Genomic DNA, 110,305 nt, shown 5'->3' with positions numbered 1-110,305 from the left:
TTCGTCCTGAGCCAGGATCAAACTCTCCGTGAATGATTACCGGTAATCCGGTTCACACCCGCGGTGAGCGGCACGGCAACCACCGGAATAGGGCGGTCCCGCGCACTGCGTCCTCGCTAGTGTTATTTCAAAAGGAATCTCCAACCCCAGAGAATCTGAGGCCGGGGATGTCAACATATCTGGCGTTGACTTTTGGCACGCTGTTGAGTTCTCAAGGAACGGACGCTTCCTTCAGGCGGCTTTCACACCGGCCCTCCGGGCGCTTCGTTCTTTCGTGTTTCCAGCTTACCAGATGTTTTCCGTGCCGTTCCCGGCGCTTCCTTCATCCAACTCGCTGGTGTCTTCTGCGGCTTGACGCCCCGTCCGACGTTTCAAACTCTAGCCGATCACCGCTCCGAAAAGCGAATCCGGCCGCAATTCCCGAAAATGCACACGCCGAATAAACCCCGTGCCGGGGAGGCTTGGACATTTCCAGAGGATTGGCCGCTCCGGGACCGTCCGCGCCGATGCGTGTCCGGTGCTCCCTGCCGAGCGACTAGGGAACACTACGCCGGTTCTCGGCCGAAGGCAAACGTCAGGGAAACTTCCGGGCATGCCGCAGGCCGGCCCGCGCACCCGCGGACCGGCCTGCGTCGCCCCGACTCAGCTGTTGGTCGGGAAGCCGAGGTTGATCCCGCCGTGCGACGGGTCCAGCCAGCGCTGGGTGACCGCCTTGCCGCGGGTGAAGAACTGCACGCCGTCCTGGCCGTACGCGTGGGTGTCGCCGAACAGCGAGGCCTTCCAGCCGCCGAAGGAGTAGTAGGCGACCGGGACCGGGATCGGCACGTTGATGCCGACCATGCCGACCTCCACCTCGTACTGGAAGCGCCGGGCCGCACCGCCGTCGTTGGTGAAGATGGCGGTGCCGTTGCCGTACGGGTTGGCGTTGATGAGGGCGAGGCCCTCCTCGTAGGAGGCGACCCGCACCACGGAGAGGACCGGGCCGAAGATCTCGTCGGTGTAGACGGACATGCCGGGCTTCACGTGGTCGAACAGCGTGGGGCCGAGCCAGAAGCCGTCAGCGGTCGGCGTACCGTCGCGGTCCTCGGCGGTGACCGGGTGCTTGCGGCCGTCGACGGCCAGCTCGGCGCCGTCGGCGAGGCCGGACTCCACGTAGGAGGTGACCTTGTCCCGGTGCTGACCGGTGACCAGCGGGCCCATCTCCGACTCGCCGTTGCAGCCGGGGCCGACGGTGAGGGTGGCCATCCGCTGCTTGATCTTCTCCACCAGCTCGTCGCCGATCGGGTCGACGGCGACCAGGACCGAGACGGCCATGCAGCGCTCGCCGGCCGCGCCGAAGCCCGCGTTGACGGCGGCGTCGGCACTGAGGTCGAGGTCGGCGTCGGGCAGGACCAGCATGTGGTTCTTGGCACCGCCGAGGGCCTGCACGCGCTTGCCATAGCGGGTGCCGGTCTCGTAGACGTAGCGGGCGATCGGGGTGGAGCCGACAAAGCTGACCGACTTGATGTCGGGGTGCTCCAGCAGGCGGTCGACCGCGACCTTGTCACCGTGCACGACGTTGAAGACGCCGTCGGGCAGGCCGGCCTCCTTCCACAGCTCGGCGAGGAAGTTGGCGGCGGACGGGTCCTTCTCGGAGGGCTTGACGACCACGGTGTTGCCGGCCGCGATGGCGATCGGGAAGAACCACATCGGCACCATGGCCGGGAAGTTGAACGGCGAGATGATCGCGACCGGGCCGAGCGGCTGGCGGATCGAGTAGACGTCGACGCCGGTCGAGGCCTGCTCGGTGTAGCCGCCCTTGAGCAGCTGCGGGATGCCGCAGGCGTACTCGACGACCTCCAGGCCGCGGGCGATCTCCCCGAGCGCGTCCGAGTGCACCTTGCCGTGCTCGGCGACGATGATCGAGGCCAGCTCGTCCTTGCGGGCGTTGAGCAGCTCGCGGAACGAGAAGAGCACCGTGGCGCGCTTGGCGACCGAGGCGGTGCGCCACTCGGTGAAGGCCGAGGCGGCGGCGGCGACCGCCTGGTCGACCTCGACGACCTCCGCGAAGTCGACCTGGCCCGTGACCCGGCCGGTGGCCGGGTCGAAGATGTCACCGCGGCGGGGCGCGGCACCGGCGGTGGCGACCGGCCGGCCGCCGATCCAGTGGGTGATGTGCTTGCTCAAGGTCCGTCTGCCTCCGAAGTCGGGGCGGCCTGACGCCACCGGTCCCTGGTGTGACACCACCCGTCCGGGAACGGGCGGCGGGGTCACGGGGCTACCGCGCTCACGGTCCAGTCTGCTGGCCGCTGCGGGCGGTCTCAACGAACAGGCTGACGGGGATCGGGGATTCAGCCTTACAGGTCGTCGGACGGGTCCGTCCTTCGGCGGGCAGGCGTCCGGGTGACGGACGTCCTGGTGGCCGAGCGGACGCTCAGGCCTCCTCCTGGTCCTCCAGGTAGGGATCGTGCAGGCCGTCCGCCGCCTCCTGCGTCTCCAGCAGGTCCAGCCGGAGGTCCTGGGCCCAGGCCAGTGCCCACCGCTTCAGGTCGTCGACCTCGCCGGCGGGCAGACCGCGCGCCCGGAACCGGCCGTCGGCGGCCTCGGCCAGCGTCTCCAGCCGCTCGGCGAGCGCGGTGGGCTGGAACTCGGCGTCCAGCCCGGTGGCCAGGGCGAGCAGTTCGCCCTCGCGGTAGCAGGCGGTGAGCGCGTGCACGTCGATCAGGTCGCGGGGCAGGGCGCGGTCGACGAGCAGCGCGGTGGAGAGGGCGGCGGCGTCCTCCAGGGCGACGACGGCCAGGGCGACGACGGCCACCGTCGGCGGGGTGTCGGACGGTCCGCCGAGGTCGGTCCGGACCGGGAGGTGGCCCAGCGGCTCCTTGCGCAGCTCGACGGTGTGCGCCCGTCCGCCCAGGACGAGCCGCACCGAGAGCTGTTCCAGCCGGGGCGTGCCGGGGCGCTCCACGACCCCGCCGCCCGCCGCGCGGTAGGCGGCGGCCAGCTCGGCGGCGGCCTGCGGCAGGTCGGTGGCACCGGCGGCCACCAGGGTGAGTCCGTCCTGGTCGCAGGCCCGGACGCCGTAAGCGCGCAGCGCGTGGCCGCCGGCCAGGGCGAGCCCGTGCCGGTCGCACACCGGCCGGGCCAGCTCGGCGAGGCGCAGCTGGGCCGGGCCCGGGTGGAGGGACGCGCCGACGGCGTCCGGGGCGGTGGTCACCCCTCCAGTCTGGCGCGCCGCGCGCGGAGGCGCGGCCGGACGGTCACCGGTCGCCGAGTGCGGCGGCGGCCTCGTGCAGGGCGAGCTCCAGGAGGACCGGGTCGCTGAGCCGTCCGGTGCCGTCGGGCGGGACGAGCCAGCGCACGCCCCCGCCGCGGCGGTCGGGGTGGGGCACGACGACCCAGGTGCCCTCCCCCGCACAGCGCACGCCGGTGCCGATCCAGCGGGCGGCGGTGCCGGCGGGCACCAGGAAGCCGATGTGCTCGTCGCCGAAGTCGGCGAGGACCGGCCCGCAGGCGCCGGCGCCGAGGAGGTCGACGGCCGGCCGGCCGAGTCGGGCGGGGACGGAGAGGACGTCCCAGCGCCGCCCGGCCGGGAGCAGCACCAGCCCGAGGCCGGTGCGCTCCCACTGCTCCCGGAAGGCCGCCGGGTCGGGTGCGGCCTGGGCCAGCCAGTCCAGTCCGGTGATCTCCATGTGCTGTCCCCGCTCTGCGCGTCGGTGCGTTCGGTGGCGGCGGAACGCGTGGAGACCCGCCGTCACCAACAAGAGGGGGACGGCGGGTCTCTCTTACACGCTTCGCGCCGCCGTCGACCCGTTCGGGGCAGCGGCCGGGGAAGCGGCGGGAATCAGCTGTCGAAGCCGAGCCCCATCCGGTCCAGGGTGCGCAGCCAGAGGTTGCGCCGCCCGCCGGTCCGGTCGGAGTGCTCCAGCGAGCGGGTGGTGATCCCGATGCCGGCCCAGCGGACCGGCTCGGGCGGGAACGGCAGCGGCTTGCGGCGGACCATCTCCAGTTCGGTGCGCTCGGTGCGCTCCCCCGCGAGCAGGTCGAGCATGACCTCGGCGCCGAACCGGGTGGCGCCGACGCCGAGGCCGGTGAAGCCGGCGGCGTAGGCGACCTTGCCGCGGTGGGCGGTGTCGAAGAAGGCGGAGAACCTGCTGCAGGTGTCGATCGCGCCGCCCCAGGCGTTGGTGAAGCGCAGGCCCTCCAGCTGCGGGAAGCAGTGGAAGAAGTTCCGCGCCAGGGTGCGGAAGGTCTCCGGCCGCTGGTCGTACTCGTGCCGGAGGTGTCCGCCGAAGTGGTAGACGGCGTCGTAGCCGCCCCAGAGGATCCGGTTGTCGGCGGAGAGCCGGAAGTAGTGGAACTTGTTGGCGCTGTCGCTGAGTCCCTGGCGGCCCTGCCAGCCGATGGCCGCGAGCTGCTCGGTGGTGAGCGGCTCGGTCATCAGCGCGTAGTCGTACACCGGGACGATGTACGGCCGGACGCGCTTGAGCAGGGACGGGAAGGCGTTGGTGCCGAGCGCCACCTTGCCGGCCAGGACCCGGCCGTAGGGGGTGCGCACGGCCATGCCGGCGCCGTGCTCGCTCAGGGCGGTGGCCGGGGTGTGCTCGAAGATCCGCACGCCCTGGGCCAGGCAGGCCTGCTTGAGGCCCCAGGCGAGCTTGGCGGGGTGGACCATGGCCACGCCGTCCTTGTCCCAGATCCCGCCGAGGAAGGTCGGCGAGTCGACCTGGGCGCGCAGTTCGTCGCGGTCGAGCACGGTGATGTCGAGGCCGTAGCGGGCGACGGCCTCGGCCACCTCGTGCAGTTCGTCGAGCTGGTGCGGCTGGGTGGCGATGTCGATCTCGCCGGTGCGCTCCCACTCGGCGTCGATGCCGTAGCGCTCCAGGGTGGCCCCGATGCCGTCCAGGTTGGCGGCGCCGAGGCGTTCCAGCTGTCCGAGTTCGGAGGGCCAGCGCTGCAGGCCGTTGCCGAAGCCGTGGGTCAGGCTGGCCGCGCAGAATCCGCCGTTGCGCCCCGACGCGGCCCACCCCGCCTCCTTGCCCTCGACCAGGACGACGTCCAGTGAGGGGTCGCGCTCCTTGGCGATGAGCGCGGTCCAGAGGCCGGAGTAGCCGCCGCCGACGACCAGCAGGTCGCAGGTGGTGTCGCCGACCAGGGCGGGCAGTGCCGCCGGCCGGCCCGGGTCCTCCAGCCAGAAGGGGGTGGGCCTGGCGTCACTGAGTGCGCGGGCGGAATCCATGCATTATCAGCCACTTTCTACACATTGGTGATGGTGGTCGGCCGCCTCCCGACGGTACGCCGGGCGGGCGGCCGGGTGGGTCAGGCGGTGGCCTTGCGGCGGTTCCCGAGCCACTGGCCGCCGATGGTGAGCGCGACGGCGGCGATGAACATCGCGGTGCCGATGACGTTCACCTGGACCGGGATGCCGCGCTGCGAGGCGCCCCAGACGAACATCGGGAAGGTGACCGTGGTCGGACCCGAGTTGAACTGGGTGATGATGAAGTCGTCGAAGGAGAGCGCGAAGCTGAGCAGCGCGCCGGCCGCGATGCCGGGGGCGGCGAGCGGCAGGGTGACCCGCAGGAAGGTCTGCACGGGGGTGGCGTAGAGGTCCTGGGCGGCCTGTTCGAGCCTCGGGTCCATGCTCATCACGCGGGCCTTGACCGCCGTCACCACGAAGCTGAGGCAGAACATGATGTGCGCGATGAGGATGGTGGTGAAGCCGAACGGGATGCGCATGTTGAGGAAGAGGGTGCCCAGCGAGGCGGCCATCACGACCTCGGGCATGGCCATCGGCAGGAAGATCATCGCGCTGGTGGCAGCCTTGCCGCGGAAGCGGTAGCGGGCCAGGGCGAAGGCGACCATGGTGCCGAGCACGGTGGCGCCGATGGTGGCGGCGACCGCGATCCGCAGGCTGAGCGAGAGCGACTGGCACATGTCGGCCACGCCGCAGGGGTCGGTCCAGGCGTCGGTGGAGAACTCGTTCCACTCGTAGTTGAACTTGCCGACCGGCTTGTTGAACGAGAAGGCCAGCACGACGAGGTTGGGCAGCACCAGGTAGGCGAGGGCCAGCAGGCCGGCCAGCACCACCAGGTTGCGGCGGATCCAGGCGATCACTCGGGACATCAGACCAGTTCCTCCGTCCCGGCCTTGCGCATGTAGACCGTCACGATGCCCAGGATCAGGGCCATCAGGATGAAGCTCAGCGCCGCCGCGGTGGGGTAGTCGAGCACGTTCAGGAACTGCTTCTGGATGCCGTTGCCGACCATCTGCTCACTCGGCGAGCCCAGCAGCTGGGCGTTGATGTAGTCGCCGGAGGCGGGGATGAAGGTGAGCAGGGTGCCGGCGACCACCCCGGGCAGCGAGATCGGGAAGGTCACCTTGCGGAAGGTGGTGAACGGACGGGCGTAGAGGTCGCCGGCGGCCTCGTGCAGGCGCGGGTCGATCCGCTCCAGCGAGGTGTACAGCGGCAGGATCATGAACGGCAGGAAGTTGTAGGTGAGGCCGCAGACCACGGCGAGCGGGGTGGCGAGCACCCGGTCCCCCTCGGTGAGGCCGAGGGCGGAGGTGACGTCGAGGACGTGCAGGGCGTCGAGCGCGCCGACCACCGGGCCGCCGTCCGAGAGGATGGTCTTCCAGGCGAGGGTGCGGATCAGGAAGCTGGTGAAGAACGGCGCGATGACCAGGATCAGCATGACGTTGCGCCAGCGCCTGCTCACCTTGAAGGCGATGGTGTAGGCGAGCGGGTAGCCGATGGCGAGGCAGAGCACGGTGGCGGTGGCGGCGTAGCCGAACGAGCGCACGAAGTGCCACTTGTACTCGACCAGGGCGTCCCAGTAGGTGGCGAGGTGCCAGGTGACGCGGAAGCCGTCCTCCAGCGAGCCGGTCTGCAGCGAGGTCGAGCCCTGGTAGACCATCGGCACCGCGAAGAAGACGACCAGCCAGGCTATGCCGGGCAGCAGCAGCCAGTACGGGGTGAGCCGGCGCCGGGGCTTGGGCTCCGCCGCGGGGAGGGGGACGACCCGGGGTGGCGCGGCCGGGGTGGTGGCGGTCATGCGGCGGCCTCCCCGGTGCCCGCGTCGATCGCCTGGGCGGCGTCCAGGGCGAAGGAGTGGGCCGGGTTCCAGTGCAGCACGACGGGGGCGCCGGGCACGATCCGGGCGTCGCGCTCCATGTTCTGCTCGAAGACGGTGACCTCCTGGCCGCCGTCGGTGCGCACCAGGTACTGGGTGGAGACGCCGATGAAGCTGGAGTCGACGACGGTGCCGGCGAGCCGGTTGCGGCCGTCGGCGACCTCGGCGGAGCCGTGCTCGATGGTGATCTTCTCCGGCCGCACGCCGAGGTGGACCCGGGTGGCGCCGGTGGCGCAGCGGGCCCTGGGGACGGTGAGCCGGGCGCCGGCGGCGGTGAGCAGCAGGTCCTCGCCGGCGCCGCCGGTGACCTCGGCGGCCAGCAGGTTGGACTGGCCGAGGAAATTGGCCACGAAGGTGGTGGCGGGGTTCTCGTAGAGCTCGGCGGGGGCGCCCAGCTGCTCGACCCGGCCGCCGTTCATCACCGCGATGGTGTCGGCCATGGTCATGGCCTCCTCCTGGTCGTGGGTGACGTGCACGAAGGTGATGCCGACCTCGGTCTGGATCCGCTTGAGCTCCAGCTGCATCTGGCGGCGGAGCTTGAGGTCGAGGGCGCCGAGCGGCTCGTCGAGGAGCAGCACCTGGGGGTGGTTGATGAGCGCGCGGGCGACGGCGACGCGCTGCTGCTGGCCGCCGGAGAGCTGGTGCGGCTTGCGCCGGGCGTACTGGCCGAGCTCGACCAGTTCGAGCATCTCGTCGACCTGCTTCTTGACGTCCTTCTTGCCGCGGCGGCGCAGGCCGAAGGCGACGTTCTCGAAGATGTCGAGGTGCGGGAAGAGCGCGTAGCTCTGGAAGACGGTGTTCACCGGCCGCTTGTACGGGGGGAGCGCGGTCACGTCCTGGCCGCCGATCAGGACGGTGCCGCTGGTGGGCTCCTCCAGGCCGGCGATCATCCGCAGGGTGGTGGTCTTGCCGCAGCCGGAGGCGCCGAGCAGGGCGAAGAAGGAGCCCTGCGGGACGGTCAGGTCCAGCGGGTGGACGGCGGTGAAGGAGCCGTAGGTCTTGCCGATGCCGGTGAGGCGGACGTCGCCGCCGGCGGCCGCGGAGCTCTGCTGCTCTGTCATGGGTGGTGTCTCTCTGGTTTTCTCTGCCGTCAGTGGGGGTCAGGCGCCGATGAGCTTGGAGAACTTCTCCTCGAAGTCGCTCTCCTCGGTCTCGGTGAGGGTCCGGAAGACGTGCGCCTTGGCCGCCATCTCGGGGGTGGGGACGACCAGCGGATTGGCCGCGCTGTCCGGGGCGATGGCGGCCAGCTCCTCCTTCATGCCGGCGACGGCGGAGACGAAGCCGATGCCCGCGGTCAGCTGGGCCGCGATCTTCGGCTGGTAGTAGAAGTCGATCAGCTTCTCGGCGTTCGTCTTGTGCTGGGCCTTGGCCGGGACCAACAGGTTGTCGGTGCTGCTCACGAAGCCCTTCTCGGGGATGGCGAACTCGATGTCGGGGTTGTCGGCCCGCAGCTGGATCAGGTCGCCGCCCCAGGCGACGCAGGCCGCGATGTCGCCGGAGGAGAGCTCCTGGCCGTAGTCGTTGCCGGTGAAGCGACGGATCTGCTTGTTGTCGACGGCCTTCTGCAGCCGGGCGACGGCGGCCCCGTAGTCGTCGGCGGTGAACTTCGCCGGGTCCTTGCCCATGTCCAGCAGGGTGATGCCGATGCTGTCGCGCATCTCGGAGAGGAAGGTCACCCGGCCCTTGAGGTCGGGGTCCTCCAGCAGCTGGGCGACGCTGGTGACCTCCTTCCCCTTGGTGGCCCGCTTGTTGTAGGCGACGACCACCTGGATGCCGGCCCACGGGTAGCTGTAGAGCCGGCCCGGGTCCCAGTCCGGGGCGCGGAAGCGGGAGTCGACGGTGGTGATCGCGGTGGTGACGTTGGCCGGGTTGAGCTTCTGCGCCCAGCCGAGGCGGATCATCCGGGCGGCCATCCAGTCGGTGAGCACCATCAGGTCACGGCCGGTGTCCTGGCCGGCCGCGAGCTGCGGCTTGACCTTGCCGAAGAACTCGACGTTGTCGTTGACGTCCTCGGTGTACTTGACCTTGATCCCGGTGGCGGCCGTGAAGGCCTCCAGGGTGCCGTGCTTCTCCTTGTCGTTCTCGTCGGCGTCGATGTAGAGCGGCCAGTTGGAGAAGTTCACCTCCCGCTCGCTCTCCGAGAGGTCCTTGGCGGCGTTCGCGGTGGAGTCGCCGGTCCCGTTGACGGTCCTGGCCGGCGGGATGCCGCAGGCGGCCAGGGAGCCCGCGCCGGCGGTGAGGGCGGCGGCGCGCAGCACGGTCCGCCTGCTGAGGGCGGCCCGGCCACTGGTCAGACTGCGTTCCCAGGCCTTGCGGACCGGTTCCGACAGTCCGTCGGTGAGCTCGTTGAACGCCATGGGACGGGCCTCCTGGGGGGCGAAGGGGGTGTGGGGGACCACCCGGTCCGGTTATCTGTCTCCGAAGACGGTGCGGTGCCAGTCCTTGCGGGCGACCGCGGTGGTGTCGAACATGACGTGCTTGACCTGGGTGTACTCGTCCAGCGAGTACTGCGACATGTCCTTGCCGTAGCCGGAGGACTTGTAGCCGCCGTGCGGCATCTCGCTGATGATCGGGATGTGGTCGTTGACCCAGACGCAGCCGGCCGCGATCTCGCGGGTGGCGCGCAGCGAGCGGTGCACGTTGCCGGTCCAGGCCGAGGCGGCCAGGCCGTAGGGGGTGTCGTTGGCCAGCCGCAGGCCCTCGTCGTCGCCGTCGAAGGGCAGCACGACCAGGACCGGCCCGAAGATCTCGCCCTGGACGACCTCGCTGTCCTGGGCGGCGCCGGTGATCAGGGTGGGGCGGTAGTAGGCGCCGCGGGTGAGGTCGCCGCCGTCGTGGCCCTTCGCGGGGGCGGCTCCGCCGGTGACCACGGTCGCGTAGCCGCGGGCGCGCTCGACGAAGCCGGCCACCCGGTCGCGGTGGGTGTAGGAGACCAGCGGGCCGAGGTCGGTCCGCGGGTCGAGCGGGTCGCCCAGCCGGATCGCGCCGTACAGCTCGGCCACGCCGGCCACGAAGGCGTCGTAGAGCGGCCGCTGGACGTAGGCACGGGTGGCCGCGGTGCAGTCCTGGCCGCCGTTGATCAGCGAGGCGGCGACCGCGCCGTGCACGGCGGCGTCCAGGTCCGCGTCGTCGAAGACCACGAACGGGGCCTTGCCGCCGAGCTCCAGGTGGGTGCGCTTGACGGTCGCGGTGGCGAGTTCGGCGACCCGCTTGCCCACCGCGGTGGAGCCGGTGAAGGAGACCATGGCGACGTCCGGGTGCGCGACCAGGTGCTCCCCCGCGCCCCGCCCCGCGCCGGTGACGACGTTGACCACGCCGTCCGGGATGCCGGCCAGCGTGCAGGCCCGGGCGAACATCAGCGAGGTCAGCGGGGTCAGCTCGGCCGGCTTGAGGACGATGGTGTTGCCCGCCGCGATGGCCGGCAGGACCTTCCAGGCGGCCATCTGCAGGGGGTAGTTCCAGGGCGAGATCGAGCCGACCACGCCGATCGCCTCGCGCCGCACGTACGAGGTGTGGTCGCCGGAGTACTCGCCCGCGGCCTTGCCCTCCAGGTTGCGCGCGGCCCCGGCGAAGAAGGCGGTGTTGTCGATGGTGCCGGGCACGTCGAACTCGGTGGAGAGCTTGATCGGCTTGCCGGTCTGGGCGGTCTCGACCCGGGCCAGGTCCCCGGCCGCGTCGGTGAGGATCGCGGCCAGCCTGGTCAGGGCCTCGGAGCGGGTGCCGGGGGTGGCGCCGGCCCAGCCGGGCAGGGCGGCCCGGGCGGCGGCCACGGCCTCGTCGACCTGCTCGGTGGAGGCCAGGGCGACCTCCTCGACGACGCTGCCGTCGGCCGGGTTGACGACCTGGAAGGGAGCGCCGCTCCCCCGGCTCCACCGGCCGGCGATGTACTGCGCGCCCGCGCCGAAGTCGGTCAGGTCCATAACTTCCTCCAAGTCCCGGTGGTTCGTGTGCCGCACGGACGGCCGCGCCGGCCCCGCCGTGCCGCACTCGTCGACGGGTCGAGGGCCGCACCGGCGCCCTCCGACCGAACGGGCCGGGTGCGGGGGCGCGGGGTGCGGGGATCCGGTGCGGGGCATCAAACCGGCTGATCACCGGTGCTGTCCAGGTCTCGCCATTGCCGACCCGCTGACCATGCCCGCTGCCGACGGGGCGTGACAAGGGTCACTGCGACAACCTCGGCGCGAAGCGCCTTACAGGGTGCAAGGCTTCAGGCAGGGCAACAGATCGTCGCCGCGATGGATGATTGCCTGACACTCTGAACCCTGGAGGCCGCGTTGCTCCCCACCGTCGCCCATGTGCTCGACCTGGAGGTGATGCGCCGCGGCCTGCCCCAGGTGGTGGCCGGCGCCGACCACCTGGAACGTCCGGTCCGCTGGGTGCACGTCAGCGAGCTGCCCGACGTCGCGGGCATGCTGCAGGGCGGCGAGCTGGTGCTGAGCACCGGCATCGCCCTGCCCGAGGACCGCGAGGGGCTGGCCCGGTACGTGCGCGAGCTCGCCGACATCGGCGCCGCCGGGCTGGTCATCGAGTACGGCCGGCGCTACTTCGACACCCTGCCGCGGGCCCTGGTGCACGCCGCCGAGCAGCGCGGACTGCCGCTGATCGCGCTCCGCCGCGAGCTGCGCTTCGTCGCCGTCACCGAGGCGGTGCACGCTCTGGTGGTCAACGCCCAGCTGGAGCAGCTGCGCACCTCGGAGGCGATCCACCAGGTCTTCAACGAGCTGGTCGTCGAGGGCGCCGAACCGTCCGAGGTGGTCCGGCAGGTGGCCCGGATCGCGGGCTCGCCGGTCGTCCTGGAGAACCTCGCCCACCAGGTGCTCGCCCACGACCCCGCCGGGCGGCCCGAGGCCGAGCTTCTGGAGGACTGGGAGCGCCGCTCACGCGGAGTCCGCCCGGCCGGGCGCACCGGCCACGACCCCCGCAGCGGCTGGCTGGTCACCACGGTCGGCGCCCGCGGCCAGGACTGGGGGCGGCTGGTGCTGGTGCAGGAGCCGGGACCGCCGCCCGAGGGCGGCCCGCATCCGTACACCATGCTGCTGGAACGCGGCGCCTCCGCGCTGGCGCTCAACCGGCTGGTGGTCCGCGACCGGGAGAGCCTGGAGCGGCAGACCCACCGCACCCTGCTCTCCGGCATCCTCACCCACGCGCTGACCGTCTCCGAGGTCGCGCTGCGCGCCCAGGCGCTCGGCGTCCCGCTGGAGGGCCGGCGGCTGGTCGGCGCGGTGCTGCGCCAGCGGCGCGGCCCGATCCCCGCCGCGCTGGAGGCACAGGCCCGGCTGCGCGACTTCACCGAACTCGCGGCGAGCGCCGTCCGCACCTGCCGGCTCTCCGCGCTGGTCGGCGCGCTGGACGACGAGGGCGTCGGCGTGCTGATCGCGCTCGGCCCGCAGCAGGACGAGCACGCCGCGCTGGACGCCTTCGCCGCGGCGCTGCGCCGGCTGGCCGCCGAGGCGGCCCGGGACCCGGCCGCGCCGGCGCCGGTGGTCGCGGTCGGCTCCTCGGTCGGCTCGGTCCGCGACGCCCGGCGCACCCTCCTGGAGGCCACCCAGGTCGCCGACGCCGCGCTGCACGACGGCCCCGGCGGCCGGGCGTCGTCGTACTACCGGCTGCCCGACGTGCGGCTGCGCGGCCTGCTGCACCTGCTGCGCGACGACGCCCGGCTGCAGACCTACGTGGAGCGGGAGCTGGGCCCGCTGCTCGCCTTCGACGCCGAGCACAACGGCCAGCTGGTGCAGATGCTGCGGATCTACCTGGAGCAGGGCCGGAACAAGTCCGCGGCCGCCGACGCCGCGCACCTGTCCCGGCCGTCCTTCTACGACCGGCTGCACAAGGTCGAACGGATCCTGGGCGTCGACCTCGACCAGGTCGAGTCCTGCCTCTCCCTGCACGTCGCCCTGCTCGCGCTGGACGCCGTGCGCCGGTGACCGCGCCGCGCCGGCGGATGCCTAGACGCCGGTGATCCGGGTCCACACCTTGTGCAGGGCGGGCCGCTCGGCCGAGGTGACGTCGCGCATGGTGTGCAGCCGGGCGCGCATCTCCTCGGTCGGGAAGACCAGCGGGTGCTCCGCCAGCTCCGCCTTCTCCCGGTCCCCGCTGGCCGCCAGCACCTCGCGGGCGGCCGGCACCGGGCAGATGTACTGCACGGCGGCGGCCAGCTCGGCGGCCACCTCGGGCCGGTAGTAGTGGTCGATCAGCAGCTCGGCGTTGCGCTTGTGCACGGCCCGGTTGGGGATCAGCAGGCTCTCCGCCCACAGCTCCCCGCCCTCCTCCGGCACCACGAAGGCGATGTCCGGGTTCTCGGCGGTGAGCTGGACGGCGTCGCCCGAGTACGCCTGGCAGGCCAGCGCGGCGCCGGAGGCCAGGTCGCTGGTGTAGTCGTTGCCGGTGAACCGGCGCACGTGCCGGCTGTCGACCATCCGCTGCACCAGGTCCATCGCCCGGTCGGCGTCGTCCTCGGTGAAGGCCGTGATGTCGGCGCCGTGCGAGAGCATCAGCAGGCCCAGCGCCTCGTCCAGCCCGGCGAACAGGGTGACCCGGCCCTTCAGGTCCGGCGCCCACAGGTCGGAGACGGACTTCAGCTCGCGGCCCAGCTCCTTGCGGTTGTAGGCGATCCCGGTGATCCCGGACTGCCAGGGCACGCTGTGCCGGCGCCCGGGGTCGACCGCCGGGTCGGCCAGCTGCGGGTCCAGCTGCGCCGTGACGTTCGGCAGGTTGGCCCGGTCGACGGCCTGCACCCAGCCGAGCCCGATGTAGCGGCCGACCATCCAGTCGCTGACCACCATCAGGTCGCGACCGGGGTCGGTGCCCTGGGTGAGCACCGGCCCCATCTTGCCGAAGAACTCGTCGTTGTCGTTGATGTCCTCGGTGTAGGTGACCTTGATCCCGGTCCGCTCGGTGAAGTCGTCCAGGGTCGGGCGCCCGCCGTCGTCGTCGACGTCGATGTACTGGGTCCAGTTGGAGAAGCCCAGCCGCTTCTCGCCCTCCGAGCGGTCGGGGGCGGAGCGGCGGTCCTCGTCCACGTAGGCGGCCGGGATGCCGCAGCCGGTCAGGGCCGCGGTCCCGAACAGTCCGGCGGTGGCGCCGAGCACCCGGCGGCGGGTCGGACGGCGGGCCCCGCTCGGGCGGCGGGTCGGGGTGGTGCTGGGCATGGTGGGGCCTCCGGGGCGTGGAACGGCCCCGGACGCACGGGGGTGGCGCCCGGGGCCGTTCTGTCGGTGGGTCAGACGGTGTGCGCGTCGGTGAGCGACAGCACCTCGTCGAGGACGGCGAGGCCGGTCTTCGCCTCCTCCTCGGTGACGGTGCACGGCGGGACGACGTGGAAGCGGTTCATGTTGACGAACGGCCACAGCCCGCGCTGCTTGCAGGCGGCGGCCAGCTCGGCCATCGGCGCGTTGGCGGCGCCGGCCGCGTTGTACGGCACCAGCGGCTCGCGGGTCTCCCGGTCCTTCACCAGGTCGAGCGCCCAGAAGACGCCGAGGCCGCGCACCTCGCCGACCGACGGGTGGCGCTCGGCCAGCTCGCGCAGGCCGGGGCCGAGCACGGTCTCGCCGATGTGCTTGGCGTTCTCGACGATGCCCTCCTCGGCCATCGTGTTGATGGTCGCCACCGCGGAGGCGCAGGCCAGCGGGTGGCCGGAGTAGGTGAGCCCGCCGGGGAACGCCCGCTCGGCGAAGGTGGCGGCGATCTCGGCGCTGATCGCCACGCCGCCGAGCGGCACGTAGCCGGAGTTGACGCCCTTGGCGAAGGTGAGCAGGTCCGGGGTGACGCCCCAGTGGTCGGCGGCGAACCACTCACCGGTGCGGCCGAAGCCGGCCATCACCTCGTCGAGGATGAAGACGATGCCGTGGCGGTCGCAGATCTCCCGCACTCCGGCCAGGTAGCCGGGCGGCGGGACGAGGATGCCCGCGGTGCCGACCACGGTCTCCAGGATGATCGCGGCGACGGTCCCGGGGCCCTCGAAGGCGAGGATCTGCTCCAGGTGGGCCAGCGCGCGCTCGCACTCCTGCGCCTCGTTCTCGGCGTGGAAGTTGGAGCGGTACGGGTACGGGCCCCAGAAGTGCACGATGCCGGAGACGCCGGTCTCGTTGGCCCAGCGGCGCGGGTCTCCGGTCAGGGCGATCGCGTTGGCGGTGGCGCCGTGGTACGAGCGGTAGGTGGAGAGCACCTTCTGCCGGCCGGTGTGCAGCCGGGCCAGCCGGATGGCGTTCTCGTTGGCCTCGGCACCGCCGTTGGTGAAGAAGATCTTGTCGAGGTCGCCCGGGGTGCGCTCGGCGATCAGCCGGGCGGCCTCGCTGCGCGACTCGACCGCGAAGCCGGGGGCGATGGTGCAGAGCTTCGCCGCCTGCTCCTGGATCGCCGCGACCACCTTCGGGTGCTGGTGCCCGATGTTGGTGTTGACCAGCTGGGAGGAGAAGTCCAGGTAGCGGTTGCCGTCGTAGTCCCAGAAGTACGAGCCCTCGGCGCCGGCCACCGCGAGGGGGTCGATCAGCGCCTGGGCGGACCACGAGTGGAAGACGTGCGCGCGGTCGGCGGCCTTGACGGCCTGGCCGGCGGCTGAGTCAGCGGTGGGGATGCTCATGCGGCAAGGCTAGGGACTCGTCGGACCGAAGTGGAGGTCCATCCTGTCAGTCGGTCGTGCCGCCCGCCGACAGGGTGCAAAGACAGAGGGCCCGGGTCACGAGGACCCGGGCCCAACGTCCGATCACACGATCAATGTCTCATCAGATCACTGTCATGCAGCGCCGATGGTCACGACCCGCTAGATCGCGGTCATGACGTGCTTCACGCGGGTGTAGTCCTCGAAGCCGTAGGAGGAGAGGTCCTTGCCGTAACCGGACTTCTTGAAGCCACCGTGCGGCATCTCGGCGACCAGCGGGATGTGGGTGTTGATCCAGACGCAGCCGAAGTCCAGGCGGCGCGACATCCGCATGGCACGGGCGTGGTCCTTGGTCCACACCGAGGAGGCCAGCGCGAACTCGACACCGTTGGCGTAGCCGACGGCCTGCTCCTCGTCGGAGAACTTCTGCACGGTGATGACCGGGCCGAAGACCTCGTTCTGGATGATCTCGTCGTCCTGCCGCAGGCCGGAGACAACGGTCGGGGCGTAGAAGTAACCCTTGTCGCCGACCCGGTGGCCACCGGCCTCGACCTTGGCGTGCTCCGGCAGGCGCTCGACGAAGCCGGAGACCTGCTTCAGCTGGTTGGCGTTGTTCAGCGGGCCGTACAGCACGTCCTCGTCGTCCACACCACCGGTCTTGGTCTCGGCGGCGGCCTTGGCCAGCGCCTCGACGAAGGCGTCGTGGATCGACTCGTGCACCAGCACGCGGGTGGCGGCGGTGCAGTCCTGGCCGGCGTTGAAGAAGCCCGCCACCGAGATGCCCTCGACGGCCTCGGCGATGTCGGCGTCCTCGAAGACCACGACCGGGGCCTTGCCGCCCAGCTCCAGGTGGACGCGCTTGACGTCCTTGGAGGCGGACTCGGCGACCTGGATGCCGGCGCGCACCGAGCCGGTGATGGAGGCCATCGCCGGGGTCCGGTGCTCGACCATCAGGCGGCCGGTCTCGCGGTCGCCGCAGATCACGTTGAAGACGCCGGCCGGCAGCTCCAGCTCCTTGAGCACGCCGCCGATGATCTCGGCCAGCAGCACGGTGGAGGCCGGGGTGGTGTCGGAGGGCTTCAGCACCACGGTGTTGCCGGCGGCGATGGCCGGGGCGAACTTCCAGACCGCCATCATCATCGGGTAGTTCCACGGCGCGACCTGGGCGCAGACGCCGACCGGCTCGCGGCGGACGATCGAGGTCATGCCGTCCATGTACTCACCGGCGGCCTTGCCCTCCAGCAGGCGGGCGGCACCGGCGAAGAACCGGATCTGGTCGACCATCGGGCCGATCTCCTCGGAGAGGGTCAGCGCCCGCGGCTTGCCGGTGTTGCGACACTCGGCGTCCACCAGCTCGTCGGCCCGGGCCTCGACCCGGTCGGCGATCTTGAGCAGCACCTTCTGCCGGGTGCTCGGGGTGGTGTCCCGCCAGACCGGGAACGCGGCCGCGGCGGACTCCATGGCGGCGTCCACGTCGGAGGCACCGGACAGCGGGGACGTCGCGTAGACCTCACCGGTGGTGGGGTCGACGATGTCGAGCGTGCGGCCGTCGGCCGCATCGACGAACTCACCGTTGATGTAGTTGCGCAGCGTGCGAAGGTCGCTCACGGGTCTCTCCTCGGTCTCGGCCTGCGGCGTTGCAGAATCCGGCGCCATGGTACGTCGGCCGGACCGGCCGACGAAGGGCGCCGAGTGGCCGCGCCGCAAGTGCCGCGGTCCACTGGTTTGGCGGAATGCGCACGGCGCTGCGGGGCCGCGCGCGTACCGTAGCCAGGGTAGCCCGACGACTGCCGGTATCGACAGGCCGACGGCGCGCGGACGATGAAATCCGCATACGTTTTCCAAGATCGCGACGAAATCAGCAGTTTCCTCGCTTGCGAACACGGGAACGATCGGGCACAGTGGCGGCGTGGCCAACCGCGACCGGAACGCCAGCGTTCCCCTCGACGCCGCCTCCAAGGCGATCATCGAGCAGCTCCAGGAGGACGGGCGCCGCCCGTACGCCGCCATCGGCAAGGCCGTCGGCCTGTCCGAGGCAGCCGTGCGGCAGCGCGTCCAGAAGCTGCTCGACCAGGGCGTGATGCAGATCGTCGCCGTCACGGACCCGCTCACCGTCGGCTTCACCCGCCAGGCGATGGTCGGAATCCGGGTCGAGGGCGACATCGAACCCGTCGCCGACGCGCTGGCCGCCCTCGACGAGGTCGACTACGTCGTCTGCACCGCGGGCTCGTTCGACCTCCTGGCCGAACTGGTCTGCGAGGACGACGAGCACCTGCTCGAACTGATCAACAAGCGCATCCGCGCGCTTCCCGGCGTGCGGAGCACCGAGAGCTTCGTTTACCTGAAGCTCCGGAAACAGACCTACACCTGGGGCACCCGATGACAGCCGACCCGGCGCAGAAGGACCTTTCCAAGACCGCCTACGACCACCTGTGGATGCACTTCACCCGCATGTCGTCGTACGAGAACTCTCCCGTGCCGACCATCGTCAAGGGCGAGGGCACCTACGTCTGGGACGACAAGGGACGCAAGTACCTCGACGGCCTCGCCGGCCTGTTCGTCGTCCAGGCCGGCCACGGCCGTGAGGAGCTCGCCGAGGCCGCCGCCAAGCAGGCCAAGGAGCTCGCCTTCTTCCCGGTGTGGAGCTACGCCCACCCGAAGGCCGTCGAGCTGGCCGAGCGCCTGGCCAACTACGCCCCGGGCGACCTGAACAAGGTCTTCTTCTCCACCGGTGGCGGCGAGGCCGTCGAGACCGCCTGGAAGCTCGCCAAGCAGTACTTCAAGCTGACCGGCAAGCCGACCAAGTACAAGGTCATCTCGCGCGCGGTCGCCTACCACGGCACCCCGCAGGGCGCCCTGTCGATCACCGGCCTGCCGGGCCTGAAGGCCCCGTTCGAGCCGCTGGTGCCGGGCACCCACAAGGCGCCGAACACCAACATCTACCGCGCCCCGGCCTTCCTCGAGGGCCCCGACGGCACGGTCGACCCCGAGGCCTACGGCCGCTGGTGCGCCGACGAGATCGAGGTGGCCATCCTCAACGAGGGCGCCGAGACCGTCGCCGCCGTCTTCGTCGAGCCGGTGCAGAACGCGGGTGGCTGCTTCCCGCCGCCGCCCGGGTACTTCCAGCGCCTGCGCGAGATCTGCGACCGCCACGACGTGCTGCTGGTCTCGGACGAGGTCATCTGCGCCTTCGGCCGCCTGGGCACCATGTTCGGCGCCGACAAGTTCGGCTACCAGCCCGACATGATCACCTGCGCCAAGGGCATGACCTCGGGCTACTCCCCGATCGGTGCCACGATCATCTCGGACCGCCTGGCCGAGCCGTTCTACAAGGGCGACAACACCTTCCTGCACGGCTACACCTTCGGTGGCCACCCGGTGTCCTCCGCGGTGGCGCTGGCCAACCTCGACATCTTCGAGCGCGAGGGCCTGAACCAGCACGTGCTCGACAACGAGTCGGCGTTCCTGAACACCCTGGGCAAGCTGCGCGACCTGCCGATCGTCGGCGACGTCCGCGGCAACGGGTACTTCTACGGCATCGAGCTCGTGAAGGACAAGGTCACCAAGGAGTCGTTCAACGACGAAGAGGTCGAGCGCGTCCTCTACGGCTTCCTGTCGAAGGCCCTCTTCGACAACGGCCTGTACTGCCGCGCCGACGACCGTGGCGACCCGGTCATCCAGCTGGCCCCGCCGCTGATCTCGAACCAGTCGACCTTCGACGAGATCGAGCAGATCCTGCGGACCAGCCTGACCGACGCGTGGGCGAAGCTCTGACCCTTCGGCTTTCTTCCCCACCCTCAGTCACAGGGCGGTCCCGCTTCGGCGGGGCCGCCCTGCGGCGTTCCGTCCAACGGCCGCCGGGCAGTGCGTTCATCGGACCGCACTTCGGATCAAACACGCCTGATTAAGGGTGATTTGCCCCGGATGGAGCAGTGTGCCGCGCCCGCGCCCAGGCCCGATCGTTCTAATCTGACGACTGTCATATCCCTGCGGCCCCCCAGGACGGAACCTCATGGCAGCGGCCCCTCCTGACAACGACGTGCTGTGGGCCCGGGGGATCGTCAAGTCCCATCGCGGCACCCCCGCGCTGCGCGGCGTCTCGCTCGGGGTCCGGGAGGGCGAGGTCCTCGCCGTCACCGGCCCGCGCGGCTCCGGCAAGAGCACCCTGCTCGGCTGCCTCTCCGCGCTGCTCCCGGTCGACGAGGGCGAGGTCTGGTTCAACAGCGCCCCCGTGCACACCCTCGGCCGGGCGGGCCGGGAACGGCTGCGCCGCGACCGCTTCGGCTTCGTCGGCTCCGAGCCGCACCTCGTCCCCGAACTGACCGCCCGGGAGAACGTCGCCCTGCCGCTGCTGCTGGCCGGTGCCGGCGGCAAGGCCGCCCGCACCGCCGCCGACGAGTGGCTGGAGCGCCTGGACATCGGCGAACTCGCCAAGGTCCGGCCCGACCGGCTGCTGCAGAGCCAGCGCCAGCGGATCGCCGTCGCCCGGGCCCTCGCCCCGCTCCCGACGGTCGTCTTCGCCGACGACCCCACCGCCCCGCTGCACCGCGACACCGCCGAGCAGGTCCTGCGGATACTGACCAGCGCGGCCCGCTCCCACCAGCTCACCCTCGTGCTGGCCACCCACGACCCCGAGCTCGTCCGGTACGCGGACCGTGCCGTCGCCCTCGTCGACGGACGCCTCACCGGCCCGGTCACGCCCGTGCCGCGCACCGCCGCCACCGGGACCGCCGCCGGCACCGCCGGGGTCACCGCCGTCCCGGCCGCCGGCCGCTGAGGGGGGCCGAGGTGTTCTATCTCCGTCTGGTCCGCGGCTACCGGGCCCTCGATCTCGGCCGCTGGCTGGTCACCGCCCTGGCCGGCGCGGTCGTCGCGGCCTTCCTGCTGCGCGCCCTCGGCCGGGCGATGAGCGACCCGGCCGCCGGCCCCGACGCGCTCGTCCGGCTGCTCTGGTGCCTGCCGCCGCTGGCCGCGGTCGCCTGGTTCGCCGCCGTCGCCGCCCGGGCGCTGCCCGCCCGGCGGGCCGACCGGATCACCGGCCTCACCACCGCCGGAGCCGGGGCCGGCCGGATCCGCGCCCTGATCGCCGGCGAGGTCGCGCTCGCCTGCGGCACCGGCGCCGGCCTCACCCTGCTGCTCTTCCTGGTCCTGCGCAACGACATCGCCGGACCCGCGCTGGCCGACGAACTCGGCATGGGCGTGGCCCTCCCGGCGGCCGCGCCGGTCGTCCTGCTCGCGCTCGTCCCGCTCACCGCCGGCCTCGCCGCGGCCGGCGCCGTCCCGCACGCCGAGACCCTGCCCGGTCGCTCCCGCCCCGAGCCCACCGGTTTCGGTCCGTGGCGGCTCGCGCTGCCGATCGGCCTGGCCGTCATCGGCCTCGCCCTGGAACTCATCGCACTGCGCCCCGGCGCCGCGGCCGACGGCCGTCCGGTCCACCTGCCGGCCGGGCTCGGTACCACCAGCACGGCCGCGCTCGGCGGGTGGGCGGCCTCCGCGCTCGGCCTCGCCATGCTCACCGGCCCGCTGCTCGGCTGGGCCGGCCGGCTACTGGCGCTCGGTCGGCCGACCCCGCTGCGGCTGCTCGCCGGACGCGGTCTCACCGCGCAGGCCCGCCGCCTCGGGGCGCCGCTGGCCGTGCTGACCCTGGCGCTCGCGCTGGTGCTCACCACCGTCCGCTACTGGCTCGGCGAGCCCGGCAGCGCCGACCTGCTGCCCGCGATCGAGGCCGGACTGGTACTGGGCTGCGCGGCGGGCGCGGTGGCCGTCCGGCTGGCCGAGCTGCGCGCCGCCCGCCGGAGCGTCGGCGAGGCGCTGCTGCGGCTCGGCGCGGCGCCCCGGCTGCTGTTCGGCGCCGTCGTGCTGCGGACCCTGATGGCCGGCACCGTACTGCTGGTCACCGGTGGGGCGACCGCGGCCCTGGCCGCCGCCGGGCTGCGCTGACCCGGCCCGCGGTCCGCAGCTCGCGGACCGCGGGCCGTCGCTGCGATCAGCCGGCCGCCGCGAGCTGGCCGCAGGCGCCGTCGATCTCCTGCCCGCGGGTGTCGCGAACGGTGGTCGGCACGCCGTGCGCCTGCAGCCGCCGGACGAACTCGCGCTCGTCCTCGGGCCGGGAGGCCGTCCACTTGGAACCCGGGGTGGGGTTCAGCGGGATCAGGTTCACGTGCACCCGCTGGTTCTTGATCAGCCGACCGAGCAGGTCCGCCCGCCACGCCTGGTCGTTGATGTCCTTGATCAGCGCGTACTCGATGGAGATCCGGCGGCCGGACTTCTCGGCGTAGTTCCACGCCGCGTCCAGCACCTCGGCGACCTTCCAGCGGGTGTTGACCGGCACCAGCTCGTCGCGCAGCTCGTCGTCCGGGGCGTGCAGCGACAGCGCCAGGCGGCAGCTGAGCCCCTCGTCGGCGAACCGGTGCATGGCCGGGACCAGGCCGACGGTGGAGACGGTGATGCCGCGCTGGGAGAGGCCGAAGCCGTCCGGCGCCGGGTCGGTCAGCCGGCGGATCGAGGCCAGCACCCGGTTGTAGTTGGCCAGCGGCTCGCCCATGCCCATGAAGACCACGTTGGACAGCCGCGCCTCGCCGCCCGGGATCTCGCCGGACTTGAGCGCGCGCATCCCGGCGGCGATCTGCTCGACGATCTCGCCGGTGGACAGGTTGCGGGTCAGCCCCGCCTGGCCGGTGGCGCAGAACGGGCAGTTCATGCCGCAGCCGGCCTGCGAGCTGATGCACATGGTGACCCGGTCCGGGTAGCGCATCAGCACCGACTCGACGAGCGTGCCGTCGAACAGCTTCCAGAGCGTCTTGCGGGTGGCGTCGTCGTCGCAGGAGACGTGCCGGACCACCGACATCAGCTCGGGCAGCAGGCTCCCGGTGAGCTTCTCCCGGCTGGCGGCGGGGATGTCCGTCCAACTCGCCGGGTCGTTCGACATCCGGCCGAAGTAGTGGTTGGAGAGCTGCTTGGCGCGGAACGGCTGCTCGCCCAGCTCGGCGACGGCCTCCTTGCGCTCGGCGGGGCTCAGGTCGGCGAGGTGTCGCGGGGGCTTGGCGCCGCGCGGCGCGACAAAGGTGAGTTCTCCGGGCTTAGGCATGGTCCATCCAGTGTCGCAGACGCCGGATGCTGACCCCCTCCTCACAAGGGAGTGAGCGGTCAGTGCTGGCCGTCATTTGTCATCGCTGGCCACCTCCGGACGGCCCACAGACGGCCCGGCCGACGGCATCACGGCCCAGGGGGAGCCACCCGGTCTGACATGAGAAAGACCACCATGAAGAATGCATCGATGCGCCTAGACTGGCGCGCGCCAGTCGCCGACGGTGGGAGAGTGCGAGAGGGCATGGGCGGGAAGACCGAGCAGATCGAAGAGACCATCCGGGAGTGGATCCGGTCCGGCAAACTCGCCGAGGGCGCCAAGCTGCCGTCCGAGCGGATGCTGTCGGCGGACCTGGGCGTTGGTCGGACCACTGTCCGGCTCGTCCTGGCGAAGCTCGCCGCCGAGGGGCTGGTCGTCGCCCAGCACGGGAGCGGCTACTACGTCAGCGCGGCCGAGCAGCCGGCCGCCGCGACGGTCACCGCGCCGCACGGCGAACTGGAGCCGTGGCGCATCCACGGCGAGCGCCTGGTGTACGACAACGAGTGGATCAAACTCGCCCTGGTCGATGTGGAGCCGCCGGGCGTCGAACGCTTCGAGCACCACGTCGTCCGGCTCCAGCACGTGGCCATCACGGCGGTTGTGGACGACCAGGACCGCGTGCTCATGCTCTGGCGGTACCGGTTCGTTCCGGGCCGGTTCGGGTGGGAGCTTCCCGGCGGGATCGTGGACGCGGGCGAGGACGCCGCTGCGGCGGCGGCCCGTGAAGTCGAGGAGGAGACCGGCTGGCGGCCGGCCACGGTTGAGCACGTGGTCACCTACCAACCGATGGTGGGCATGGTGGACTCCCCTCACGAAATCTTCGTGGCCCGGGGCGCAACGCTCGTCGGCGAGCCGACGGACGCGGAAGAGGCCGGGTTGATCGAGTGGATTCCGCTGGCCGACGTCCCGGGCCTCATCGCCCGTGACGAGCTGCTCGGGTCGGGAACGCTCGTCGCCCTGCTCCACCTGCTGGCCAACCGCTCTCAGCGGCCTACAGGCGCCCGGTAAGACGCTCAATCCGCCTCCTCTGCCGAACCGACCCCGTGCGGTTCGCGAGGAGGCGGGCCTGTTGCAGGTGCTCTCTCGCCTGGCCGAACTCTCCGCGCGCCAGGTGCGCCTGTGCCAGATCGCACCGCAGGCCCGCCGTCGCCCGCGTGAACGCGGGATCCATCCGTTCAAGGGCCACGTACAGCTCGGCAAGTGCGTCGTCCTCGCCGAGCATGGCGAGGGCGTTCCCGCGCCAGCGCGCCATGTGGCCCGCGTTCAGGAAGATGCTCAGCATGTCGGGGTCGCGTGCTTCGTCGCCAGCGGGCAGCACAGCCGCCGCGCGCTCCAGCGCATCGCGGCAGTCACGAGCGAGACCCGCCTTCGCGCACAGCTCTGCCTCTGCCGCAAACAGCCACGCAGCAAGCCGCGGGGACACCTTCGTCCCGCCGGTCCGCTGAGCATCGCGCACCAGGTCCACCGCCATTTCCGGGCGGCCCGCATCGGCGAGGACGTACGCCTGTTCCGCCATGGCGTGCGCGAGGTACATGGGCTGCTCGGCTTCGGCCGCCGCCCGCTTGCCCAGCTCGTAGTGGCGCCATGCGCGCTCCACCGCCCCGACGTCCAAGGCCTGCCAGGCCGCGAGCGTGGCCGCGCCCGCCAGCGCCGTCGCCACCGGCCGACGAGCGTCAGGGAGTACGGCGAACGTTAGCGCGTCTTCCAACGCGTCGAGATGGGCCCGCATCTGGTCGACCAGAGCGGCGGCGCCCATCTGCCGATCGAAGCTACGGAGAAGTTCGGTCTGGTTCAGGAAGGTGTCCACCATGCCAAGGCTCAGACTGCGGGCTGAGTCGATCCGGCCGATGAGTTCGTCGTAGCCGTCGGCGTCGGGGGCACTCGCCTCCGGGGCTCCGAACAGCTCGTCATCGGTCTTCCCGAACAGCGCCCGGAGGATCAGCGCGTACGTGCTGGAGACCGCGCGGCGCCCGTTCTCCCACTCGGAGACGTAGACCTTGAGGCTGGCCGGCGAAGCCACGTCGGTGAGGTGCTGCTCGGCATACCGGCTGATCTCCCGGACCAACCGCTCTTGAGACCAGCCGCGCTGCTTGCGGGCCTCCCTTAGACGCTGTCCCATGTGCCTGCCCCTGCCGTGGTGACGCCCGTTCGTGGTCGGCATGTTCGTACTCAGCATGCCGCACGTAGAACTCCCCCATGGCGGGTTAACAAAACCGGGTTAACCCCCGCTGGCTACCGGGTCGTTGGCGCACGTCGTTCCATAGAGGTGCGGCCAGAACTGACGGGCCGACAGGGAAACACTTGACACTGGTGCGCACCAGTTGCAAACTACTGGTGCGCACCAGTTGAGAGGCGGGTCGCTCCCTCGGGGGTGCCCGTGAAAGCCCAGGTAGACGCAGTGGAGCGGCGCCCATCCGCCAAGAAAGCCGCCGCCCCACTCCCCAGTGAAGGGAGTTCCATCATGCACGCCACGCTCACCACTTCACGAGTCGCCTCCGTCGAGGTCCCGGCTTCCGGTGGGGTGTCGGTCGTTGACCGGCGTCTGCCGGGCCAGCGGTACCCGCGTGTCGAGATCGAGGGCATCGCGCTGAACCGGCTCCAGATCGCCACCGCGCTGCTGGAGATGAAGCACATCGTCACGGGCCACAAGCCGTCGATCAACGTCCTGACGCTGGCGCTGACCAAGGCCCTGGAGGCCTACGGGCTGGAGGGCATCCAGGCCGCCGCCCGGGACATGGTCCACCTCGACCCGACCGCGTGGCACCACCACGACGTCGCCAGGGCCTGGGGGCTGGCCCACGAGGTGGTCATGGGCTACTGGTACACCAACGCGGAGTCCCGGCCGATGACGCGCCACGAACGCGCGGTGGCCCTGCACCTGGCCGGGGAGGACGCGTTCCCGACCATGCGGCAGGACGACTACCTGGCCGCGCCGATGAAGCCCGAGGAGCTGTCGCTCCTGATCGCGCAGGGCGCCGCCATGGTGCCGGTCGCGGTGCTGGAGGAGCTGGGCGAGGAACTGGCCCGCGAGCAGAGCGCGTTCGGGCCGAAGCCGTCCACGCCCGCCGAGCGCATCCGCCGGGCGGAGCTGAAGCGGCTCCTGCCGAACTTCAACCGTCGGCGCCTGTGCGACTCGGTGACCGAGGTCGCCACGCTCAAGCACGAGCTGGCCACGCCGCTGGTCGTGCTCACCGACACCGGGGAGCGCTTCCTGGGCGCCGTCGTCGCGGACAGCCCGGAACTGCACCTGCGCCACCTCGCCACCGTCGGCCGCATCGCCGAGCGCACCGTCTACACCCGCCGCGTCCTGGTCCCGGCCGGCTTCTTCCCGGCCGACGGCTGCCCGGTCTGACCCTCCCCGGCCCGCGCCCACTGCCGCTTTCCGCAGCGCCCGCGCCCGCCTCTCCCACCGCCACCCCCGCGCCGGTCGACAGCCCGCCGGCGCCTCCCGGAACCCGGAGTACCCCGCCGTGCCCGCTCCCGTCGACTTCACCGAAACCGCCAACACCGCCTCGATCAGCACGCTCGCCGACTACGCCAGCGACGAGCCGCTGAAGGTCCGCCAGATCGCCCGCGCCCTGGGCGTGTCCGACGACACCGTCTACCGCGAGATCCAGGACGGCCGTCTCGTCTCCTACCGCGTCGGCCGGGGCCGGGGCATGATCCGCGTCCAGCGCTCCGCCTTCCGCACCTACCTCAAGGCCCTCGGCATCCCGATCGGCCTCGGGGTGCTCACCTCCTGACCCCCCGCACTCACCGCCGCTCACCGCGTGCTCACCGGCCCGACCGGCCGACGGCCGACGGCTGGCCCTCGCGGCCCGGTTTCAACCACGACCGACCGGCCTTCAGGGGCACGCGTGGGGCGGTGAACACCCGGGTGCTCACCGCCGCTCACGGGACCGTTCCCGGCGTTCCCGCCGACCGTTCCCGTGTTCCGGGAAGCGTTCCCGCCCCGTTCCCCCAAGCCTCGGTCGCCCACCGACCAGACGCCGCGCACCGACCGGCACACAACCGCGTTCACCGGTGAACATCCCGGCCGTTCACCGGTGATCCCCCCGACTCCAGCCCGACTCCCGACCCTTGCAGGAGTAGCTGTGACCAGCCAGAACGGGGCCGACTCCCGCGCCCCCGAACCACCACCACCCGGAGCCGAAACCCCGCCCCCCGCCGCTGAAACGGCCGCCCGTGGACGTGAAACCGGCCCGGCCGTGAGCGCCGCTCACCCCGGTGCTCACCGCCCCGTTCACCCCGCCGCCGAAGCGTTCACCGGTGCGGCTGAAGCTCCGGCCCGCGCCCTCGAAACGGCGCCCGGCGCACCTGAAACGGGCCCGGCCGTGAGCGGTGGACACACCGCCGTGAGCGCCGGTGAGCACCCGGTGAACACCCCCTCCGCCGGTGCCGCTGAAACGCCGGACGGCGGCGCTGAAGCGGACCCGGACGCGGTTGAAACGGCCCTGCCCGACCCGATCGCCCTCCCGGCGCCGGTCCGCGACGCGCACCGCTCCACCGCCCGGTGGGCCGCCGACCGCTTCCTGAGCGTGATCCGCAGGATCAGCCCGGCGGTGGTGTTCGACCGGTGGGGCCAGCCCCTCGGCATCCCCGAGTACGGATCGCCCGCGTTCGCCGCCCTGGCGCCGGCCGACCCGCGCCGGGAAGCCGCCCTCATCACGGCCGCCGAAGCCTGGCGCCAGCAGGCCGAGGGCGCCCCGGAGGCGATCCACGCCCGGCTGCGCACGGACCTGGTGCTCGGCGAGCGGGCCCGCGCCGCGTGGGTGGCCGAGGACGAAGCCGCGTGGAAGGACCTCGTGCGCACGGTGCGTGCCTGGTCGAACCACCCGACCGCGTTGGAGCTGGCCGAGCAGCGTGCCCGCGCGGCCAAGGCCGCCCACCGGCCGGTGAGCGCTTCGCCCGGGTGGCCGCCGGTGGCGATCCCCGGGCAGCCCGGCTGGCACCGCCACCACCGCGACGGCCGGCAGGCCGACCTCCCCGACACCACCACCGCCACCCAGCTTGCGGAGAGCGCCTGATGCCCGTCGAACTCCACCTCGCCGCCCCCGCCGACGGCCGACCACAGACCCGGCAGAACCCGCTGTACGACCCCGCCCCCGGCACCGTCCGGCCCGAGCGGCCGGGCCCGGTGCCGGACCCGGAGGTGTTCTGCGGGTGGGTCGGCTCCACCGTCCGCGACCTCGACCCGACCACCGAGGCCGACCCGGTGGGCATCCTGGTCAACCTGCTGTCCGCCGGCGGGGCCGCGATCGGCCCGGGGCCGTTCATGTGGATCGGCAACGACCGCCACCCCGCCCTCATCTGGGCGCTCACGGTCGGCGCCACCGCCGCCGGGCGCAAGGGGGCCGGGACGAACACCGCCAAGCGGCTGTTCAAGGCCGCCGTTCCGGAGTTCATCGCCTGCAACACCCGCTCCGGCCTGTCCTCCGGCGAGGGCCTGATCGAGATGGTCCGCGACGGCGACGGCGACAAGGACCCCGGCGTGACCGACAAGCGGCTGTGGGTCGTGGAGTCCGAGTACGGCGTCACCATGGCCCGGGGACGGCGCGAGGGCTCGTCCCTGAGCGGCATCCTGCGGCAGGCGTGGAACGGCGAGGACCTGGGCGTCATGAACCGGGACGCCCTGCACGCCACCGCCCCGCACATCGCCGTCATCGGCCACATCTCCCCGCGCGAGCTGCGGGCCAAGATGCAGGACGCCGAGATGGCCGGCGGCACCTACAACCGCTTCCTGCCGGTCTTCGTCCACCGCAACCTCCTCGACCCCGACGGCCAGGGCGCCCCGGACGAGCTGATCGACAACCTCGCCACCGCGTGGAAGACCGTCCTCACCGACGCCCGCCGCGTCGGCGAAGTCCAGCTCGACCAGCAGGCAGCCCAGCTCTGGCGCGACGAGGTGTACCCGGCGCTGTGCGGCGACGAGGGGGACGAAGGCCCGATCGCGGAGTTCACCGCCCGCGCCGCCCCCTACGCCAAGCGCGCCGCCATGGTCTACGCCCTCCTCGACCACACCGACCGCATCGCCGAACACCACCTGCGCGCCGCCTGGGCCCTGGTCCGCTACGGCCGGGCCAGCGCCGCCCACATCCTCGGTCCGACGGCCGCCGCCAGCACCGGTGACCCGCACCTCGACAAGTTGCTGAACGCGGTGAAGACCGCCGGGCCCTCCGGCATGACGCAGTCGCAGGTGCAGGTGCTGCTGAAGCGGCTGAACGCCACCCAGCGCGCCGACGTCACCGCCCGCCTGTGCCAGTTGCCCGGCTTCGCCGCCGCTCAGCTCTCCACCGGCGGACGCCAGCAGACCGTCTACCTCTACGCCCCGCCCGCCTGACAGGCGGTCCGGAAAGGCCGAAAAGGCCGGAAAGCCATCTGACCTGCGGAAACGGCTGGCGGAAAGTGGTCCGGAATGGTCCGCAAAGCCGTCCGCCCCCCGCCCGCCCCGAACCTCCCGGACCCTTTCCGGACCATTCCGGACCACTTTCCGCCACGCAAAACCCCAGCTCAGAACCCTTTACGGCCTTTCCGGCCTTTCCGGACCACCCCCGACCCGACGGAGATCACCACCATGACCACCAACACCTGCACCCCGACCGTCCGGCCGTCCACAAAACTGGACACCCCACCCACCGCCACGACACCCCGCGCCCGCTCCCCACCAAGGCCCGGTCGGCCGGAAGAACCCACCCCACGCCCCGCCGGCCAGGTGGCCTCTTCAGCGCCCGCCGGACGCCCATCGGACCGGCCTCCGTGACGCTTCGCGCTCACAAACCGCGCCCGCCATGTGCATCCGAGGGCCCCAAGCACGCGTGCACGCGTACGCGCGAGGGCCGCCCAGCCGCCACATAGCGTCACGGCAAGAGAGCGGCCAACCGTCAGACGCCAAGTGTCAGAAACCGTCTGACACCCAGCGGGCCCGATTTCCCCGGGTAACGCGCACGCGCGCGCGAGCTGACGCGTCTGACACCCCGATCTGACGTGCCTGACACCTCACCTGACACCCACTCTGACGCCCCTGACACCCCACCCTGACGGTCCTGACACCCCCGACCCACCCCATCGGCCCGTTCTGACGGTCCTGACATCTCGCCCGGCACCCGCCCTGACGGTCCTGACACCTCTGACACCCGCCCTGGCACCCCCAGCGCCGTCACCCACCGCAGCCAGACCGACCGCCGGCTCACCTGTCGCTTGTCTTGTCGCCTGTCGCCTCACCCCCGCCGATCCGCCCCCAGACCCCGGAAACCCCCTCCGACCTGCAGGACGACAAGCGACAAGACAAGCGACAAGACAGGCAGACGACAAGCCACACGACAAGCGAGACGACAGCCCCACCACCCACCTGTCACCTGTCACCTGTCACCTGTCATCCCCACCCCGAAACAGGCTCCACAGCCCCGAAACACACCCCTGACCTGCGCCTTACAGGCGACAGACAGGTGACAGGCGACAGGTGACAGACAGGCCACACGACAGGTGAGGCGACAGGTGGCACGACAGCCCAACCGCCCCTGGAGGAGACCTTGGCCAACCGCCGCACCCCGCCCGACAACCCGCCCACCACGGTCCCCCTGCCCACCCGATTCCTCACCCCCGAGGACATCGCCTCCCTCTTCGGCGTCCCGCTGGAAACCGTCTACCAGTGGCGCCGCAAGCACACCGGCCCGCCCGGCTTCCGCGTCGGCCGACACCTCCGCTACCACCCCGACGCCGTCGCCCAATGGGTCACCGACCAGACCCACCAGACCGCCGCCTAGCCCGATCGCCGGGTGGCAGGCGCCCGCCCGCGTCCGCCACCCGAGAACGCCCCGCAGGCCTCTCAATCGCCACGCAGCGTCACCGTATGGGCCCCATACAGGGTCACACAGCAAGCCCCATACAGGGTCACACGCCGCGTGTAGCCCCACACAGGCCTGTGTAGCCCTCTGACCTGCCCGTGTGGGGCGTGTGACCCACACACCGTATGGGCCATACAGGCCCACACAAACCCCGGTTTCGGCCCCGAATCCCGCTCTGTGTGCCCCACGCAGCCGTATGCCCCATACAGCTCGCAGACGCCCACAGCGACCACTCACCGTCACCACCACCACAAGGAGCGGCCCATGGCCGGCCACATCCAAGACCGCTGGTACAAGACCGAGAACGGCCCCGACGGCAAACCCCACCGCGTCCGCACCGACCGATACGGCACCGGCAAGCGCTACCGCGCCCGCTACGTTGGGCCCGACGGCGCAGAGAAGAGCAAGAGCTTCCCCGACCGCCAGAAGCGCTTGGCGGAGGAGTGGCTGGCCCGGATCGAGGCCGACATGTCGCGCGGCCAGTACCTCGACCCCAAGGCGTCCAGGACCACGTTCCAGCAGTTCGCCGAGCGGTGGCTCAAGGCCCAGACCACCGACCCGGCCAGTCAGGTACTGGTGGAGACCAGGCTGCGGCTGCACGCGTTCCCCCGGATCGGCCGCCGACCGCTCGACTCGTTCCGGCCCTCCCACATCCAGGAGCTGGTGAAGGAGCTGGAGCAGAGCCCGATCTCGGGCGGGTACGCCCGGAACATCTACTCGGACGTCCGGGCCGTTCTGTCGGCCGCCGTGGACGACGGGCTCCTTAGTCGGAACCCGTGCGGCGCGGCGTCGGTCCGCCCGCCGGCCGTCGAGACTCGCCGCGTCGTGCCCTGGCTCCCGGAGCAGGTGTTCGCGGTACGCGGCGCGCTGCCGGAGCGATACCGGGCGATGGCCGACCTGGGTGCCGGGTGCGGACTGCGGCAGGGCGAGATCGTCGGCCTGGCGGAGGACGACGCACTCGACTTCGAGACGGGCACCGTCCACGTGCTTCGCCAGGTGAAGCAGATCCGGGGGAAGGCCGTGTTCGCTCCGCCGAAGTGCAACAAGGAACGCGACGTGCCGCTCCCCAGCTCCGTGGCTGCCGCCGTCCGGGCCCACATGGACGGCTGCAAGCCCGTACCGGTCACACTCCCGTGGAAGACCCCGGACGGGCCGCCGGTCACCTTCCGGCTGCTGTTCAGCAACACGGCCGACGGGCTGGTCTGGCGGAGCAACTTCAACCTGCAGGACTGGAAGCCCGCGCTCGCGGCGGCCGGCCTCATCCCGACGCCGCGTCCCGGCGAGGCCTACGCCTCCGCGAGGGAGCACGGCATGCACGCCCTGAGGCACTTCTACGCCTCCGTGCTGCTCGACGCCGGGGAGAGCATCCGGGCCGTGAGCGACTACCTGGGCCACGCCGACCCGGCCCTGACGCTCAGGGTCTACGCCCATCTCATGCCGAACAGCCAGGACCGCGCCCGGAAGGCCGTCGACCGGCTGTTCCTGCCGGGCGAACCGACCACCTGACGGCCCAGGGACGGCCCGGAAGACGCGCGAGGGCCCCCTACACGCGGGAAAGTCGCAGGTAGAGGGCCCTCCGTCGCCGCCCCGGTGAGAGTTCTCCGGGCTTAGGCATGGTTGTTCCAGTGTCGCAGACGCGCGGAGGCCCCGGACGCCGTGCGTCCGGGGCCTCCGTGTGCGGGTGCTGTCGGCTCAGCTGCCGACGAAGGCCGCCAGCAGAAGCCAGACCACCGGGGCGGTCGGCAGCAGCGAGTCCAGCCGGTCCATGATGCCGCCGTGGCCGGGCAGCAGTGTGCCCATGTCCTTGATGCCCAGGTCGCGCTTGATCATCGACTCGCCCAGGTCGCCCAGGGTCGCGGTGACCGCCGCGCAGCCGCCCAGGATCAGGCCCTGCCACCAGCTGCCGCCGTCGATGATCAGTTCCATCAGCAGCGCGCCCGCCAGCATCGACAGGCCGATGCCGCCGGCCAGGCCCTCGCGGGTCTTGCCCGGGCTGATGGTCGGCGCCAGCTTGTTCTTGCCGAACTTGTAGCCCACCGCGTACGCCCCGGTGTCGCTGCACACCGTGACGATGAGGAAGAGCACGATCCGCTGCGGACCGTCGTCGGCCGCCAGCATCATCGCCACGAAGGTGGCGAGGAACGGGACGTAGAAGGCGGTGAAGATGCCCGCCGTTATGTCCCGCAGGTAGTTCTCGGGCGGCTCGGTCATCCGCCAGACCATCACCGCGAGCCCGGTGAGCGCGAGCGAGGCCGCCGCCCACTGGATCCCCGACCAGTAGCCGGTGGCGACCATCGCGATGCCGCCCGCGACCAGCGGGATCAGCGGCGCCTTGATCTCCTTGCGCTCGGCCAGCCGACTGGTCAGCTCCCAGACACCGACCGACACCGCCGCGATCACCACGACCAGGAACAGGGCCTTGACGACGAACAGCGAGGCGACGATCACCGCGCCGAGGCCGACGCCCACGCCTATCGCGGCCTGGAGGTTGCGGCCACCGCGCTGTTTGCGCTGTGGCGGCTGAGGCTGCGGATCGGCCTGGGCCACGGGTGTCTCCTGCCCTGGGTGGGACGACGGCACGAGGAAGGGCTGCCCCGCCGCCGGTCCGCCCGGCGTGCCGGGGTACGGCCCACCCGCGGGAGCGGGAGGCGGGGTGTCGTCGGTGATCGCGCGCAGCACGACCGTCTCCGACGCACCCGGCTCCACCGTTCCGGGCTGCTCGTCGCGGAACAGCGGTCCGCTCAGCCGGCCCGTCTCCCGGGCCGGCCCCTCGGCGGGGTCGGCCCCGGGCGGGGGCACGGGCCGCGGGCCCGGGTCGGCCGGTACGGGAGGCATGACCTGAGTCTCCTCCGCGTCCGGGTCCCAGTACACCGGAGGCTGCTGGGAGTGACCCGTTCGGTGGCCGGGGTCGCCGGCGCCGTACGGCCCGTGCGGCGCGGGATGACCGGCGGGCTGCGCCGGGTGTCCGGGTATGCCGCGAGCCTGCGCAGGTGCGACGGGCGCCTGCGCAGGCTGGTACGGCCGGAACGGCTGGTACTGCTGGTCGGACGGGCCCCAGTAGCCAGGGGCGTCAGGGGCGTCGTTCATCAGACCTCGAGCAGCTCGGATTCCTTGTGCTTCAGCAGCTCGTCGATCTGGGCCACGTACTTGGCCGTGGTGTCGTCGAGCTCCTTCTCGGAACGGCGGCCGTCGTCCTCGCCGACCTCGCCGTCCTTGACCAGCTTGTCGATGGCGTCCTTGGCCTTGCGGCGCACCGAACGGATCGAGACCTTGGCGTCCTCGCCCTTGGTACGGGCGATCTTGATGAACTCCCGGCGGCGCTCCTCGGTGAGCTCCGGCAGCACCACGCGGATGATGGAGCCGTCGTTCGACGGGTTGACGCCCAGGTCGGAGTCGCGGATCGCCTGCTCGATCGCCTTCAGCGCGGTCTTGTCGAACGGCGAGACGACCGCCATCCGCGGCTCCGGCACCGAGAACGAGGCCAGCTGGTTGATCGGCGTCTTGGCACCGTAGTACTCGGCGACGATCTTGGCGAACATCGCCGGGTGCGCACGGCCGGTGCGGATGGCCGCGAAGTCGTCCTTGGCGTGGGCGACGGCCTTCTCCATCTTCTCCTCGGCCTCGAGGAGGGTCTCTTCGATCACTGTGATCTCCCTGTCCGGTTCATCTGCGGTTGTTCCGTCCGGTGTCTGGCGGTGGCCGGTCGCGGCTCCCGCGCCGTTCCGTACGGCTGGTTGCTGCTCAGGCCCGGACAGAATCCTGGCTGATGAGTGTGCCGATCTTCTCACTCTTCACTGCCCGCGCGATATTGCCCTCCGCGAGCAGCTCGAAGACCAGCATCGGCAGGTTGTTGTCCTTGCACAGCGTGATCGCGGTGAGGTCGGCGACCTTGAGGTCGCGCGCGATGACCTCGGAGTACTCCAGCGCGTCGAACTTCACCGCGTCCGGGTTGGTCCGCGGGTCGGAGTCGTAGACGCCGTCCACGCCGTTCTTGCCCATCAGCAGGATGTCGGCGTGGATCTCCAGGGCCCGCTGCACGGCCGTGGTGTCGGTGGAGAAGTAGGGCATGCCCATACCCGCGCCGAAGATCACCACACGGCCCTTCTCCAGGTGCCGGACGGCGCGCAGCGGCAGGTACGGCTCGGCGACCTGGCCCATCGTGATGGCGGTCTGGACCCGGGTCTCGATGCCCTCCTTGACCAGGAAGTCCTGGAGCGCCAGGCAGTTCATGACCGTGCCGAGCATGCCCATGTAGTCCGAGCGGGCCCGGTCCATTCCGCGGACCTGGAGTTCGGCGCCCCGGAAGAAGTTCCCGCCGCCGATCACGATGGCGACCTCGGTGCCCGCGCGGACGACCGTGGCGATCTCGCGGGCGATCGCGTGCACGACGTCCGGATCGACGCCGAGCCCGCCGCCGCCGGCGAAGGCCTCACCGGACAGCTTCAGCAGCACCCGGCGGCGCGTGCCGTCGTGGGTGTCCTGCGCGGTCTCCTGCGTCTCCTGCATGGACTTCTCCTTCTACACCTACTGGTTCACAGGCGCGGACGTGCGGATCCCCGGCCTGCGCGTACACGAGAGGAGGCCACTGCCGCGGGAACCGGTTCGGTGTCCTGCACGGCAATGGCCTCCTCGTCGTTCATGCTGCCGACGCGGCTCGCCCATGAACGGATGGCGCTGGGTGAGCCCGTACGGCGCGTTCCCTGCCGCCCTGGTCAGCGGGCGGGGGCGGCTTCCAGCCTACGGCCGGAAGCGCGGGTGGAACGTGGCTCAGGCGCCGACGCGGAAGCGGGCGAAGCGCTTGAGGGCGACGCCGTTCTCCTCGAGGACCTTGGCGACGGACTTCTTGTTGTCCTTCGCGAAGGCCTGCTCCAGGACGGAGTTCTCCTTGACGAAGCCGGTGACGCGACCCTCGACGATCTTCGGGAGGGCGGCCTCCGGCTTGCCCTCCTCGCGAGCGGTGGCCTCGGCGACGCGGCGCTCGTTCTCGATGTCCTCGGCCGGGATGTCCTCGCGGGACAGGTACTTCGGCGCGAAGGCGGCGATGTGCTGCGCGACGTCCTTGGCGACCTCGGCGTTCTCCTTGTCCAGCTCGACCAGGACGCCGACGGCCGGCGGCAGGTCGGGGCTGGTCTTGTGCAGGTAGACCGCGACGAAGCCGTCACCGTCGAACTGCGCGAAGCGACGGAAGACGATCTTCTCGCCGAGGGTCGCGTTGGCCTCGTCCACGAACTGCTGGACGGTCTTGCCGGCCTCGATCTCGGAGGCGAGAGCGGCGTCCAGGTCGGCCGGGGCGGTGGCGGCGACGTGGGCGGCGATCGCGTCGGCGACCTGGACGAAGTTGTCACCCTTGGCAACGAAGTCGGTCTCGCAGTTCAGCTCGACCAGGACGCCGGACTTCTTGTCCTCGGCGATGAGCGCGGCGACGGCACCGTTGGAGGCGTCACGGCCCTCGCGCTTGGCAACGCCCTTCTGGCCCTTGATGCGAAGGATCTCGACGGCCTTCTCGACGTTGCCCTCGGCCTCGTCCAGGGCCTTCTTGCAGTCCATCATGCCGGCGCCGGTCAGCTCACGGAGCTTCTTGACGTCCGCGGCGGTGAAGTTCGCCATGGTGTGAATCTCTTCTCGCGTCTCGCGTGTCTGCGTGGGGTAGCACCGGGGCCGGTGATTCGGCCCAGGCACGGGAGAGAGGGGCACCGACCGGCGTCGTACCGGCGGGTGCCCCTCACCCTTGGTACGTCAGGCCTGCTCGGCCGGAGCCTCGGTGGCCGGAGCCTCGGCGGCGGGGGCCTCGGTGGCCGGCGCCTCGGCGGCGGGGGCCTCGTCGGCCTTCTTCTCACCCTCCAGGAGGTCCTTCTCCCAGTCGGCGAGCGGCTGGTCGGCGCCCGGCTCGGCCTTGACGTCGCCCTTGGCGACACCCGCGCGGGCCTTGAGGCCCTCGGCGACGGCGTCGGCGATCACACGGGTCAGCAGGGTGACGGAGCGGATCGCGTCGTCGTTGCCCGGGATCTTGTAGTCGACCTCGTCGGGGTCGCAGTTGGTGTCGAGGATGGCGACGACCGGGATGTTGAGCTTCCGGGCCTCGCCGACCGCGATGTGCTCCTTCTTGGTGTCCACGATCCAGACGGCGCTGGGAACGCGCTGCATGTCGCGGATACCGCCGAGGGTCTTCTCCAGCTTGTCGTGCTCGCGCTGGAGGACCAGGAGCTCCTTCTTGGTGAGGCCGGAGCCGGCCACGTCCGAGAAGTCCAGCTCGCCCAGCTCCTTGAGGCGCTGCAGGCGCTTGTAGACGGTCGAGAAGTTGGTCAGCATGCCGCCGAGCCAGCGCTGGTTCACGTAGGGCATGCCCACGCGGGTGGCCTGCTCGGCGATGGCCTCCTGGGCCTGCTTCTTCGTGCCGACGAAGAGGACGCTGCCGCCGTGGGCAACGGTCTCCTTGATGAACTCGAAGGCGCGGTCGATGTAGTTCAGCGACTGCAGGAGGTCGATGATGTAGATGCCGTTGCGCTCGGTGATGATGAAGCGCTTCATCTTCGGGTTCCAGCGGCGGGTCTGGTGACCGAAGTGGACGCCGCTCTCCAGCAGCTCCCGCATCGTGACGACGGCCATAGCCGTGCTCCTCAGGTGTTACGCCCGGCTCCGGCGCAGCGGCGTCACGGTCGGCGCACGGTGGCGCTTCCCGCTCGGCGCGTGCGAACGGCCGGGTCAGGCTCGGTTGTCCGTGGCGGCCAGGTGGCAGCCACGCCTGACGCCCCGAACGTGCCGAGCCGCTTCCACCCGGCGGTCCGGGGACCGGCCGGGCTCGGCGGACCGAGCGGCACTCGCACCTGGCGGAGGTGGCGGCGGAGCCGCTTCCGTCCACCGGTGGCGGGGCGTGCGAAGTCGACCCGGCGGACCGGGTCGCGTGTGAAGTGTACGGGAAGCGCCGCGCGCCGGGCGACTCCGCGGCGGGCGGGCGGCCGGGGACACGCCTGGTCCGGGCTGCCCGGGCGGCCCTGTGGGGCCCGCGTGAACCCGGCGGGGTACACCCGTTGGAGGGACGGCCACGGTCCACAGGGGCCGGTTGTCCACAGGAATCGGGGCGGGGGTGGCCGGGCCGGTGCGGGCCGGGGAACCTCGGCGGCATGACTGCTGCTGACGGGGTTGCGGGCGGTGCTGTGGTGGCGGGTGGGGTGGACCGTGCGGGCGGTGCGGGCCGGGTGGGCGGCGTGGGTGGTTGCGGCGCTGCGGATGGTCGGGGCGGTGCGCCGGTCGGGCTGCGGTCCGGTCGGCGGGTGCTGGTGGTCGTGCTGGTGGTGCTGGGCACGCTGCTTCCGTTCGGGTGGCCCGGAGCCCTCGGCCATGCGGCGGGCGGTGGGGGTGGCGGCAGCGGGGGCAGCGGAGGCGGGGAGGGTGGAGGCAGCGGCTCCGGCGGCGGGCGGGCATGGCCGGTGGACGGGCCGGGCGGCCGCCCGGCCGTCGTGGTGCACCGCTTCGAGGCGCCGGCGCGACCGTGGGGCGCGGGGCACCGGGGCGTCGACCTGGCCGCCGGCCCCGGGGCGGAGGTGCGGGCGGCGGCTCCCGGTGTGGTCACGTTCGCCGGGCCGGTGGGCGGGCGACCGGTGGTCACGGTCACCCATACGATCGTCGCCCGTGCGAGCGCCGCCGCTCCCCCGGCGCCCCCGCTGCGGACCACCTATCTACCGGTCGCCGGCACCGTTCCGGTGGGCACCTCGGTGGCGGCGGGCCAGGTGATCGGACGGCTCGCCGACGGGACCGGCCACTGCGCCGACGGTGTCTGCCTGCACTGGGGCCTGCTGCGCGGACGGCGCTACCTCGACCCGCCGTCCCTGTTCGGGACCGGTCGGGCCAGGCTGCTGCCGCTCACGAACCCGCCCTCCGAGGACCCGGGGCAGCCGGTCAGCTCGGACCGAGTCCGTGCAGGGCGAGGGAGACGGCGGCGTCGGCGATCACCTCGGGGCTCTCGGCCCGACCGCCCGCCGCCCGCTGCTCCGACTGCCGGACGGCCGCCTCGACGATGCCCTGGAGCAGCGCGGCCGCCAGCCGGGGCTCTTCGTGGCCGAGGTCCTCCAGCGCCTGGACCACGAGCCCGACCAGCGTCCCGTGCGCCGCCCTGATGCGCTCGCGGGCCGCGTCGTCCAGTTCCAGGGCGGAGATCGCGGCGACGGCCCGGTGGCGGGGGTCGGCGGCCAGCGCGAGCTGGCCCCGCACATAGGCCTCGATCCGCTCGGCCGCGGTGTCGCGGCTCGCCATCCCGGCCTCGATCTCGGCGGCCCAGAGCGGGAAGTCGGTCTCGCAGAGCGCCTCGACCACGGCCGCCCGCGAGCGGAAGTACTCGTACACCGAGGAGCGCGCGAGTCCCGTGCGCGCGGCGAGCGCGGGGAAGGCCAGGGCCTCCATGCCTCCCTCGGTGAGGAGACTGCGGGCAGCGTCGAGGAGGGCTGCCCGCTGCATCTGACGGTGCTCGGCCACACTGGCCGCTCGGATCTTCGGCACGCACTCCACTGTACGGAGCCCTACATCCCACCGGTACGGTGCCGCACACCGGCACGATGCGGAGGGTTGCGTACCGGGGCGCAGAGTGCCGGCCGGGCGTACGCGGCGCACCCCGCCGGGGTTCCGGCCGCCGTGCCGCTACCGGATGTCCGACAGCTTGGCGCGCAACTGGAGCACCGACTTGGTGTGGATCTGGCTGACCCGGCTCTCCGTCACCCCGAGCACCTGGCCGATCTCGGCCAGGGTCAGGCCCTCGTAGTAGTAGAGCGTCACCACGGTCTTCTCCCGCTCGGGGAGCGTGTTCACGGCCTGCGCCAGCAGTCGGCGCAGTTCGCGGTCCTCGGCCACCTCGACCGGGTCGTCGGCACCGTGGTCCTCCAGGGTGTCCATCAGGCTGAGCCGGTTGCCGCCCTCGCCGACCGGGTGCAGCAGTTCGTCGAGCGCCACCACGTTGGCGAGCGAGAGCTGGCTGAAGATGGCGTGCAGGTCCTCGATGGCGATGCCCATCTCGGCCGCGACCTCGGGCTCGTTCGGCGTCCGCCGCAACCGGGCCTCCAGCGTCGCGTACGTGCGCTCGACCGCCTTCGCCTTCTGCCGCACCGAGCGCGGGATCCAGTCCAGCGCCCGCAGTTCGTCGATGATCGCGCCGCGGATCCGGCTGATGGCGTAGGTCTCGAACTTGATGGCGCGTTCGATGTCGAACTTCTCGATCGCGTCGATCAGCCCGAAGACCCCGGAGGAGACGAAGTCGGCCTGTTCCACGTTGGAGGGCAGGCCGACCCCGACCCGGCCCGCCACGTATTTGACGAGCGGCGAGTAGTGCAGGATCAGCTGCTCCCGCAGCCGCTGGTCGGCCGTCTCCTTGTAGGCGCGCCAGAGCTCTTCGAGCGCCGTGCGCTCCCGGCCGGCCGCCGCCCGGCGGGGCCCAGGCGCCTCGGGCGGTTCGGGGGCGGCCGGGTCGGCGGAAGCGCCGGGCGCGTCCGGACAGTCGTCGTGCGCCCCGGAGTGCGCCGTACGGCCGCCCTGCCGCGCGAGGGCCCCCATCCCGCCCGCGGCCTTGGGCGGGAACTCGGTCACGGTGCGCCGCTCGGTGCGCGGCCCTCCCGAGGACCGGGCGCCACCGGTCACTCGGTGTCCGGGAATGTGTGTGGGCATACGTTGGTCTGCGCCGTTCTGCCGAGTCATGTGCTGATAGGGAAGGCATGGCGAGCGTAGCGTGACCGACTCGCTGCACAGTGCTACCGCCACTCGGTCGTCCCCCGATCCGGTGGCTTCGTGTCACCGCCTCGGGGTACCGGAGGCAGACGGACGGGGCCGCACCCCGCCGCCCCCCGCCGCGCCGGGCCGCTCCGTCAAGCCCCGTCCTCCCTCCACTCGTCCGTGTGGTCCGCTCCCCGGTTGTCGGCCTCCCCGACCTGCCGTCACCTCCTGCGCACCAGGCGCCAGTGCGCCCCGTGCCGTTCGACGTGGCCGAGCGAGCCCAGCTCGTAGAGCCGCTGGAGCACCTCGTCCGGCGGGAGCCCGGACTGCCGGGCCAGCCGCTCCACCGGCGCGCCGTCCGGCGTGGCGGGCACCGCCTCCAGGACCCGGGCCGCCGCCGGCTCCAGGAGGTCCCGGGGCAGCACCGGTCCGCTGCGCTGCGGCGCGAGGTCGTCACCGATCGCGCCGATCAGCTCGACGACCTCGGCGGCGTCGGTGACCACGGTCGCGGCGCCGCTGCGGATCAGGGCGTGCACCCCGGCGGACAGCTCCGAGGTCACCGGGCCGGGCACGGCCATGGTGTGCCGGTTGAGGTCGCGGGCGCGTCTGGCGGTGCTGAGCGCCCCGCTGCGCAGCGCCGCCTCGACCACCACCGTTCCGCGGGTCAGCGCCGCGATCACCCGGTTGCGCAGCACGAACCGGAACCTGGTCGGGTGCTCCCCCGGTGGGAGTTCGCTCAGCAACAGCCCCTGTTCGGCGATCCGGCGGATCAGCCCAGTGTTGCCCCTCGGGTAGGCCACGTCCACCCCGCAGGCGAGGACACCGACGGTCGGGCCGCCGACCGCCAGCGCGCCCCGGTGGGCGGCCGAGTCGATGCCGTAGGCCCCGCCGGAGACGACCACCCAGCCGCGTTCGGCGAGTTGGGCGGCGAGGTCCCCGGCGACGTGCGCACCGTACGCCGTGCAGGCCCGGGCGCCCACCACCGAGACCGAGCGCAGCGCGAGCAGGCGCAGCGAGCCGGTGCCGACCACCCAGAGGCCGGTGGGCCTGGTCTCCCCGAGGTCGTCCAGCTGGCTGGGCCACTCCGTGTCGCCCGGAATGATGAAGCGCCCACCGGCCGCCCGCACCCGTTCCAGGTCAGCGACCGGGTCGAGGCCGGTCAGCCGGGCCCGGTAGGCCGCCAGCCGGGCGTCGTCCGGGCCCGGTCGGCCGGGCACCGTGCCGTCCCCGATCGCCCGGACCACGTCGAGCGCGTCGGTGTGGGCGAGCCAGCGGCCGAGCGCGGCGTCCCCGGGCTCGCCGAGCCGGCTGAGCGCCGCGCGGGCCAGACGCTCGTGCTCGAATTCGTGCTCGAATTCGTGCTCGGGCTCGTTCTCGGGCTCGTTCTCGGGCTCGGGCTGCGGCCTGGGCACCGGCTCGGGCGGCGCCCCGGGCCGAGGGGCGGCGCCCGGTTCGGCGGGCGGGCCCTGGGCGAGATCGTTCGCGGTGCGGTTCACGGGGCGGCCTCCTCGGGCTCGGGCTGCGGATCGGCGGTGCGCCGGGCGGAACGGGGGCGGGCCGGGCGGCGCTCGGCCTTGCCGCCCGGCCGGTCCGGGGCGGGGTCCGCCCGCCCGAAGAAGCGCTCCGTCAGCGGATTTCCCTGCTCCACGCCGGTGCGCAGGACGAGGGCCGTCCGGACGTCACGCTGTTCCGGGCGCTCCCGGCCGGCCAGGTCCGCGACCGTCCAGGCGACCCTCAGCACCCGGTCCAGACCGCGGGCGGTCAGCAGGCCCCGCTCCAACTGGCGCGCGGCGTCGTTCAGCGCACCCGGTGCCAGCTGCCAGCGGGTGCGCAACTCATGGCCGGGGACCTCGGCGTTGGTCCGCCACGGTGTGCCGGCCAGCCGGGTCGCCGCACGCTCTCGGGCCGCCTGCACCCGGGCCGCGACGACCTCGGTGGTCTCCGCCGAGGTGTCGCGCTGCATCAGCTCGGCCCTGGTCACCGGGGCGACCTGGACCTGGAGGTCGACCCGGTCGAGCAGCGGTCCGGAAAGCCGGCCCTGGTACCGGCTGACCATGGCGGGCGTGCACTCGCAGCCCTCGCCCCGCCGTGAGTGGCGCCCGCACGGGCAGGGGTTGGCGGCCAGGCAGAGCAGGAACCGGGCCGGCAGCCGCATCGATCCGGCGGACCGGGCGATCACCACCTCGCCCGATTCGAGCGGCTGGCGCAGCGCGTCCAGCACCCGGACGGGGAACTCCGGTGCCTCGTCGAGGAACAGGACGCCCCGGTGGGCCAGCGAGACCGCACCCGGTCTCGGCAGCCCGCTGCCACCGCCGACGATCGCCGGCATGGTGGTCGAGTGGTGCGGGGCGCAGTAGGGCGCCCGGTCGACCAGCGGCCGCCCGACCGGCAGCAGCCCCGCCACCGAGTGGACCGCGGTGACCTCCAGGGCCTCCTTCTGGGTGAGCGGCGGGAGCAGCGCGGGCAGCCGCTCCGCCAGCATGGTCTTGCCCGCGCCGGGCGGCCCCTTGAGGTAGAGGTGGTGACCGCCGGCGGCGGCGATCTCCAGGGCCCGGCGGGCCTCGTACTGGCCGGCCACGTCGGCGAGGTCCATCCGGGCGGCCGCCTCGTCGGGCAGGCCCCGCACCCCCGCGCTGGGGAGCATCAGGCCGGCCATCAGCGGGTCGGGGTGCCCGCCGGGGCGGTCGGCGGGCTCCTCCGGTTCGGGGGCTCCGGTGAGCAGCGCCATCAGCTGGCGCAGGCTGCGCACGCCGAAGACGGTCACCCCGGGGACCAGCTCGGCCTCGGCGGCGGTCTGGTCGGCGACCACCACGCGCCGGTAGCCGGCGTCCGCGGCGGCCAGCACCGACGGGAGCACCCCGCGCACCGGGCGCACCCGCCCGTCCAGCCCGAGTTCGCCGATCAGCAGCAGGTCCGCGATCGCGGCCGGGTCGAGCCGTTCGGCGGCGGCCAGCACGGCACAGGCCACGGCGAGGTCGAAGCCGCTGCCACTCTTGGGCACCGAGGCCGGGCTCAGCCCGACGGTCAGCTTCCGCTGCGGCCAGGCCTCGCCACTGTTGACGACCGCCGCGCGCACCCGGTCGCGGGCCTCGGAGAGCGCCTTGTCGGGCAGGCCGACCAGGGTGAACGCCGCCACCCCGGGCTCCAGATCGGCCTGGACCTCGACGATCACCCCGTCGACGCCGACCAGGGCCACGGAACACGTCCGGGCGAAGGCCACCTCAGACCACCCCCCGCAGGTGATCGACCGACGCGGCGCCGCGGGACCGGTTGACGACGGCGACCAGGTCGATCCGGACGCCGCCGGGCGGCACGGGCGCCCACGGCGGGTCGCCGACGCCGGGCCGGTACTCGGTACCGGCCAGCCGGGCGAAGTGGCCGGGCCAGCGCTCGGCCATCCAGCGCTCGGCCAGTCGGCGCAAGCGGTCCGCCTTGGTCGGACCGATGGCCTCGCTGGGCTGCTGGAAGCCCCGCTCGGAGCGGGTCTTGACCTCGCAGACCGCCACGGTGTCGCCGTCGAGGGCGACGATGTCCAGCTCGCCCTCGACGCAGCGCCAGTTGCGGTCGAGGATGCGCAGCCCGTCCTCGGCCAGCCGACGGGCGGCGACCTGCTCGCCGTAGCGGCCGAGGCCGGCGTTGGTCGGCCGCGACGGGGGCGACGCGGCCGACGGGGGCGGACCGCCCGCCGTGGCCCGCGTCGTCCTCCGGCGCGGCTGCCCGTCCTGCCGGGCCTTCGCGGTCCTCTTGCGCGTGGCGCGCTCGATCTCCTGCACGGTGACCACCTCCGCCGGGGAGGTTGCCGTGCGGTCCGGGATCGGACCAGAGAGTTGTCCTTTCCTGTGGACAACTCGGGCCTGTGGATAACTCCTGTCACCTGCGGGAGTGATTATCCCGGAATACCCGGAATTCCCCTGGACATCCGGGGGCCGGGCGGTCCACCGTCAGTTCCCGAAGCCGGACTCGTCCGAGGGCAGCTCCAGGTCGCTCTTCGCGAGTTCCTCGATGTTCACGTCCTTGAAGGTCAGCACCCGGACCTTGCGGACGAACCGGGCCGGCCGGTACATGTCCCAGACCCACGCATCCGCCATCGACACCTCGAAGAACACCTCGCCCTGCACCGAGTGCACCTGCAGCTCGTAGTCATTGGTGAGGTAGAACCGTCGCTCGGTCTCGATCACGTACTTGAACAGGCCGACGACGTCCCGGTACTCCCGGTAGAGCTTGAGCTCCATCTCGGTCTCGTACTTTTCGAGATCTTCGGCACTCATCCAGGCGTCCCCTCAACTTGTCACGTCCACCCATTGTGGACCACCGCACTCACCCTCAGAGCCTTACCGGGGCTGCCGGCGGCCCCTCGGTCAACAGCCGCTGCAGAAAGTCCACCAGCCCGACCGGATAGACGGTCTCGGCGGTGGCCCGCAATTCCCCGACCGTCCACCAGCGTGCCGCGAGCAGCTGGGCGTGCTCGTCCTCGCCCATGCCCGAGTGGTCCAGCACCGTGTCCGTCGTGCGGGCCAGGTGGAACCACTGGTCCTGCTCGTAGCGCCGTCCCCGATAGGAGAACGAAGCCTTGCCGTACGCCACCACCGGCCCCAGCTCCACGCCGCGCAGCCCGGTCTCCTCCAGGAGTTCGCGCTCGGCGGCGTCCCGGAGGTCCTCCCCCGGCTCCAAGCCGCCGCCGGGGGTGAACCACCAGGTGACGCCGGGGACCGCCGGGTCCGAGCCGTGGAACAGCAGCACCCGGTCCTGCCCGTCGAACAGCAGGATCCGCGAGGCCCTGCGCCGCTGTGCCGCCATGACGAGCCTCCACGCTCCCTTCGTCCGCCCCGGTCGCTCCCCCGATCCTGCCACCCGGCGCGGTCGTCCGGGGCGAGGTTGGGCAGAGCGGCCCCGGCGCGAACCGCGCCGGCCGGGGTCAGGTCGTGCGGCGGCGACGGCGCGCCAGCCCTGCCACCCCGCTCACCGCCGTGGTCACGAGGATCGTCGCCGCGCCTACAACGCTCGCCCAGAACGCGGGTTCCAGCGGTCCCGGGCCTGCCGGGCCCTCCCCGCCGACCACCTCGAACGCCGAGGTGCCGGACAGCAGGCCGGCCCGGCCGAGCGGAAGCACGGTGGCCTCGACCCGGGCCTCCACCCCGGTGGCCGGGACGGTCCCGCCGTCGACCTCCAGGTGGACGCGGGAGTCGAGCGAGCCGAGCCGGTTGTCGCCGAGCAGGAAGAGACGGCCGGGCGGCACCTCCACGCTGAAGGCGGTTCCCTGGGCGCCCTGCGCCGCGAGGTACGGCTCGTCCACCGGCTTGCCGTTGACGGTCAGCCGCTGGTCACCGGTGGCGACGGCGACGGTGTCGCCGCCGATCGCGACCACGCGCTTGACCATGAGCGGGCCGCCCCAGGCCTGGTCGCGGAAGACCACCACGTCACCGCGCCGGACGTCCGCGCCGTCGGTCTTCCGCGCCAGGACGGTGTCCCCGGTCCTGAGGGTCGGCTCCATCGAACCGGTCGGGATGTTGTACGGCCGGTAGCTCACGGCGATCACCGCGAAGCCGCCGATCAGCAGGACCAGGCCGACGGCGAGCAGCACGCCCTGGACCACGGCCCCGGGGGCGCGCCGGGGGCGGACCGCGGCCGGGGGATCATCGGTCGTCCGTTCCACGACACTGCTCATCGACACCGTCCAACCCCTGACCGACCCGGAAACGCTCACGGCGGCGTACCGGGGCCACGGGCGGAAAACCCGGCGGGCCGTGGCACGTCCAAGCAGATTACTCGTCGGTACCACGGCCCGCGCAAGCCCCGGGAGCCCCCGGTCGGGATCAGGACCGCCGGTCGCGGTCCGGCCGGTTCCGCAGCCTGCGGACCAGCGGGAGCAGGGCGACGGCGCCCACGGCACCGGCTGCGGCCGGCACCGCCGGCGCGGCCGCCGCCAGGCCCTTCTGGTCGAAGGTGTCCGGCACCGGCAGCGTCGACCAGTGGTTGACCGGCCAGGCCACCACGAAGGCGCGCCCGATCACGTCGTCCACCGGGACGGTCCCGCCACCCGGCTGGTCCATGTGGAAGCGCGAGTCGAGCGAGTCCGCGCGGTGGTCGCCCATCACCCAGATCCGGCCGTCGGGAACCTTCACCGGACCGAACGGCTTCGTCCCGCACGGGGTGTTGCCGGCGTAGACGTACGGCTCGTTGAGCGCGACGCCGTTGACCTTCACCGGCCCCTCGCCCTCGCACTCGACGGTGTCCCCGCCAACCGCGATGACCCGCTTGATGAGGTCCTTCTCGTTGTCGGAGGGCATCAGACCGACGAAGCTCAGCACGTCCTGAACGCCCCGGACGAAGGCGTTGCTGCTCTCCTTGGTGGGCTCGTCGGCCAGCCAGCCGCCCGGGTCGTGGAACACCACGACCTCGCCGCGCTCCGGCTCGGCGCCGAACCACGGGGTGAGCTTGTCCACCAGGACCCGGTCACCGACCTGCAGCGTGTTCTGCATCGACTCCGACGGAATGGAGAACGCCTGGACGAAGAAGGTCTTGATCACCAGCGCCAGGACCAGGGCGATGCCGATGAGGATCGGCAGCTCCTTCCAGAACGAACGCTGCTTGCGCTCGTTCCGCGGCGGCTGCTCCTCGGTACCGTCCGCCGGACCGGAGTCGCCCGGGAGGGGCGGCGGGGTGTCACCCGTGCCGTCGCCGTGCCCGTCCGCGGACTGGGCCGCCGTGTCCTCGGCCGAGGACGAGGGCGCCGCGGCCTCCGCGGACCGGTCCGCCCGGCCGCCGGAGCCCTCGGGCTCGCCGGCGCCTGACCGGGCGCCGATCACCAAATCCCCCACAACGTCTCCTCCCTGCTGTGCGGACGCCCGTGCGCCCGCGCTCACAGTGCCGCACAGCGGGCACCACGCTCCATCACCGACCGCGCCCCCGCCAGGACCGGCCCCCGACGGGCCTCCTGACACCGGCACAGCCTTCGGGTGCGACCCCTCGACACCGAGTCGGCCGCACCCAGCACTTCTCTATCACTCCCGGGCATCCGGCTCGCGGTCCCACACGCCCGGTCCGATCACGACCGGCCTGTCCGGACCTACGCCCGGGGCCGCCCCATCCGGCGGCCGATGAGCGGAAGGATGCCCAACACACCCATAACGAGCGGAGGTTCCTCGGGAACCGGCCCGCCGCCCATCGAGTCCGTTGCGGTCGTGCCGTCCGCCGGAACCCGCGCCACCGAGGAGAGTGAAACCGGCACCTCAAGTTGATGAACCCGGCCCACCGGCCAGGCGATCATGAACGCCCGCCCCACCACACCGCTCACCGGAACGGTGCCCTGCCCCGGATTGCCCATGTGGAAACGGGAGTCGGCGGACACGTCCCGGTGGTCGCCCATCACCCAGAGCCTGTCCTGCGGCACCTTCACCTTGAACGGCTGCCGGGAGGGCGGGTTGCCCGGAGCGAGGTAGGGCTCGTCCAACGGCCTGCCGTTGAGGCTGATCCTGCCCTGCTCGTCACAGCACTCGACGGTGTCCCCGCCGACCCCGATCACCCGCTTGATGAGGTCCTGCTCGCTGTCGGACGGCAGCAGTCCGACGAAGGTCAGCACCTGCTTGGCCGCACGCAGGACCGGCCCGTCCTTCGACGACCCGTGCTCGTTCTCCAGCCAGCCGCCCGGATCCCTGAACACCACCACCTCGCCGCGCTCCGGCTCGGCGCCGAACCAGGGGGTGAACTTGTCCACCAGCACCCGGTCCCCGACCTGGATGGTCTGCTCCATCGAACCGGAGGGGATCACGAAGACCTGCACCAGGAAGGTCTTCATCACCAGCGCCACGACCAAGGCCACCACGACGACCAACGGGATCTCGCGCAGACGGGAGCGTCGGCGGCGGCGGGCCGCCCGGCGGGCGGTGCGACGGCGCTCGGCGCGCCCGCGCACCACCGGGACGGCAGCGGGGGCGGCAGGGGCCGCGTCCTCCTCCAACCCGGTCACGCCATCGGTGACAGCACCCGTTTCGGGGCCGGACGCGGGGCCGGTCGGGGACCCGGGGTCGGTTCCGGCGGCCGGGCGGTCGGCGAGCCGTCCCCTACCTCTGGTCCCCATGGCCACCGGTCCCCCCTGTCGCGGCAAAGGCCGCCGGCCGGTCGACCGAGTCCCAGTGCCCGACCGGGTAGACCACCCAGGCCGCCCGGCCGATCACCTTGGACTCGGGGACGAACCCGCCGCCGGGGTCACCGAGGTGATCGCGGGAGTCCCGGGAGGCGCTGCGGTGGTCGCCCAGCACGAAGAGCTTGCCGGACGGCACCACCACGTCGAAGGCCACGGCGGACGGCTCGTCCCCGGGGTACAGGTAGCCGGACTCGTCGACCGGCACACCGTTGACGGTGAGCGGGCGGCCCGGTCCCGCGCTGGTCACGCGGTCGCCACCAACGCCGATGACCCGCTTCACGTAGACCGAGTCACCGGCCGGGACCAGCCCGACATCACGGCCGAAGGAGCGCAGCGAGGTCCAGACGCCGTCGCGTTCCAGCGGCTTGCGCAGAAAGGAGCCCGTACCGTCGAACACCACCACGTCACCGCGCTGCGGGTGGCCGCCGAAGGCGTAGGACAGCTGGTTCACGATCAGGCGGTCGCCCGGTCGCAGGGTGTTCTCCATCGACCCGGAGGGCACCGAGAACGGCCGCGCCACGAAGGCGTTCACCAACAGCAGCACGAGCAGGCAGATGCCGGCGAGCAGCAGCAGGTCACGCACGCCCGAGCGCCCGCGCGCGGTCTCCGCGCCGTCGCTCTCCTCGGAAGCGCCTTCCTCGGAACCGTTCCCCTCGGAATCGCTCTTCTCGGAGGCGCTCTCCCCCGAGTCGGCGCCGCTCTCCTCGGCGGGGGCCACGGAAACGACCGCGGACCGCGCCGGCGAGTCCGCACCGATGGGTGCGGGACTGCCGTCGCGGTCCGCGGGTGGTTCGTGCGTGCTCATCGGGGGCTGAGCTTACCGTGCGGCAGCCCGGCCCCCCAGAGCGATCCGATCCCCCGGCAGCGCCGGGGGCCGGTGGATCAGCGGTCGCGCTTCTCCTTGATCTTCGCGGCCTTGCCGCGGAGGTCACGCAGGTAGTACAGCTTGGCGCGGCGAACCGCACCGCGGGTCACGACCTCGATCTTCTCGACGACCGGGGTGTGCACCGGGAAGGTGCGCTCGACACCGACGTTGAAGCTGACCTTGCGAACGGTGAAGGTCTCACCGACGCCGGCGCCGTGGCGGCGGATGACGACGCCCTGGAAGACCTGGACACGGGAGCGGTTGCCCTCGATGACCCGGACGTGCACCTTCAGGGTGTCACCGGCGCGGAACGCCGGGATGTCGCTACGCAGCGAGGCCGCGTCGACAGCAGCGAGCTTGTTGCTCATGTTGCTCTCCATCGCAGGCGCCACGGGCCGCCCACGGAAGTCGTCACAATGGGGTTCGCTGCGGGCCGCACCGGCTACCGGCGATCCCCCCGTGGCGGGGGCGCCGAACCACGTGACCCCTACAGGAGGAGCCCAGCGACAGACAGCAGCGGCCTATTCTTCCACACCACCGGCCGCGGACCGAAATCGGCCGAGCCCCTCGTCCCAGGCGAGGCCGAGCACGTCGAGCGCCGCGCGGTCCTTCTTGTCGAAGTCGGCGTGCCGCCACCGCGCCACCAGGTCCGGCCGGTTGGCCAGGGTACGGGCGAAGGCCTGCTCGCGACGCCAGCGGGCGATCTTGCCGTGGTTCCCGCTCAGCAGGATGTCCGGCACCGTACGGCCGCGCCACTCGGCGGGCTTGGTGTAGACCGGGCCCTCCAGCAGGTCGGCCATCGCGCCGGGCGCGAAGGAGTCGTCGCGGTGGGACTCGGCGTTGCCGAGCACGCCGGGCAGCAGCCGGGCGATCGCCTCGACCATGACCAGCACCGCGACCTCGCCGCCGGCCAGCACGTAGTCGCCGATCGACGCCTCGACCACCGGCATCCGGGTGGCCGCCTCCTCGATCACCCGCCGGTCGATGCCCTCGTACCGGGCCGGGGTGAACGCCAGCCACGGCCGGCCCGCCAGCTCCTGCGCGAGTTCCTGGGTGAACGGCCGGCCGCTGGGGGTGGGCACCACCAGGGTCGGCAGCTCCCCCTCGGGGCCCCGGGCGAGCACCGCGTCGAGGGCCTCGCCCCACGGCTCGGGCTTCATCACCATGCCCGGGCCGCCGCCGTACGGGCTGTCGTCGACGGTCCGGTGCACGTCGTACGTCCAGTCGCGCAGGTCGTGGACGTGCACGTCGAGCTGACCGCGGGCGCGTGCCTTGCCGACCAGCGAGATGTTCAGCGGCTCCAGGTACTCGGGGAAGATCGACACGACGTCGATCCGCATCCCGTGCCGCACGACCGGGGCCGAGGCCTCCGCAGGCTCCGGGGAGCCCACGGCCTGCACGGACTCCTCGGAGCTCACTGCGACTCCTCCGCCGAATGAGCCGAATCAGCCGAGCCCGCCGACTTCCCCGCGGACTCTGTGGAGTCCGCGGGCTCTGCGGACTCCGCGCCCGGCGCGGACTCGCCGAGCGCGACCTCGGCGCTCTCCGGGTCGATCAGCCCGGGCGGCGGGTCGATGACCGCGCGCTGGTTCTCCAGGTCGATGGTCGGCACGATCCTGCTGACGAAGGGCACCAGCGCCTCCGTCCCGTCCGGCTTCTTCACGGTGAGCAGGTCCTGGTACGGCAGGTGGATCACCTCGGTGAGCTCGCCCACCAGGGTGCCGTCGAGCAGGACCACGTCCAGACCGATCAGCTGGTGGTCGTAGTACTCCTCCGGGTCGTCCGGACGCTCCTCCGGGTCGACCTCGGCGATCAGGATCGTGCCGCGCAGCGCCTCGGCGCCGTTGCGGTCCTTGACGCCGGCGAACCGCAGCAGCAGCCGCCCGCTGTGCACCTTGCCGGACTCGACGGTCAGCGGTCCGGCCGAGGCCGGGTCGGTGAGCAGGACGGCACCGGGGCCGAGCCGGAGCTCCGGCTCGTCGGTGCGGACCTCGACACTGACGTCCCCCCTGATGCCGTGGGCGCGGCCGATCTTGCCGACGACGAGCTGCACGGTGATCGTTCTCCTGGATGAGTGCTGCTGAGTGCTGCTGCTTGCGTGAGTGCTTGGGGCTGAGGAGTACTGCGGAACCGCCGCGGGGAAGCCGCCGAGAACGGCGAAGGCCGGCCGGGACGACATGCGTCCCGGCCGGCCTCGAAACCCTGACGGCTGAACGAGCAGCCGGGTCAGCGAATGTTGTCCACGTCGACCAGGTCGACCCGGACGTTGCGACCGCCGAGGGCGCCGACCACGGTGCGCAGGGCGCGCGCCGTGCGGCCACCCCGGCCGATCACCTTGCCGAGGTCATCGGGGTGCACCCGCACCTCGATGGTGTTGCCCCGACGCAGGTTGCGCGAGCGCACCTGCACCTCGTCGGGGTGCTCGACGATGCCCTTCACCAGGTGGTCGAGGGCGTCCTCGATCACGATCAGGCCTCGGCGGCGGCGTCGGCCTCAGCCTCGGCCTTGTCCGACTTCTTGGCCTTCGGGGTGATGGCGACACCGGTGGTGGCGTCCTCGAAGCCGGCGACGGCCTTGGCGAACAGGTGCGAGAAGTCCTCGACCTTCGGCTCGGCGACCTTCAGCGGCTCCGGAGCCGGCAGGCCCTTGAACTTCTGCCAGTCGCCGGTCAGCTTGAGGATGGCGAGCACCGGCTCGGTCGGCTGGGCGCCGACGGACAGCCAGTACTGGGCGCGGTCGCCGTCGACCTCGATCTTCGAGGGGTTGTAGGTCGGCTGGTAGATGCCGATCTCCTCGATCGCACGGCCGTCACGCTTGGTGCGGGCGTCGGCGACGATGATGCGGTAGTGCGGGGAGCGAATCTTGCCGAGACGCTTCAGCTTGATCTTGACTGCCACGGGAGTGGAATCTCCTGGTGTTGACGTGGGTGAGCGGCCCCGCCCTCGCGTGGGGTTGCGCGGTGGGCCGTTCAAGGGACACGCCAGCCGAAGGAGAGAGGGGTCCTGCCCGGCTGCCGAGTACTCAGCGGTCCATTCTGCCACACAGGGCGCCGACCCCCGAAAACAGGTCGACCGGGAGCCCCCGCTCCCGGTCAGCCCAACGCGCGCACCTGCTCGGTGCACCTCACTGGCGAATCATCGCTCGATCATCGTGGTCCATCGCGGTCCATCGCGGTCCTGCGGTGGATCTTGGCGCCCTCGGTTCCCCGAGCCGTGAGGCTCCCCGGGTCGCCCGACGGACCGCGAGCCGAGCTGTCAACTACGAACGACGTGCTGCGAACTACGCGATCTTGAACGGCTGCTGGCACGCACCGCAGACGATGGACGCCTGCGCGAGCACCGACGGCACGACCCGGACGTTGCGCCCGCACCCGCAGACCGCCTTCACCCGGACGCCGCCCCCGGAGGAGCCGTGCCGGGCCGCCGGACCGCGGAAGGCGCGCGAGGCCCCCTCACCGGCCACCGCTTCCTGGTGCGCGCCGAGGGCGCGGTCCAGGCGCTCGATGGTCTCGGCGTACCGCTCGCGGGTCTCCTTGAGCATGGTCACCTGGGAGAAGCCGCTGCTGGCGTGCGGCTCGACCGGGTGCGCCAGGCCCAGCTCGGAGGCCAGGAGCAGGAAGCGCCGGTTGTGGTAGCGGCCGGCCCGCGAGGTGTCCCGGATGTCCCGGGCCGCGGCCAGACCATGGGCAGCCTCGTGGAGGAGCCGCTCGAAACCGAGCCGGGTGCCACAGGCCGAGGAGGACTCGCCGATCAACGCCTCGGGCGAGGCGAGGTCGGGGAGGTCCTGGTGGAAGGCCTGGATGTCACTCCAGGCGGCGGCCAGTTCGGCCGCGAGAACGAGGGGCTGTGTCGTGCTCACGCTAGACCAACGATGGAGTAGGAGCCGATGTTCCGCGTGTTCCGCTTCCCCTGGAATTCCCAGGAAACTCTCAGGAATGTGCGACCACGCGCGAAATGCGCGTTCCGGATCTGACGCAAGACCAACCCCCTGCAGGTTTGGGGCCGCCGGCTCGGCGGCGGCTCGTCATTTCCGTCCGGGGGCGGGCTGTCGCCCCCAGGACGTACGGCCCGTGTCCTGTCGAGTTGACAGGGCCACGGGCCGTACACCGTACCGCTATTCCGTTAATACCGGCAGTTGACCGACCAGTAGGGATGTCGGCATGTGAGACATGCACGCAACAAGGCCGGTCACCGGGCATCCGAATTCCTCGCCGAGCAGGTCGGCGACACTCGGAACGGGTCGCCTGACGCTGTTTTACGGTGAGATCCTTCGTGGTCGTCCGCAGCCCCGAGAGGCGACCGAACGGTCAGTAGGCGCGCGCGACGAGCGCGACGTTGCCCTCCTGGTCGTCCGTCTGCGGCACCGAGCCGTCGGCGGCCACGATGCAGCGCACCGAGACGCCCTGCTCGGCCAGCTTGGCCTCGCCCTCCGGGCCGAGCTCGGCCCAGGAGATCCGGCCCCAGCCGGTGGTGGCGGCCTCGACGGCCTCGTCGATGGTCTTCACGTCGACCGTGCGGGACTCACGGCGCTCGCGCGACTGGCGCAGCAGCAGGGCCTGGTCCTCCTCCAGGATGCCCGGGAGGGTCGCCGCCAGGGCGTCGATCGAGACCGGCTCCTTGCCGCCCGGGATCCGGCGGGCCAGCATCGCGGTGCCGTTCTCCAGGTCGCGCGGGCCGACCTCGATCCGCAGCGGCACGCCCTTGAGCTCCCAGTCGACGGCCCGGCGGCCGAACGGGGTGTCGGTGCGGTCGTCGACGACCACGCGGATGCCGACGGCCTCCAGGGCGGCGCCGATCTCACGGACCTTGGCGATCACCGCGTCGTCGCCCTTGATGGCCAGGACGACGGCCTGGACGGCGGCCAGCCTCGGCGGGACGCGCAGGCCGCTGTCGTCGCCGTGCGACATGATCAGGCCGCCGACCATGCGGGTCGAGACGCCCCACGAGGTCTGCCAGACGTACTCGCGCTCGGCGCCCTGCAGCTGGTAGGTGGTGTTGAACGCCTTGGCGAAGTTCTGGCCCAGCTCGTGGCTGGTGCCCATCTGCAGCGCCTTGCCGTCACCCATCATGCCTTCGAGGGTGAGGGTGTTGATGGCGCCGGCGAAGCGCTCCTTGGCGGTCTTGCGGCCGAGCACGACGTCGATGCCGAGCACGTTGGTCATGAAGTCGCCGTAGACCTGGGTGTGGATCATCGACGCGTACTCACGGGCGTCCTCGTACGTGGCGTGGGCGGTGTGGCCCTCCTGCCAGAGGAACTCGGTGGTGCGCAGGAAGACGCGCGGGCGCAGCTCCCAGCGGACCACGTTGGCCCACTGGTTGATCAGCAGGGGCAGGTCGCGGTGGCTCTGCACCCACTTCGAGAAGTACTCGTTGATGATCGTCTCGGAGGTCGGCCGGACGACGACCGGCTCGTCCAGCTGCTTGCCACCACCGTGCGTGACCACCGCGAGCTCGGGGGCGAAGCCCTCGACGTGCTCCGCCTCCTTGGTCAGGTAGGACTGCGGGATGAACATCGGGAAGTAGGCGTTCTGGGCGCCGGCCTTCTTGATCCGGGCGTCCATCTCCTGCTGCATCCGCTCCCACAGGCCGTAGCCGTACGGTCGGATGACCATGGTGCCGCGCACCGGACCGTTGTCGGCCAGCTCGGCCTTGTTGATGAGGTCCTGGTACCAGCGCGGGAAGTCTTCCGCCTGAGGGGTGAGAACGGGTGCCTTAGCCATGGGCGAATCGTACGGGGAGCGGGCCCCCGACTTCGAATCCGTTCCGGGCAACGGGACGCCCGGGGCGCACGCCCCCGACCCGCGCGCACCACCCCGCACCCCTCTGGACGCCGTGCCCGAGCCGCTGTTCGCTGGAGTGGGGGCGGGACGTCGAGGGGGGTCCGAGCAGCACACCGAAGGACCGGATGGGAGGCCGCGATGGCTTCAGCGCGGGTGACCGGCACGACCGCAGCACCCCCCGGCGCAGGGCGGCCCGCCGCCCGGGCCCGGGACTGGGCGGAGATCCAGGAGCGGATGCTGGTGCCGCTCTACGAGGCCGTCCACGACCGCCTGGAGGTCGGTCCGGCGACCAGCCTGCTGGGCCTGGGCTGCCGCTCCGGCCTCGCCCTGCTGCTGGCCGCCGGCCGGGGCGCACAGGTGGCCGGGCTGGAGGCCGACGACGAGCTGCGCGCACTGGCCCGGAAGCGCCGTCTGCGGGTCGACCCGGACGCCCGGACGGCGCCCGACGGCCGGACCGCGGCGGACGGCCGGACGGAGGCGGAGGTCGCCCGCTCGGCCTATTCGCTGGTGACCGTTTTCGAGCAGCCGCCGCCGGGCGCCGAACCACGCCGGACGGTGGCCGGGGCGGCCCGGCTGGTCCTGCCCGGCGGGCACGTGGTGCTGGCCGCCTGGGGACCGCGGGAGCGCTGCGAGAGCGCGGCCGTGCTGGACGTCGCCCGGCGGATGGCCCGGCGCAGCGGCGCGCCCGACCCGTTCGAGCTGAGCCCGCCCGGCGCGCTGGAGGACCTGCTCGCCGGGACCGGTCTGCGCCCGGCCGGCGGCGGCCGGGTCGGCTGCCCGTTCGCCTACGCGGACCTGGAGAGCGCGCTGCGCGGGCTGCTCTCCACCGGGCTCTACGACGCGGCGTCGGAGTTCTCCGGGCCGGCGCTGGTCGCCAAGGAGCTGGAGGAGGCGCTGCAGCCGTACCTGCGGCCGGACGGCACGGTGCGGATGACGAACGTCTTCCGCTACCTGATCGCCGAACGGCCCCGCTGAACCCCACTGAACCCCGGGGGACGACCCGGGGGACGACGGTACGGGCCGCAGCACGAAACGCCGGAGGGGCGCGCGCCACCACGGCACGCGCCCCTCGTCGCAGGCCCTCGTCGCAGGCCCTCATCGCAGGCCCTCATCGCGGGCCCTCATCGCGGGCCCTCCTCACGGACCCCCACCCCGTACCGCGAGCCCGCCGGCCCTCAGGCCTGGTCGAGCGCCTTCCGGGGCACCCCCGCCGCCCGGTAGGCCTCCTCCTCGTCCAGCGTCTCCGCCTCCAGCAGCGCCGCCGCCAGCGCGTCCAGCCGGGGCCGCTGCTCGGTCAGCAGCCGCACCGCCTCCTCGTAACACTCCGCGACGATCCGCCGGGCCTCCTCGTCCACCGCGTCCAGCGTGGTCGGTGCTGCGGAGAGCCCGTACGCGCCCTGCGGGTCGGACGGGACGGCGGTGAGCCGGCCGACCCGCTCGCTCATCCCCCACCGCCCGGCCATGCCGCGGGCGATGTTGGTGACCTGCTCCAGGTCGCTCTCCGCGCCGGTGGTGACGACCCCGTAGACCACCTGCTCGGCGGCCATCCCGCCGAGCGCGCCGATGATCCGGCCGCGCAGGTAGGGCTCGGTGTAGGAGTACCGGTCGGCCTCCGGGGTGGAGAGGGTGACACCGAGGGCACGGCCGCGCGGCACGATGGTGATCTTGCGGACCGGGTCGGCGCCCGGCTGGAGCATGCCGAGCAGGGCGTGGCCGCTCTCGTGGTACGCCGTCCGCTCCCGTTCGGCCTGCGGCATCACCAGCGGACGGACGGCGCCGAGCTGGACCTTCTCCAGCGCGTCGGAGAGGTCCCGGTCGTTGACCGCGTCCTGACGGCGCTTGACCGCGAGCAGGGCGGCCTCGTTGACCAGGTTGGCCAGTTCGGCGCCGGTCATCCCGGGGGTGACCTTGGCGAGCCGGGTCAGGTCGGCGTCGCCGGCCAGCGGGACGTCCCGGGAGTGGATGCGCAGGATGGCCGCGCGGCCGTCGCGGTCCGGCGGGCTGACGGTGATCCGCCGGTCGAACCGGCCGGGGCGCAGCAGCGCCGGGTCGAGCACGTCGGCCCGGTTGGTGGCGGCGATGACGATGACGCCCTCGGAGCCGGTGAAGCCGTCCATCTCGGTGAGGATCTGGTTGAGCGTCTGCTCGCGCTCGTCGTGGCCGCCCATGCCGCCGCCGCTGCCGCGCTGGCGGCCGATGGTGTCGATCTCGTCGATGAAGATGATCGCCGGGGCGACCTTGCGGGCCTCGGCGAACAGTTCGCGCACCCGGCTGGCGCCGACGCCGACGATCATCTCGATGAACTCGGAGGCGGAGGCGGAGAAGAACGGAACGTCCGCCTCGCCGGCGACGGCCCGGGCCAGCAGCGTCTTGCCGGTGCCGGGCGGGCCGCTGAGCAGCACGCCGCGCGGCATCTTGGCGCCGAGCCGGCGGTAGTGCTGCGGGTTCTTCAGGAAGTCGACCACCTCGGTGAGCTCGGCCTCGACCTCGTCGATGCCGGCCACGTCGGCGAAGGTGGTGCGCCGGCCGGACTCGGCGGTGACCGGCTTGGGCGGGGCCTTGCGGCCGAGCGCCCCGGCGCCGAGCCCGCCGGCCATCCGCCGGGCGAGCAGCACCCAGATCAGGATCAGCAGCAGCATCGGGGCCAGTGAGATGAGCAGGTTGGCGAGGAAGCTGCGCTGCTGGACGACCGGCTCGGCGGTGACCTCCACGCCCTGCTGCTGGAGGGTGGTCCAGAGGTTGTCCCCGGCGAAGACCGGCCGCTGGGTCCGGAAGTCGGTGTACGTCCCCTTGTCGCCGTCCGGCTTCGGCTCGGCGTTCTTGAGGGTGCCCTCGATCGCGTCGCCCTTGGAGTAGATCTTGGTGATGTTGCCCTTGTTCAGCTGGTTGTTGAACTCGGTGTAGGAGATCGTGGTGGCGCCGCCGGGGCCGAAGAAGGACAGCAGCACGTCGCTGATCAGGAACACCACGAGGGCGGTGAGGACGAGGCCCAGCCAGCCGCCGGGCATCCTGCGCCGCGGGGGCGGCGGGGGCGGGGCACCCTCGGATCGCCACGGCTGGTCGGGGGTCTGGCGCGGTGGCACGGGATCAGTCACTCATCGGACAATACGGACATCTGCTCGGCTCCTCCAACCGCAACGCCGCGCCCTGCCCCGCGCCCGGTCAGCCCTGCCGCTGCGCGTCGGCCGACCCCGGCCACTCCTCGGCGGTCAGCGCGAACCGCTCGTGGTCCCGCCACGCCCCCTGGAGGAACAGCATCCGCGGGGTGAACCCCTCGTGCCGGAAGCCCAGCCGCTTGGCCAGCGCGATCGAGCGGTCGTTGTCCGGCTGGACGTTGATCTCCAGCCGGTGCAGGCCGAGCCCGCCCTCCGACTGCGCGGCGAAGCAGCGGTCCAGCACCAGCCGCATGCCCTCGGTCATCCGCCCGGTGCCGGCGAACGGCAGGAACGAGTCGTAGCCGAGCGCGCCGTTGCAGAACCGGCCCATCACGATGTTGGCCACGTTGACCTTGCCGACCAGCCCGTCCGTCTCCCGGTCCACCACCAGGAAGGTCCGCAGGCCCGGCCCCTGGCGCTCCATCAGGTCCGGCAGGGCGTCCGGCTCCACCGGGTTCCACCGGCCGATGTGCTCGGCGGACCGTCGGACCGCCTCGGCGTACGCCACCTCGTCCCCGGCCCGCGGGGCCCTGATCGTCACTCGCATCGGACCATCATCTCGGACGACCATCGGGCATGCGAACGGCCCGCCGTCCGGTCGCAACCGGTCGGCGGGCCGTTCATCGCACGTCCCGGGAGCCCGCGGGCCCCGGAGGGATCCGAGGAGGGAGGACCTACAGCAGGTCCTTGAACTCCTTCGGCAGCTCGAAGTCGGCCGGGCCCTTGCCCGCGCCGAGGCCGAACGCGCCGCCCTCGGCGGGCGCCTGGCCGCCGCCGGCACCGAGCGCGCGGCGCTCGGCGGCCGCGGCCTCCTCCTGCGCCCGCTTCAGCGGGTTGCCGCTCTTGCGCTTGCCCTTGGCGACCGGGGCCTTCTTGGCGGACTTCTTGCCGCCGCCGCCCATGCCCGGGATGCCCGGCATGCCGGGGACGCCCTTGCCGGAGGCCATCGCCGACATCATCTTGCGGGCCTCGAAGAACCGCTCGACCAGGTTCTTCACCTCGCCGACCTGGACGCCCGAGCCCTTGGCGATGCGGGCCCGGCGGGAGCCGTTGATCAGCTCCGGCTCGGCGCGCTCGATCGGGGTCATCGACTTGATGATCGCGCCGACCCGGTTGACGTCCTTGTCGTCGATGTTGTTGATCTGCTCGCGGATCTGGCCCATCCCCGGCAGCATGCCCAGCAGCTTGGAGATCGAGCCCATCTTCTGGACCTGCTCCAACTGGGACAGGAAGTCGTCCAGCGTGAACTGCTTCGGGCCGCCGCGCAGCTTGGCGGCGATCTTCTCGGCCTCGGCCTGCGAGAAGGTCTGCTCGGCCTTCTCGATCAGCGAGAGGACGTCACCCATGCCCAGGATGCGCGAGGCCATCCGGTCCGGGTGGAAGGCGTCGAAGTCGTCGACCTTCTCGCCGTTGGAGGCGAACATGATCTGCCGGCCGGTGACGTGCGCGACCGACAGCGCGGCACCGCCGCGGGCGTCGCCGTCGAGCTTGGAGAGCACCACACCGGTGAAGTCGACGCCCTCGAGGAAGGCCTGCGCGGTGGTGACCGCGTCCTGGCCGATCATCGCGTCGACGACGAACAGGACCTCGTCCGGGTTGACGGCGGCCCGGATGTCGGCGGCCTGCTGCATCAGCTCGGCGTCGATGCCGAGGCGGCCGGCGGTGTCGACGATGACGACGTCGTGCTGCTTCTGCTTGGCGTACTCGATCGAGTCCCGGGCCACCTGGACCGGGTCGCCGACGCCGTTGCCCGGCTGGGGGCCGTAGAACGCCACACCGGCGCGGTCGGCGACGACCTGCAGCTGGTTGACGGCGTTGGGGCGCTGGAGGTCGCAGGCGACCAGCAGCGGGGTGTGCTTCTGCGTCTTCAGCCAGTGGCCGAGCTTGCCGGCGAGGGTGGTCTTACCCGCACCCTGCAGACCGGCGAGCATGATCACCGTCGGGCCGTTCTTGGCGAACCGCACCCGGCGGGTCTCGCCACCGAGGATGGCGATGAGCTCCTCGTTGACGATCTTGATGATCTGCTGCGCCGGGTTCAGCGCGCCGGAGACCTCGACGCCGAGCGCGCGCTCCTTGACCTGCTTGATGAAGGCCCGGACGACCGGCAGCGCGACGTCCGCCTCCAGCAGCGCGATGCGGATCTCGCGGGCGGTGGCGTCGATGTCCGCCTCGCTCAGGCGGCCCTTGCCCCGAAGGTTCTTGAACGTCGCTGCGAGGCGATCGGAAAGGGTGTCGAACACGTCGTCGCGGGTCCTCTGCGGCATCGGTCTGAGTACGGTCGTCGCTCCCAAGGGTATCCGGCCGCCCCGGGGACGGTCTCCACCCGGGTTCGACCGAACCTTCGCCGGGCCTCGGCCGGGCCTCCGCCGGGTCCCGGGGCAGGCCTCCGCCGGGCCTCAGCCCAGCGCCGCCCGGACCGCCGCCGCCACCTCCCCGGCCCGCCGGGCATCGAGCGGACGGCCCGCCGCATCGGTCAGGTAGAAGGCGTCCACGGCCTCCGCGCCGAGCGTCGAGACGTGCGCGGTCCGCACCCGCACCCCGGCGCCGTCCAGCGCCCGGCCGATCCGGTGCAGCAGCCCCGGGGCGTCGTGCGCGCGCACCTCCAGCACCGTCGCGCTCGCCGAGGCCGCCGACGGCGCCACCGCGACCACCGGCGGCGGAACGGGGACGCCGCGTCGGCGCGGGGCCGCCGCGTCCCGCTCGGCCAGCCGGCGGGCGACGTCCAGCGAGCCGTCCAGCGCCCGGCGCAGGTCCGCCCGGAGCCTGGCCGCCTCGGGCAGCTCCCCGAACTGCGCGGTCACCGTCCAGGAGAGCAGCAGGACCGGCCCGGCGCCGATCGGGTCCAGCTCGCGCAGCCCCGCCGAGCGGACCGCCAGCCGGTGCAGGGCCAGCACCCCGGCGACGGTGCCCAGCAGGCCCGGCCGGTCCGGGACGGCCAGCAGCAGCCGCACGCCCATCGGCCCGGTGCCGTCGCCGTCGATGCCCGAAGACGCGCCGGCGAGCGACGCGGCCCGCATCGACGCGGCCGAGAGCGACGAGGCCGACAGCGACAGCGCCGGCCCGCCGGTGCGGGCCGCCTCCACCGCCAGCCGCTCCTGTTCGGCGGTCGGCTCGGCCTCGACGGGGCCCGGCCGCCCGCCGTGCTCCCCGGTCAGCCGGGCGGCGGCCCGGGCGGTCAGGCCGTCCACCAGCGCGGCCCGCCAGGCACTCCACGCGGCCGGGCCGGTGGCCAGCGCGTCCGCCTCGGTCAGCGCCCGCAGCAGCTCCAGCCGCGGCACCGAGCCGACCGCCTTGGTGACCGCCTCCACGGTCGCCGGATCGTCCGGGTCCCGCCGGGTCGCGGTGTCCACCAGGGTCAGGTGGTGGCGGACCAGCACCGCCAGGGTCTCCACCGAGTCCGGGTCGAAGCCCATCCGGGCGGCCAGGGCGCGGACGAGCACCTCGCCCGCCTCGCTGTGGTCGCCCGGTCCGCCCTTGCCGAGGTCGTGCAGCAGCGCGGCGACCAGCAGCAGGTCCGGCCGGGCCACCCGGCGGGTCATCGCGGCGGCCCGCACCGCGGTCTCCACCAGGTGCCGGTCCACCGTCCAGCGGTGCACCGCGTTGCGCTGCGGCCGGCAGCGCACCCGCGCCCAGTCCGGCAGCAGCCGGGTGACCAGCCCCTGCGCCTCCAGCGCCTCCCAGACCGGCAGGCAGGCCTCCCCCGCACCCAGCAGGGTGACCAGCTGCTCGCGCGCCTCGGCCGGCCAGGGCACGGGCAGCGGACGGCACTCCGCCGCCAGCCGTCGCACCGTCGCATGGGAGAGGGGCAGGCCGGCCTGCGCGGCGGCGGCCGCGGCGCGCAGCGGCAGCACCGGGTCCGCGGCCGGGCGGGCGCCGCGGGCGAGCACCGCCTCGCCGTCCTGCTCGACCACGCCCTCGGCGAGCGGCCGGCGCTCCACCGCGCCCCGGGCCGTCGCGCCCCCTCCGGACCCACCGAACGCACCACCGAACGCACCGGCGGCCGGGCCGGTGAACGGGAAGCGCCGTTGCGGACGGCGGCCCCGGCCCGAGCGGGCGGCGAGCACCCGCTCCACCGACCGCCAGGCGACGTCGGAGGCGTACCCGACGGTCCGCGCCGCCTCGTAGACCAGGCGCAGCAGGGCGTCCGCGTCCGGCAGGCCCAGCCGCTCGGCGATCCGGTCCTGGTCCTGCAGGGCGAGCCGCTCGGTGGCCCGGCCGGTCACCAGGTGCAGGGTGTCGCGGACGTCCGCCAGCCGGAGCGCGGCGGCCGCCAGCCCCTCCCGGGGCGCGTCGGCCAGCCAGCTCGCGGCGATCGCGCGGAGCGCGACGACGTCCCGCAGGCCGCCGCGGGCCTCCTTCAGATCGGGCTCCAGCAGGAAGGACAGCTCGCCGTGCCGCTCGGCCCGCTCCCGGCCCAGCTCACGCAGCTCGGGCAGCCGCCGAGGGGCGGCCGCCCGCCAGTCGGCGAGGACGGTGGAGCGCAGCGCGGCGGTGAGCGCCGGGTCGCCGGCCACGTGCCGGGCGTCCAGCAGGCCGAGCTGCGCCTTCAGGTCGGCGCCGGCCACCGCCCGGGCCTCGGCCGGGGTGCGGACCGCGTGGTCGAGCGGGACGCCGGAGTCCCACACCGGGTACCAGAGGCGCTCGGGCAGGGCGCGGTCCAGCCGGCCCTCGTGCAGCAGCAGGACGTCGAGGTCGCTGCGCGGGGACAGTTCACCGCGCCCGTAGCCGCCGACCGCGACCAGGGCGGTCCGGGCGGGCGCGCCGGCCTCGGCGAACAGGGCGGCCAGCCAGTCGTCGGTGAGCGCGGACAGCGCGGTGCGCCGCTCCCGGCCGCCGGGGCCGGGAGCGGCGAGCAGCCGGGCCCGCGCGGCGGCGGGCCCGGACGGGCCGTCGGAAGCACCGGAACCGGCGGGGCCGGTGGAACCGGTGGAACCGGGCCCGGGGGCGTCGGGGGCGGTGGCCATCCGGTCGGACCCTCAGAGGGCGTCGGGGCCGCGCTCGCCGGTGCGGACCCGGACGGCGGTGTCGACCGGGATCGCCCACACCTTGCCGTCGCCGATCTTGCCGGTCCGGGCCGCGTTGACCAGGACCTCGATCAGCGGTTCGGCGTCCTCGTCCTCGACCAGCACCTCGACCCTGACCTTGGGTACCAGGTCCACGGTGTACTCCGCGCCCCGGTAGACCTCGGTGTGGCCGCGCTGCCGGCCGTAGCCGCTGGCCTCGGAGACGGTCAGGCCGTGCACGCCGAAGGCCTGCAGGGCGGCCTTCACCTCGTCCAGGCGGTAGGGCTTGATGACGGCGGTGATGAGCTTCATCGGGCGTCCACCTCGGTCTTCTCGGTGCCGTGCGCCGACGTCGGCGCGGGTGCGGGTGACGGCGCGGTTGCGGTTGCGGGTGCGGAGGCCGCGGCGACCAGCGCCGCCGCCGGGGCGGCCGTCCGGCCGAGGGCCGAGCCCAGCGCGCTGAAGTCGTAGGCGGACTCGGCGTGCTCGGCCTGGTCGATGCCGGCCAGCTCGACCTCCTCGGCGACCCGGAAGCCGATCACCCGGTCGACCGCCTTGGCCAGCAGCCAGGAGAGCACGAAGGAGTAGACGGCGACCACCGCCACGCCCATCGCCTGCTTGCCCAGCTGCCCGAACCCGCCGCCGTAGAACAGTCCCCTGGCGCTCTGGCCGACCGTCCCGGTGGCGAACAGGCCGACCAGCAGCGAGCCGATCGCCCCGCCGACGGCGTGCACACCGACCACGTCGAGCGAGTCGTCGAAGCCCCATCGGTACTTGAGGCCGATCGCGGCCGCGCAGACGGCGCCGGCGACCAGACCGATCACCACCGCGCCGAGCGGGGAGACCGAGCCGCAGGCCGGGGTGACGGCGACCAGCCCGGCCACCGCGCCGGAGGCGGCGCCCAGCGTGGTGCAGGCGCCGTGCCGCAGCCGCTCGTAGACCAGCCAGCCGACCAGCGCGGCGCCGGCGGCGACCTGGGTGTTGAGCAGGGCCGTCGCCGCGACGCCGTTGGCGGCCAGCGCCGAGCCGGCGTTGAAGCCGAACCAGCCGAACCAGAGCAGCCCGGAGCCCAGCATCACCAGCGGCAACGAGTGCGGGCGCATCGGGTCCTTGCGGAAGCCGATCCGCTTGCCGAGCACCAGGCACAGCGCCAGGCCCGCGACCCCGGCGTTGATGTGGACGGCCGTCCCGCCGGCGAAGTCGATCACGCCGTTGCGGTCGCCGAGCCAGCCGCCGTGGCCGCCGTCGAAGAAGAACACCCAATGGGCGACCGGGAAGTAGACCACGGTCACCCAGAGCGCCACGAACAGGCCCCAGGCCGTGAATCTCGCGCGGTCCGCGACCGCCCCGCTGATCAGCGCCGGGGTGATGACCGCGAACATCAGCTGGAAGGCGGAGAAGGCGGTCACCGGGATCGTCCCGGTGAGGTCGGCGAGCCCGACGCCGTGCATCCCCAGGAAGTCCAGGTTGCCGATCAGGCCGGCGCCCGCGTCGGGTCCGAAGCTGAGCGAGTAGCCGTAGAGGACCCACAGCACGCTGACGATGCCCAGCGACAGGAAGCTCATCGCCAGCATGTTCAGCGTGCTCTTGGCCCGGACCATCCCCCCGTAGAAGAAGGCCAGCCCCGGGGTCATCACCATGACCAGGGCGGCGCTGACGAGTACGAAGGCGGTGTCGCCCGCACTGAAACCGTCCGGCATCGGCTCTCCTCCTCACTGGAAGCCGATCCGCACCCGGGTCCTGTCCCGTGCACCCGGGGCGTCGGCGTTGTCCAGGAGCGTGCCGAAGGCCGGTTTCAGCCGATGCGACCGGGTGTTTCACCACCGTGACGAGGACGACCGCGGGGTTACACCCACGTGAACGCAGCACCGACCGTGCCGTCGGCGGCCGGCACGGTCGGTGAGGGTGTCGCGGTGGCGGCTCAGACCACCGAGACGTACTCGGGGATGTCCTGGACCACCCGCTCCTTGAGCCGGCTGACCGCGTCCACGCCCTTGTACCGGGAGGCGGCGGCCTCGGTGGTCTTGCGGACCCGCGAGTTGAGCCGCTCGGAGCGGACCTTGGTGGCGATGTCCACCGCCTGCTCGGCGAAGACCGCCGCCTCCTCCGGCTCGTTCTGCAGGAGGTGCACGCTGGCCATGCCGACCAGGTTGAAGGCATAGGAGCGGACGTGGTCGCCGTCCTGCCGGAACAGGTCGACCGCGCGCTCCATCACCGGCGCCGACATCGAGGCGTACAGCTCGGAGTTGTCCGAGTGGTAGGCGAGGTCGCGGAAGGAGTGCGCGTTCTCCGCGTTCAGCTCGGCCGGCGAGAAGAACTTCAGCCAGTCCGGGTCGCCGTCGCCCTCGCGGATGTCGGTGAAGGTGTCCTCGGCCAGCCGGATCGCCCGGGCGCACCGGTTCACCTCGCCGATCGTGGCGTACGCGCGCGCCTCCATCGCGTACAGCAGGGACTGCTGGCGCGGGGTGGCGGTGTCCCGGCTGCCGTACTGGGCGAGGTGGATCAGCTCCAGCGCGTCCTCGCCGCGGTTGAGGTGGATCATCTGCCGGCTCATGTCGGTGAGGATCAGCGCGCCGAACGGGCGGTCGCCGGCCTCCTTGGCGGCGTGCAGCGCCAGCACGTAGTACTTCTGCGCGCTGGGGTGCATGCCGACGTCGTAGGACATCCAGCCCGCCAGGTGGGCCAGCTCCGCGGTGAGCCGGAACAGCCGCTTGGTGGTCTGCTCCGGGTAGGTCTCCTGGAGCAGGTCGGTGACCTCGTGGAGCTGGCCGACCACGGCCTTGCGGCGCAGCCCGCCGCCGTTCTGCGCGTCCCACTGCCGGAACATGACGGTGGTCTGCTCCAGCAGTTCCAGCTCGGGCTCGGAGAGCCGGCCGGTGAACGGCTCTCCGCCGTTGGCCGCGGTCAGGATCGGGGTGGGCGCGCCGGTCGGACCGGGCGCCAGCCAGCGCTGCATCGGCTCGATCAGCGCGGCACCGGCGGTCAGGGCGAGCGAGGTGCCCAGGAAGCCGCGCCGGTTGAGCATGAGGTCGCTGCGCGAGTAGTCGCTGATCAGCTGGACGGTCTGCGGCGCGCTCCACGGCAGGTCGACGCCGCCGCCGACGGTGGAGACCGGCACGGCGGCGCGCAGGCCGAGGTCCTCGATGGAGACCACCGAGCCGAACCGCTCGGAGAACAGCTCGGACATGATCTTCGGAATGGGCTCGCGCGGCTGTTCGCCGTCGAGCCAGCGCCGCACCCGCGAGGTGTCCGTGGAGACGTGGTGGGCCCCGATCTGCCGGGCCCGACGGTTGACCTGGCGGGCCAACTCTCCCTTGGACCAGCCGCTGCGGGCGAACCACGTGGTCAGCTTCTCGTTGGGTTGCTTCTCTGCCATGGGTCCGTCCCCATCCCGCCCGGGCCCCCGGGGCCCCGATCGTGACCGCCCGACGGTTGCGGGCTCTTGCCAGACGTGTCGTACCGGACTGCGGCGCTCGCACCGCAGACGGACCGTCAGTTCCCCAACTCCCGGCCCGCCATGGCCGGAAGCGGACACCCCGACGAGGTCCGTGTGCTGAACGTAACGCCCCGCGCACCGCCCCGGGGAGCGGCCCTGGCGAAACGCCACCTTTCGCCACCCCCAGGAGTGAACCGAACCGTGTCAGCAGACGGTTCACTAGGAAGTCCCGACGGCCCGGCATATGCAGGCCGCCAAGTCCCCGACAGCACCCGGCTTTTCAGGCGAACCGCCGCCGCCACAGGCGGACTTCGCACCCGCACTGACCGACGACCCTCCCGCGCACAGACGATCCGGCATCGGCACCGCCGACCACAAGGCGGCGCACGGGGCGCACCAGGGCAACTGGCGCACACCGCGCGCCGCACGCCGCCACCGCACCACGCACCACGCACAGGAAAAGCAACACACAGTCACCGTCCCGTAACCATGGGCAACAAGAACCTGTTGGGGGAGGCATGGACAAGCTGTTCGGCGAACTTCGCCTGGGGCACCTGCGGCTGGCGCCGCTGGGCGCGCGCCGTCGCACCCGCGCCACCGCGCGGCAGGCGGCCGCGGAGTACACCGGCCGGTGGGGCTGGGCCGTCCTCGTCGGCGAGCCGGTCCGCGCGGCGGGCCCGGCCGGCAGCCCGGAGCGCTGCCACTGCGGCCGGCAGCGCTGCGCCGCCCCCGGCCTGCACCCCGTCCCCGGCGCCGGACCGGCCGTCCGCCCCGGCACCGACGTCTCGGTGCTGTTCCCGACCGGCCGCGCCTTCGACGTCCTCGACGTCCCCGAGCCGGCCGGCCTGCAGGCACTGGTCCGGCTGGAACGGATGGGCACCCAGATCGGCCCGGTACTCGCCTCGCCCACCGGACGGCTGCAGTTCCTGGTCGCGCCCGGCACCGCCCGCCGGCTGCCGGACCTGCTCTACCGGATGGGCTGGGACGACGCCGCGCTCGACCTCACCTGCCACGGCGAGGGCAGCTTCGTCGCCGCGCCGCCCACCGTGCTCGCCGGCCTCGGCCCGGTCCGCTGGCTGCGCCGCCCAACGCGCGACAACGCCGGCTGCCCGCCCGAGGCCCGTCTGCTGCTCGGCACCCTCGCCTACGCCTGCCACCGCGGCCGCGAGCGCACCCGCGAACCCGCCTGGATCGCCTGATCGTCCGACCACCCGATCGTCCGACCCTCCGCTGCTCCGATGCCACTCCGGTGCCGCTCCGGTGCCGCTCCGATCGTCCGGGAGAACGCCGAAGGGCCCGCCCCTCGCGGGAGCGGACCCTTCACCGGTGGCACCGGACGGTGCTCAGTCCCCGATCAGCGCGTCCACGAACGCGCCCGGCTCGAACGGCGCCAGGTCGTCGGCACCCTCGCCGAGCCCGATCAGCTTGACCGGCACGCCCAGCTCGCGCTGGACGGCGACCACGATGCCGCCCTTGGCGGTGCCGTCCAGCTTGGTCAGCACGATGCCGGTGATGTCGACCACCTCGGCGAAGACCCGGGCCTGGATCAGCCCGTTCTGACCGGTGGTGGCGTCCAGCACCAGCAGCACCTCGTCCACCGGGCCGTGCTTCTCCACGACCCGCTTGACCTTGCCCAGCTCGTCCATCAGGCCGGTCTTGGTGTGCAGACGCCCGGCGGTGTCCACCAGGACGGTGTCCGCGCCCTCGGCGATGCCCTCCTTGACGGCGTCGAAGGCGACCGACGCCGGGTCGCCGCCCTCCGGCCCGCGCACGGTGCGCGCGCCGACCCGCTCGCCCCAGGTCTGCAGCTGGTCGGCGGCGGCGGCACGGAAGGTGTCGGCCGCGCCGAGCACCACCGTGCGGCCGTCGGCGACCAGCACCCTGGCCAGCTTGCCGGTGGTGGTGGTCTTGCCGACGCCGTTGACGCCGACGACCAGGACGACCGCGGGGCCCTCGTCGTGCTTGGTGGAGCGCACGGTGCGGTCTGCGTCCTTGCCGATCAGCTCGACGAGCTCCTCGCGCAGCAGGCCGCGCAGGTCCTCGGGGGTGCGGGTGCCGAGCACCTTGACCCGGGTGCGCAGCCGCTCGACCAGCTCCTGGGTGGGGGCCACGCCCACATCGGCGGTCAGCAGGGTCTCCTCGATCTCCTCCCAGGTGTCCTCGTCGAGGTGCTCGCGGGAGAGCAGCGAGAGCAGGCCCTTGCCGAGCGAGTTCTGCGAACGGGAGAGCCGCGAGCGCAGCCGGACCAGTCGGCCGGCGGTCGGCTCGGGAACCTCGATGGCCGGGGCTTCCTCGGCCGCCTCGGGGGCGGCTTCGACCTCGGCACGGGCCTCGGCCTCGGCCTCGGGGAGCTGGACCTCCTCGACGGTGCGGCGCGGTTCCTCGGTCGGCGGCGCGGCCTCCTCGCCGACGGCGGGCTCGCGCGGGGTCGGGGGCGCCGTGATGACCGGCGCCTGCGACTTCGGGGGCAGCTGCTGGCGTCGTCTGCCGGAAACGACGAGTCCGGCGATCGCGCCGACGGCGACCACCGCGATGACTACGGCAAGAATCACGTATTCCATAACTCTCCAAGTATCCGCGACACCGGTCCCGGCGAACCGCAGGCGGCCGGGTGGATCACCCGCCGACCGGACGGGGGCCGGAAGTGGATCACCGGCGGGTCAGGGCCGCCGCTCCTTCTGGTCCTCCCTCAGCCGCTGACTGATCACCTGCGAGATGCCGTCGCCCTTCATGGTCACCCCGTACAGGGCGTCGGCGGACTCCATGGTCAGTTTCTGGTGGGTGATCACGATCAGCTGGGAGCTCTCCCGCAGCTCCTCCATGATCGCGATCAGCCGCCGCAGGTTGGTCTCGTCCAGCGCGGCCTCCACCTCGTCCATGACGTAGAACGGGCTGGGCCGGGCCTTGAAGATCGAGACCAGCAGCGCCACCGCGGTCAGCGAGCGCTCGCCGCCGGAGAGCAGCGACAGCCGCTTGACCTTCTTGCCGGGCGGGCGGGCCTCCACCTCGACGCCGGTGGTCAGCATGGACTCCGGCTCGGTGAGCACCAGCCGCCCCTCTCCGCCCGGGAACAGCCGGGAGAACACGCCCTCGAACTGCGCGGCGGTGTCGTGGTAGGCGGCGGTGAACAGCTGCTCGACCCGCTGGTCGACGTCCTTGACGATGTCGAGCAGGTCGCGCCGGCTGCGCTTGAGGTCGTCCAGCTGCTCGCCGAGGAAGGTGTGCCGCTCCTCCAGGGCGGCGAACTCCTCCAGCGCCAGCGGGTTGACCTTGCCCAGCTGCTGGTACGCCCGCTCGGCCGAGCGCAGCCGCTTCTCCTGCTCCGCGCGGACGTAGGGGTACGGCTCCTCCGGCTCCCGCCCCTCCTCCGGCGTGGACGGCGGGACGAGCTGGTCCGGCCCGTAGGAGGCCAGCAGTTCGGAGCCCTCGATGCCGAACTCCTCCAGCGCCCGGCCCTCCAGCTGTTCGATCCGCAGCCGCTTCTCCGCCCGCAGCACCTCGTCACGGTGGCCGGCGTCGACCAGCTTGTCCAGCTCCTCCTTGAGCTCGCGCCCATGCCCGCGGTGCTCCTTCAGTTCCGCCTCGCGCACCGCCCGGGCCTGTTCGACGGCGGCCCGTTCGGCGTCCGCGCGGGCCAGCGACACCTCCAGGCAGGCGAGCAGCTGCCGGGCGCCCCCGGCGACGGCGCCGGCCACGGCGGCGTCCCGCTCGGCGCGCCGGCGGCGTTCGGCGGCCCGGGCGCGCGCCTCGCGCTCGGCGCGGGCGGCCCGGTCCAGCTGATCGGCCCGGCCGGCCAGGGCGCGGACCCGCTCCTCGTGGGTGCGCACGGCGAGCCGGGCCTCCAGTTCGGCCTGCCGGGCGACGGTGGCGGCCGCGGCCAGCCGCTGCTGTTCGGCGGCGTCCGGCTCGTCCTCGCCGTCGGCGGCGGTCTCCTCGGCGACCGTCAGCCGCTCGGCCAGTTCCTCGGCGGTGGCGAGCAGTTGGGCCAGGCCCTCCTCGGCACGGCCGGCCGCGGCGGTCAGCCGTTCGGCCTCGCCGGCGGCGGCCCGGGACTGTCCGCCGAGCCGGCCCAGGGTACCCGCCACCTCGGCCCGCTCGCGTTCCAGCTGCCGCCGCCGGACGGCGAGTTGCTCCAGTTCGGCGGCAGACTCCCGGCGCCGTTCGGTGAGTTCGGCCAGTCGCCCGGCCGACTCGGCGCAGCGGACGTCGAGTTCGCCGATCGCCCGGACGGCCTCGTCCACCGCGGCCTGGGTCTCCAGCAGGCTGGGGGCGGCGCCGGAGCCGCCGTGCGCGAAGCCGGCGCCGAGCCGGTCGCCCTCGGCGGTGACGGCGCTCAGCGCGGGGTGCGCGGCGACCAGCCGCAGCGCCTGGTCGAGGGTGTCCACCACCACAACGCCGGCCAGCAGCCGGACGACGGCGTGCCGCAGTTCGGCCGGGCCGTCGACGAGGTCGGCGGCCCAGCGGGCACCGGGCGGCAACTCCCCCGCCGGGTCGGCCGGTTCGGGGGCTCCGGCGATCAGCAGGGCGGCCCGGCCGGCGTCCTCCTTGCGCAGCAGCCGCAGCGCCTCGGCGGCGGCGTGGGGCGAGTCGACGGCCACCGCGTCGGCGGCGGCGCCGAGGGCGGCGGCGACGGCGGTCTCGTGGCCGGGGGCGGTCCGCAGCAGCGCGGCGGCCGGTCCGAGCAGCCCGGTCGTCGGGTCCCCGGCGGCGAGCAGTGCGCCGCTGCCGTCCTTGCGGCGCAGGCCGAGCGCCAGCGCCTCGTGCCGGGCGGTCAGCGCGGCCCGCTCGCGCTCGGCGGTGCCGGCGGCCTCGCGCGCGGCGGCGAGCTCCTGCTCGACGGCGGCGAGCCGTTCCCGGGCGCCGTCGTGCGCGGTGTCGGCGCGTTCGCCGTCCTCGGTGTCGGCCTCGACCCGGACCCGCAGCTCCTCGTACTCCTGCCGGGCGGCCCCGGCGCGTTGCAGCGCCTCGTCGCGGGCCTCGGCGAGCCGGCCGATCTCGGCCTCGGCGGCGGCGGCCTTGGAGCGGGCGGCGGCGGCCTGCCCCTGGAGCCGGGCCAGTCCCTCGCGGCGGTCGGCGATGGCCCGGGCGGCGTCCTTGAGCCGGCGCTCCTCGACGGCGAGGGCGCGTTCCAGCCCGGCCCGGCCCTCGACGGCCTCGTCGAGCGCCTCCTCGGCCTGCTCCAGGGCCGCGGCCAGCGCCGTCTCCTCCTCCCGGACCCGCCCGGCCTCGCGCTCCAGCTCCTCCGGGTCCCGGCCGCGCCGCTCCTCGGCCCGCCCGCCGCCGGCGGCGGCGTGCCGGGCCGCGGCCTCGGCCAGCCCGATGGTGCCGCGGGTGCGCTCGGCCAGCGCGGAGAGCCGGTACCAGGTCTGCCGGGCGGCCTCCAGGCCGGGGCCGAGCTGCTGGACCTGCGCCTCCAGCACGGCCTCGCGCCGGATCGCGTGGCCAAGTTCCTGCTCGACGGTGGAGCGGCGCAGCCGCAGGGCCAGTTCGTCGGCGATCTCCGCCTCGACGGCGGTGCGCAGCGCGAGCAGGTCGTCGGCGAGCAGTCGCAGCCGGGCGTCGCGCAGGTCGGCCTGGATGCCGGCGGCGCGCCGGGCGATCCGGGCCTGCCGGCCGAGCGGGCCGAGCTGGCGGCGCAGTTCGGCCACCAGGTCCTGGACGCGGTTGAGGTTCACCTGCATCGCGTCCAGCTTGCGCAGCGCCTTCTCCTTGCGCTTGCGGTGCTTGAGGACACCGGCCGCCTCCTCGATGAAGGCGCGCCGGCCCATCGGATCGGCGTGCAGGACGGAGTCGAGCTGTCCCTGGCCGACGATGACGTGCATCTCGCGGCCGATGCCGGAGTCGGAGAGCAGTTCCTGGATGTCGAGCAGGCGGCAGGTGTCGCCGTTGAGCGCGTACTCGCTGCCGCCGTTGCGGAACATCGTCCGGGTGATGGTCACCTCGGAGTACTCGATCGGCAGGGCGCCGTCGGTGTTGTCGATGGTGAGGCTGACCTCGGCGCGGCCGAGCGGGGCGCGCCCGCTGGTCCCGGCGAAGATGACGTCCTCCATCTTGCCGCCGCGCAGCGACTTGGCGCCCTGCTCGCCCATCACCCAGGAGAGCGCGTCGACGACGTTGGACTTGCCGGAGCCGTTGGGCCCGACCACGCAGGTGATGCCGGGCTCGAAGCGGAGGGTGGTCGCGGAGGCGAAGGACTTGAACCCGCGCAGCGTCAGACTCTTCAGGTGCACGCGCCGGTCTCCTCACCTCGCTCGCCAGGGGCTCCAGCGGCGACTGTATCCCCCGGCGGTGCGGCGGCAGGCTCCCGGACACGGCCCCGGACACGACGAAGGGACGCCACACGGGGCGTCCCTTGCAAGCTGCGTCCCTTTCGGGGCGGCTCAGTGCACAGCGGCGTCGATCGAGGGAGATCGGGCGGGACTCAGGTGAGAGCCGGCTCCCGCTGATCCAGGTCGATGCTGTTGAGCAGCGAGTGCTCGCCGGCGACAGCGGTGAGAGCGTCGTTCTCAGCCTGCATCCGAAGGAGCTCGGCTTCGAGATCCTGGACGCGCTGCTGCAGCCGTCGCATCTCGGAGAGCATTCGCGGGTCGGGGCCGCCGACGTACCCGAGAAGCGCCTTTGCCATGATGAATGGTCCTCCACGCTGAGTGACCGAACCGGAACGGTACAGGTCTAGGGGGAAGGGGGACGCACGCGCGGCGCGCACCGGCAGTGCTGGCTGGGCACTACGGCACAACCACCGTGAGCTGGGCTCACAGGGGCGTGTGCCTACCGGAATGACGCGGTCGTGTGCGCGGGCTTCCAGCGTCTCACCAAAGACGGTACGGGTCAACACGATCACCGCACGCTACCGCGCCCCTGTCACCTGCCTGGCGGTGTCGTCACGCCGGCCGGCCACGAAGGGGGGTCCACCACGTGCTCGTGGATCATCGTTCGATGCGGAGTCAACCACGAGTCTGCCCGGATGGCAACCGTACGACACCGCCGGTTGCCGATCGTTTTCCGGCGGCTCGTCGCGAGCCGGGCGCGCGGGGGCGGTCAGCGGATCGCGAAGCTCTCGTAGCCGGGGCCGACGGCGGTCCAGATCTCGGTCACCCCGGCGACCCGGCCCGGGGTGTCGGGGCCCCTGAGCAGGGCGAGCAGTTGTTCGCAGTCCGGGGCGAGGCCCTCGGCCACCACCTGCACCCGGCCGTCGCCGAGGTTGCCGGCGTAGCCGGTCAGGCCGATCTCCAGCGCCCGCGCCCTGGTCCACCAGCGGAAGCCGACCTCCTGGACCTTGCCGCGCACCCAGGCGGTGACCCGGACCGGCTCGTCACTGTGGGCGTCGCGATCGTGCATGCCACCGACCCTATCCGCCCCGGCCGTGGCACGCGTCACGGGGCGGACGGTCCCTCGGCCGTCCACCCCGGGCTTCGGACCTCCGCCCGCAGGTCGGCGGCGCGCCCGGGTTCGCCGCAGGTCCGGCAGACCCAGTGCGGGTCGTACGGGTGCGGCGGGTGCCCCTCGGGCGCGTGCTCGAAGACCACCGGCGGCTCGGGCAGCACCCAGCGGTCGCCCCAGGCGAGCAGGGCCTGGGTGAGCGGCGCGAGGTCGCGACCGGCCTCGGTCAGGTGGTACTCGTAGCGCGGCGGCCGCTCGCTGTAGGCCCGGCGCTCGACCACGCCCGCCTCCTCCAGTGCCCGCAGCCGCGCGGCGAGCCGGTCGCGGGGCGCCCCGGTGTTGCGGGCGATCCGGTCGAACCGGTGGTTGCCGTAGAACAGCTCCCGCACCGCGAGCAGCGCCCACTTCTCCCCCACCACGTGGAGCGCGGCGGCGATCGAGCAGGGCCGCCCGGGCAGGGACGGCGGGGCGGGGAGGTCGGAGGTCACGCCGGACAGCCTGCCACACAGGGTTGGGTTCTCAAACCCTGCCGCTCAGGACGGCCAGCCCCGCCAGGGTCTTGAGCTGCCCGGGAGCCACCCGCACGGCGACGGTCGAATCGTCCGCGAACCGCAGCTCGACCCGGCGGGCACGCGAGCCGGCGCGAGGGTCCGGGGGCCTGCGCAGCCGGAACGGCCCGAGATCGGTCAGGTGCTCGGCCGCGAACGCGCCGCGCCGCTTCAGCAGCAGGACCCGGCGGTCGGTGACGGCCAGCAGCACGAAGCCGAAGGTGTCCGACGAGCGCGACGGCTCGGCCTCCCGGGCGGCGGCGGCGAACCGGCCCGCGGTGCTCTCCCAGCCGCCCCGCACCGGCGGCGTGGCCAGGCGCCCGCCGACCACCAGCACGGTCAGGCCGGCCAGGCCCACCAGCACCTCGGGTTCCAGGAGGTCGAGACCGTGCTCGATCGTGTTCTCCACGCCGGCCTCCACGTCCCGCCCGGACCGCCGGTAGCGCTTCGGCGGCCGGAGGACCAGCGCGCTCAGCCGGACCTCGACCAGTCCCAGCAGTTCCTCGTCCCCCCGCAGCCACCGCTCTGCCAGGGCATGATCCGGTGCCACTCCCCCGCCCCCTCCGTCGGCGTCCCCTCCCCGACACGCCACGGCCCCCGCCGGTCACCCGACGGGGGCCGTGGGCCGATCATCGCATCGGCCTGAGGCTCAGGACAGAGCGCGTGACGGCGTCAGAACCCGCCACCGAAGTCGCCGCCACCCCCGAAGTCGCCGCCGCCGCCGAAGTCACCGCCGCCGCCGAAGTCACCGCCGTCGAAGCCGCCACCGAAGTCGGAGGCGTTGAAGTCCGCACCGGAGAAGTCGCCGCCGTCGAAGCCGGCGCCCGCGTCGACGGGGCCGGCCGCGTACGCCGGGGTGGCCATCATCGAGCCGAGCATGGTGCCGACCAGCAGCCCGGGCAGCAGACCGCCGCCGCCGAAGCCGCCGAAGTAGCCGCCCGCCCAGGGGCCGTAGGCCGGGCCGGCGTTCCAGTACGGCTGCGGGCCGTGCTCGGTCGGGACGGTCCGGACCTCCGGGTCCAGGCCGGCCGCCAGCCGGTCCGCGTCGGCCTTGCAGACCGGGACGGAGCGGGCGGCGCCGCCCGCCGGGGACCACTCGGCGTCCAGCACGGACGGGCCGTGCCGCGGGTCGAAGAAGCACGGCGGCCGGCGCTCCGGCAGCGGGCGCTTGTCCCGCCGGGCCGCCAGGGTGGCCAGCGCGAACCGGCCGTCCTCCAGCGCCTCGGTCACCGGCTTCACGTCCTCCGGCCCCTTGGCCTCGTCCATCAGCCGCTTGGCCGTCTCGTACGAGTCCAGGGCGTGGGTGTAGTCGCCGCGCTGCACGTCGTCGGCGTCCGCGGCGGACGGCACGAAGTCGAGCCGGTCCAGCTCCTCGCCGTAGGCGGTGATGTCCTCGTCGACCACCTGGCGCAGCTGTGCCAGGTCGGCCCGGCGCTGCTCCTCCTTCTTCCGCTTGGCCCGGCGGAACAGCAGGAAGACGCCGGTGCCGGCGAGCGCCAGCAGGGCCAGCGGGACGACCACCGCGGCGGCGGAGACGCCGCCGCTGTCGCTGTTCACGCCGTGCCCCTTGATCTGCGGGGCGGCGGTGTCGACGAAGTCGTTCAGGGTGGCGTCGATGTTGCCGGGGTGGGAGCGGAAGGAGGCTCCGGCGATCCGCTCGGCGCTCGCGCTGGCCAGCGCGGCCTTGTCGGAGCGGGCCTGGAACTGGTCCCCGCGCCAGATCGCGTAGGTGCCGGTGATGCCGACCTTGGTGCGCAGGTCGTCGAAGACGGTCCTGGCGCCGTACGGGTCGGCGGCCGGGACGACCGCCACGAAGATCGGCTTGTCCGCCTTGCGGATCTTCGCGGTCAGGGCGTCGGCCTGGCTCTGGCCGAACCGGTCCGCCATCGCCGGGTCGACGTAGACCCGGCCCTGCTTGAGCGTGGCGGCCGCGTCGTCGAGACCGCCGGCCGCCGAGGCCGCCGGTGCCAGCAGGAGCAGCAGCCCGAGCAGCGCCGACACCAGCGCCACCGGCCCGACGCCCCGGGAACGTCGTCGTGCAAGGGTTCTCATGCCTCGACGCTACCCCGAACGGCCCCGGTGCAAGGCATACCGGCCGGGCACCACCCGGCCGGGCACCCCCACCGTCCGCCGGGGTGCGTCCCCTTCTCCGGGATGATCTTGCGCCCCACCGCCCCTGAACCGGCCCCGGGGCGGGAACCCGGCCGACGGCCCGCGCGTACCTCCCGGCGGACAGCGGACCGGACCGGACGCCGGGCAGGGCGTGCCGACCGTACCCCTCGACCGGGCACACTGGTGGCCGTACCACCTCCTCATGACCATCTTTTGACCATCCCGCACCACCCCTCCTGATCGGAGCTCCGCGTGTTGATCGGCCTCGTCACCGCCGTGGCGGCCTCCGCCTGCTACGGCACCGGTTCGGTCCTGCAGGCCGTCGGCTCCCGGCGCTCCGCACGCGAGGAGGCCGCCCGGGGCGGAGCCTCCACCGGCACCACCGCGCACGGCGGGCCCAGCCTCGCCTCCACCGCCAAGGCGGCCGTGACCTGGGAGTTCATCCTCGGCACGGTGCTGGACTTCATCGGCTTCGGGCTCGGCGCGCTGGCCGCCCGGATGCTGCCGCTCTTCCTCTCCCAGACGATCATCAGCGCCAACCTGGTGATCACCGCAGTGCTCTCGATCAAGCTGCTCGGCATCCGGCTCAAGCAGCTGGAGTGGGCCTCGATCGGCGTGCTCTGCTCGGCGCTGGTGCTGCTCGCGGTCTCCGCCGGGCCGGAGGGCGGCCACCACGCCGCGATGGCCTTCCACTGGTGGCTGCTGGCGATCACCACCGTGCTGCTGGCCGGCGGCGGCCTGCTGGTGCGCCGGATGGGCGCCAACGGCGCGATCGTCGCCGGTCTGCTCTCCGGCCTCGGCTTCGGCGCGCTCGGCGTCGGCGTGCGCATCCTCAACGGCGTGGAGCCGTTCGACCTCGGCCGGCTGCTCTCCGACCCGGCCCTGTACGCGATCCTGGTCGGCGGCATCGGCGGCATGTACGTGCACACCGTGGCGCTGCAGATCGGCTCGGTGAACGGCGCCACCGCCGCCCTGGTGGTCGGCGAGACGGTGCTGCCCGGCGCGGTCGGCGTGATCTGGCTCGGCGACTCCTCCAAGGCCGGCCTCGGCTGGCTCGGTGTGCTCGGCTTCCTGATCGCGGTGGTCGCGGCGGTCGGCGTCGCCTACTTCGGCCAGGACACCCACGGCGGACAGCCCGAACCGGCCCCGGCCGAACCGGAGCTCGCCAAGAACTAGGTCCCGCGGGTCACCGCACCCGCGGTGCGCGCTGGCAGCGGGGGCAGAAGTAGCTGGAGCGGTTCATCCAGGCGGCCCGCCGCATGGCGGTGCCGCAGCGCCGGCAGGGCTCGTGCTCCCGCCCGTAGGCGTCCAGGTCGCGGGAGAAGTAGCCGCTCTCGCCGTTCACATTGACGTACAGGCTGTCGAAGCTGGTGCCGCCGACGGCCAGCGCCGCCGTCATCACGTCCCGGGCGTTGGCCAGCAGCAGCAGCGCCTGCGGCCGGGTCAGCGTCGCGGTCGGCCGGTCGTAGTGCAGCCGGGAGCGCCACAGCGCCTCGTCGGCGTAGATGTTGCCCACCCCGCTGATCAGCGTCTGGTCCAGCAGCGCCCGCTTGACGGTGGTGCGCCGGGCGCGCAGCGACGCCGCGAAGGCGGCGTCGTCGAAGCGGGGGTCCAGCGGGTCGCGGGCGATGTGCGCGATGGAGAGCGGGGTGCCCTCCGGATCGCCGTCCTCGGCCTCCTCGACCGCGAGACCGCCGAAGGTCCGCTGGTCGACGAAACGCAGCTCGCGCCCGCCGTCGGTGAACCGCAGCCGCACCCGCAGGTGCGTCTCGTCCGGCACCGTCGGGTCCTGGACCAGCAGCTGGCCGCTCATCCCGAGGTGGCCGATCAGCGAGAAGCCTTCGCCCGCCCCGGACAGCGGCACCCAGAGGTACTTGCCGCGGCGCTGCGCCGCACCGAGGGTGGTGCCGGTGAGCCGGGCCGCGAAGTCCGCAGCACCGGCCGGCTGACGGCGCACCGCGCGCGGGTGCAGCACCTCGACGCCGGCGACGGTCCGCCCGGCGACCCAGTTCGCCAGACCGCGGCGGACGACCTCGACCTCGGGAAGTTCGGGCACGGGAACACGCCTCCAGCGGAACGGACTCGGCTCTGCAGGAGGAAGGCTACTGCGTGGTCAGGCGCTGTTCGGCAGGCGGTCGGCGTACTTCTCCCTGATCGCCCGCCAGGCGCTCTCCGCGGCCTTCTGCTCGGCTTCCTTCTTCGAGCGGCCGACGCCGCTGCCGAAGTCCTCGCCGGCCACCCGGGCCGCCGCGGTGAAGGTCTTCTCGTGGTCCGGACCGGACTCCTCGACCACGTACTCCGGCACTCCGATGCCCACCGAGGCGGTGAGCTCCTGGAGGCTGGTCTTCCAGTCCAGGCCGGCGCCCAGCTGAGAGGATTCCTCGATCAGCGGGTCGAACAGCCGGTGGACGAACTCGGTGGCGGCGTCCAGACCCCGGTCCAGGTAGACGGCCCCGATGACCGCCTCGACCGTGTCGGCGAGGATCGACGACTTGTCGCGGCCGCCGGTGCCCTCCTCGCCCTTGCCGAGCCGGATGAACGCGCCCAGTTCCAGGCCGCGGCCGACATCGGCGAGCGCGCGCGAGTTGACCACCGCGGCGCGCAGCTTGGCGAGCGTGCCCTCCGGGACGTCCGGGTGGACGCGGTAGAGGGTGTCGGTCACCACCAGGCCCAGCACCGAGTCGCCGAGGAACTCCAGGCGCTCGTTGGTGGGCAGGCCACCGTTCTCGTACGCGTACGAGCGGTGGGTCAGGGCACGTACCAGAAGGGCGCGCTCGAGCGTGTACCCGAGGCGCCCTTCCAGGACGTCGTATTCGGTCGAAGCCGGCCCGCCGGCCCTGCCACCGCCCGAAGGAGTCTTCGGAGCCGTGGTCGCCTTGCGGGAGGAGTTACCGTCCGACATCGATCCGTGCACCCCGCCGATCAGACCGAGAGGACCTGGCGGCGGTTGTACGTGCCGCAGCTCGGGCACGCGATGTGCGAGAGCTTCGGCTCGTGGCAGCGGTCGCACGCCACGAGGGCCGGGGCAACGGCCTTCCAGTTGGACCGGCGGTGGCGCGTGTTGCTGCGCGACATCTTCCGCTTCGGAACAGCCACGGCTACTTCTCCTGGTTCTCGGCGAGACCCTCACGGGTGTCGCTGTTCTTGATTCCGTCACCCTCGTCGCCGTGGGCGGCGGAGAGTCCCTGCAGAGCCGCCCACCGGGGGTCGGCGGCGTCGTGGTGGTGCGCCGGGTCGTCGCTCAGGCGCGCTCCGCATTCGGAGCACAGGCCCAGGCAGTCTTCCTGGCACACCGGCTGCAGCGGCAGTGCGAGCACCACCGCGTCACGCAGCACCGGCTGGAGGTCGAAGTAATCGCCCTCCAGGCGGTAAGTCTCTTCCTCCGAGTCCTCTTCGAGGTCCTCGGCCCCGGCGGTCCGGGCGCGGTGGCGCTCGTCGGACTCCGGGTAGTAGTACAGCTCCTGGAAGTCCACGTCGAGGTCGGACTCGACCGGCTCCAGGCACCGGACGCACTCGCCCTCGACCCGGGTCTCGGCGGTGCCGGTGACCAGCACGCCCTCGACCACGGACTCCAGGCGGAGTTCCAGCGTGATCTCGCTCTTCTCCGGGACACCGATCACATCGATGATCCCCAGGCCCTCGGGGGCCTCCAGGGTCCGGGTCACCCTGCGCAGCGCACCCGGACGACGGCCCAGCTCGTGCGTGTCGAACACGAGGGGGTCGCGGTGGTCGAGGCGGTTCAAGGTGTCCTGACTTCCTGAGGGGTTCCGGTGCGCGGCGCTGCTCGTCGGGGGATGCGCGGGCAGACCGACGGCCCGACACGGAGAGGCCGGAGTGGTCAGACTACCCGAGTCTCCCGCCAGGCCCAACTTCGTGCCCGCGCCCTACCGGCCGCCGAGCTCCCGCAGCCGGGTCATGTCGATCATGCTGGTGTCGAAGAAGCTGGTCTCGTCCAGCCCGGCCTGGGTCTGCTGCGGCACGGGCGCGGGCGGGTTGGCGGGCTGCTGCGGGTAGCCGTAGCCGGCGTTGTACTGCTGCTGGTCCTGGTAGCCCTGCTGCTGGGGCGGGTAGCCGTAGCCGCCGCCCTGCCGGCCGTCGTCGTACCCGGGCTGCTGCCCGTGCTGCTGGCCCTGCTGCTGCTGGTAGGCGTACTGGGCGCCGTACGGGTCCGCGGCCTGGCCACCGGCCGGGTCGTAGCCGCCGCCGTACACCTCGGCGTACTGGGCGCCGCCCTGCTGCGCGGCCGCGTACTGGTCCGCGCCGGGCGCCTGCCAGCCGGCCGCGGCCGGGTTCTGCTCCGGCCAGGTCTGCTGCTGCGGCACCTCCTCCCGGTACCAGGCCAGCTCGGTGCCGTCCGCGTCCCCGGCGAAGCCCGCCGCGACCGCCTCGGCCCGCTCCTTGGCCTGCTGCGCCTCGTCGGCGGCGGCCAGGTAGGCGCCGAGCTCGTCGATCGGCCGCTTGCCGGTCAGCTTGTCGCGGCCCTTGCCGACCGCCTCCAGGGTCGCGCTGAGCACGTTCTCCAGGGTGGCGAGCTTCACATCGACGTACTCGTCGACCTCGGGGCTGGGGCTGATCCGCTGCGGCTGGAACTCCTCGCCGTCGGTCTCGCCCTCGTACTCGGTCTCGAAGACGCTCGTGTCACCGCGCAGCTTGGTGCGGCCGCGGCCGACGGCGCCGAGCGTCTTGGTCAGCACGACCTCGAAGTTGGCGAGCTTGCTGTCCACGTAGTCGTCGGCCTCGGCGCGCTTGGTCTCGATCTCGGCGCGGGCCTCGGCGAGGATCCGGTCGGCCTCGGCCTGGGCGCGGCGGACCACCTCGGTGTCGGAGATCAGCGAGCCGCGCTCGGAGTGCGCGCCCTGGATGATCCGGTCGGCCTCGGCCTGGGCGTCCGCGACCACCGACTCGTGGTCGGCCATCACCGACTGGGCCTGGGCCAGCTCGGCGGGCAGGGCCGCCCGGAGGTCCTGGAGCAGGGTGATCAGCTCGGCACGGTTCACCACGCAGGAGGCCGACATGGGCATCGAGCGGGCGTTCTCGACGGCCGCCACGATCTCGTCGACCTTGTTCTGCACGTCCACGGGGCTTCGTCTTTCCGTGTGCCGCCGAGGTCCGGCGGAGGCAGCGCCCGGCGCGGTGGACGTCACCGCAGGGGCAGGAATACAGACTGTACGGCCACTGCCGGGCGAGGTCACAACGCCTGCGCGCGGCCGCCTTTCCACCCCTCGGGCAAACCGTGACGAACCAGCAGAAACGGACGTCCGGTCATCCCGGGTTCACTGCTGGGCGCTCCGCTCGGCGATCCGCTCGACCAGCCGGTGGTGCACCGTCTCCGGCAGCAGGTGCGAGACGTCGCCACCGTACGAGGCGACCTCCTTGACCAGCGTCGAGGAGAGGAAGCTGTACGTCGGCGAGGTCGGCACGAAGAGGGTGTCGACGCCGCTCAGGCCGTGGTTCATCTGGGCCATCTGCAGCTCGTAGTCGAAGTCGCTGACCGCGCGCAGGCCCTTGATGATCGCCGGGATGCCCCGGTCGCGGCAGAAGTCCACCAGCAGGCCGAGGTGCGACTCGACGACCACGTTGCCGTACTGGGCGGTGGTCTCCTCGATCAGCTCGATCCGCTCCTCGACCGTGAACATGCCCTGCTTGTTGCGGTTGATCAGCACCGCGACGTGCAGCACGTCGTACAGCTTCGAGGCCCGCTCGATGATGTCGAGGTGACCGTTGGTGATCGGGTCGAAGGACCCGGGGCATACGGCGCGGCGCATGGCGTGTGTGCTCCCTCGTGGGGTGACGGGATCCGGCGGGCCCGGGCCCGCTAGGGGTGGTGGCGGGTCTCGGCGGCGGCGCGACCGTACCAGAGCGTGCCCTCGCCGTAGCGGCGGGAGCGCAGCGTCTCGAAGCCCTCCGGCCACTCGAACGCGCCGCCGCGGGTGCTGCGCTCCACGGTGACGAGTGCGTCCTCCGCGAGCCAGCCCCCAGCCGACAGTGTGATCAGCATCTCGCGCACCTCGTCGTCGGTGACGACGTACGGCGGGTCGAGGAAGACCAGGTCGTACGGGGCCTCCGGGGCGGGTCCGGCGATCACCTTCTCGGCCCTGGCCGCCTTCACCAGCGCGCCCGGCAGGCCGATCGTCCGGACGTTCTCCCGGATCACCCGGGCCGCCTGGGCGTCCGCCTCGACCAGCAGCACGTGCTCGGCGCCGCGCGACAGCGCCTCCAGGCCGACCGCGCCCGATCCGCCGAACAGGTCCAGCATCCGCGCCCCGTGCAGGGGCGCTCCGCGCAGCGCCTCCAGGGTGGAGAACATCGCCTCGCGGGCCTTGTCGGAGGTCGGGCGGGTGCCCCGGCCGGGCGGTACGGCCAGCCGGCGGCCCCCGGCCGCCCCGGCGATCACGCGGGTCATGGTGGTGGGAGGTCCTTTCGTCGCTGCCCGACCACGCTATACGGCCGTGGCCCCCGCCGGTCCGCCCGGCGGGGGCCACGCTCACGCACTCAGGTGATCAGCTCGCCTCGGAACCGGCCGTCCGGGCCGACACGGCCGCGCCGAGCAGCGACGGCGAGGCGTAGCGGGACCAGGACAGGCAGCCGTCGGGCGGGCAGTACTCGGGGCGGCGCGGGTCGTGGCCGAGCTCGCGCAGCTTGGTGCGGACGGAGTCGGGCGTGCGGCCGAAGCGGGCGGCGATCCGGGCGACGGTCTCGCTCTCGTGGAAGCGCCGGACCAGCTCCTCCTCGTGCTGCGGCACCCAGGGGGCGCCGTGGCCGGGGTAGAGCTCGCGCAGCACGTCGCGGTCGGGGATGGGCTCGGAGACGTCGGCGACGATCGCCAGCGCCCGGAGCGCGCGGTTGAGCGCGATCCGCAGCGAGGCGACGTCCTCCACCGGCAGCCGCAGCTTGCCGGAGGCGAGCGGGGCGGCGGCGGCCCCCTCGCGCCAGCCGGTGAGGGTGAGGGTGACCTCGCGGTCGTCGTCGCTGGCGAGTTCGATCCGGAAGACCTTGTCGCCCAGCGGGAGCTCGTTGAGATGACGGAATGCCATGGCTAAACCCCCAAGTGTCGTGCCAGGAACGCACCTTGGGGGTGCGCCCTGAACACCTTCATTCTCTCGTGGGGGTCTGACAATCGGGCCCGGCCGAAGGGCTCCTCAGCCCTTCTCCATGTAGGCCGCGCGGTCCTCGTCGAGCAGGCTCTCCAGGACGGTGCGCAGGTCCGGGTGGGCGGCGAGGTCCGGGTCCTCGGCGACCAGCCGGGTGGCCTCGGCCCGGGCGGTGACGATGACCTCCTCGTCCTCCAGCACCGAGAGCACCTTGAGCGAGGACTTCACACCGGACTGCGCCTGGCCCAGCACATCGCCCTCGCGGCGCTGTTCGAGGTCGATCCGGGACAGCTGGAAGCCGTCCAGGGTGCCCGCCACCGCGTCCAGCCGGGCGCGGGCGGCGCTGGCCGCCGGCATGTCGGTGACCAGCAGGCAGAGTCCGGGGGCGGAGCCGCGGCCGACCCGGCCGCGCAGCTGGTGCAGCTGGGAGACGCCGAACCGGTCCGCGTCCATGATCACCATCGCGGTGGAGTTGGGGACGTTGACGCCGACCTCGATCACCGTGGTGGCGACCAGCACGTCCACCTCGCCGGCCGCGAACCGGCGCATCACCTCGTCCTTGGCCTCCGGGGCGAGCCGCCCGTGCAGGATCTCCACCCGCAGCCCGGCCAGCGGGCCGCCGGTCAGCCGGGCGGCGGTCTCCACGACCGACAGCGGGGGCCGCCGGTCGCCCTCGGCCGCGGCGCCCTCGTCGGGCGCGTCGTCCAGCAGCTCCTCCAGGTCCTCGGCCCGGCGCCCGCGCTTCGCGCCCTTGCCGCCCTTCGGCCCGTCGGGCTCCTCGTCGCCGATCCGCGGGCAGACCACGTACGCCTGGTGGCCCTTGGACACCTCCTCGCGGACCCGCTCCCAGGCGCGGGTCAGGAAGTTGGGCTTCTCGACGGCCGGCACCACATGGGTGGAGATCGGCGAGCGGCCGGCCGGCAGCTGGTCCAGGACGGAGGTCTCCAGGTCCCCGAAGACGGTCATCGCGACCGTGCGCGGGATCGGGGTGGCCGTCATCACCAGCAGGTGCGGCGGCTGCTCGCCCTTGGCGCGCAGCGCGTCCCGCTGCTCGACGCCGAAGCGGTGCTGCTCGTCGACCACCACCAGGCCGAGGTCCTGGAACTGCACCTTGTCCTCGATCAGCGCGTGGGTGCCGATCGCGATGCCGGCGTCCCCGCAGGCCATGTCGAGCAGCGCCTGGCGCCGGGCCGGGACGCCCATCGACCCGGTGAGCAGCACCACCCGGGTGCCCAGGTCGGACCCGCCGAGCAGGCCGCCCTCGGCGAGGTCGCCCATCATCTCGACGACGGAGCGGTGGTGCTGCTGGGCGAGCACCTCGGTGGGCGCCAGCAGCACCGCCTGCCCGCCGGCGTCGACCACGGCGAGCATGGCGCGCAGCGCCACCATGGTCTTGCCGGAGCCGACCTCGCCCTGCAGCAGGCGGTGCATCGGGTGGTCGCTCGCGAGGTCGGCGGCGATCTCGGCGGCCACCTTCCGCTGGCCCTCGGTCAGGGTGAACGGCAGCCGGGCGTCGAAGGCGTCCAGCAGGCCGTCCGGACGCGCCTCGCGCGGCTTGGCGGGCAGCGCGGAGTCGGCGGCCCGGCGCTGGGCGAGGGCCACCTGCAGGACGAACGCCTCGTCCCAGCGCAGCCGTTCCTGGGCGCGTTCGCGGTCGGCCTGGTGGCGCGGCCGGTGGATCAGTTCGAGTGCCTCGGGCAGCCCGATCAGCCCGTGCCGCTCGCGCAGTTCGGCGGGCAGCGGCTCGCCGACGTCGGACAGGTGCTTGGTGAGCGCCGTCTCCACGCAGAGCGAGAGCTTCCAGCTGGGCATCTGGGCGCTGGCCGGGTAGACCGGGATCAGCCGTCCGGCGAACTGCGCCGCGGCGTTGTCGCCGTCCGCCTCGTCGAGCAGCTGGTAGTCGGGCGAGGCCAGTTGGCGGGCCCGGTTGAACACCCCGACCTTGCCCGCGAACAGGCCCTGCGTCCCGGGCCGCAGCTCCTTCTGGCGCCAGCCCTGGTTGAAGAAGACCAGCGAGAGCCGGCTGCGGCCGTCGGTGACCACCACCTCCAGGCGGTCGCCCTTGCGGCCGCGGAAGGGGATCAGGGTGACCTTCTCGATCCGGGCCAGCACGGTGACGTGCTCGTCGATCTCCAGCTCGTCCAGACTGGTGAGCTGGCCGCGTTCGACGTACCGGCGCGGATAGTGGTGCAGCAGGTCCCCGACCGTGCGCAGCTTGAGGCTGTCGGCGAGCACCTTGGCGGTCCGGTCGCCGACGAGCTTGGTCAGTGGTTCATCGAGAGCGCCCATCAGGCCCCTGTTTACACCACCGGACCGACAATCCGGGCGCTCACTCCACGCCGATCAGCAGCGGCGCCGACTCCTGGCCGCCGTGGAAGACCACCGCGTCCACCTCGGGCCGGCTGTGCCGGGCATGGGCGACGAGGTCCTCGGCGAGGCCCTCGGGGGCGCCCTCGCCGAGGACCAGGGTGACCAGTTCGCCGCCCCCGCCGAGCATCCGGTCCAGCACGCTCGCGCCGACCTCGGCGAGGCCGGCACCGATCACCGCGACGTCCCCGTCGATCAGGCCGAGCACGTCGCCGGCCTGGCAGACCCCGGCCATGGTCCAGGACTCGCCCTCGGCGACCGCCAGTTCGGCGTACCGGGTGGCGCCGGCCGCTGAGGTCATGGCGACCACGTCCTCATCGAAGCGCCGCCCGGCCTCGTGCACGGCGAGCGCGGCCAGGCCCTGGACCGGCGAGCGGGTGGGCAGCACGGCGATCCGCACGCCCTCCTCGCGCAGCTGGTCGGCGGCGGCCCCGGCGGCGGCCCGCAGTTCGGGGTCGTTGAGCAGCAGCACCACCTCGCGGGCGGCGGCCCGGCGCACCGCGGCGGCGAGCTCGGCGCTGGCCGGCGGACGGCCGGGCTCGGCGTGCAGGACGACCCCGCCGGCCTGTTCGCAGAGTTCGGCGAGGCCCGCGCCGGAGACCACCGAGAGCACCGCCCGGGCCGGCCGCTCGGGCTCGCCGCGGTCGGCGGCGGCGCCGGAGCGGGCGGCCGCCTCGGCGAAGTGGGTGATCCGGATCTGGTGCGGGCGCCCGGCCTCGACCCCGGCCTCCACCGCGGCGCCCGCGTCGTCGACGTGGACGTGCACGTTCCACAGACCGTCGCCGCCGCCGACCACCAGCGAGTCGCCGAGTTCGCCGAGCCGCGTCCGCAGCACCGGCAGCGCCTCGTCGGGTGCGTCCAGCAGGTAGATCACCTCGAACGCGGGGTGCCCGGGGCCGGGCGGGCGCACGTGCGCCTCGCAGCTCGCCACGGACCGGACGTCGCCCCGCAGCGCGACCGGCCCCATCGGCTGGTGGCCGGCCACCGCGTCGGCGAGCGCCCCGAGGACGGCGACCAGACCGCGGCCGCCGGCGTCCACCACCCCGTTCTCGGCGAGCACGGCGAGCTGCCGGGGGGTCTGCCGCAGTGCGTCGCGGGCGGCCCGGTGGGCGGCCTCGGCGACCTGCCCGAGCCCGTCGCCGGCCCGGCCGGCCTCCCGGGCGGCGATCCTGGCGACGGTCAGCAGGGTGCCCTCGACCGGTTCGGCGACGGCCTGGTAGGCGGCGTCGGCGGCCCGCTGGAGGGCGGCCCGCAGCTGGTCGGCGCCGCCGCCGTCGGCGAGCCTCTCGGCGGCGCCGCGCAGCCACTGGGCGAGGATCACCCCGGAGTTGCCGCGGGCGCCGACCAGGGCGCCGCGGGCCATCGCCCGGGCGGTCTCGGCCAGGCCGGGCGCCGGACCGGGGCCCGGGTCGGCGAAACGGCTCTCCACCTCGGCGGCCGCCGACTCCACGGTCAGGTACAGGTTGGTGCCGGTGTCGCCGTCCGGGACGGGGTAGACGTTGAGTGCGTCGATCTCCTCGCGGGCCTGGCCGAGCGCGCGCAGCGCCAGTTGGCACCAGCTGCGCACGGCCGGGGCGTCGAGCGTGTGCAGCACCAGGTCTCCTCCGGAGATGGGACGCCGTGACGGCCTGAGGGGCGGCAACACCTTCAGGCGGTGGCGAGGGGTCGTAACGGCAGGTTATCGGGGGCGGGGAGGCGGCGGCGGACACGGCGACCGGAGCGATCACCTGGCCGGTCATGGTAGTTTCGTTGAACGGAAGCAAGCGTTGTATGCTCTTCCGGTTGCCTGGAACAGGTTCAGGCTCGCCCCTTGGTCCGGTTCGGTTCACGTGAGTGCTCCGCTGGTCTGGCGGGGTTGTCTCATGTAAATGATCTGAAGTCTTGGAGTGACTCCTGTGGCTGCCAACTGCGACGTCTGCGGCAAGGGGCCGGGCTTCGGCAACAGCATCTCCCACTCGCACCGCCGTACCCCCCGTCGCTGGAACCCCAACATCCAGACGGTGCGCGCTGTGGTTGGGCGGACGCCGAAGCGGCTCAACGTCTGCACCTCGTGCATCAAGGCCGGTAAGGTCTCGCGCTGACGCGCAGACCGGTATGCCGGTCCTCCAGTGAGTCGGTTCATCCTCGGGTGAACCGGCTTTCTGTTGTTCCGGCATGCGACCGACCCGATGTGGGCGGGCCCTCGGGCCCGCCCACAGGCGTTTTCCGGCGCCTCAGCGCCAGCGCCAGGCGTGGTCGACCGGTCCGATGCCGGCGCCGAGCGCGAAGCCGCCGGCGATCGCGCCGGTGATGTACTCCTTCGCCGAGGCCACCGCCTCGGGCAGCGCCTCGCCCTTGGCCAGGCCGGCGGCGATCGCGCTGGCCAGGGTGCAGCCGGTGCCGTGGGTGTGCCGGTTGTCGTAGCGCGGCGCCCGGTACCAGTGCTCCTCGCCGGCCCCGCCGTACAGCAGGTCGGCCGCCTCGCCGGACAGGTGCCCGCCCTTGACCAGCACCCATCGCGGCCCGAGGTCGAGCAGCGCCTTCGCGGCGTCCAGCATCTGCGCCTCGTCCTCGACCACCCGGCCGGTGAGCTGCGTCACCTCGTGCAGGTTGGGCGTGGCGAGGGTGGCGACCGGGAGCAGCCTCTCCCGGACGGTGGCGACGGCCTCGGCGGCGAGCAGCGCGTCACCGTGCTTGGAGACGCCGACCGGGTCGACGACGACCGGGGCGCCGACCCCGGCCAGCAGCTCGGAGACGGTCTCGACCAGCTCGATCGAGGCGAGCATGCCGGTCTTCACGGCCTGGACGCCGATGTCGTCGACCACGCTGCGGAACTGGGCGCGGACGGCCTCGGCGGGCAGCTCCCAGTAACCCTGGACGCCGAGCGAGTTCTGCGCGGTCACGGCGGTGATCACGCTCATGCCGTGCACGCCGAGGGCGAGCATCGCCTTGAGGTCGGCCTGGATGCCGGCGCCGCCGCCGGAGTCCGAGCCGGCGACCGTGAGAACGCGGGGAGGTGCGGTGGAAGACATGCGCCCAACCTACGCGGTCACAGCACCGCCTCGGACTCCACCCAGTGGTCCTCGGGGACGGTCTTGAGCACGGTCACCGCGTCGGCGATCGGCACCATTCGGATGTCGTTGCGTCGCAGCGCGGTGAAGTGGCCGAACTCGCCCCGGTGGACGGCCTCCACGGCGTGCCAGCCGAACCGGGTGGCGAGCACCCGGTCCCGGGCGGTGGGGGTGCCGCCGCGCTGGACGTGGCCGAGGATGACCGGGCGGGCCTCCTTGCCGAGCAGGTTCTCCAGCTCGTGGGCGAGGCGGTTGCCGATCCCGCCGAAGGTCCGGTGCCCGAACCGGTCCACCTCGCCGTGGTCGAAGCGCATGGTGCCGGGCATCGGGGAGGCCCCCTCGGCGACGGCGATGATGGCGAACTTCTTGCCGCGGGCGAACCGGTCCTCGACCATCCGGGCCACCGCCTCGATGTCGAACGGCTTCTCCGGGATCAGGATGCCGTGCGCGCCGCCCGCCATGCCGGCCGTGAGGGTGATCCAGCCGGTGTGACGGCCCATCAATTCCACCACCATGACGCGCTGGTGGGACTCGGCGGTGGTCTTGAGCCGGTCGATCGCCTCGGTGGCGACGTGCACCGCGGTGTCGAAGCCGAAGGTGACGTCGGTGGCGTCGATGTCGTTGTCGATGGTCTTCGGGACGCCGACCACCGGCAGTCCGGCCTCGCTGAACATCCGGGCGGCGGTGAGGGTGCCCTCGCCGCCGATGGCGATCAGCGCGTCGATGCCGATGTCCCGCGCGAGGGTCTTGGCGTTCTCCACCGCCCACTGGATCCGCTCGCGCTGCACCCGGGCCGAGCCGAGGATGGTGCCGCCGAGGGTGAGCAGGCCGGTGACGTCGTCGTGCGAAACGGGGCGGGTGCGGCCCTCGATGAGGCCGAGGAAGCCGTCCTCGATGCCGACGATCTCGTCGCCGTGCACATCGGTGCCCCGGTGCACCACGGAACGGATCACCGCGTTCAGGCCGGGGCAGTCGCCGCCGCTGGTCAGGACTCCGATTCGCATGGTGGTGGACTCTCCCGCTCGAAGTGGTTCAGACCATAATGGTCCAGACCACCCGCGTGAAGAAAGGGCGGCCGGGCCGTGGGCCAAGCCTACGCACTCACCGGCCGGGCGGCCGCCAGCCACCGCCCGGCGCGGGCCGGTTGTCACTCCGCGAAGTGGTCCCAGCCGCCGACCCGGTCCCAGGCCTCGCCGTCCACCGTCACCCGGCCGCCGCGGGCCGCCCGCGCCCGGCCGACGACCTCGCCCACCACCCGCCAGCGGGCGGGCAGTTGGACCCCGCGCGGGAAGGTCGCGACGATCGCGTGGTCCTCGCCGCCGGACAGCACCCAGACCAGCGGGTCGACCCCGACCGCCTGGCCGATGTCCGCCATCTGCGCCGGCACATCGAAGTCGGCCGCCCGCAGGTCGATGTCCACCCCGCTCGCCCCGGCCACGTGCCCGAGGTCGGCGACCAGCCCGTCACTCACGTCGATCATCGAGGTGGCGCCCAGCCCCGCCCCGGCCGGGCCCGCGTGGTACGGCGGCTCCGGACGGCGGTGCGCCTCGACGAAGGCCCGCGGCGAGCGGAAGCCGCGCTGCAGCACCGTCAGGCCGGCCGCCGACCAGCCGAGCCAGCCGGTGACCGCGACCACATCACCCACCTGGGCACCGGCGCGCGTCACCGGCGCGCGCCCCTGGAGGTCCCCGAGCGCCGTGATGGCCAGCGTGATGGTGTCCCCGCGCGCCACGTCCCCGCCGACCACCGTCGCTCCGGCCACCTGGCACTCGTCCCGCAGCCCGTCCATCAGCTCGGTGGCCCAGGTGGTCGGCAGGTCCGCCGGCGCGACCAGGCCCAGCAGCAGCGCGGTCGGCACCGCGCCCATCGCGGCCACGTCGGCGAGGTTCTGCGCGGCCGCCTTGCGGCCCACGTCGTAGGCGGTGGACCAGTCCCGGCGGAAGTGCCGGTTCTCGATCAGCACGTCCGTGGTGGCCACCACGCGGCCGTCCGGGGCCTTCACCACGGCCGCGTCGTCACCCGGGCCGAGGTCGACCGCGTCGGTGAGCGGTACCCGGGCGGTCAGCTCCCTGATGAGTCCGAACTCGCCGAGCTCGCCCACGGTCCCCTGCATCTGCCGTCCTCTCGGTTGCGCCCGGCCGGGCGCGTACGTCCTGCGGTCACGCCGCCTCCGCGCGCAGCGTACGCCCTTCGGGGGCGCACGGGTCTCCCCTCCCCGGCCCGCCGGGAGGTAGCGTGGTGATCAGTCTGCCGTGACCCCGTTCCCCCACCCCGCGCCCCACCGGGCGATCACGGCGGTGATCCCCGAACCCAGCCGCCGGGAGGTCCCCGTGGTACAGGCCTACATCCTGATTCAGACCGAGGTCGGCAAGGCCAGCGCCGTTGCCGAGTCCATCTCCAAGATCCCCGGAGTCATCCAGGCCGAGGACGTCACCGGCCCGTACGACGTGATCGTCCGGGCCGAGGCGGACACGGTGGACGATCTCGGTCGTCTGGTGGTCGCGAAGGTCCAGCAGATCGAGGGCATCACCCGAACCCTCACCTGTCCCGTCGTCCATCTGTAAGACGCGCTTACCATCGGCGGGTGACCCGACAACTCCGAGCCCCCCGCTTCCTCGCGGCACTGCCGGCCCCCGTCCGGTGGCTGGCGGTGCCGACCGCGCTCGCCTGCACGGTCGTGGTGCTGATCGGCAGCTGGAGCGCGCCCGTCGAACCCAAGGTCGAGACGCCCGAGCCCCGGGGCAAGGCCGCTCAGTACTGCCGGGCCCTCGCCGCCGCCCTGCCGCAGGAACTCCTCGGCCACGCCCGCAAGGACCCGGACCCGGCCTCCCCGTACGTCGCCGCCTGGGCCGCCTCGCCGCGGATCGTGCTGCGCTGCGGCGTGCCGCACCCCGAGGGGCTGGTCGACGAGAAGCAGGCGGAGATCTCGCCGACCGTCAACGACGTCACCTGGTGGCCGGAGCAGCTCTCCGACGGCGGCTACCGGTTCACCGCCACCCAGCGCGCCGCCTTCGTCGAGGTGACTGTCCCCGGCGGGGCCGCCGCCAACCCGCTGGACGCCGCCGCCGCGCTCTCCGACGTGGTCAAGGCCAACATCCCCTGACCGCGCCCCGACGCACGCGCAGGGCGGTCCCGGGGCTCCGGGGCCGCCCTGCGTCCGTCCGCGCGCGGTTACCGCAGGCCGGTCGGGCGGCGCAGCGCCGCCCGCAGCAGCCGGTCGATCAGCTCCGGGTACGACAGCCCGCTGGCCTCCCACATCTTCGGGAAGGCCGAGATCGGGGTGAAGCCGGGCATGGTGTTGACCTCGTTGACCATCCAGCCGCCGTCGTCCAGCAGGAAGAAGTCGACCCGGGCCAGGCCCTCGCAGCCGAGCGCCTCGAAGGCGGCGATCGCCTGCCGGCGGATCTCGGCGGTCTCCTCGGCGGAGAGCTCGGCCGGGATCCGGACCTCGGAGGAGTCGATGTACTTGGCCTCGAAGTCGTAGAACTCGTAGTCGCCGCCGACCAGGATCTCGGCCGGGACGCTGGCCCGCGGGCCGTCCTCGAACTCCAGCACCGCGCACTCGATCTCGCGGCCGGACACACCGGCCTCGATGATCAGCTTGGGGTCGTGCCGGCGGGCCTCCTCGATCGCGGCGTCGAGGTCGGAGAGGTCCTTGACCTTGGTGATGCCCATGCTGGAGCCGGCCCGGCAGGGCTTCACGAACAGCGGCAGGCCCAGCACCGAGGCGCGCTCGCGGACGGCGGCGCGGCCCTCCTCGCTCTCCCACTCGCGCGGCCGGACCACGGTGTACCGCCCGACGCCCAGGCCGTGCGAGGCCAGCAGCCGCTTGGTGAACTCCTTGTCCATGCCCGCGGCGCTGGCGAGCACGCCGTTGCCGACGTAGGGCACCCCGGAGAGCTCCAACAGGCCCTGCAGGGTGCCGTCCTCGCCCCACGGCCCGTGCAGCAGCGGGAAGACCACGTCCACCTCGCCGAGCACCTTGGGCGCGGAGCCGGGCTCGCTCCAGACCACCTCGCGGCTGCCGGGGCCGACCGGCAGCGCGACCTGGCCCTCGGTGGACTCGGCGACGTGGTCGACGTCCGGCAGCCGGCCGTCGGTGATGGCCATCCGGGCCGGCTCGTCGCTGACCAGCGCCCAGCGGCCCTCGTGGGTGATGCCGATCGGCAGCACCTCGTACTTGTCGCGGTCGATCGCCTTCAGCACGCTGCCCGCGGTCGAGACCGAGATGGCGTGCTCGGAGCTGCGGCCGCCGAACACGACGGCGACCCGCGGCTTCGCGGACGGGTTCTGGGAGGTCTGTTCGATGCTCATATCGCGACCGAGAGTACCCCGAGGCCCGTGACCTCCTCGCGACCGACCCGAGGCGGACCCTGACCCGAGACGGGCCCTAGCGCCGCTCGGGCTTGGCCGAGCGGGACATCAGCGCCCGCAGCGCCTCCTGGGTGGGCCGGCCGTGGTGGACGACGTCCACCACCGCCTCGACGATCGGCATGTCGACGCCGTTGCGCCGGGCCAGGTCGAGCACCGACTCGCAGGACTTGACGCCCTCGGCGGTCTGTCGGGTGGCCGCGATGGTCTCGGCGAGCGACATGCCCCGGCCCAGGTTGGTGCCGAAGGTGTGGTTGCGGGAGAGCGGCGAGGAGCAGGTCGCCACCAGGTCGCCCATGCCCGCCAGCCCGGCGAAGGTGTGCGGGTCCGCGCCCAGCACCAGCCCCAGCCGGGTGGTCTCGGCGAGCCCGCGGGTCATCAGCGTCGCCTTGGTGTTGTCGCCCAGCCCCATGCCGTCGGCCATGCCGACCGCCAGGCCGATCACGTTCTTGACCGCGCCGCCGAGCTCGCAGCCGATCACGTCGGTATTGGTGTACGGCCGGAAGTACGGCGTGTGGCAGGCCGCCTGGAACCGCTTGGCGACCGCCTCGTCGGTGCAGGCGACCACACTGGCGGCCGGCTGCCGGTTGGCGATCTCCGGGGCCAGGTTCGGCCCGCTGACCACGGCGATCCGCTCCGGACCGACCCCGGCGACCTCGGCCACGACCTCGCTCATCCGCTTGACGGTGCCGAGTTCGATGCCCTTCATCAGGCTGACCAGGACGGTCTGGGGCTCCAGCAGCGGCGCCCAGGCGGCCAGGTTCGCGCGCAGCGTCTGCGAGGGCACCGCCAGCACCGCGAAGTCCGCCCCGGCCAGCGCCTCGGCGGGGTCGGTGGTGGCCCGGACCGAGTCCGCGAGCCGCAGACCGGGCAGGTAGTCCGGGTTGGCGTGGGTGGCGTTGATGGCGTCCACCAGCTCCTGGCGGCGGCCCCAGAGGGCCACCTCGCAGCCGGCGTCGGCGAGGATCATCGCGAACGCGGTGCCCCAGGAGCCGGTGCCGAACACGGCGCAGCGGGTCACTTCACGCCCTCCTCGTTCTCGTCGGTGCCCCGGGCCCGGTCGGGCCGCCGGGCCGCCGCGGCGGCGGCCCGCTTCCGGGCGGCCTCCCGCATGTCGTACCGCTCGGCGGGCGGTTCCTCGCCGCGGATGTCGGCGAGCACGGCGGTGATCGCCGCCATGATGTCCTCGGTGGCGTCCCTGAGCACCTGGGCGGTCAGCTCCTGCCCCTGGTACCTGCTGAGGTCGACGGCCGGTCCGGCCGCCACCGTCACCCGGTGCCGCGGGAAGAGGTTGAACTTGCCCTTGCCCGAACCGCCCCTGCCGTACGGCGGGATGATCTCGTGGGCGCCCCAGTGGGCGACCGGGATGACCGGCGCGCCGGTCATCAGCGCCACCCGGGCGACGCCGCTCTTGCCGGTCATCGGCCACAGGTCCGGGTCCCGGGTGAGCGTGCCCTCCGGGTAGAACTGCACGCACTGGCCCCGGTCGACGGCCTCGATGGCGGCCCGGAACGCCTGCGCCGCGTCGGTCGACTCGCGGAACACCGGGATCTGGCCGGTCTTGCGGAGCATGAACCCGATGAACGGGACCGAGAACAGCGAGGACTTGCCCAGGATCCGCGGCGGCCGCCCGCTGTTGTACTGCCAGTGCGCGTACACCACGGGGTCGATGATCGAGTTGTGGTTGACCGCGGCGATGAAGCCGCCCTCCTTCGGGAGGTGCTCCCAGCCCCGCCAGTCCGGCTTGACCAGGGCGGTCGTCACCGGCTTCACCAGCACGGCCGCGAAGCGGTACCAGAAGCCGTAGTCGGCGTTGCCGAAGCTGGCGTACGAGCGGCGGGCCACCCCAGGTCCTCCTCATCCGGGCGGCACGCTGGGGTGCCGCGGTCGATCTCGCTTCCACGACCTCTCGGGGCGCGGGCGCGGAACAGTCTCGCCCGACCGCTCACCGGCTGTCGAGCAACCCCGCCCACCCGCCGCTCGGGCGTGATCAAACGCACGTCCGCACAGTTCGGACGGCCTGGCGAGGGCTCCGGGACCAGCGTCACAATGACGCCGATGACCCAGGACACCGTACGCCCCAGCGAGCCCGTCGCGCCCCCCGCACCCGCCGCCGGCTGGTCGCTGGTGCTGCCGCTCAAACGGCTCGACCGGGCCAAGTCCCGGCTGGCCCCGTTCGCCGGCCCGCACCGCCCGGACCTCGCACTCTGCTTCGCCCTGGACACCGTCACCGCCGCGCTGGCCACGGCGGGGGTCGGCCGGGTCCTGGTGGTCACCCGGGACACCGCGGCCGGCGCCCGGCTGGCCGCGCTCGGCGCCCTGGTGGTCGACGACGAACCCGGCGACGGACTCAACGAGGCCCTGGCGCACGGCGCGGCGGCCGCGCTGGTCCTCGCGCCCCGCGCGCCGCTGGCCGCGCTCTCGGCGGACCTGCCGGCGCTGCGCCCGGCCGAGCTGGGCCGGGTGCTGGGCGCGGTGCCCGCGACCGGCCGGGCCTTCCTGCCGGACGCCCCGGGGCTGGGCACCACCCTGCTGGCCTGCGCCCCGGGCAGCCCGCTCGCCCCCGCGTTCGGGGACGGCTCACGGGCCCGGCACGCGGCCGGCGGCGCCCGTGAACTGCGGCTGCCCGACGTCGAGTCGGTCCGCCGGGACGTCGACACCGGGGAGGACCTGGCGCAGGCGCTGGCACTCGGCGTCGGCCCGCACACCCGTGCGCTGGCGGCCCGGCTCGGCTACCTGCCGCCGCGACGGCCCCGCTGAGACGACGGGGCCGCTGTCGGAGGCCCTCGCTATGCTGCTGCCATGCAGGCCACCGCGTTCACCTTCGACCCCGCCACCCGGGCCGGCTCCGTGCTGCTCGACGACGGGACCCCGGTGCCGTTCGACGCGGCCGCCTTCGACGCCGGCGGTCTGCGGCTGCTGCGCCCGGGCCAGCGGGTGCGGATCCGCACCGAGGGCGCCGGCGAGGCCCGCCGGGTGGTCTTCCTGACACTGCAGACCTTCCCGGACCCGGCCGCGGACTGACCCCGCGCCGCCGCCACGCACCGTCAACGGTCCCGCCGCCGGGAAATCCCGGAAAAGGCGGAGAGCCGTGGTGCCGCCCTTCCCGGAATTCCGGGGAGAGGACGACGCCACGGCTCTCGGAGGCCGTCCGGCGAGGACCCGCGGGGACTACTTGGCGGAGGTCTTGCGCGCGGTGGTCTTGCGGGTGGCGGTCTTCTTCGCCGGCGCCGTCTTCTTGGCCGTGGCGGTCGCCTTCTTGGCGGTCGCGGTGGTCTTCTTGGCGGCAGCCGTGGTCGCCGTCTTCTTGGCGGCCGCGGCGGTCTTCTTGGTCGCGGTCGCGGTGGTCTTCTTCGCGGCGGCGGTGGTGGTCTTCTTGGTCGCGGTCGCCTTCTTGGCGGCGGCCGTGGTCTTCTTCGCCGGGGTGGCGGCGGCCTTGGTGGCGGTCGCCTTCTTGGCGGCGGCCTTCTTGGCCGGGGTCGCGGCGGCAGCGGCGGCAGCCGTGGCGGCACGCTTGGTGGCGGCCCGCTTGGCGGCCGGGGTCGCGGCGACGCCGCTCTTGCCCGGGGTGAGGGAGCCCTTGGGGGCCTTCTTCACCGAGGGGCCTTCCTTCGGCAGCTTCTTGGCGCCGCTGACCAGGTCCTTGAAGCCCTGGCCCGGACGGAAGCGGGGCACCGAGGTCTTCTTGACCTTGACCTTCTCGCCGGTCTGCGGGTTGCGGGCGAAGCGCGCGGAGCGCTCGACCTTCTCAAAGGTGCCGAAACCGGTGACCGAAACGCGGTCGCCGGCCACGACGGCGCGCACCATGGTGTCGAGCACTGCGTCGACGGCCTCTGCGGCAGCCTTGCGACCGCCCAGCTGCTCGGCCACCGCTTCGACAAGCTGAGCCTTGTTCACGTCTTCCCCTTCGGAAACGGGCGCCGGATGATTCCATCCGTTCTTTTCGCACGTTAGGTATGTATCTGCGGACTTTCAATTACCAAACGCGCGAATCACCCTAGTGTCGCAATGGATTTGCGCGTCGGCGACCTCAGTCGACGGGCGGGCGCCCCTCGTCGAGGTCCTGCACAAAGCGACTCAACCGCCGCGCCGCCTCCGGAAGATCGCGCTTGGCGGTCTCCGTGACGATGAGCAGTTGACGGGTGAGAGCGGTCTTTGCATCGGCAGACACGTTCAGCGCATGCACGCGGTCGTGAGCTTGCTTCAACCGCTCGGCCACAAGCGCGAAGAGCGCTGCGACTTCCGGGTCGTCCGGCCCCTCAGCAGGTGAGGTTGCGGCCTCCGGCCGATCGTCAATTCGGCGTTCGGATCCCCGGCCCGTGGACTCCGGTGACGCGGGTTCGCCGCCCGCGTACGGAGGTTCATGGTGCCGGTGCATGCACTGATTGTGCCATCTACGCGCAGTTGTGCATGCTGCGGGGCCCTCTGTCGCAAAACCGAATCCCCAATCCGGGGGCGGCGGGCGGGCACAACTCGCGCCCCGGAACGGCGGATGGCCCGCCCCCCCGAGGGGGGAGCGGGCCATCCGGCGGTTCGTCAGAATGCTTGTTCAGAACGGGATCTCAGGCCACCGGCAGGGTACGCGGCTTGAACGAGGGGCGACGGGCCTCGAACGCGGCGATGTCGGCCTCGTTCCGCAGTGTGATGCTGATGTCGTCCAGGCCGTTGAGCAGCCGCCACCGCACGTTGTCGTCCAGTTCGAAGGACGCGGTGACGCCCTCGGCGCGCACCTCGCGGGCCTCCAGGTCGACGGTGATCTCGGCGGTCGGGTCGGCCTCGGTGAGCTCCCACAGCCGCTCGACGGTCTCCTGCGGGAGGACCACGGTCAGCAGGCCGTTCTTCAGCGAGTTGCCGCGGAAGATGTCGGCGAAGCGCGAGGAGATCACCGCGTGGAAGCCGTAGTTCTGCAGCGCCCAGACGGCGTGCTCGCGGGAGGAGCCGGTGCCGAACTCGGGGCCGGCCACCAGGACGGTGGCGCCCTGGCGCTCGGGCCGGTTCAGGACGAACGACTCGTCCTTGCGCCAGGCCTCGAACAGCCCGCCCTCGAAACCGGAACGGGTGACCTTCTTGAGCCAGTGGGCGGGGATGATCTGGTCGGTGTCGACGTTGCTGCGGCGCAGCGGCACGGCCCGGCCGGTGTGGGTGGTGAACTTCTCCATGCTGCTCAGACCTCCACGGCGGCGTCCGCCACCAGATCGGCGGGGGCCGCCAGGCGGCCCAGGACGGCGGTCGCGGCGGCGACCTGCGGCGAGACCAGGTGGGTGCGCCCGCCCTTGCCCTGGCGGCCCTCGAAGTTGCGGTTCGAGGTGGAGGCGCAGCGCTCGCCGGGGGCCAGCTGGTCGGGGTTCATGCCCAGGCACATCGAGCAGCCCGCGTGCCGCCATTCGGCGCCGGCGGCGGTGAACACCTTGTCCAGGCCCTCCTCGACGGCCTGCAGGGCGACCCGGACGGAGCCGGGGACGACCAGCATCCGCACGCCGTCGGCGATCCGGCGTCCGCGCAGCAGGTCGGCGGCGGCGCGCAGGTCCTCGATCCGGCCGTTGGTGCAGGAGCCGACGAAGACCGCGTCGACCGCGACCTCGCGCAGCGGGGTGCCGGCCTCCAGGCCCATGTACGCCAGGGCGTTCTCGGCGGCGATCCGCTCCTGCGGGTCGGCGAAGGACGCCGGGTCCGGCACGCTGGCGCCGAGCGGGGCGCCCTGGCCCGGGTTGGTGCCCCAGGTGACGAACGGGGTCAGCTCGGTGGCGTCGATGAAGATCTCGTGGTCGAAGACCGCGTCCTCGTCGGTGCCCAGGGTCTTCCAGTACTCGACCGCGGCGTCCCAGTCCTCGCCCTGCGGGGCGTGCGGGCGGCCCTTCAGGTACGCGAAGGTGGTCTCGTCGGGGGCGATCATGCCGGCCCGGGCGCCCGCCTCGATGGACATGTTGCAGACGGTCATCCGGGCCTCCATGGAGAGGCCGCGGATCGCCGAACCGCGGTACTCCAGGACGTAGCCCTGGCCGCCGCCGGTGCCGATCCTCGTGATGATCGCCAGGATCAGGTCCTTGGCGGTGACGCCCTCGGGCAGTTCGCCCTCGACGGTGATCGCCATGGTCCGGAACGGGGCCAGCGGCAGGGTCTGGGTGGCCAGCACGTGCTCGACCTGGCTGGTGCCGATGCCGAAGGCCAGCGCGCCGAAGGCGCCGTGGGTGGAGGTGTGGGAATCGCCACAGACCACGGTGGTGCCGGGCTGGGTCAGACCCAGCTGCGGGCCGACCACGTGCACGACGCCCTGCTCGACGTCGCCCAGCGAGTGGATCCGGACGCCGAACTCGGCCGCGTTCCTGCGCAGGGTCTCCAGCTGGACCCTGGAGACCGGGTCGGCGATCGGCTTGTCGATGTCCAGGGTCGGGGTGTTGTGGTCCTCGGTGGCGATCGTGAGATCGGTGCGGCGGACCGTGCGCCCGGCCAGCCGGAGGCCGTCGAAGGCCTGCGGGCTGGTCACCTCGTGGAGCAGGTGCAGGTCGATGAAGAGCAGGTCGGGCTCGCCCTCCGCGCGCCGCACGACGTGGTCGTCCCAGACCTTCTCTGCGAGTGTCCGTCCCATCGGGTTCCCTCCAGCCGGCCGCGTTGCCGGCCTTCTCGTGTCGTCGAGGTCAAAGCTGTCGCCGCCCCGTGCGGCCCGCGTCGCGCGGCCTGCACGCCGGATCGGTGTCCACGATGCGGACGCCTCGACGGGGCCGCATCCTGGACTTCTCCCGGGCTGCTGCATCCAGAGTGGCGCTTTTCGCGGAAGATTGAACTTGCGTCTCGCGGAATGAGACTGCAGTCTTAGGGCATGGACAACTCTAGCGGCGTCGGCGTGCTCGACAAGGCCGCTCTGGTGCTGAGCGCACTGGAGTCGGGCCCCGCCACGTTGGCGGGGCTGGTCGCCGCCACCGGTCTGGCGCGCCCCACGGCCCACAGACTCGCCGTCGCACTCGAACACCACCGCCTGGTCACCAGGGACATGCAGGGACGTTTCATCCTCGGTCCCCGCCTGTCCGAACTCTCCGCCGCGGCGGGTGAGGACCGGCTGCTCGCCACCGCGGGCCCGGTCCTGACCCACCTGCGCGACGTCACCGGCGAGAGCGCACAGCTCTACCGCCGGCAGGGCGAGATGCGGATCTGCGTCGCGGCCGCCGAGCGGCTCTCCGGCCTGCGGGACACCGTCCCGGTCGGCAGCACCCTGCCGATGAAGGCCGGCTCGGCCGCCCAGGTCCTGCTGGCCTGGGAGGAGCCCGAGCGGCTCCACCGCGGTCTGCAGGGCGCCCGGTTCACCGCCACCGCGCTCAGCGGCGTCCGGCGGCGCGGCTGGGCCCAGTCGATCGGCGAGCGGGAGCCGGGCGTGGCGTCCGTCTCCGCGCCGGTCCGCGGCCCCTCCAACCGCGTCGTGGCCGCCGTCTCGGTCTCCGGGCCGATCGAGCGCCTGACCCGCCACCCGGGCCGGCTGCACGCGCAGGCCATCATCGAGGCCGCCAACCGGCTCACCGAGGCCCTGCGCCGCAGCTGACCCCCACCCCGTTCGCTCCTTCCCCCATCCGCTCCCCCGTTCCCCCCACTCCCCCGCCGCACGACCGAGAAGGGCCCCGCTCGATGCCGAGCGGGGCCCTTCGGGTCGGTGGAATTCCCGGGTCCGGGAAAACGAAAAAGACCCCGGGAAACCGGGGCCTTCCTTATCTGGCTGGGGTACCAGGACTCGAACCTAGACTAAATGAACCAGAATCACTCGTGCTGCCAATTACACCATACCCCAACAAAGCAATCAGCCGATGAGCAGACCCATCGGCTTCTTGCCTCGGTACCCCCGACCGGATTCGAACCGGCGCTACTGCCGTGAGAGGGCAGCGTGCTAGGCCGCTACACAACGGGGGCTCCTGGTCGATCTCTTGCGAGATCAGTACCCCCGACCGGATTCGAACCGGCGCTACTGCCGTGAGAGGGCAGCGTGCTAGGCCGCTACACAACGGGGGCTTTCCAGGCGGTTCCTTGCGGAACCAGTACCCCCGACCGGATTCGAACCGGCGCTACTGCCGTGAGAGGGCAGCGTGCTAGGCCGCTACACAACGGGGGCTTGATCTTGAGTTGTACGGTCCGGATGGACCGCGGTACTGCGCTGGGGTACCAGGACTCGAACCTAGACTAAATGAACCAGAATCACTCGTGCTGCCAATTACACCATACCCCACCGGAGTTGAACCCTTGTCGGGCCGCACTCCAGCTCGCGCCTCCCGCTCCGGCTCCGGCGTGGGGCTTTCGCTCCCTCGCCGTTGCCCTCCCGGGCGGCGCAGAAAGAACATTACCCGACGTCCGCCCCCGCTCCAAAATCGATAACCCCAGGCAGCGGGCAGGGGGCCGTCCGGTGACGTCCCGGGAGGCCGCGGGCCCGGCCGGTGACCGGGCCCGCGGGCGGGTTCAGGCCGCCGGGAGGGCCGCCAGCGCGGCCGTCAGCCGGCGCAGCGTCTCGGGGCGCCCGAGCAGCTCCATCGACTCGAACAGCGGCGGGGAGACCCGTCGGCCGGTCACCGCCACCCGCAGCGGGGTGAAGGCGAACTTCGGCTTGATGCCCAGACCCTCCACCAGTGCCCCGCGCAGCGCGGCCTGGATCGGCTCCGGGGTGAAGTCGCCGAGCTCCTCCAACGCCCGGACGCTCGCCTCCAGCACCGGCCGGGCGTCCGCGGTGAGCACCTTGGCGGCGTCGTCCGGGTCCACGGCGAAGTCCTCGGGCGCCACGAACAGGAAGCCGGCCATGCCGACGATCTCCCCGAGCACCACCATCCGCTCCTGGGTGAGCGGCGCCACCTTCGCCAGCAGCTCCAGCTGCGCGTCGCTCGGCTCGGCCGGCAGCAGGCCCGGGGCCTGCAGATAGGGCACCAGGCGGCGGACGAAGTCCTCCGGGGCCAGCCGGCGCAGGTGCTCGGCGTTGATCGCCTCGCACTTCTTCAGGTCGAAGCGGGCCGGGTTGGCGTTGACCTTGCCGATGTCGAAGGCCGCGACCAGCTCGTCCACGGTGAAGACGTCACGGTCCTCGGCGAGCGACCAGCCCAGCAGCGACAGGTAGTTGAGCAGGCCCTCGGGGATGAAGCCGCGCTCCCGGTAGAGGTTGAGCGAGGCCTGCGGGTCGCGCTTGGAGAGCTTCTTGTTGCCCTCGCCCATCACGTACGGCAGGTGGCCGAAGCGCGGGGTGCCGCCGCCGCCGACGCCGATGTCGGCGAGCGCGGCGTAGAGCGCGATCTGGCGCGGGGTCGAGGAGAGCAGGTCCTCGCCGCGCAGCACGTGGGTGATGCCCATCAGGGCGTCGTCCACCGGGTTGACCAGGGTGTAGAGCGGCGCCCCGTTGGCCCGCACGATGCCGTAGTCGGGGACGTTCTCCGGCTCGAAGGAGAGCGTGCCGCGCACCAGGTCGTCGAAGGCGATGGTGGCGTCCGGCATCCGGAAGCGCAGGATCGGCTCGCGCCGCTCCAGCCGGTAAACGGCGACCTGCTCGTCCGTCAGGTCGCGGCAGTGACCGTCGTAGCCCGACGGCTTCCCGGCCGCGCGGGCCGCCTCGCGGCGGGCGTCCAGCTCCTCGGTGGAGCAGTAGCAGTGGTAGGCGTGGCCGGCCTCGTGCAGCCGGCGGGCGACGTCCGCGTAGACGTCCATCCGCTGGGACTGGCGGTACGGTGCGTGCGGGCCGCCGACCTCCGGCCCCTCGTCCCAGTCGAAGCCGAGCCACTTCATCGCGTCGAGCAGCTGCTCGTAGGACTCCTCGGAGTCGCGGGCCGCGTCGGTGTCCTCGATCCGGAAGACCAGCGTGCCGCCGTGGTGGCGGGCGAAGGCCCAGTTGAACAGCGCGGTGCGGACCAGGCCCACGTGCGGGTTGCCGGTCGGGGACGGGCAGAAGCGCACCCGTACGGCCGGCGCGTCAGCCACGCTTGACCACCTTGTTGGCGAGGGTGCCGATGCCCTCGACGGTGACGGCGACCTCGTCGCCGACGTTGATCGGCCCCACCCCGGCGGGCGTGCCGGTGAGGACGACGTCGCCCGGCAGCAGCGTCATGGCCTCGGAGATGTGCACGATCAGCTCGGCGACCGAGCGGACCATCTGCGAGGTGCGGCCGGCCTGCCGGAGCTCGCCGTTGACCGTGCAGGTGACGGCGAGGTCCGACGGGTCGAGGTCGGTCTCGATCCACGGGCCCAGCGGGCAGGCGGTGTCGAAGCCCTTGGCGCGGGCCCACTGGCCCTCGCGCTGCTGGACGTCGCGCGCGGTGACGTCGTTGGCGCAGGTGTAGCCGAGGATCACCTCGGGGACCCGCTCCAGCGGCACCTCGCGGCACATCCGGCCGATCACCACGGCGAGTTCGGCCTCGTGCTGGACGTCCGAGGAGAACGGCGGGTAGGCGATGCTCTCGGTCGGGCCGATCACCGAGGTGGACGGCTTGAAGAAGGTGAGCGGGACGTCCGGGACGGCGTTGCCCAGCTCGGCGGCGTGCGCGGCGTAGTTGCGGCCGACCGCGACGATCTTGTTGGGCAGCATCGGGCTGAGCAGCCGGACGTCCTGGAAGCGGTAGCTCTCGCCGGTCGGCTGGGGCTGGCCGAACGGGTGGCCGGCCAGGGCGTGGACCACCAGCGACTCGGGCCGGGCCGGGTCGCCCTCGACCACACCGAAGGAGACGCTGCCGGCGGCAGGGCTCCCTTCCCGGACGGAAAACCTGGCAATGCGCACGGCTGGGCTACCCCTCGCTTCGACGGACGTCCGGGGCGCGCCCCGGGCGCTGGCGGGAACCGCGGCCCCTTCGGCCCCGGCCCCGCTCGATCGCTGCCCAGGCTATCGCGTGGGCCCTGACCTGGCCCGCCGCACGACAACAGGCGCCGTCACCGGGGTGACGGCGCCTGTCGCGGCGTGCGCGGAACGCCTCAGTTCTGCGGGACGTTCACCGCCGGGGCGGTCGTCAGCTGGGTGCGGCGCGGGTTGGCGGTGGAGGCCGGCAGCTCGGTCGCGTAGGTCGCGACGTCCTCGGCCCGGCGGGCGCCGGGAATCTGGCCGAAGTCCTCGACCGAGGCCAGCGTCGTCCGGCGCGGGTTGGCCGTGGAGTGGCTGGTCGGCGTGGACTGGGCGGTCGTCGCCTGGGACATCTCGTCAGCACCTCTTGGTCGCGGCCGGGCGACCGACCACGATCGGCGACCGGCCTGAGTGATTCGGGGAGATTCTGGGCAGGCTGATCGGGGCCGTGCGCCGGATACAGCAAGGTTACGGATCTCTTTCCACAGTCACCGTGACCAAAGCTACACATTCATCTGTGATTTTCGTCACAAATCGCAGAACATATCTCTGATATCCGACATATCGCTTCATCGACCTTTACCGGCATATCGGAAATATCGGGCATACCCGAAGCTCCACCCATCACGTTGATCTCGGGTCGGCTTGGCATGTATCCGCCGAGTGTCCGAAAAAGGCGGTATTCCGGTCCGTTTGCCACACAGTCGGTGAGTTGTCGCGCGCGGTGAGTAGTGCCGTCCGATGTGCCCCGTCCGCCCTTGTTGGGATTCCCCGGCTGTGCTGGAATGCCACGGACCGTGGGTAGGGAGCTGTCCACCCCGGTGACCCGCTCTCCCGGACCGGCCGGGGGCGGATGGAAACTCGACACCGTCCAGACCGCGGCGACGCGGCGGGACGCCCGGTCCAGAGGTTGCGACGCCAGTGCAGGGACGTTTCAAAAGGGGTAGCGGCGCCGCGGGTGACCCGGAGTCGCGTGAGCCCGCGGCAGCCCCCCAGCAGGCGGCGGCCCCCGGCGGCCCGGCCGAACCGGCACCCGATGTGATCGGCCGGCCGGAGGAGGACGGCAAGGAGCGCAAGTCGACCCGCGGCAAGCTCCGCAGCTCCCTGACCCGCCGACGCGCCAAGGGCATGAGCCGCCTCGCCATGCGCAACTGGCGGATCCGCAGCAAGCTGATCGCGCTGCTCGCACTCCCGGTGCTGGTCGCGCTGGTCCTCGGTGGGCTGCGCATCCAGACCTCGCTCGAAACCTCGCAGCAGCTGGCCCAGATGGCCAACCTCTCCGACCTGGCCAAGAAGGCGACCGACCTCGCCAACGCCCTGCAGAACGAGCGGGACGTCAGCGCCGGCCCGATCACCGCCAAGCCCAACGCGCCGCTGGACGACGACATCGTCGCCGCCCGCAAGGTCACCGACGACCTCAGCCGCACCTTCACCGCGTCCTCGGACAAGTTCGAGAACCTCGAACTCTCCGGCGGCAAGGCGCTGCTCTTCCAGATCCGCAAGGACCTGAACTCGGTCTCCGACGCCCGCGGCAACCCGTACCAGAACAACCAGAACATCCAGGCGACGATCACCGCCTACGACGTGATCATCCGCGACCTGCTGTCGATCACCCAGGACATCGCGCTCGCGTCCAACAACCGCGAGCTGGTCCGCGCGACCCGCGCCCTGCAGCAGTTCTCGCTCGCCAAGAACTCCACCTCGCAGCAGCGCGCACTGATCAGCGCCGCGCTCGCCAACCCGGGCGGCCCGGACCTCAGCCTGAGCGACGAGTCCTTCGGCATCCGGCTCAAGTCGTCCTACGACAACGCGCTGACCGGCTTCAACAACATCTACACCTCGCACGACCTGGACAACCTGCGCGGCCAGCTGAGCTACAACTCGGTGGTCGCCGCGGCCGACCGCTACGCGCGCTCGATCCTCCAGCAGGGCGGCATCCACCAGGGCGACGTCGTCAGCTACAAGGACTGGTACGAGCAGTCCACCGCCAAGATCGCCGCCGAGCGCCGGATCGAGTCCAAGCTCATCGAGGACCTCGACGGAAAGGCCCAGGAGCTCCAGTCCCAGGCCGACACCGAGGCCCTGATCATCGGTGCCGCCGTCGCGCTCGTGCTGCTCGTCGCCCTCGGTGGCGCCGGTCTGATCGCCCGCTCGATGGTGCGCTCGCTGACCCGGCTGCAGGCCGCGGCCGAGGACGTCGCCGAGCGCCGGCTGCCCGAGCTGGTCAAGACGCTCTCCGAGACCGACCCGCACGACGTGGACGTCGCCGTCGAGCCGGTCGGCGTCGACTCCGCGGACGAGATCGGCCACGTGGCCCACGCCTTCGACATGGTGCACAGCGAGGCCGTCCGCCTCGCCGCCGAGCAGGCCCTCCTGCGCGGCAACATCAACGCGATGTTCACCAACCTCTCGCGCCGCAGCCAGGGCCTCATCCAGCGCCAGCTGTCGCTCATCTCCGAGCTGGAGAGCCGCGAGGCGGACCCGGACCAGCTGGCCAACCTCTTCAAGCTGGACCACCTCGCGACCCGCATGCGCCGCAACGGCGAGAACCTGCTCGTCCTCGCCGGTGAGGACCCGGGCCGCCGCTGGACCCGCCCCGTCCCGCTGGTCGACGTGCTGCGCGCCGCCGCCTCCGAGGTGGAGCAGTACGAGCGCATCGAGCTCGCCGCCGTGCCGTCGGCCGAGGTCGCCGGCCGCGTCGTCAACGACCTCGTCCACCTGCTCGCAGAGCTGCTGGAGAACGCCACCTCGTTCTCCAGCCCGCAGACCCGCGTCCGGGTCACCGGCCACGCGCTGCCGGACGGCCGGGTGCTCGTCGAGATCCACGACACCGGCATCGGCCTCAGCCCCGACGACCTCGCCGAGATCAACGAGCGCCTCGCCAACCCGCCGACGGTGGACGTCTCCGTCTCCCGCCGCATGGGCCTCTTCGTGGTCGGCCGGCTGTCCCTGCGTCACGGCATCCGCATCCAGCTGCGTCCCAGCGACTCCGGTGGCACCACCGCGCTGGTCATGCTCCCGGTGGACGTCACCAACTCGGCCGACCGGCGCGGCCCCGGCCGTCCCGGCGGCCAGGGCGGCCAGGTCGGCCAGAGCGGCCAGCCGAAGCAGCAGCGCGGGGTCACCCCGACGCCGCGCCAGCAGCGCCAGGTGCCGGCCGGCCCGGGCGGACGCCCCGGCGGTCCGGCGGCACTCGGCCAGGCTCCGGCGGGCGGCGCCCCGCAGGCCCGGCCGCAGCTCGGCCAGGGCGGCCCCGGTCCGTCCGGCGGTCAGAACGGCCAGGGCGCTCAGAACGGCCAGAACGGCCAGAGCGGCCAGGGCGGTCCCGGCGCGGGCGGCGGTCTGCCGACGCGTCAGGTCGGCCAGTCGCTGCGCGAGAACCCGGCGCCGCAGGGCGGCCGTCCGGGTGCTCCCGGCCAGCAGGGCCCGAACTCCCAGGCCCCGAAGCAGCCGGCCCCGAACCAGCAGGGCGGCCTGCCGCAGCGCACCCCGGGCCGGCAGGGCCCGCAGCAGGGCGGCCCCGGCGGCCTGCCCCGCCGCGGCCAGCAGCCCGGCGGCCCCCAGCAGGGTGCCCCGCAGCAGGGCGGCCCGGGTGGCCTGCCCCGCCGCGGCCAGGAGCGTCCGCAGGGCGACGGCGTCCCCGCCGCCCGCGGCGGCGAGCAGCCCCAGCACGGCTGGGCCGAGCAGTCGGGCCGTCCGGGCGCGCCGCAGGGCGCCCGCCCCGGCGAGCGCCCGCAGGAGGGCCTGCCGCAGCGTCAGCGCCCCGGCCAGGGCCGTCCGCCGCAGGGTCCGCAGGGTGGCCCCCAGGGCCCGCAGGGCCAGGGCGGCCGTCCGCAGCGGCCCGCGCCGGGCGACCGCCAGCAGCAGACCCAGCCGCTGCCGAAGGTCCAGCCGGCCCCGCCGCTGCCCGCGGCCGAGCCCGCCCCGGGGGAGAGCACCCAGCAGTTCGCCCGTCCCCGGTTCGAGGCCAGTGACATCGACCCGCGCGACCCGCTGGGCCTCGGCCTGGTGGAGCCGGTGCTGCCGACCGTGCCGAACCCGGGCCGTCCGGAGCAGGGCGGCCGGCCGCAGGCCCCGCAGCAGCCGGTGCAGCAGCAGCCCGTCCGCCAGGAGCCGATGGCACTGCCGACCGGGCCGTCCGACGCCGGCGCGCCGGGCGAGGAGGGCCGGCCGGCCCAGCAGCAGAGCCGGCCCCGGCCGTACCAGCCGCGCCGCCCCGGCACCACGGCCCCGGGCCGTCAGGAGCAGCCGGCCGCCCCGCAGGCCGCCCAGGCCCAGCAGCGGCCGCAGCAGCCCCGGCAGCAGCAGGCCCAGCCGCAGCAGCAGGCCCCGCAGCAGCCACAGCACCCGCAGCCGCAGGCCCAGCAGCCGCAGCCCGGTGACGCCCCTTGGCGCCCGTCCGCCAACGACGAACGCTGGCGCCGCGCCGAGCAGGTCCGCGAGCCGTCCACCAGCGGGGTCACCATGTCGGGCCTCCCCCGGCGCACCCCGCAGGCCAACCTGGTCTCCGGCACCGCCGAGGCGTCCCCGCTGACCGGCCCCCAGGTGTCCCGCGCGCCCGAGGAGGTCCGCGGCCGGCTCACCAACCTGCGCCGCGGCATCCAGCAGGGCCGCCGGGCCGGTGCCGAGCAGGCGGCCGGCCAGGCTCCGGGCGCCCAGCCGCAGGCCGACCGGGGCCAGGGTCCGCAGGGTTCGCCGGGCCAGGGCAACCAGGCCGGTTTCCACCATGGTGCCCAGCAGCCCGGGTTCGATAGTTTCGGGGGCCGGACCGACGGCAACGCCGCAGATCATCAGGAGCGTTGAGTTGAATCAGATGAGCCAGGCCGCACAGAACCTGAACTGGCTGATCACCAATTTCGTGGACAACACCCCCGGGGTGTCGCACACGGTGGTGGTCTCCGCGGACGGCCTCCTGCTGTGCATGTCCGAGGGATTCCCCCGCGACCGCGCCGACCAGCTCGCCGCCGTCGCCTCCGGCCTCACCTCCCTCACCACCGGCGCCAGCCGGATCTTCGAGGGCGGCGAGGTCAACCAGACCGTCGTCGAGATGGAACGCGGCTTCCTGTTCCTGATGGCCATCAGCGACGGCTCCGCGCTCGCCGTCCTGGCCTCCCCCGACTCCGACATCGGCCTGGTCGGCTACGAGATGGCGCTGCTCGTCGACCGCGCCGGCGCCGTCCTCACCCCCGCACTCCGCGCAGAACTCCAGGGCAGTCTCCTGCACTGAGTGCACCCCTGAGCGGTACACCCACCCGTCCCACCTCCCCGCCGGTTCCGACCCGACCGGACCCGGCGTTCCACCCTCAGCTACCCTCAGGCAGCTGATCTCGCCTCAGCTGGCATCGCCCCAGCTGGAACCGGCTGCCCCAGGCTGCAGCACAAGGAGGACCCATGACCCCGCCTTCGACACCCGCCGGCCAGTACGGCGGCGGGTACGGCAGCGGCTACGGCGGGCAGCAGTCCGACGGCTACGAGCAGCAGCCGCTGGTCCGCCCCTACGCGATGACCGGAGGCCGCACCCGGCCCCGGTACCAGCTCGCGATCGAGGCGCTGATCTCGACCACCGGCTCCGCCGAGCGCACCGGTGGCCTGCTGCCCGAACACGCCCGGATCGTCAGCCTCTGCCGGGAGGTCAAGTCCATCGCGGAGATCTCCGCCCTGGCCGGTGTCCCGCTCGGTGTCGCCCGCATCCTCGTGGCCGACCTGGCCGAGGCCGGTCTCGTCGCCATCCACCAGCCCGCCGCCGCGGGCGAGTCGGGCGGAACGCCCGACGTCACGCTGCTCGAAAGGGTCCTCAGTGGACTTCGCAAGCTCTAACGCGGCCGCCCCCACCCGCGCCACCACCTCCGCGAAGATCGTC

At 72.8% G+C, this 110,305-nt stretch carries 98 protein-coding genes, 5 tRNA genes and 1 pseudogene; 25 read left to right on the top strand and 79 right to left on the bottom strand.

Translation table 11 applies throughout. From position 1 onward, the window contains the following. Positions 1 to 642: 642 nt before the first annotated feature. The 9 genes from ACFVVU_RS30260 to ACFVVU_RS30220 form a co-directional block, all read right to left on the bottom strand. Positions 643 to 2,166: a CoA-acylating methylmalonate-semialdehyde dehydrogenase gene (locus tag ACFVVU_RS30260; protein ID WP_380682723.1), complete on the bottom strand. Its 1,524-nt coding sequence runs from the start codon at positions 2,164 to 2,166 to the stop codon at positions 643 to 645. Positions 2,167 to 2,413: 247 nt separating this feature from the next. Continuing rightward, positions 2,414 to 3,193 (bottom strand): hypothetical protein, encoded by a 780-nt coding sequence (locus tag ACFVVU_RS30255; RefSeq protein ID WP_380682725.1) that lies wholly within the window; start codon positions 3,191 to 3,193, stop codon positions 2,414 to 2,416. Between the two features lie 43 nt (positions 3,194 to 3,236). Then, a complete protein-coding gene (locus ACFVVU_RS30250; RefSeq protein WP_387793424.1) occupies positions 3,237 to 3,668 on the bottom strand; it encodes a hypothetical protein in 432 nt (143 codons plus the stop codon). A gap of 152 nt (positions 3,669 to 3,820) precedes the next feature. Then, positions 3,821 to 5,215, bottom strand: a complete 1,395-nt coding sequence (locus ACFVVU_RS30245) for an NAD(P)/FAD-dependent oxidoreductase (RefSeq protein ID WP_380682727.1) — start codon at positions 5,213 to 5,215, stop codon at positions 3,821 to 3,823. A gap of 80 nt (positions 5,216 to 5,295) precedes the next feature. Then, complete coding sequence (locus ACFVVU_RS30240; RefSeq protein WP_380682728.1) at positions 5,296 to 6,099, bottom strand: ABC transporter permease; 804 nt, start codon at positions 6,097 to 6,099, stop codon at positions 5,296 to 5,298. Continuing rightward, positions 6,099 to 7,028: an ABC transporter permease gene (locus ACFVVU_RS30235; protein ID WP_387793423.1), complete on the bottom strand. Its 930-nt coding sequence runs from the start codon at positions 7,026 to 7,028 to the stop codon at positions 6,099 to 6,101. Before ACFVVU_RS30235 ends, ACFVVU_RS30240 begins: the two co-directional genes overlap by 1 nt. Further along, positions 7,025 to 8,167 carry an ABC transporter ATP-binding protein gene (locus ACFVVU_RS30230; protein WP_380682730.1) on the bottom strand — a complete coding sequence of 381 codons (1,143 nt, stop codon included), beginning with the start codon at positions 8,165 to 8,167 and terminating at the stop codon, positions 7,025 to 7,027. Before ACFVVU_RS30230 ends, ACFVVU_RS30235 begins: the two co-directional genes overlap by 4 nt. 39 nt (positions 8,168 to 8,206) lie before the next feature. Next, complete coding sequence (locus ACFVVU_RS30225) at positions 8,207 to 9,463, bottom strand: PotD/PotF family extracellular solute-binding protein (RefSeq protein ID WP_380682731.1); 1,257 nt, start codon at positions 9,461 to 9,463, stop codon at positions 8,207 to 8,209. A gap of 51 nt (positions 9,464 to 9,514) precedes the next feature. Next, a complete protein-coding gene (locus ACFVVU_RS30220; RefSeq protein WP_387793420.1) occupies positions 9,515 to 11,026 on the bottom strand; it encodes a gamma-aminobutyraldehyde dehydrogenase in 1,512 nt (503 codons plus the stop codon). A gap of 354 nt (positions 11,027 to 11,380) precedes the next feature. On the opposite strand from ACFVVU_RS30220, the gene ACFVVU_RS30215 reads away from it, so the two are divergent. Continuing rightward, complete coding sequence (locus ACFVVU_RS30215; protein ID WP_387793418.1) at positions 11,381 to 13,030, top strand: PucR family transcriptional regulator; 1,650 nt, start codon at positions 11,381 to 11,383, stop codon at positions 13,028 to 13,030. Positions 13,031 to 13,051: 21 nt separating this feature from the next. On the opposite strand, the gene ACFVVU_RS30210 is transcribed toward ACFVVU_RS30215, so the two are convergent. The 3 genes from ACFVVU_RS30210 to ACFVVU_RS30200 all read right to left on the bottom strand — a co-directional run bounded on the left by ACFVVU_RS30210 (position 13,052) and on the right by ACFVVU_RS30200 (position 17,358). Next, positions 13,052 to 14,254 carry a spermidine/putrescine ABC transporter substrate-binding protein gene (locus tag ACFVVU_RS30210; RefSeq protein ID WP_387793416.1) on the bottom strand — a complete coding sequence of 401 codons (1,203 nt, stop codon included), beginning with the start codon at positions 14,252 to 14,254 and terminating at the stop codon, positions 13,052 to 13,054. Positions 14,255 to 14,325: 71 nt separating this feature from the next. Continuing rightward, the gene (locus ACFVVU_RS30205) at positions 14,326 to 15,684 is read right to left on the bottom strand and encodes an aspartate aminotransferase family protein (protein WP_380682735.1); all 1,359 of its coding nucleotides are present in this window, start codon (positions 15,682 to 15,684) and stop codon (positions 14,326 to 14,328) included. 180 nt (positions 15,685 to 15,864) lie between these two features. Next, positions 15,865 to 17,358 (bottom strand): gamma-aminobutyraldehyde dehydrogenase, encoded by a 1,494-nt coding sequence (locus tag ACFVVU_RS30200; protein ID WP_380682736.1) that lies wholly within the window; start codon positions 17,356 to 17,358, stop codon positions 15,865 to 15,867. Positions 17,359 to 17,611: 253 nt separating this feature from the next. Here ACFVVU_RS30200 and ACFVVU_RS30195 point away from each other — a divergent pair, with 253 nt between their 5' ends. The 4 genes from ACFVVU_RS30195 to ACFVVU_RS30180 all read left to right on the top strand — a co-directional run bounded on the left by ACFVVU_RS30195 (position 17,612) and on the right by ACFVVU_RS30180 (position 21,642). Beyond that, entirely contained in the window at positions 17,612 to 18,085 is a 474-nt protein-coding gene (locus tag ACFVVU_RS30195) for an Lrp/AsnC family transcriptional regulator (RefSeq protein WP_030243538.1), read from the top strand. After that, entirely contained in the window at positions 18,082 to 19,476 is a 1,395-nt protein-coding gene (locus ACFVVU_RS30190) for an aspartate aminotransferase family protein (RefSeq protein ID WP_355369595.1), read from the top strand. Before ACFVVU_RS30195 ends, ACFVVU_RS30190 begins: the two co-directional genes overlap by 4 nt. 238 nt (positions 19,477 to 19,714) lie before the next feature. Continuing rightward, complete coding sequence (locus ACFVVU_RS30185) at positions 19,715 to 20,479, top strand: ABC transporter ATP-binding protein (RefSeq protein WP_380682737.1); 765 nt, start codon at positions 19,715 to 19,717, stop codon at positions 20,477 to 20,479. An 11-nt stretch (positions 20,480 to 20,490) separates the two neighbouring features. Then, complete coding sequence (locus ACFVVU_RS30180) at positions 20,491 to 21,642, top strand: hypothetical protein (RefSeq protein ID WP_387793413.1); 1,152 nt, start codon at positions 20,491 to 20,493, stop codon at positions 21,640 to 21,642. A gap of 46 nt (positions 21,643 to 21,688) precedes the next feature. On the opposite strand, the gene rlmN is transcribed toward ACFVVU_RS30180, so the two are convergent. Then, entirely contained in the window at positions 21,689 to 22,789 is a 1,101-nt protein-coding gene (rlmN, locus tag ACFVVU_RS30175; RefSeq protein ID WP_380690387.1) for a 23S rRNA (adenine(2503)-C(2))-methyltransferase RlmN, read from the bottom strand. A 243-nt stretch (positions 22,790 to 23,032) separates the two neighbouring features. Here rlmN and ACFVVU_RS30170 point away from each other — a divergent pair, with 243 nt between their 5' ends. Then, positions 23,033 to 23,836, top strand: a complete 804-nt coding sequence (locus ACFVVU_RS30170; protein ID WP_387793431.1) for a GntR family transcriptional regulator — start codon at positions 23,033 to 23,035, stop codon at positions 23,834 to 23,836. On the opposite strand, the gene ACFVVU_RS30165 is transcribed toward ACFVVU_RS30170, so the two are convergent. Beyond that, entirely contained in the window at positions 23,820 to 24,947 is a 1,128-nt protein-coding gene (locus tag ACFVVU_RS30165) for an XRE family transcriptional regulator (protein ID WP_387793430.1), read from the bottom strand. The two genes, ACFVVU_RS30170 and ACFVVU_RS30165, sit on opposite strands and share 17 nt — an antisense overlap. Before the next feature lie 342 nt (positions 24,948 to 25,289). On the opposite strand from ACFVVU_RS30165, the gene ACFVVU_RS30160 reads away from it, so the two are divergent. The 6 genes from ACFVVU_RS30160 (at position 25,290) to ACFVVU_RS30135 (ending at position 32,178) form a co-directional block, all read left to right on the top strand. Beyond that, positions 25,290 to 26,180 carry a hypothetical protein gene (locus tag ACFVVU_RS30160; protein WP_387793410.1) on the top strand — a complete coding sequence of 297 codons (891 nt, stop codon included), beginning with the start codon at positions 25,290 to 25,292 and terminating at the stop codon, positions 26,178 to 26,180. Positions 26,181 to 26,298: 118 nt separating this feature from the next. After that, the gene (locus ACFVVU_RS30155) at positions 26,299 to 26,571 is read left to right on the top strand and encodes an excisionase family DNA-binding protein (RefSeq protein WP_387793408.1); all 273 of its coding nucleotides are present in this window, start codon (positions 26,299 to 26,301) and stop codon (positions 26,569 to 26,571) included. Positions 26,572 to 27,183: 612 nt separating this feature from the next. Further along, positions 27,184 to 27,855, top strand: a complete 672-nt coding sequence (locus ACFVVU_RS30150; protein WP_387793407.1) for a hypothetical protein — start codon at positions 27,184 to 27,186, stop codon at positions 27,853 to 27,855. Next, a complete protein-coding gene (locus ACFVVU_RS30145) occupies positions 27,855 to 29,168 on the top strand; it encodes a DUF3987 domain-containing protein (protein ID WP_387793405.1) in 1,314 nt (437 codons plus the stop codon). The genes ACFVVU_RS30150 and ACFVVU_RS30145 overlap by 1 nt, the downstream gene beginning before the upstream one ends. A gap of 1,189 nt (positions 29,169 to 30,357) precedes the next feature. After that, the gene (locus ACFVVU_RS30140) at positions 30,358 to 30,591 is read left to right on the top strand and encodes a helix-turn-helix domain-containing protein (RefSeq protein ID WP_387793403.1); all 234 of its coding nucleotides are present in this window, start codon (positions 30,358 to 30,360) and stop codon (positions 30,589 to 30,591) included. 345 nt (positions 30,592 to 30,936) lie between these two features. Next, a complete protein-coding gene (locus ACFVVU_RS30135) occupies positions 30,937 to 32,178 on the top strand; it encodes a tyrosine-type recombinase/integrase (protein ID WP_387793401.1) in 1,242 nt (413 codons plus the stop codon). A 186-nt stretch (positions 32,179 to 32,364) separates the two neighbouring features. Here the strand turns inward: ACFVVU_RS30135 and ACFVVU_RS30130 are convergent, their stop codons facing one another. The 5 genes from ACFVVU_RS30130 to rpsB form a co-directional block, all read right to left on the bottom strand. After that, complete coding sequence (locus ACFVVU_RS30130; protein ID WP_380682009.1) at positions 32,365 to 33,507, bottom strand: phosphatidate cytidylyltransferase; 1,143 nt, start codon at positions 33,505 to 33,507, stop codon at positions 32,365 to 32,367. A gap of 251 nt (positions 33,508 to 33,758) precedes the next feature. Next, a complete protein-coding gene (gene frr, locus ACFVVU_RS30125; protein ID WP_355369605.1) occupies positions 33,759 to 34,316 on the bottom strand; it encodes a ribosome recycling factor in 558 nt (185 codons plus the stop codon). Positions 34,317 to 34,413: 97 nt separating this feature from the next. After that, positions 34,414 to 35,178 carry a UMP kinase gene (pyrH, locus tag ACFVVU_RS30120; RefSeq protein ID WP_355369607.1) on the bottom strand — a complete coding sequence of 255 codons (765 nt, stop codon included), beginning with the start codon at positions 35,176 to 35,178 and terminating at the stop codon, positions 34,414 to 34,416. A 261-nt stretch (positions 35,179 to 35,439) separates the two neighbouring features. Next, positions 35,440 to 36,279 (bottom strand): translation elongation factor Ts, encoded by an 840-nt coding sequence (gene tsf, locus ACFVVU_RS30115; protein WP_355369609.1) that lies wholly within the window; start codon positions 36,277 to 36,279, stop codon positions 35,440 to 35,442. A 129-nt stretch (positions 36,280 to 36,408) separates the two neighbouring features. Beyond that, positions 36,409 to 37,278: a 30S ribosomal protein S2 gene (rpsB, locus tag ACFVVU_RS30110; protein ID WP_380682008.1), complete on the bottom strand. Its 870-nt coding sequence runs from the start codon at positions 37,276 to 37,278 to the stop codon at positions 36,409 to 36,411. A gap of 515 nt (positions 37,279 to 37,793) precedes the next feature. Between rpsB and ACFVVU_RS30105 the strand changes: the two are divergent. Next, positions 37,794 to 38,480 (top strand): annotated as a pseudogene (locus ACFVVU_RS30105) (murein hydrolase activator EnvC family protein); the annotation flags it as partial. An 88-nt stretch (positions 38,481 to 38,568) separates the two neighbouring features. On the opposite strand, the gene ACFVVU_RS30100 reads toward ACFVVU_RS30105, so the two are convergent. The 18 genes from ACFVVU_RS30100 to proS form a co-directional block, all read right to left on the bottom strand. Further along, positions 38,569 to 39,141: a TetR/AcrR family transcriptional regulator gene (locus ACFVVU_RS30100; protein WP_380682013.1), complete on the bottom strand. Its 573-nt coding sequence runs from the start codon at positions 39,139 to 39,141 to the stop codon at positions 38,569 to 38,571. A 162-nt stretch (positions 39,142 to 39,303) separates the two neighbouring features. After that, entirely contained in the window at positions 39,304 to 40,209 is a 906-nt protein-coding gene (whiG, locus tag ACFVVU_RS30095; protein WP_380682012.1) for an RNA polymerase sigma factor WhiG, read from the bottom strand. A 377-nt stretch (positions 40,210 to 40,586) separates the two neighbouring features. Further along, positions 40,587 to 41,861, bottom strand: coding sequence for a DNA-processing protein DprA (dprA, locus tag ACFVVU_RS30090; RefSeq protein ID WP_387793398.1), 1,275 nt, complete (start codon positions 41,859 to 41,861; stop codon positions 40,587 to 40,589). Continuing rightward, entirely contained in the window at positions 41,858 to 43,585 is a 1,728-nt protein-coding gene (locus tag ACFVVU_RS30085) for a YifB family Mg chelatase-like AAA ATPase (RefSeq protein ID WP_387793397.1), read from the bottom strand. Before ACFVVU_RS30085 ends, dprA begins: the two co-directional genes overlap by 4 nt. Before the next feature lies 1 nt (position 43,586). Further along, on the bottom strand, positions 43,587 to 43,958 hold the full coding sequence (locus ACFVVU_RS30080) for a YraN family protein (protein ID WP_387793428.1): 372 nt from the start codon (positions 43,956 to 43,958) through the stop codon (positions 43,587 to 43,589). A 348-nt stretch (positions 43,959 to 44,306) separates the two neighbouring features. Then, on the bottom strand, positions 44,307 to 44,633 hold the full coding sequence (locus tag ACFVVU_RS30075; RefSeq protein WP_030056781.1) for a DUF2469 domain-containing protein: 327 nt from the start codon (positions 44,631 to 44,633) through the stop codon (positions 44,307 to 44,309). A gap of 55 nt (positions 44,634 to 44,688) precedes the next feature. Beyond that, positions 44,689 to 45,162 carry an NUDIX hydrolase gene (locus ACFVVU_RS30070; protein WP_380682005.1) on the bottom strand — a complete coding sequence of 158 codons (474 nt, stop codon included), beginning with the start codon at positions 45,160 to 45,162 and terminating at the stop codon, positions 44,689 to 44,691. A 118-nt stretch (positions 45,163 to 45,280) separates the two neighbouring features. Next, on the bottom strand, positions 45,281 to 46,030 hold the full coding sequence (lepB, locus tag ACFVVU_RS30065; protein ID WP_387793396.1) for a signal peptidase I: 750 nt from the start codon (positions 46,028 to 46,030) through the stop codon (positions 45,281 to 45,283). 148 nt (positions 46,031 to 46,178) lie between these two features. Then, the gene (lepB, locus tag ACFVVU_RS30060; protein WP_380682003.1) at positions 46,179 to 47,183 is read right to left on the bottom strand and encodes a signal peptidase I; all 1,005 of its coding nucleotides are present in this window, start codon (positions 47,181 to 47,183) and stop codon (positions 46,179 to 46,181) included. Between the two features lie 248 nt (positions 47,184 to 47,431). Beyond that, on the bottom strand, positions 47,432 to 48,331 hold the full coding sequence (gene lepB / locus ACFVVU_RS30055) for a signal peptidase I (protein ID WP_387793393.1): 900 nt from the start codon (positions 48,329 to 48,331) through the stop codon (positions 47,432 to 47,434). 94 nt (positions 48,332 to 48,425) lie between these two features. Further along, entirely contained in the window at positions 48,426 to 49,226 is an 801-nt protein-coding gene (gene lepB, locus ACFVVU_RS30050) for a signal peptidase I (protein ID WP_387793391.1), read from the bottom strand. A gap of 164 nt (positions 49,227 to 49,390) precedes the next feature. After that, on the bottom strand, positions 49,391 to 49,741 hold the full coding sequence (gene rplS, locus ACFVVU_RS30045) for a 50S ribosomal protein L19 (RefSeq protein WP_063347674.1): 351 nt from the start codon (positions 49,739 to 49,741) through the stop codon (positions 49,391 to 49,393). A gap of 153 nt (positions 49,742 to 49,894) precedes the next feature. After that, a complete protein-coding gene (gene trmD / locus ACFVVU_RS30040; protein ID WP_380682010.1) occupies positions 49,895 to 50,713 on the bottom strand; it encodes a tRNA (guanosine(37)-N1)-methyltransferase TrmD in 819 nt (272 codons plus the stop codon). 74 nt (positions 50,714 to 50,787) lie between these two features. After that, the gene (gene rimM, locus ACFVVU_RS30035; protein ID WP_387793389.1) at positions 50,788 to 51,426 is read right to left on the bottom strand and encodes a ribosome maturation factor RimM; all 639 of its coding nucleotides are present in this window, start codon (positions 51,424 to 51,426) and stop codon (positions 50,788 to 50,790) included. A 173-nt stretch (positions 51,427 to 51,599) separates the two neighbouring features. Continuing rightward, positions 51,600 to 51,839: an RNA-binding protein gene (locus ACFVVU_RS30030; protein ID WP_030056773.1), complete on the bottom strand. Its 240-nt coding sequence runs from the start codon at positions 51,837 to 51,839 to the stop codon at positions 51,600 to 51,602. A 2-nt stretch (positions 51,840 to 51,841) separates the two neighbouring features. Then, positions 51,842 to 52,270 (bottom strand): 30S ribosomal protein S16, encoded by a 429-nt coding sequence (rpsP, locus tag ACFVVU_RS30025; RefSeq protein WP_344337896.1) that lies wholly within the window; start codon positions 52,268 to 52,270, stop codon positions 51,842 to 51,844. Between the two features lie 382 nt (positions 52,271 to 52,652). After that, positions 52,653 to 53,231, bottom strand: coding sequence for a hypothetical protein (locus ACFVVU_RS30020; RefSeq protein ID WP_387793387.1), 579 nt, complete (start codon positions 53,229 to 53,231; stop codon positions 52,653 to 52,655). Between the two features lie 448 nt (positions 53,232 to 53,679). Next, positions 53,680 to 55,092, bottom strand: a complete 1,413-nt coding sequence (proS, locus tag ACFVVU_RS30015) for a proline--tRNA ligase (protein WP_380681999.1) — start codon at positions 55,090 to 55,092, stop codon at positions 53,680 to 53,682. Between the two features lie 198 nt (positions 55,093 to 55,290). Between proS and ACFVVU_RS30010 the strand changes: the two genes are divergently transcribed. Beyond that, a complete protein-coding gene (locus tag ACFVVU_RS30010; protein ID WP_387793385.1) occupies positions 55,291 to 56,127 on the top strand; it encodes an SAM-dependent methyltransferase in 837 nt (278 codons plus the stop codon). A gap of 200 nt (positions 56,128 to 56,327) precedes the next feature. On the opposite strand, the gene ftsH is transcribed toward ACFVVU_RS30010, so the two are convergent. From ftsH to ACFVVU_RS29975, 7 genes are all read right to left on the bottom strand, one after another. Beyond that, a complete protein-coding gene (gene ftsH / locus ACFVVU_RS30005; RefSeq protein WP_387793383.1) occupies positions 56,328 to 58,247 on the bottom strand; it encodes an ATP-dependent zinc metalloprotease FtsH in 1,920 nt (639 codons plus the stop codon). Between the two features lie 67 nt (positions 58,248 to 58,314). Continuing rightward, a complete protein-coding gene (locus tag ACFVVU_RS30000; RefSeq protein ID WP_380681996.1) occupies positions 58,315 to 58,854 on the bottom strand; it encodes a GNAT family N-acetyltransferase in 540 nt (179 codons plus the stop codon). A 127-nt stretch (positions 58,855 to 58,981) separates the two neighbouring features. Further along, positions 58,982 to 60,547: a signal recognition particle protein gene (gene ffh, locus ACFVVU_RS29995; protein WP_380715533.1), complete on the bottom strand. Its 1,566-nt coding sequence runs from the start codon at positions 60,545 to 60,547 to the stop codon at positions 58,982 to 58,984. A gap of 156 nt (positions 60,548 to 60,703) precedes the next feature. After that, positions 60,704 to 63,271 (bottom strand): [protein-PII] uridylyltransferase, encoded by a 2,568-nt coding sequence (locus ACFVVU_RS29990; protein ID WP_387793381.1) that lies wholly within the window; start codon positions 63,269 to 63,271, stop codon positions 60,704 to 60,706. A gap of 12 nt (positions 63,272 to 63,283) precedes the next feature. Further along, positions 63,284 to 63,622, bottom strand: coding sequence for a P-II family nitrogen regulator (locus ACFVVU_RS29985; protein WP_355369639.1), 339 nt, complete (start codon positions 63,620 to 63,622; stop codon positions 63,284 to 63,286). Further along, positions 63,619 to 65,010 carry an ammonium transporter gene (locus tag ACFVVU_RS29980; protein ID WP_380682754.1) on the bottom strand — a complete coding sequence of 464 codons (1,392 nt, stop codon included), beginning with the start codon at positions 65,008 to 65,010 and terminating at the stop codon, positions 63,619 to 63,621. Before ACFVVU_RS29980 ends, ACFVVU_RS29985 begins: the two co-directional genes overlap by 4 nt. A gap of 221 nt (positions 65,011 to 65,231) precedes the next feature. Then, entirely contained in the window at positions 65,232 to 66,686 is a 1,455-nt protein-coding gene (locus ACFVVU_RS29975) for a hypothetical protein (RefSeq protein ID WP_380682753.1), read from the bottom strand. Positions 66,687 to 67,264: 578 nt separating this feature from the next. On the opposite strand from ACFVVU_RS29975, the gene ACFVVU_RS29970 reads away from it, so the two are divergent. Next, positions 67,265 to 67,945, top strand: a complete 681-nt coding sequence (locus ACFVVU_RS29970) for a bifunctional DNA primase/polymerase (RefSeq protein ID WP_380682752.1) — start codon at positions 67,265 to 67,267, stop codon at positions 67,943 to 67,945. 144 nt (positions 67,946 to 68,089) lie between these two features. On the opposite strand, the gene ftsY is transcribed toward ACFVVU_RS29970, so the two are convergent. From ftsY to ACFVVU_RS29935, 7 genes are all read right to left on the bottom strand, one after another. Continuing rightward, positions 68,090 to 69,307 (bottom strand): signal recognition particle-docking protein FtsY, encoded by a 1,218-nt coding sequence (gene ftsY / locus ACFVVU_RS29965; protein WP_387793378.1) that lies wholly within the window; start codon positions 69,305 to 69,307, stop codon positions 68,090 to 68,092. Between the two features lie 99 nt (positions 69,308 to 69,406). After that, positions 69,407 to 72,976 (bottom strand): chromosome segregation protein SMC, encoded by a 3,570-nt coding sequence (smc, locus tag ACFVVU_RS29960; protein ID WP_387793376.1) that lies wholly within the window; start codon positions 72,974 to 72,976, stop codon positions 69,407 to 69,409. 191 nt (positions 72,977 to 73,167) lie between these two features. Then, the gene (locus ACFVVU_RS29955; RefSeq protein ID WP_270143783.1) at positions 73,168 to 73,371 is read right to left on the bottom strand and encodes a hypothetical protein; all 204 of its coding nucleotides are present in this window, start codon (positions 73,369 to 73,371) and stop codon (positions 73,168 to 73,170) included. A 413-nt stretch (positions 73,372 to 73,784) separates the two neighbouring features. After that, the gene (locus ACFVVU_RS29950; protein WP_380682749.1) at positions 73,785 to 74,084 is read right to left on the bottom strand and encodes an acylphosphatase; all 300 of its coding nucleotides are present in this window, start codon (positions 74,082 to 74,084) and stop codon (positions 73,785 to 73,787) included. Between the two features lie 35 nt (positions 74,085 to 74,119). Then, complete coding sequence (locus tag ACFVVU_RS29945; protein ID WP_387793374.1) at positions 74,120 to 74,614, bottom strand: winged helix-turn-helix transcriptional regulator; 495 nt, start codon at positions 74,612 to 74,614, stop codon at positions 74,120 to 74,122. A gap of 31 nt (positions 74,615 to 74,645) precedes the next feature. Further along, positions 74,646 to 75,224 (bottom strand): hypothetical protein, encoded by a 579-nt coding sequence (locus ACFVVU_RS29940; RefSeq protein ID WP_387793372.1) that lies wholly within the window; start codon positions 75,222 to 75,224, stop codon positions 74,646 to 74,648. A 122-nt stretch (positions 75,225 to 75,346) separates the two neighbouring features. Then, a complete protein-coding gene (locus ACFVVU_RS29935; RefSeq protein WP_387793370.1) occupies positions 75,347 to 76,726 on the bottom strand; it encodes a hypothetical protein in 1,380 nt (459 codons plus the stop codon). Positions 76,727 to 77,038: 312 nt separating this feature from the next. Here ACFVVU_RS29935 and ACFVVU_RS29930 point away from each other — a divergent pair, with 312 nt between their 5' ends. Further along, on the top strand, positions 77,039 to 77,962 hold the full coding sequence (locus ACFVVU_RS29930; RefSeq protein WP_380682745.1) for a hypothetical protein: 924 nt from the start codon (positions 77,039 to 77,041) through the stop codon (positions 77,960 to 77,962). Positions 77,963 to 77,972: 10 nt separating this feature from the next. Here the strand turns inward: ACFVVU_RS29930 and mutM are convergent, their stop codons facing one another. The 10 genes from mutM to ACFVVU_RS29880 all read right to left on the bottom strand — a co-directional run bounded on the left by mutM (position 77,973) and on the right by ACFVVU_RS29880 (position 87,838). After that, the gene (mutM, locus tag ACFVVU_RS29925) at positions 77,973 to 78,842 is read right to left on the bottom strand and encodes a bifunctional DNA-formamidopyrimidine glycosylase/DNA-(apurinic or apyrimidinic site) lyase (protein WP_380682744.1); all 870 of its coding nucleotides are present in this window, start codon (positions 78,840 to 78,842) and stop codon (positions 77,973 to 77,975) included. 57 nt (positions 78,843 to 78,899) lie between these two features. Next, on the bottom strand, positions 78,900 to 79,688 hold the full coding sequence (rnc, locus tag ACFVVU_RS29920) for a ribonuclease III (RefSeq protein ID WP_380682743.1): 789 nt from the start codon (positions 79,686 to 79,688) through the stop codon (positions 78,900 to 78,902). Between the two features lie 20 nt (positions 79,689 to 79,708). Beyond that, entirely contained in the window at positions 79,709 to 79,882 is a 174-nt protein-coding gene (gene rpmF / locus ACFVVU_RS29915; RefSeq protein ID WP_097236113.1) for a 50S ribosomal protein L32, read from the bottom strand. Between the two features lie 2 nt (positions 79,883 to 79,884). Next, complete coding sequence (locus ACFVVU_RS29910; RefSeq protein WP_355369665.1) at positions 79,885 to 80,529, bottom strand: DUF177 domain-containing protein; 645 nt, start codon at positions 80,527 to 80,529, stop codon at positions 79,885 to 79,887. A gap of 141 nt (positions 80,530 to 80,670) precedes the next feature. Further along, positions 80,671 to 81,864: an ATP synthase F0 subunit B gene (locus ACFVVU_RS29905; protein ID WP_380682742.1), complete on the bottom strand. Its 1,194-nt coding sequence runs from the start codon at positions 81,862 to 81,864 to the stop codon at positions 80,671 to 80,673. A gap of 195 nt (positions 81,865 to 82,059) precedes the next feature. Next, entirely contained in the window at positions 82,060 to 82,551 is a 492-nt protein-coding gene (gene coaD / locus ACFVVU_RS29900) for a pantetheine-phosphate adenylyltransferase (RefSeq protein ID WP_380682741.1), read from the bottom strand. 50 nt (positions 82,552 to 82,601) lie between these two features. Then, positions 82,602 to 83,189 (bottom strand): 16S rRNA (guanine(966)-N(2))-methyltransferase RsmD, encoded by a 588-nt coding sequence (gene rsmD / locus ACFVVU_RS29895; RefSeq protein ID WP_380682740.1) that lies wholly within the window; start codon positions 83,187 to 83,189, stop codon positions 82,602 to 82,604. A 97-nt stretch (positions 83,190 to 83,286) separates the two neighbouring features. Beyond that, positions 83,287 to 83,820 carry a hypothetical protein gene (locus ACFVVU_RS29890; RefSeq protein WP_387793366.1) on the bottom strand — a complete coding sequence of 178 codons (534 nt, stop codon included), beginning with the start codon at positions 83,818 to 83,820 and terminating at the stop codon, positions 83,287 to 83,289. Positions 83,821 to 83,925: 105 nt separating this feature from the next. Continuing rightward, positions 83,926 to 86,166 (bottom strand): ATP-dependent DNA helicase RecG, encoded by a 2,241-nt coding sequence (recG, locus tag ACFVVU_RS29885; RefSeq protein ID WP_387793364.1) that lies wholly within the window; start codon positions 86,164 to 86,166, stop codon positions 83,926 to 83,928. Positions 86,167 to 86,206: 40 nt separating this feature from the next. Beyond that, entirely contained in the window at positions 86,207 to 87,838 is a 1,632-nt protein-coding gene (locus tag ACFVVU_RS29880) for a DAK2 domain-containing protein (protein WP_380715530.1), read from the bottom strand. A gap of 301 nt (positions 87,839 to 88,139) precedes the next feature. Here ACFVVU_RS29880 and rpmB point away from each other — a divergent pair, with 301 nt between their 5' ends. Further along, a complete protein-coding gene (rpmB, locus tag ACFVVU_RS29875; protein ID WP_073813963.1) occupies positions 88,140 to 88,325 on the top strand; it encodes a 50S ribosomal protein L28 in 186 nt (61 codons plus the stop codon). 132 nt (positions 88,326 to 88,457) lie between these two features. Here the strand turns inward: rpmB and thiD are convergent, their stop codons facing one another. From thiD to ACFVVU_RS29860, 3 genes are all read right to left on the bottom strand, one after another. After that, entirely contained in the window at positions 88,458 to 89,255 is a 798-nt protein-coding gene (gene thiD, locus ACFVVU_RS29870; protein ID WP_380689199.1) for a bifunctional hydroxymethylpyrimidine kinase/phosphomethylpyrimidine kinase, read from the bottom strand. Between the two features lie 17 nt (positions 89,256 to 89,272). Continuing rightward, entirely contained in the window at positions 89,273 to 90,298 is a 1,026-nt protein-coding gene (locus ACFVVU_RS29865) for a 6-phosphofructokinase (protein WP_380689201.1), read from the bottom strand. 143 nt (positions 90,299 to 90,441) lie between these two features. Continuing rightward, positions 90,442 to 91,407 carry a thiamine-phosphate kinase gene (locus ACFVVU_RS29860; protein ID WP_387793361.1) on the bottom strand — a complete coding sequence of 322 codons (966 nt, stop codon included), beginning with the start codon at positions 91,405 to 91,407 and terminating at the stop codon, positions 90,442 to 90,444. Between the two features lie 217 nt (positions 91,408 to 91,624). Between ACFVVU_RS29860 and ACFVVU_RS29855 the strand changes: the two genes are divergently transcribed. Together ACFVVU_RS29855 and ACFVVU_RS29850 are read left to right on the top strand one after the other, a co-directional pair. Then, positions 91,625 to 91,858, top strand: coding sequence for an Lrp/AsnC family transcriptional regulator (locus ACFVVU_RS29855; protein WP_380689208.1), 234 nt, complete (start codon positions 91,625 to 91,627; stop codon positions 91,856 to 91,858). Positions 91,859 to 91,878: 20 nt separating this feature from the next. After that, positions 91,879 to 92,397, top strand: a complete 519-nt coding sequence (locus tag ACFVVU_RS29850; RefSeq protein ID WP_380689206.1) for a DUF3515 domain-containing protein — start codon at positions 91,879 to 91,881, stop codon at positions 92,395 to 92,397. A gap of 68 nt (positions 92,398 to 92,465) precedes the next feature. Here the strand turns inward: ACFVVU_RS29850 and ACFVVU_RS29845 are convergent, their stop codons facing one another. The 3 genes from ACFVVU_RS29845 to ACFVVU_RS29835 all read right to left on the bottom strand — a co-directional run bounded on the left by ACFVVU_RS29845 (position 92,466) and on the right by ACFVVU_RS29835 (position 95,510). Then, positions 92,466 to 93,608: a D-alanine--D-alanine ligase family protein gene (locus ACFVVU_RS29845; RefSeq protein WP_380685755.1), complete on the bottom strand. Its 1,143-nt coding sequence runs from the start codon at positions 93,606 to 93,608 to the stop codon at positions 92,466 to 92,468. A 76-nt stretch (positions 93,609 to 93,684) separates the two neighbouring features. Then, positions 93,685 to 94,686 (bottom strand): NAD(P)H-dependent glycerol-3-phosphate dehydrogenase, encoded by a 1,002-nt coding sequence (locus ACFVVU_RS29840; RefSeq protein WP_380685757.1) that lies wholly within the window; start codon positions 94,684 to 94,686, stop codon positions 93,685 to 93,687. After that, complete coding sequence (locus ACFVVU_RS29835) at positions 94,683 to 95,510, bottom strand: lysophospholipid acyltransferase family protein (protein WP_380685759.1); 828 nt, start codon at positions 95,508 to 95,510, stop codon at positions 94,683 to 94,685. The genes ACFVVU_RS29840 and ACFVVU_RS29835 overlap by 4 nt, the downstream gene beginning before the upstream one ends. Before the next feature lie 213 nt (positions 95,511 to 95,723). Between ACFVVU_RS29835 and cofC the strand changes: the two genes are divergently transcribed. After that, positions 95,724 to 96,425: a 2-phospho-L-lactate guanylyltransferase gene (gene cofC, locus ACFVVU_RS29830; protein ID WP_387793358.1), complete on the top strand. Its 702-nt coding sequence runs from the start codon at positions 95,724 to 95,726 to the stop codon at positions 96,423 to 96,425. A gap of 42 nt (positions 96,426 to 96,467) precedes the next feature. Further along, entirely contained in the window at positions 96,468 to 96,689 is a 222-nt protein-coding gene (locus ACFVVU_RS29825) for a hypothetical protein (protein ID WP_093860412.1), read from the top strand. 147 nt (positions 96,690 to 96,836) lie between these two features. Here the strand turns inward: ACFVVU_RS29825 and ACFVVU_RS29820 are convergent, their stop codons facing one another. From ACFVVU_RS29820 to leuC, 4 genes are all read right to left on the bottom strand, one after another. Then, the gene (locus ACFVVU_RS29820; RefSeq protein ID WP_380685764.1) at positions 96,837 to 97,562 is read right to left on the bottom strand and encodes an HU family DNA-binding protein; all 726 of its coding nucleotides are present in this window, start codon (positions 97,560 to 97,562) and stop codon (positions 96,837 to 96,839) included. 133 nt (positions 97,563 to 97,695) lie between these two features. Continuing rightward, positions 97,696 to 98,043 carry a hypothetical protein gene (locus ACFVVU_RS29815; RefSeq protein WP_380685766.1) on the bottom strand — a complete coding sequence of 116 codons (348 nt, stop codon included), beginning with the start codon at positions 98,041 to 98,043 and terminating at the stop codon, positions 97,696 to 97,698. Positions 98,044 to 98,227: 184 nt separating this feature from the next. After that, positions 98,228 to 98,824, bottom strand: a complete 597-nt coding sequence (gene leuD, locus ACFVVU_RS29810; RefSeq protein ID WP_380685769.1) for a 3-isopropylmalate dehydratase small subunit — start codon at positions 98,822 to 98,824, stop codon at positions 98,228 to 98,230. 5 nt (positions 98,825 to 98,829) lie between these two features. Then, positions 98,830 to 100,251, bottom strand: a complete 1,422-nt coding sequence (leuC, locus tag ACFVVU_RS29805) for a 3-isopropylmalate dehydratase large subunit (RefSeq protein ID WP_380685771.1) — start codon at positions 100,249 to 100,251, stop codon at positions 98,830 to 98,832. A gap of 231 nt (positions 100,252 to 100,482) precedes the next feature. Here leuC and ACFVVU_RS29800 point away from each other — a divergent pair, with 231 nt between their 5' ends. Then, a complete protein-coding gene (locus tag ACFVVU_RS29800; RefSeq protein ID WP_030306825.1) occupies positions 100,483 to 101,196 on the top strand; it encodes an IclR family transcriptional regulator in 714 nt (237 codons plus the stop codon). A gap of 168 nt (positions 101,197 to 101,364) precedes the next feature. On the opposite strand, the gene ACFVVU_RS29795 is transcribed toward ACFVVU_RS29800, so the two are convergent. The 8 genes from ACFVVU_RS29795 to ACFVVU_RS29760 all read right to left on the bottom strand — a co-directional run bounded on the left by ACFVVU_RS29795 (position 101,365) and on the right by ACFVVU_RS29760 (position 104,798). After that, positions 101,365 to 101,439: transfer RNA gene (locus ACFVVU_RS29795), tRNA-Gln, on the bottom strand. A gap of 46 nt (positions 101,440 to 101,485) precedes the next feature. Further along, positions 101,486 to 101,558: transfer RNA gene (locus ACFVVU_RS29790), tRNA-Glu, on the bottom strand. Positions 101,559 to 101,584: 26 nt separating this feature from the next. Continuing rightward, positions 101,585 to 101,657, bottom strand: a tRNA-Glu gene (locus tag ACFVVU_RS29785). 27 nt (positions 101,658 to 101,684) lie between these two features. Next, positions 101,685 to 101,757: transfer RNA gene (locus ACFVVU_RS29780), tRNA-Glu, on the bottom strand. Between the two features lie 42 nt (positions 101,758 to 101,799). Continuing rightward, positions 101,800 to 101,871 (bottom strand) — tRNA-Gln (locus ACFVVU_RS29775). A 227-nt stretch (positions 101,872 to 102,098) separates the two neighbouring features. Next, positions 102,099 to 103,595 carry a glutamate--tRNA ligase gene (gene gltX, locus ACFVVU_RS29770; protein ID WP_380689960.1) on the bottom strand — a complete coding sequence of 499 codons (1,497 nt, stop codon included), beginning with the start codon at positions 103,593 to 103,595 and terminating at the stop codon, positions 102,099 to 102,101. Continuing rightward, on the bottom strand, positions 103,588 to 104,388 hold the full coding sequence (locus tag ACFVVU_RS29765; protein ID WP_380689958.1) for a fumarylacetoacetate hydrolase family protein: 801 nt from the start codon (positions 104,386 to 104,388) through the stop codon (positions 103,588 to 103,590). The genes gltX and ACFVVU_RS29765 overlap by 8 nt, the downstream gene beginning before the upstream one ends. A 191-nt stretch (positions 104,389 to 104,579) precedes the next feature. Beyond that, a complete protein-coding gene (locus tag ACFVVU_RS29760) occupies positions 104,580 to 104,798 on the bottom strand; it encodes a hypothetical protein (protein ID WP_380688140.1) in 219 nt (72 codons plus the stop codon). A 685-nt stretch (positions 104,799 to 105,483) separates the two neighbouring features. On the opposite strand from ACFVVU_RS29760, the gene ACFVVU_RS29755 reads away from it, so the two are divergent. From ACFVVU_RS29755 to ACFVVU_RS29745, 3 genes are all read left to right on the top strand, one after another. Continuing rightward, the gene (locus tag ACFVVU_RS29755; RefSeq protein WP_387793353.1) at positions 105,484 to 109,248 is read left to right on the top strand and encodes a nitrate- and nitrite sensing domain-containing protein; all 3,765 of its coding nucleotides are present in this window, start codon (positions 105,484 to 105,486) and stop codon (positions 109,246 to 109,248) included. Between the two features lie 10 nt (positions 109,249 to 109,258). Next, positions 109,259 to 109,672 (top strand): roadblock/LC7 domain-containing protein, encoded by a 414-nt coding sequence (locus ACFVVU_RS29750; protein WP_344345973.1) that lies wholly within the window; start codon positions 109,259 to 109,261, stop codon positions 109,670 to 109,672. Between the two features lie 164 nt (positions 109,673 to 109,836). Next, on the top strand, positions 109,837 to 110,262 hold the full coding sequence (locus tag ACFVVU_RS29745; protein WP_380688145.1) for a DUF742 domain-containing protein: 426 nt from the start codon (positions 109,837 to 109,839) through the stop codon (positions 110,260 to 110,262). Positions 110,263 to 110,305 lie beyond the last annotated feature (43 nt).

This window comes from Kitasatospora sp. NPDC057965 (assembly GCF_042887135.1).
GTDB lineage: Bacteria > Actinomycetota > Actinomycetes > Streptomycetales > Streptomycetaceae > Kitasatospora.
This window is presented reverse-complemented; position numbering and strand designations above follow the sequence as displayed.

Excerpts from the sequence above, each read along its gene's own strand:
- ACFVVU_RS30200 (WP_380682736.1), bottom strand. The coding sequence starts at position 17,358 with ATGGCGCCGGATTCTGCAACGCCGCAGGCCGAGACCGAGGAGAGACCC.
- ACFVVU_RS29950 (WP_380682749.1), bottom strand. The coding sequence starts at position 74,084 with ATGCACGATCGCGACGCCCACAGTGACGAGCCGGTCCGGGTCACCGCC.
- ACFVVU_RS29955 (WP_270143783.1), bottom strand. The coding sequence starts at position 73,371 with ATGGCAAAGGCGCTTCTCGGGTACGTCGGCGGCCCCGACCCGCGAATG.
- ACFVVU_RS30170 (WP_387793431.1), top strand. The coding sequence starts at position 23,033 with ATGGGCGGGAAGACCGAGCAGATCGAAGAGACCATCCGGGAGTGGATC.
- rsmD (WP_380682740.1), bottom strand. The coding sequence starts at position 83,189 with ATGACCCGCGTGATCGCCGGGGCGGCCGGGGGCCGCCGGCTGGCCGTA.
- ACFVVU_RS30000 (WP_380681996.1), bottom strand. The coding sequence starts at position 58,854 with ATGCGAGTGACGATCAGGGCCCCGCGGGCCGGGGACGAGGTGGCGTAC.
- pyrH (WP_355369607.1), bottom strand. The coding sequence starts at position 35,178 with ATGCAGGAGACGCAGGAGACCGCGCAGGACACCCACGACGGCACGCGC.
- ACFVVU_RS30240 (WP_380682728.1), bottom strand. The coding sequence starts at position 6,099 with ATGTCCCGAGTGATCGCCTGGATCCGCCGCAACCTGGTGGTGCTGGCC.
- ACFVVU_RS29860 (WP_387793361.1), bottom strand. The coding sequence starts at position 91,407 with ATGCAGGGGACCGTGGGCGAGCTCGGCGAGTTCGGACTCATCAGGGAG.
- tsf (WP_355369609.1), bottom strand. The coding sequence starts at position 36,279 with ATGGCGAACTTCACCGCCGCGGACGTCAAGAAGCTCCGTGAGCTGACC.
- ACFVVU_RS30145 (WP_387793405.1), top strand. The coding sequence starts at position 27,855 with ATGCCCGTCGAACTCCACCTCGCCGCCCCCGCCGACGGCCGACCACAG.
- ACFVVU_RS30230 (WP_380682730.1), bottom strand. The coding sequence starts at position 8,167 with ATGACAGAGCAGCAGAGCTCCGCGGCCGCCGGCGGCGACGTCCGCCTC.
- coaD (WP_380682741.1), bottom strand. The coding sequence starts at position 82,551 with ATGCGCCGCGCCGTATGCCCCGGGTCCTTCGACCCGATCACCAACGGT.
- ACFVVU_RS30135 (WP_387793401.1), top strand. The coding sequence starts at position 30,937 with ATGGCCGGCCACATCCAAGACCGCTGGTACAAGACCGAGAACGGCCCC.
- ACFVVU_RS30010 (WP_387793385.1), top strand. The coding sequence starts at position 55,291 with ATGGCTTCAGCGCGGGTGACCGGCACGACCGCAGCACCCCCCGGCGCA.
- ACFVVU_RS30130 (WP_380682009.1), bottom strand. The coding sequence starts at position 33,507 with ATGCCTCCCGTACCGGCCGACCCGGGCCCGCGGCCCGTGCCCCCGCCC.
- leuC (WP_380685771.1), bottom strand. The coding sequence starts at position 100,251 with ATGGGACGGACACTCGCAGAGAAGGTCTGGGACGACCACGTCGTGCGG.
- proS (WP_380681999.1), bottom strand. The coding sequence starts at position 55,092 with ATGGCTAAGGCACCCGTTCTCACCCCTCAGGCGGAAGACTTCCCGCGC.
- ACFVVU_RS30185 (WP_380682737.1), top strand. The coding sequence starts at position 19,715 with ATGGCAGCGGCCCCTCCTGACAACGACGTGCTGTGGGCCCGGGGGATC.
- ACFVVU_RS30235 (WP_387793423.1), bottom strand. The coding sequence starts at position 7,028 with ATGACCGCCACCACCCCGGCCGCGCCACCCCGGGTCGTCCCCCTCCCC.
- ACFVVU_RS30225 (WP_380682731.1), bottom strand. The coding sequence starts at position 9,463 with ATGGCGTTCAACGAGCTCACCGACGGACTGTCGGAACCGGTCCGCAAG.
- rplS (WP_063347674.1), bottom strand. The coding sequence starts at position 49,741 with ATGAGCAACAAGCTCGCTGCTGTCGACGCGGCCTCGCTGCGTAGCGAC.
- whiG (WP_380682012.1), bottom strand. The coding sequence starts at position 40,209 with ATGGGGGCCCTCGCGCGGCAGGGCGGCCGTACGGCGCACTCCGGGGCG.
- ACFVVU_RS30070 (WP_380682005.1), bottom strand. The coding sequence starts at position 45,162 with ATGGCGGCACAGCGGCGCAGGGCCTCGCGGATCCTGCTGTTCGACGGG.
- ACFVVU_RS29890 (WP_387793366.1), bottom strand. The coding sequence starts at position 83,820 with ATGGCATTCCGTCATCTCAACGAGCTCCCGCTGGGCGACAAGGTCTTC.
- ACFVVU_RS30160 (WP_387793410.1), top strand. The coding sequence starts at position 25,290 with ATGCACGCCACGCTCACCACTTCACGAGTCGCCTCCGTCGAGGTCCCG.
- ACFVVU_RS29745 (WP_380688145.1), top strand. The coding sequence starts at position 109,837 with ATGACCCCGCCTTCGACACCCGCCGGCCAGTACGGCGGCGGGTACGGC.
- ACFVVU_RS29800 (WP_030306825.1), top strand. The coding sequence starts at position 100,483 with ATGGACAACTCTAGCGGCGTCGGCGTGCTCGACAAGGCCGCTCTGGTG.
- cofC (WP_387793358.1), top strand. The coding sequence starts at position 95,724 with ATGACCCAGGACACCGTACGCCCCAGCGAGCCCGTCGCGCCCCCCGCA.
- ACFVVU_RS30220 (WP_387793420.1), bottom strand. The coding sequence starts at position 11,026 with ATGGACCTGACCGACTTCGGCGCGGGCGCGCAGTACATCGCCGGCCGG.
- ACFVVU_RS30250 (WP_387793424.1), bottom strand. The coding sequence starts at position 3,668 with ATGGAGATCACCGGACTGGACTGGCTGGCCCAGGCCGCACCCGACCCG.
- ACFVVU_RS29750 (WP_344345973.1), top strand. The coding sequence starts at position 109,259 with ATGAGCCAGGCCGCACAGAACCTGAACTGGCTGATCACCAATTTCGTG.
- ACFVVU_RS29935 (WP_387793370.1), bottom strand. The coding sequence starts at position 76,726 with ATGAGAACCCTTGCACGACGACGTTCCCGGGGCGTCGGGCCGGTGGCG.
- ACFVVU_RS29815 (WP_380685766.1), bottom strand. The coding sequence starts at position 98,043 with ATGCACCGGCACCATGAACCTCCGTACGCGGGCGGCGAACCCGCGTCA.
- thiD (WP_380689199.1), bottom strand. The coding sequence starts at position 89,255 with ATGTCTTCCACCGCACCTCCCCGCGTTCTCACGGTCGCCGGCTCGGAC.
- ACFVVU_RS29980 (WP_380682754.1), bottom strand. The coding sequence starts at position 65,010 with ATGCCGGACGGTTTCAGTGCGGGCGACACCGCCTTCGTACTCGTCAGC.
- rnc (WP_380682743.1), bottom strand. The coding sequence starts at position 79,688 with ATGTCGGACGGTAACTCCTCCCGCAAGGCGACCACGGCTCCGAAGACT.
- ACFVVU_RS29990 (WP_387793381.1), bottom strand. The coding sequence starts at position 63,271 with ATGGCCACCGCCCCCGACGCCCCCGGGCCCGGTTCCACCGGTTCCACC.
- ACFVVU_RS30075 (WP_030056781.1), bottom strand. The coding sequence starts at position 44,633 with ATGAGTGCCGAAGATCTCGAAAAGTACGAGACCGAGATGGAGCTCAAG.
- rlmN (WP_380690387.1), bottom strand. The coding sequence starts at position 22,789 with ATGCCTAAGCCCGGAGAACTCACCTTTGTCGCGCCGCGCGGCGCCAAG.
- ftsY (WP_387793378.1), bottom strand. The coding sequence starts at position 69,307 with ATGGAATACGTGATTCTTGCCGTAGTCATCGCGGTGGTCGCCGTCGGC.
- ACFVVU_RS30210 (WP_387793416.1), bottom strand. The coding sequence starts at position 14,254 with ATGCCCAGCACCACCCCGACCCGCCGCCCGAGCGGGGCCCGCCGTCCG.
- ACFVVU_RS29825 (WP_093860412.1), top strand. The coding sequence starts at position 96,468 with ATGCAGGCCACCGCGTTCACCTTCGACCCCGCCACCCGGGCCGGCTCC.
- leuD (WP_380685769.1), bottom strand. The coding sequence starts at position 98,824 with ATGGAGAAGTTCACCACCCACACCGGCCGGGCCGTGCCGCTGCGCCGC.
- ACFVVU_RS30165 (WP_387793430.1), bottom strand. The coding sequence starts at position 24,947 with ATGGGACAGCGTCTAAGGGAGGCCCGCAAGCAGCGCGGCTGGTCTCAA.
- ACFVVU_RS30190 (WP_355369595.1), top strand. The coding sequence starts at position 18,082 with ATGACAGCCGACCCGGCGCAGAAGGACCTTTCCAAGACCGCCTACGAC.
- ACFVVU_RS29975 (WP_380682753.1), bottom strand. The coding sequence starts at position 66,686 with ATGGCAGAGAAGCAACCCAACGAGAAGCTGACCACGTGGTTCGCCCGC.
- lepB (WP_387793396.1), bottom strand. The coding sequence starts at position 46,030 with ATGAGCAGTGTCGTGGAACGGACGACCGATGATCCCCCGGCCGCGGTC.
- ACFVVU_RS29845 (WP_380685755.1), bottom strand. The coding sequence starts at position 93,608 with ATGAGCATCGAACAGACCTCCCAGAACCCGTCCGCGAAGCCGCGGGTC.
- rpsB (WP_380682008.1), bottom strand. The coding sequence starts at position 37,278 with ATGGCCGTCGTCACGATGCGGGAGCTGCTGGAGAGCGGCGTCCACTTC.
- ACFVVU_RS29970 (WP_380682752.1), top strand. The coding sequence starts at position 67,265 with ATGGACAAGCTGTTCGGCGAACTTCGCCTGGGGCACCTGCGGCTGGCG.
- trmD (WP_380682010.1), bottom strand. The coding sequence starts at position 50,713 with ATGCGGATCGACGTCGTGTCGATCTTCCCCGAGTACCTGGAGCCGCTG.
- ACFVVU_RS29985 (WP_355369639.1), bottom strand. The coding sequence starts at position 63,622 with ATGAAGCTCATCACCGCCGTCATCAAGCCCTACCGCCTGGACGAGGTG.
- ACFVVU_RS30205 (WP_380682735.1), bottom strand. The coding sequence starts at position 15,684 with ATGAGCATCCCCACCGCTGACTCAGCCGCCGGCCAGGCCGTCAAGGCC.
- ACFVVU_RS29865 (WP_380689201.1), bottom strand. The coding sequence starts at position 90,298 with ATGCGAATCGGAGTCCTGACCAGCGGCGGCGACTGCCCCGGCCTGAAC.
- recG (WP_387793364.1), bottom strand. The coding sequence starts at position 86,166 with ATGGGCGCTCTCGATGAACCACTGACCAAGCTCGTCGGCGACCGGACC.
- ACFVVU_RS30245 (WP_380682727.1), bottom strand. The coding sequence starts at position 5,215 with ATGGATTCCGCCCGCGCACTCAGTGACGCCAGGCCCACCCCCTTCTGG.
- ACFVVU_RS29760 (WP_380688140.1), bottom strand. The coding sequence starts at position 104,798 with ATGTCCCAGGCGACGACCGCCCAGTCCACGCCGACCAGCCACTCCACG.